The sequence below is a fragment of the Shumkonia mesophila genome (genome assembly GCF_026163695.1).
GTDB lineage: Bacteria > Pseudomonadota > Alphaproteobacteria > Rhodospirillales > Shumkoniaceae > Shumkonia > Shumkonia mesophila.
Genome location: NZ_JAOTID010000004.1, coordinates 56,315 through 171,657, shown reverse-complemented (window position 1 = coordinate 171,657; position 115,343 = coordinate 56,315). Strand labels below are relative to the sequence as shown.

Annotated in this window: 103 protein-coding genes and 4 tRNA genes (1 of these 107 cut by a window edge); 88 read left to right on the top strand and 19 right to left on the bottom strand. The window is 65.9% G+C overall.

From position 1 onward, the window contains the following. The first annotated feature begins 262 nt into the window (after positions 1–262). From ODR01_RS09030 to eno, 11 genes are all read left to right on the top strand, one after another. Positions 263–490 carry a DUF6967 family protein gene (locus ODR01_RS09030; protein WP_316977308.1) on the top strand — a complete coding sequence of 76 codons (228 nt, stop codon included), beginning with the start codon at positions 263–265 and terminating at the stop codon, positions 488–490. A 113-nt stretch (positions 491–603) separates the two neighbouring features. Then, positions 604–900 carry a DUF2249 domain-containing protein gene (locus ODR01_RS09025; protein WP_316977307.1) on the top strand — a complete coding sequence of 99 codons (297 nt, stop codon included), beginning with the start codon at positions 604–606 and terminating at the stop codon, positions 898–900. After that, complete coding sequence (locus ODR01_RS09020; protein ID WP_316977306.1) at positions 897–2,201, top strand: hypothetical protein; 1,305 nt, start codon at positions 897–899, stop codon at positions 2,199–2,201. The genes ODR01_RS09025 and ODR01_RS09020 overlap by 4 nt, the downstream gene beginning before the upstream one ends. 16 nt (positions 2,202–2,217) lie before the next feature. Next, positions 2,218–2,733 (top strand): hemerythrin domain-containing protein, encoded by a 516-nt coding sequence (locus tag ODR01_RS09015; protein WP_316977305.1) that lies wholly within the window; start codon positions 2,218–2,220, stop codon positions 2,731–2,733. Between the two features lie 160 nt (positions 2,734–2,893). After that, a complete protein-coding gene (locus tag ODR01_RS09010) occupies positions 2,894–4,381 on the top strand; it encodes a S41 family peptidase (protein WP_316977304.1) in 1,488 nt (495 codons plus the stop codon). A 100-nt stretch (positions 4,382–4,481) separates the two neighbouring features. Next, positions 4,482–5,468: a TRAP transporter substrate-binding protein gene (locus tag ODR01_RS09005; protein ID WP_316977303.1), complete on the top strand. Its 987-nt coding sequence runs from the start codon at positions 4,482–4,484 to the stop codon at positions 5,466–5,468. 54 nt (positions 5,469–5,522) lie between these two features. After that, entirely contained in the window at positions 5,523–6,029 is a 507-nt protein-coding gene (locus ODR01_RS09000; protein ID WP_316977302.1) for a TRAP transporter small permease, read from the top strand. After that, a complete protein-coding gene (locus ODR01_RS08995; RefSeq protein ID WP_316977301.1) occupies positions 6,026–7,297 on the top strand; it encodes a TRAP transporter large permease in 1,272 nt (423 codons plus the stop codon). The genes ODR01_RS09000 and ODR01_RS08995 overlap by 4 nt, the downstream gene beginning before the upstream one ends. Positions 7,298–7,307: 10 nt before the next feature. Then, positions 7,308–8,174, top strand: a complete 867-nt coding sequence (locus tag ODR01_RS08990; protein WP_316977300.1) for an isocitrate lyase/PEP mutase family protein — start codon at positions 7,308–7,310, stop codon at positions 8,172–8,174. A 103-nt stretch (positions 8,175–8,277) separates the two neighbouring features. Continuing rightward, positions 8,278–9,312: a phosphotransferase family protein gene (locus ODR01_RS08985; protein ID WP_316977299.1), complete on the top strand. Its 1,035-nt coding sequence runs from the start codon at positions 8,278–8,280 to the stop codon at positions 9,310–9,312. Then, a complete protein-coding gene (gene eno / locus ODR01_RS08980; protein ID WP_316977298.1) occupies positions 9,309–10,613 on the top strand; it encodes a phosphopyruvate hydratase in 1,305 nt (434 codons plus the stop codon). The genes ODR01_RS08985 and eno overlap by 4 nt, the downstream gene beginning before the upstream one ends. Here the strand turns inward: eno and ODR01_RS08975 are convergent. Beyond that, on the bottom strand, positions 10,610–11,326 hold the full coding sequence (locus ODR01_RS08975; RefSeq protein ID WP_316977297.1) for a hypothetical protein: 717 nt from the start codon (positions 11,324–11,326) through the stop codon (positions 10,610–10,612). The genes eno and ODR01_RS08975 overlap by 4 nt on opposite strands. A gap of 305 nt (positions 11,327–11,631) precedes the next feature. Between ODR01_RS08975 and ODR01_RS08970 the strand changes: the two genes are divergently transcribed. From ODR01_RS08970 to ODR01_RS08915, 12 genes are all read left to right on the top strand, one after another. Beyond that, positions 11,632–25,413 carry a tandem-95 repeat protein gene (locus ODR01_RS08970; protein ID WP_316977296.1) on the top strand — a complete coding sequence of 4,594 codons (13,782 nt, stop codon included), beginning with the start codon at positions 11,632–11,634 and terminating at the stop codon, positions 25,411–25,413. A gap of 536 nt (positions 25,414–25,949) precedes the next feature. After that, positions 25,950–27,866, top strand: coding sequence for an NADH-quinone oxidoreductase subunit 5 family protein (locus ODR01_RS08965; protein ID WP_316977295.1), 1,917 nt, complete (start codon positions 25,950–25,952; stop codon positions 27,864–27,866). After that, positions 27,863–28,714, top strand: a complete 852-nt coding sequence (locus ODR01_RS08960) for a respiratory chain complex I subunit 1 family protein (RefSeq protein WP_316977294.1) — start codon at positions 27,863–27,865, stop codon at positions 28,712–28,714. Before ODR01_RS08965 ends, ODR01_RS08960 begins: the two co-directional genes overlap by 4 nt. Positions 28,715–28,726: 12 nt before the next feature. After that, positions 28,727–29,182, top strand: coding sequence for an NADH-quinone oxidoreductase subunit B family protein (locus ODR01_RS08955; protein WP_316977293.1), 456 nt, complete (start codon positions 28,727–28,729; stop codon positions 29,180–29,182). A 38-nt stretch (positions 29,183–29,220) separates the two neighbouring features. Then, positions 29,221–29,631, top strand: coding sequence for an NADH-quinone oxidoreductase subunit C (locus ODR01_RS08950; RefSeq protein ID WP_316977292.1), 411 nt, complete (start codon positions 29,221–29,223; stop codon positions 29,629–29,631). A gap of 17 nt (positions 29,632–29,648) precedes the next feature. Then, positions 29,649–30,725 carry a hydrogenase large subunit gene (locus ODR01_RS08945; protein ID WP_316977291.1) on the top strand — a complete coding sequence of 359 codons (1,077 nt, stop codon included), beginning with the start codon at positions 29,649–29,651 and terminating at the stop codon, positions 30,723–30,725. Between the two features lie 25 nt (positions 30,726–30,750). Beyond that, positions 30,751–31,128 (top strand): 4Fe-4S binding protein, encoded by a 378-nt coding sequence (locus ODR01_RS08940; RefSeq protein WP_316977290.1) that lies wholly within the window; start codon positions 30,751–30,753, stop codon positions 31,126–31,128. A gap of 212 nt (positions 31,129–31,340) precedes the next feature. Continuing rightward, positions 31,341–31,532 carry a hypothetical protein gene (locus ODR01_RS08935; protein ID WP_316977289.1) on the top strand — a complete coding sequence of 64 codons (192 nt, stop codon included), beginning with the start codon at positions 31,341–31,343 and terminating at the stop codon, positions 31,530–31,532. A 58-nt stretch (positions 31,533–31,590) separates the two neighbouring features. Next, a complete protein-coding gene (locus ODR01_RS08930; RefSeq protein ID WP_316977288.1) occupies positions 31,591–36,042 on the top strand; it encodes a PAS domain S-box protein in 4,452 nt (1,483 codons plus the stop codon). A gap of 86 nt (positions 36,043–36,128) precedes the next feature. Further along, positions 36,129–36,848: a response regulator transcription factor gene (locus ODR01_RS08925; protein ID WP_316977287.1), complete on the top strand. Its 720-nt coding sequence runs from the start codon at positions 36,129–36,131 to the stop codon at positions 36,846–36,848. A gap of 252 nt (positions 36,849–37,100) precedes the next feature. After that, positions 37,101–39,116, top strand: coding sequence for a HAMP domain-containing methyl-accepting chemotaxis protein (locus ODR01_RS08920; protein ID WP_316977286.1), 2,016 nt, complete (start codon positions 37,101–37,103; stop codon positions 39,114–39,116). A 212-nt stretch (positions 39,117–39,328) separates the two neighbouring features. Continuing rightward, a complete protein-coding gene (locus ODR01_RS08915) occupies positions 39,329–40,438 on the top strand; it encodes an HD domain-containing phosphohydrolase (RefSeq protein ID WP_316977285.1) in 1,110 nt (369 codons plus the stop codon). Positions 40,439–40,452: 14 nt separating this feature from the next. On the opposite strand, the gene ODR01_RS08910 is transcribed toward ODR01_RS08915, so the two are convergent. The 6 genes from ODR01_RS08910 to ODR01_RS08885 all read right to left on the bottom strand — a co-directional run bounded on the left by ODR01_RS08910 (position 40,453) and on the right by ODR01_RS08885 (position 46,507). Beyond that, a complete protein-coding gene (locus tag ODR01_RS08910) occupies positions 40,453–41,349 on the bottom strand; it encodes a hypothetical protein (RefSeq protein WP_316977284.1) in 897 nt (298 codons plus the stop codon). Between the two features lie 163 nt (positions 41,350–41,512). Further along, on the bottom strand, positions 41,513–43,135 hold the full coding sequence (locus tag ODR01_RS08905) for an MBOAT family O-acyltransferase (protein WP_316977283.1): 1,623 nt from the start codon (positions 43,133–43,135) through the stop codon (positions 41,513–41,515). A 24-nt stretch (positions 43,136–43,159) separates the two neighbouring features. After that, positions 43,160–43,408, bottom strand: a complete 249-nt coding sequence (locus ODR01_RS08900) for an acyl carrier protein (protein ID WP_316977282.1) — start codon at positions 43,406–43,408, stop codon at positions 43,160–43,162. A 3-nt stretch (positions 43,409–43,411) separates the two neighbouring features. Next, positions 43,412–45,340, bottom strand: a complete 1,929-nt coding sequence (locus ODR01_RS08895; RefSeq protein WP_316977281.1) for an HAD-IIIC family phosphatase — start codon at positions 45,338–45,340, stop codon at positions 43,412–43,414. 2 nt (positions 45,341–45,342) lie between these two features. Then, positions 45,343–46,104, bottom strand: coding sequence for an SDR family NAD(P)-dependent oxidoreductase (locus ODR01_RS08890; protein WP_316977280.1), 762 nt, complete (start codon positions 46,102–46,104; stop codon positions 45,343–45,345). After that, complete coding sequence (locus ODR01_RS08885; RefSeq protein WP_316977279.1) at positions 46,094–46,507, bottom strand: MaoC/PaaZ C-terminal domain-containing protein; 414 nt, start codon at positions 46,505–46,507, stop codon at positions 46,094–46,096. Before ODR01_RS08885 ends, ODR01_RS08890 begins: the two co-directional genes overlap by 11 nt. 129 nt (positions 46,508–46,636) lie before the next feature. Here ODR01_RS08885 and ODR01_RS08880 point away from each other — a divergent pair, with 129 nt between their 5' ends. The 4 genes from ODR01_RS08880 to ODR01_RS08865 all read left to right on the top strand — a co-directional run bounded on the left by ODR01_RS08880 (position 46,637) and on the right by ODR01_RS08865 (position 52,048). Then, positions 46,637–46,966 carry a hypothetical protein gene (locus ODR01_RS08880; RefSeq protein WP_316977278.1) on the top strand — a complete coding sequence of 110 codons (330 nt, stop codon included), beginning with the start codon at positions 46,637–46,639 and terminating at the stop codon, positions 46,964–46,966. A 228-nt stretch (positions 46,967–47,194) separates the two neighbouring features. Beyond that, positions 47,195–48,586 (top strand): tyrosine-type recombinase/integrase, encoded by a 1,392-nt coding sequence (locus tag ODR01_RS08875; protein WP_316977277.1) that lies wholly within the window; start codon positions 47,195–47,197, stop codon positions 48,584–48,586. Positions 48,587–48,870: 284 nt separating this feature from the next. Further along, the gene (locus ODR01_RS08870; protein WP_316977276.1) at positions 48,871–49,086 is read left to right on the top strand and encodes a helix-turn-helix transcriptional regulator; all 216 of its coding nucleotides are present in this window, start codon (positions 48,871–48,873) and stop codon (positions 49,084–49,086) included. 454 nt (positions 49,087–49,540) lie between these two features. Continuing rightward, the gene (locus ODR01_RS08865) at positions 49,541–52,048 is read left to right on the top strand and encodes a DUF3987 domain-containing protein (RefSeq protein ID WP_316977275.1); all 2,508 of its coding nucleotides are present in this window, start codon (positions 49,541–49,543) and stop codon (positions 52,046–52,048) included. 180 nt (positions 52,049–52,228) lie between these two features. On the opposite strand, the gene ODR01_RS08860 is transcribed toward ODR01_RS08865, so the two are convergent. The 6 genes from ODR01_RS08860 to rlmB form a co-directional block, all read right to left on the bottom strand. After that, the gene (locus tag ODR01_RS08860) at positions 52,229–52,507 is read right to left on the bottom strand and encodes a hypothetical protein (RefSeq protein ID WP_316977274.1); all 279 of its coding nucleotides are present in this window, start codon (positions 52,505–52,507) and stop codon (positions 52,229–52,231) included. Positions 52,508–52,518: 11 nt separating this feature from the next. After that, positions 52,519–52,866, bottom strand: coding sequence for a hypothetical protein (locus ODR01_RS08855; protein ID WP_316977273.1), 348 nt, complete (start codon positions 52,864–52,866; stop codon positions 52,519–52,521). 13 nt (positions 52,867–52,879) lie between these two features. After that, complete coding sequence (locus tag ODR01_RS08850) at positions 52,880–54,583, bottom strand: carbohydrate-binding protein (protein WP_316977272.1); 1,704 nt, start codon at positions 54,581–54,583, stop codon at positions 52,880–52,882. 1,308 nt (positions 54,584–55,891) lie between these two features. Beyond that, the gene (locus ODR01_RS08845; RefSeq protein ID WP_316977271.1) at positions 55,892–57,391 is read right to left on the bottom strand and encodes a hypothetical protein; all 1,500 of its coding nucleotides are present in this window, start codon (positions 57,389–57,391) and stop codon (positions 55,892–55,894) included. Positions 57,392–57,867: 476 nt separating this feature from the next. Further along, a tRNA-Thr gene (locus tag ODR01_RS08840) sits at positions 57,868–57,943 on the bottom strand. A gap of 48 nt (positions 57,944–57,991) precedes the next feature. Next, the gene (gene rlmB, locus ODR01_RS08835; RefSeq protein WP_316977270.1) at positions 57,992–58,813 is read right to left on the bottom strand and encodes a 23S rRNA (guanosine(2251)-2'-O)-methyltransferase RlmB; all 822 of its coding nucleotides are present in this window, start codon (positions 58,811–58,813) and stop codon (positions 57,992–57,994) included. A 175-nt stretch (positions 58,814–58,988) separates the two neighbouring features. Between rlmB and ODR01_RS08830 the strand changes: the two genes are divergently transcribed. From ODR01_RS08830 to rplQ, 43 genes are all read left to right on the top strand, one after another. Beyond that, positions 58,989–59,074: transfer RNA gene (locus ODR01_RS08830), tRNA-Tyr, on the top strand. Between the two features lie 43 nt (positions 59,075–59,117). Next, positions 59,118–59,191 (top strand) — tRNA-Gly (locus ODR01_RS08825). Positions 59,192–59,260: 69 nt separating this feature from the next. Continuing rightward, positions 59,261–60,451: an elongation factor Tu gene (gene tuf, locus ODR01_RS08820; RefSeq protein WP_316977259.1), complete on the top strand. Its 1,191-nt coding sequence runs from the start codon at positions 59,261–59,263 to the stop codon at positions 60,449–60,451. 65 nt (positions 60,452–60,516) lie between these two features. Further along, positions 60,517–60,593 (top strand) — tRNA-Trp (locus tag ODR01_RS08815). A gap of 57 nt (positions 60,594–60,650) precedes the next feature. Then, complete coding sequence (gene secE, locus ODR01_RS08810; RefSeq protein ID WP_316977269.1) at positions 60,651–60,848, top strand: preprotein translocase subunit SecE; 198 nt, start codon at positions 60,651–60,653, stop codon at positions 60,846–60,848. Positions 60,849–60,850: 2 nt separating this feature from the next. Next, the gene (gene nusG / locus ODR01_RS08805) at positions 60,851–61,381 is read left to right on the top strand and encodes a transcription termination/antitermination protein NusG (protein ID WP_316977464.1); all 531 of its coding nucleotides are present in this window, start codon (positions 60,851–60,853) and stop codon (positions 61,379–61,381) included. 98 nt (positions 61,382–61,479) lie between these two features. After that, positions 61,480–61,911: a 50S ribosomal protein L11 gene (gene rplK / locus ODR01_RS08800; RefSeq protein ID WP_316977268.1), complete on the top strand. Its 432-nt coding sequence runs from the start codon at positions 61,480–61,482 to the stop codon at positions 61,909–61,911. 3 nt (positions 61,912–61,914) lie between these two features. After that, entirely contained in the window at positions 61,915–62,613 is a 699-nt protein-coding gene (gene rplA, locus ODR01_RS08795; protein WP_316977267.1) for a 50S ribosomal protein L1, read from the top strand. Positions 62,614–62,943: 330 nt separating this feature from the next. Further along, entirely contained in the window at positions 62,944–63,462 is a 519-nt protein-coding gene (gene rplJ, locus ODR01_RS08790; protein WP_316977266.1) for a 50S ribosomal protein L10, read from the top strand. Between the two features lie 51 nt (positions 63,463–63,513). Further along, the gene (gene rplL, locus ODR01_RS08785; RefSeq protein WP_316977265.1) at positions 63,514–63,885 is read left to right on the top strand and encodes a 50S ribosomal protein L7/L12; all 372 of its coding nucleotides are present in this window, start codon (positions 63,514–63,516) and stop codon (positions 63,883–63,885) included. A 298-nt stretch (positions 63,886–64,183) separates the two neighbouring features. Further along, positions 64,184–68,353 (top strand): DNA-directed RNA polymerase subunit beta, encoded by a 4,170-nt coding sequence (rpoB, locus tag ODR01_RS08780; RefSeq protein WP_316977264.1) that lies wholly within the window; start codon positions 64,184–64,186, stop codon positions 68,351–68,353. Between the two features lie 29 nt (positions 68,354–68,382). Then, on the top strand, positions 68,383–72,615 hold the full coding sequence (rpoC, locus tag ODR01_RS08775) for a DNA-directed RNA polymerase subunit beta' (RefSeq protein WP_316977263.1): 4,233 nt from the start codon (positions 68,383–68,385) through the stop codon (positions 72,613–72,615). 341 nt (positions 72,616–72,956) lie between these two features. After that, positions 72,957–73,328, top strand: a complete 372-nt coding sequence (gene rpsL, locus ODR01_RS08770; RefSeq protein WP_316977262.1) for a 30S ribosomal protein S12 — start codon at positions 72,957–72,959, stop codon at positions 73,326–73,328. A gap of 15 nt (positions 73,329–73,343) precedes the next feature. After that, a complete protein-coding gene (rpsG, locus tag ODR01_RS08765) occupies positions 73,344–73,814 on the top strand; it encodes a 30S ribosomal protein S7 (RefSeq protein WP_316977261.1) in 471 nt (156 codons plus the stop codon). A 21-nt stretch (positions 73,815–73,835) separates the two neighbouring features. Beyond that, positions 73,836–75,917 (top strand): elongation factor G, encoded by a 2,082-nt coding sequence (gene fusA, locus ODR01_RS08760; RefSeq protein WP_316977260.1) that lies wholly within the window; start codon positions 73,836–73,838, stop codon positions 75,915–75,917. Positions 75,918–75,949: 32 nt separating this feature from the next. Further along, positions 75,950–77,140: an elongation factor Tu gene (gene tuf, locus ODR01_RS08755; RefSeq protein ID WP_316977259.1), complete on the top strand. Its 1,191-nt coding sequence runs from the start codon at positions 75,950–75,952 to the stop codon at positions 77,138–77,140. Between the two features lie 44 nt (positions 77,141–77,184). Continuing rightward, complete coding sequence (gene rpsJ, locus ODR01_RS08750; protein ID WP_316977258.1) at positions 77,185–77,493, top strand: 30S ribosomal protein S10; 309 nt, start codon at positions 77,185–77,187, stop codon at positions 77,491–77,493. A gap of 11 nt (positions 77,494–77,504) precedes the next feature. After that, positions 77,505–78,239: a 50S ribosomal protein L3 gene (rplC, locus tag ODR01_RS08745; RefSeq protein WP_316977257.1), complete on the top strand. Its 735-nt coding sequence runs from the start codon at positions 77,505–77,507 to the stop codon at positions 78,237–78,239. A 6-nt stretch (positions 78,240–78,245) separates the two neighbouring features. Then, the gene (rplD, locus tag ODR01_RS08740; protein WP_316977256.1) at positions 78,246–78,866 is read left to right on the top strand and encodes a 50S ribosomal protein L4; all 621 of its coding nucleotides are present in this window, start codon (positions 78,246–78,248) and stop codon (positions 78,864–78,866) included. Beyond that, positions 78,863–79,195, top strand: a complete 333-nt coding sequence (locus ODR01_RS08735; RefSeq protein ID WP_316977255.1) for a 50S ribosomal protein L23 — start codon at positions 78,863–78,865, stop codon at positions 79,193–79,195. Before rplD ends, ODR01_RS08735 begins: the two co-directional genes overlap by 4 nt. A gap of 3 nt (positions 79,196–79,198) precedes the next feature. Further along, positions 79,199–80,026: a 50S ribosomal protein L2 gene (gene rplB / locus ODR01_RS08730; protein WP_316977254.1), complete on the top strand. Its 828-nt coding sequence runs from the start codon at positions 79,199–79,201 to the stop codon at positions 80,024–80,026. 12 nt (positions 80,027–80,038) lie between these two features. Next, entirely contained in the window at positions 80,039–80,317 is a 279-nt protein-coding gene (gene rpsS, locus ODR01_RS08725) for a 30S ribosomal protein S19 (protein WP_316977253.1), read from the top strand. A gap of 2 nt (positions 80,318–80,319) precedes the next feature. After that, on the top strand, positions 80,320–80,700 hold the full coding sequence (rplV, locus tag ODR01_RS08720) for a 50S ribosomal protein L22 (RefSeq protein WP_316977252.1): 381 nt from the start codon (positions 80,320–80,322) through the stop codon (positions 80,698–80,700). After that, positions 80,700–81,377, top strand: coding sequence for a 30S ribosomal protein S3 (gene rpsC / locus ODR01_RS08715; RefSeq protein ID WP_316977251.1), 678 nt, complete (start codon positions 80,700–80,702; stop codon positions 81,375–81,377). Before rplV ends, rpsC begins: the two co-directional genes overlap by 1 nt. 35 nt (positions 81,378–81,412) lie before the next feature. After that, entirely contained in the window at positions 81,413–81,832 is a 420-nt protein-coding gene (gene rplP, locus ODR01_RS08710; RefSeq protein WP_316977250.1) for a 50S ribosomal protein L16, read from the top strand. Between the two features lie 4 nt (positions 81,833–81,836). Further along, a complete protein-coding gene (gene rpmC / locus ODR01_RS08705) occupies positions 81,837–82,034 on the top strand; it encodes a 50S ribosomal protein L29 (protein WP_316977249.1) in 198 nt (65 codons plus the stop codon). Positions 82,035–82,049: 15 nt separating this feature from the next. Next, positions 82,050–82,286 carry a 30S ribosomal protein S17 gene (gene rpsQ / locus ODR01_RS08700; RefSeq protein ID WP_316977248.1) on the top strand — a complete coding sequence of 79 codons (237 nt, stop codon included), beginning with the start codon at positions 82,050–82,052 and terminating at the stop codon, positions 82,284–82,286. Between the two features lie 33 nt (positions 82,287–82,319). Next, positions 82,320–82,688, top strand: a complete 369-nt coding sequence (rplN, locus tag ODR01_RS08695) for a 50S ribosomal protein L14 (protein ID WP_316977247.1) — start codon at positions 82,320–82,322, stop codon at positions 82,686–82,688. Beyond that, positions 82,688–83,008: a 50S ribosomal protein L24 gene (rplX, locus tag ODR01_RS08690; protein ID WP_316977246.1), complete on the top strand. Its 321-nt coding sequence runs from the start codon at positions 82,688–82,690 to the stop codon at positions 83,006–83,008. The genes rplN and rplX overlap by 1 nt, the downstream gene beginning before the upstream one ends. A 14-nt stretch (positions 83,009–83,022) precedes the next feature. Continuing rightward, positions 83,023–83,565, top strand: a complete 543-nt coding sequence (gene rplE, locus ODR01_RS08685) for a 50S ribosomal protein L5 (protein ID WP_316977245.1) — start codon at positions 83,023–83,025, stop codon at positions 83,563–83,565. A gap of 22 nt (positions 83,566–83,587) precedes the next feature. Then, positions 83,588–83,893: a 30S ribosomal protein S14 gene (gene rpsN / locus ODR01_RS08680; protein WP_316977244.1), complete on the top strand. Its 306-nt coding sequence runs from the start codon at positions 83,588–83,590 to the stop codon at positions 83,891–83,893. Positions 83,894–83,906: 13 nt separating this feature from the next. After that, positions 83,907–84,305, top strand: a complete 399-nt coding sequence (gene rpsH / locus ODR01_RS08675; RefSeq protein WP_316977243.1) for a 30S ribosomal protein S8 — start codon at positions 83,907–83,909, stop codon at positions 84,303–84,305. A 23-nt stretch (positions 84,306–84,328) separates the two neighbouring features. Further along, entirely contained in the window at positions 84,329–84,862 is a 534-nt protein-coding gene (rplF, locus tag ODR01_RS08670; protein WP_316977242.1) for a 50S ribosomal protein L6, read from the top strand. 3 nt (positions 84,863–84,865) lie between these two features. Beyond that, entirely contained in the window at positions 84,866–85,228 is a 363-nt protein-coding gene (gene rplR / locus ODR01_RS08665; protein WP_316977241.1) for a 50S ribosomal protein L18, read from the top strand. 12 nt (positions 85,229–85,240) lie between these two features. Next, positions 85,241–85,813 (top strand): 30S ribosomal protein S5, encoded by a 573-nt coding sequence (gene rpsE / locus ODR01_RS08660; RefSeq protein ID WP_316977240.1) that lies wholly within the window; start codon positions 85,241–85,243, stop codon positions 85,811–85,813. A gap of 5 nt (positions 85,814–85,818) precedes the next feature. Next, entirely contained in the window at positions 85,819–86,016 is a 198-nt protein-coding gene (gene rpmD, locus ODR01_RS08655; RefSeq protein ID WP_316977239.1) for a 50S ribosomal protein L30, read from the top strand. A 40-nt stretch (positions 86,017–86,056) separates the two neighbouring features. Beyond that, positions 86,057–86,557, top strand: a complete 501-nt coding sequence (gene rplO / locus ODR01_RS08650) for a 50S ribosomal protein L15 (protein ID WP_316977238.1) — start codon at positions 86,057–86,059, stop codon at positions 86,555–86,557. Positions 86,558–86,581: 24 nt separating this feature from the next. Next, positions 86,582–87,925, top strand: coding sequence for a preprotein translocase subunit SecY (secY, locus tag ODR01_RS08645; protein ID WP_316977237.1), 1,344 nt, complete (start codon positions 86,582–86,584; stop codon positions 87,923–87,925). Continuing rightward, positions 87,922–88,569, top strand: a complete 648-nt coding sequence (locus ODR01_RS08640) for an adenylate kinase (protein ID WP_316977236.1) — start codon at positions 87,922–87,924, stop codon at positions 88,567–88,569. Before secY ends, ODR01_RS08640 begins: the two co-directional genes overlap by 4 nt. Positions 88,570–88,672: 103 nt before the next feature. Further along, a complete protein-coding gene (gene rpsM, locus ODR01_RS08635; RefSeq protein WP_316977235.1) occupies positions 88,673–89,050 on the top strand; it encodes a 30S ribosomal protein S13 in 378 nt (125 codons plus the stop codon). A 15-nt stretch (positions 89,051–89,065) separates the two neighbouring features. Further along, on the top strand, positions 89,066–89,458 hold the full coding sequence (gene rpsK / locus ODR01_RS08630; RefSeq protein ID WP_316977234.1) for a 30S ribosomal protein S11: 393 nt from the start codon (positions 89,066–89,068) through the stop codon (positions 89,456–89,458). A 121-nt stretch (positions 89,459–89,579) separates the two neighbouring features. Next, positions 89,580–90,596 carry a DNA-directed RNA polymerase subunit alpha gene (locus ODR01_RS08625; protein ID WP_449441449.1) on the top strand — a complete coding sequence of 339 codons (1,017 nt, stop codon included), beginning with the start codon at positions 89,580–89,582 and terminating at the stop codon, positions 90,594–90,596. 68 nt (positions 90,597–90,664) lie between these two features. Next, on the top strand, positions 90,665–91,099 hold the full coding sequence (gene rplQ / locus ODR01_RS08620; RefSeq protein ID WP_316977232.1) for a 50S ribosomal protein L17: 435 nt from the start codon (positions 90,665–90,667) through the stop codon (positions 91,097–91,099). 86 nt (positions 91,100–91,185) lie between these two features. On the opposite strand, the gene ODR01_RS08615 is transcribed toward rplQ, so the two are convergent. Next, positions 91,186–91,821: a glutathione S-transferase family protein gene (locus tag ODR01_RS08615; protein ID WP_316977231.1), complete on the bottom strand. Its 636-nt coding sequence runs from the start codon at positions 91,819–91,821 to the stop codon at positions 91,186–91,188. Positions 91,822–91,961: 140 nt separating this feature from the next. On the opposite strand from ODR01_RS08615, the gene ODR01_RS08610 reads away from it, so the two are divergent. From ODR01_RS08610 to ODR01_RS08600, 3 genes are read left to right on the top strand one after another with little or no spacing between them, the layout of a single operon-like run. Beyond that, positions 91,962–93,398, top strand: coding sequence for a Do family serine endopeptidase (locus tag ODR01_RS08610; RefSeq protein ID WP_316977230.1), 1,437 nt, complete (start codon positions 91,962–91,964; stop codon positions 93,396–93,398). Then, positions 93,395–94,693 (top strand): replication-associated recombination protein A, encoded by a 1,299-nt coding sequence (locus ODR01_RS08605; protein ID WP_316977229.1) that lies wholly within the window; start codon positions 93,395–93,397, stop codon positions 94,691–94,693. Before ODR01_RS08610 ends, ODR01_RS08605 begins: the two co-directional genes overlap by 4 nt. Then, the gene (locus ODR01_RS08600) at positions 94,693–95,703 is read left to right on the top strand and encodes an RluA family pseudouridine synthase (RefSeq protein WP_316977228.1); all 1,011 of its coding nucleotides are present in this window, start codon (positions 94,693–94,695) and stop codon (positions 95,701–95,703) included. The genes ODR01_RS08605 and ODR01_RS08600 overlap by 1 nt, the downstream gene beginning before the upstream one ends. A gap of 4 nt (positions 95,704–95,707) precedes the next feature. Here ODR01_RS08600 and ODR01_RS08595 read toward each other — a convergent pair whose 3' ends face one another. Continuing rightward, complete coding sequence (locus tag ODR01_RS08595; RefSeq protein WP_316977227.1) at positions 95,708–96,607, bottom strand: DUF72 domain-containing protein; 900 nt, start codon at positions 96,605–96,607, stop codon at positions 95,708–95,710. Between the two features lie 295 nt (positions 96,608–96,902). On the opposite strand from ODR01_RS08595, the gene ODR01_RS08590 reads away from it, so the two are divergent. From ODR01_RS08590 to ODR01_RS08570, 5 genes are all read left to right on the top strand, one after another. After that, a complete protein-coding gene (locus tag ODR01_RS08590) occupies positions 96,903–97,286 on the top strand; it encodes a hypothetical protein (protein ID WP_316977226.1) in 384 nt (127 codons plus the stop codon). Between the two features lie 141 nt (positions 97,287–97,427). Continuing rightward, a complete protein-coding gene (locus ODR01_RS08585) occupies positions 97,428–98,651 on the top strand; it encodes a pyridoxal phosphate-dependent aminotransferase (protein WP_316977225.1) in 1,224 nt (407 codons plus the stop codon). A 114-nt stretch (positions 98,652–98,765) separates the two neighbouring features. After that, positions 98,766–99,764 (top strand): dihydroxyacetone kinase subunit DhaK, encoded by a 999-nt coding sequence (locus ODR01_RS08580; RefSeq protein WP_316977224.1) that lies wholly within the window; start codon positions 98,766–98,768, stop codon positions 99,762–99,764. A 2-nt stretch (positions 99,765–99,766) separates the two neighbouring features. Then, entirely contained in the window at positions 99,767–100,372 is a 606-nt protein-coding gene (locus ODR01_RS08575; protein ID WP_316977223.1) for a DAK2 domain-containing protein, read from the top strand. Positions 100,373–100,404: 32 nt separating this feature from the next. Next, positions 100,405–101,178, top strand: coding sequence for an HpcH/HpaI aldolase family protein (locus tag ODR01_RS08570; RefSeq protein WP_316977222.1), 774 nt, complete (start codon positions 100,405–100,407; stop codon positions 101,176–101,178). Here ODR01_RS08570 and ODR01_RS08565 read toward each other — a convergent pair. The 3 genes from ODR01_RS08565 to ODR01_RS08555 are packed head-to-tail and all read right to left on the bottom strand — an operon-like array spanning position 101,175 to position 104,151. Next, complete coding sequence (locus ODR01_RS08565; RefSeq protein ID WP_316977463.1) at positions 101,175–102,614, bottom strand: tripartite tricarboxylate transporter permease; 1,440 nt, start codon at positions 102,612–102,614, stop codon at positions 101,175–101,177. The genes ODR01_RS08570 and ODR01_RS08565 overlap by 4 nt on opposite strands. Before the next feature lie 60 nt (positions 102,615–102,674). Beyond that, a complete protein-coding gene (locus ODR01_RS08560) occupies positions 102,675–103,151 on the bottom strand; it encodes a tripartite tricarboxylate transporter TctB family protein (protein ID WP_316977221.1) in 477 nt (158 codons plus the stop codon). Positions 103,152–103,176: 25 nt separating this feature from the next. After that, complete coding sequence (locus ODR01_RS08555; RefSeq protein ID WP_316977220.1) at positions 103,177–104,151, bottom strand: Bug family tripartite tricarboxylate transporter substrate binding protein; 975 nt, start codon at positions 104,149–104,151, stop codon at positions 103,177–103,179. Between the two features lie 251 nt (positions 104,152–104,402). Here ODR01_RS08555 and ODR01_RS08550 point away from each other — a divergent pair, with 251 nt between their 5' ends. From ODR01_RS08550 to ODR01_RS08505, 10 genes are all read left to right on the top strand, one after another. Continuing rightward, positions 104,403–105,110 carry an HAD-IA family hydrolase gene (locus tag ODR01_RS08550; protein WP_316977219.1) on the top strand — a complete coding sequence of 236 codons (708 nt, stop codon included), beginning with the start codon at positions 104,403–104,405 and terminating at the stop codon, positions 105,108–105,110. After that, entirely contained in the window at positions 105,107–107,194 is a 2,088-nt protein-coding gene (locus ODR01_RS08545) for an AsmA family protein (protein WP_316977218.1), read from the top strand. The genes ODR01_RS08550 and ODR01_RS08545 overlap by 4 nt, the downstream gene beginning before the upstream one ends. Positions 107,195–107,206: 12 nt before the next feature. After that, positions 107,207–107,911 carry an ATP12 family chaperone protein gene (locus ODR01_RS08540; RefSeq protein ID WP_316977217.1) on the top strand — a complete coding sequence of 235 codons (705 nt, stop codon included), beginning with the start codon at positions 107,207–107,209 and terminating at the stop codon, positions 107,909–107,911. A 97-nt stretch (positions 107,912–108,008) separates the two neighbouring features. Further along, a complete protein-coding gene (locus ODR01_RS08535; RefSeq protein WP_316977216.1) occupies positions 108,009–108,791 on the top strand; it encodes a 2-keto-4-pentenoate hydratase in 783 nt (260 codons plus the stop codon). Positions 108,792–109,304: 513 nt separating this feature from the next. Then, positions 109,305–110,861, top strand: a complete 1,557-nt coding sequence (locus ODR01_RS08530; protein ID WP_316977215.1) for an SLC13 family permease — start codon at positions 109,305–109,307, stop codon at positions 110,859–110,861. A gap of 185 nt (positions 110,862–111,046) precedes the next feature. Continuing rightward, positions 111,047–112,600, top strand: a complete 1,554-nt coding sequence (locus ODR01_RS08525; RefSeq protein ID WP_316977214.1) for an acyl-CoA carboxylase subunit beta — start codon at positions 111,047–111,049, stop codon at positions 112,598–112,600. Further along, entirely contained in the window at positions 112,597–112,944 is a 348-nt protein-coding gene (locus ODR01_RS08520; RefSeq protein ID WP_316977213.1) for a hypothetical protein, read from the top strand. The genes ODR01_RS08525 and ODR01_RS08520 overlap by 4 nt, the downstream gene beginning before the upstream one ends. Next, positions 112,941–113,297, top strand: coding sequence for a biotin/lipoyl-containing protein (locus ODR01_RS08515; protein WP_316977212.1), 357 nt, complete (start codon positions 112,941–112,943; stop codon positions 113,295–113,297). Before ODR01_RS08520 ends, ODR01_RS08515 begins: the two co-directional genes overlap by 4 nt. Positions 113,298–113,319: 22 nt before the next feature. Beyond that, entirely contained in the window at positions 113,320–114,453 is a 1,134-nt protein-coding gene (locus ODR01_RS08510; RefSeq protein WP_316977211.1) for a sodium ion-translocating decarboxylase subunit beta, read from the top strand. 9 nt (positions 114,454–114,462) lie between these two features. After that, a complete protein-coding gene (locus ODR01_RS08505) occupies positions 114,463–114,759 on the top strand; it encodes an acylphosphatase (RefSeq protein ID WP_316977210.1) in 297 nt (98 codons plus the stop codon). A 6-nt stretch (positions 114,760–114,765) separates the two neighbouring features. Here the strand turns inward: ODR01_RS08505 and ODR01_RS08500 are convergent, their stop codons facing one another. Further along, positions 114,766–115,343, bottom strand: partial view of an LbetaH domain-containing protein gene (locus ODR01_RS08500; RefSeq protein ID WP_316977209.1) — the 3' portion only. It continues 43 nt past the right edge of the window; 578 of the gene's 621 nt are visible here — the last part of the coding sequence; its start codon lies off the right edge, out of view; the stop codon is at positions 114,766–114,768.

Here is a 115,343-nt window from a genome sequence, read left to right as displayed (position 1 = left end):
TTGAGAACGCTTCTGAGTTGGAAGTATTCGTGTAATTTTGTTTCCATTTGATCGCCTGAAAAGGCGACTTCTTATGGACTATCTCAAAATATGAGAAAGGATACGTTTACCCGGGTTAAATTCTCGTGGAAATCGAGAGCCGTATTTGCCAACGCCTTGTCGCCGATTGCAGGGCCTCTTCAGCGGCCGCGGCCAATGCAGGGGTGTCACGACGAAAAAAACCGGCTAGGCTGGGTCGGTTTTGGGTCGAGGAGAATGTGGGGTGCCGACTTTTTCGCGCGTGACCGAACTCGATGAATTCGCCGCTCCGTGGGGCCGGGCGATCCGCTTGCAGGAGGTGGAGATCACCGGCGGCCTGGTCATGCTGCGGGTGCGCATCCAGGAGGGGCGGCGCTTTACCGACCTCGAACTGGGGAAGGCGGAGGCCGAGCATCTGGGACGCCTGCTGCTGGCCTGGGCGGGAACGCCACCGGCGGCGGACGCCGGCTGAGGGCCGGGAACTTGGGCGGGCCGCCTTGAGCGAAATCAAGGCGCGGCCCCCTTTCTTGCCCCATATCTCGCGGCCGCAACGCATCGGGCGCCTGGCGCCGTGAGGAACCGAACGTGACGACGTCGAACCACAAGCCGGGCTTGGCCGCGGGCGGGGTGCCCGTCACCGACGAAGGGGGTGTCCCCTGCCTCGACCTGCGGGGATTGGAGCCACCGCGTCCGGCGGTGGCCATCCTGACCTTCCTGGCCGGACCCGACGCCGGCGACGCCGTCATCGTCCGCCTGGCCCGCGATCCGATCTTTCTCTATCCCGAACTGGCGGCGCTGGGCTGGGACTGGGAACTTCTGCACGCCGAACCGCAGGATGTCCGCCTGCGCCTGGTTCGCCGGAGCGGGGGGGCGCGGCCGTGAAGTTTCCGGGGATGATCCTGATGGGGGCGCAAAGCCGCCTGCTGCCGCCCTCGGTCCCGTTCCGCTTCTTCGCCGCCGCCGTGGCGTTCCAGGGGGTGGCCTGGGGGCTCGTCGCGCTTGACGCCGGTCAGGTGCCGCACTTCCTGGGCGGGCCCGGTTTCATCCTGGCGGGCATCCATGCCCTGACCCTGGGGGTGCTGGCGATGACGGCGATCGGCGCCTCGTTCCAGATCCTGCCCGTCGTCACCGGGCAATCCCTGGCGGCGTTGTGGCCGTGCCGGCTGACCTTCTGGCTCTACGCGCCGGGCACCGCGCTCCTGGTTTTCGGCTTTATCGACGCCGACCCCGCCCTGCTTGCCATCGGCGGGACGCTGGCGGCGGCGGGCCTCGGCGTTTTCGCCGTCCTCATGGCCGACGTGCTCCGGCGCACGCGGGGCATGCGCACCCTGGTTCTGCACGGCTGGGCGGCCCTGGTCGCGCTGGCCATTCTGACCGGCCTCGGGTTGACGTTGGCCTTCAACCTGGAGGGCGGGTTTCTGGCCGATCCGGTGGGGTTAAGCATCGTCCACATCGTGGTCGCCATCTACGGCTTCATGGGCATGCTGGCCTTCGGCTACAGCCAGTTCATGGTGCCCATGTTCGCGCTCGGCCCCTCGCCCGACGACCGCCAAGTCACGGTGACCTTCGCGTTGGCCGCCGGCGCCATCGGGCTGGCGGTGGTGGCCGCGCTGGCCGGGGCGCCCCTCGGGCTGGCGGTGGCGTCGGCGGTCGGCCTGGCCGCCGTCGTCCTGCACGTGCGGGCCATGGGCGCCGTCCTTGCCCAGGGCATGCGCAAGCGGCTCGGCCTTTCCTTCGTGCTGGTCCGCGCGTCGTGGGGGCTGTTGGCGGCGAGCGTCATCCTCGGCGGCGCCGTCGCCGTGGACGGCGTGTCCGGCCGCGTCGTGCCGCTGTTCGGCTTCGTCGCGCTGTTCGGCTGGCTGCTGACCTTTCTGATGGGCATCCTGCAGCGCATCGTGCCGTTCCTGGCCGCCATGAACGCCGCCAAGGCGGGCCAGACGCCGCCGGCGCTCTCGGACGTGTCCGTCGAGAGGCCCTTGAAGATCCATGCGGCGGGGCATTTCGGCGCCCTTGCCTTCATCGCCGCCGGCATCGTGACCGACGCCGGCGCCCTCGTTTTGGCCGGCGCCCTGGCCGGCCTCATCGGCGCCGCGGCTTTCCTGTGGTTCGTCGCCGACACCCTGCGGCGCATGCGGGGCTACGCCGGCAAGGCGGCCGCCACCGTGAAGGAACGAGACGGCTGAAGAAGGAGCCCGACGGATGTACCAGATGACGCATGCGGTTCTCCGCGCCCTCCACGACGACCACGTCAAGACGCTGGGGCTGCTCGAACGCTTCGAGGCGCTGCTGCGGCGCATCGGTCCGGACCGCCCGCCGAGCGGTTCCGACGCCGACGCGACCACCCTGCTGGCCGAGATGGTCGCCAACATGACCGACGAGGTCGATCATCATTTCGCCTTCGAGGAGGGGGAGCTTTTCCCCCGCTTCTCCAGGGTTGCCGAACCCGGCATCCCGGCCATGCTGCAAGCCGAGCACGAAGCCATGCGCTCGCTGGCCCGGCGGCTGACCGAACTGGCCGCCGGGGCCGGTGCTGCCGGCTTCGACCCGGCGGCGTGGGCGGAATTCCATCGGTTGGGCCGGGAACTGGTGGAGCGCGAGGTGTTTCACATCCAGAAGGAGGAGATGGGATTCCTGCCGGCCATGGATCAAATTCTCCAGCCCGGCGAGGCCGCGGAATTGGCGGATCTCTATCGGCGGAAGTCAGGGAGTTCTTGATCGGCGCGTTGCGGTTCCCATCTTCCTGATGAATAATCGCTTCTTGATTTATTCGCGGTTTCCGCACATCAACGTTTCGATCCCGTGATGCGGGGCGTGGCGTATCCGTGGGGGACGCGCCGGAAGGATTGCGGTCGATGGCCGAGGAAGAGTGCCCGTGATGTCGCCCTGGCGTTTCCGCGGACTGGTGGCGGTCGTGGGCGGTTTCCTGGTTGGGGCCGCGCTCTCTCCGGCCCTGGTCGGCTGCGTTCCCGAAAATTCGTCGCTGCGGCGCATGGTGCAATCCGTCGGCGGTCCGGGGGCCCTGCCGGCCGATGCCGACCGCGAGTTGACGCGCTTCGCCGCCGTCTATCGCGATGTGGCCTCCGATCCGAACGATACGCGCGAACTCAAGCAGTTCAAGGACGCCTTCGTGCGGGTGCGCAACGACTACCTGCGGCCGGTGAACGACCGCCTGCTGATCGACGCCGCGATCAAGGGGGTTAAGGACCTCGAGGGCAAGCAGGGGACGGTATCGTCGGAAAAGGTGGTGGAGGCCGGCCTGGATGCCATGGTGGCCTCGCTGGACCCCCATTCCGCCTACCTGAACCCCGAACAGTTGCAAGAGGCCTTCGTCACCACCAAAGGGCAGTTCGGTGGCCTCGGCATCGAGGTCACGGTAGAGGACGGTTCCGTCAAGATCGTCTCGCCGATCGAGGGAACGCCGGCCCATCAGGCCGGCCTGAAGTCGGGCGACCTGATCACCCACCTGGACGGCAGCCCGATCCACGGCATCTCGATCATGGATGCCGTCAAGCGCATGCGCGGCGAGCCCGGCACCGACATTCGCCTGACCATCCGGCGCGGCGACGAACCGCCCTTCGACAAGGTCCTGACCCGCGCCGTCATCTCCATCCGGGCGGTCCGCTGGCACATCGAAGACGACATCGGATACGTCCGGGTGGCCAGCTTCACCGAGGGGATGGAAATCGGCGTCAACGAAGCGGTAAGGGCCATCCGCGCCCAGCTGGGCCCACGTATGAAGGGGCTCATTCTCGACCTTCGCAGCAATCCGGGTGGCCTTCTCGACGAATCGCTGGGGTTGGCCGATACCTTTCTCGAGAAGGGACGGATTGTCGAGGTGCGCAGCCGCGATGCGGGCAACCGGCAGATCTTTTCGGCCAAGTCCGGCGACGAGGCGAAAGGCGCGCCGATGGTCGTGCTGATCAACGGCGGATCGGCCTCGGCCTCGGAAATCGTCGCCAGCGCGCTCCAGGAAGACGGGCGCGCCATCGTCATGGGGACGCCGTCCTTCGGCAAGGGGTCGGTGCAGACGATCATGCCGCTGCCCATCAAGGGGGCGCTGAAGTTGACGACGGCCCTTTACTACGCGCCGTCGGGGCGCACCATCCAGGGTCTCGGCGTGGTGCCGGACATCGTCATCGCCGGGTCCGAAGCCCAGGGCGGACAGCGGGAATCCGACCTTCCCGGCGCCCTGGCGGCGGGCGACCAGTCGACCCGCGTCAGCCTGGGTACCGTCGCCGAGGAAAGCTGCCCGATCCCGCCGGGCGGCGAGGACGACCGCCAGCTTGGGTGCGCCGTCAGCTTTCTCAAGGCAGGATCGGCCGAACGCTTCCTGGCTTCCGTTCCCGCCGGCGCCCGGCTATAGCGGCATCTTTGTTGCGGTATCTTTTGCCGGCTTGACAGATTCTGTCGCCGCCCCCAAGTTGGCGCGCCAATTTCTTTCAGAACCCAACATGGGGGATTTCATGAAACGCTTGATCGTGGCGGTTTTGACCGCCGGATTGTCTTTTGCGCTGGCGCCCGCCGCCGACGCCGCCAAGGTGATTCGCGTCACCCTGCAACTGCCGATCACCCATCACCTCGGCAAGAACCTGACCGATTTCAAGAACGAAGTGGAACGCGAGACGAAGGGCGAGATCACGGTCGAGATCTATCCCGCCTCCCAACTTTACAAGGACTCGGAAGTGCCGCAGGCGGTGTCCTCGGGCGGCGTCGAGATGGGCGTCGCCTCTCTCGCCGTGTTCGCGGGCACCATTCCGGCCGTGGATGTCTTCGAGGTGCCATTCTCGTTCCCGACCTGGGATCTGGTGACCAAGGCGACGGCGCCCGGCAGCCCGGTCCGCGGCCCGCTCGACGAGGCCATTCTCAAGACCGGGGCGCGCGTGCTGTGGTGGCAGGCTTACGGCGGCACCATCCTCCTGAGCAAGGGCAAGCCGATCGTCACGCCGGCCGACATGAAGGACAAGAAGGTTCGGACCTTCGGCAAGACACTGGGCGAGTTCGTCAAGTCGGTGGGCGGGGTGCCGGCCTCGATCTCGGGCTCCGAGCAGATTCTGGCCTACCAGCGCGGCACGGTGGATGCCGGCATGACCGGGGTGACGGCGGTTGACGCGCGCAAGCTCTATCAGGTGATGGACTACCTGACCGTCACCAACCATGCCGACGTCGAGTTCGTCGTGCTGATCAACGAGAAGACTTGGCAGAGCCTGACCGACTCCGAGCGCGCCGTGATGACCAAGGCGGCTCGCCGCGTCGAAAAGGAACTGCGCGACAACATGGGCCGGCTCGAGCAGGCCTCGTTCGACCACGTGCGCGACAAGATCAAGATCATCGAGCTGACGCCCGAGCAACTGGCCGACTGGAAAAAGTCGACGGCATCGGTCATCGATACCTTCATCAAGTCGTCTGGGCCGCTCGGCAAGCAGCTTGTCGAAGCTGCCGACAAGCTTTAAAGAACCCTCACGGGCGGCGGGAATGGTCCTGCCGCCCGCGGTATTTCCGTTTCCATGCTCGTTTTCATCGATCGTTTGAGCGACGTCTGCGGCAAACTGGCGGCCGCGATGTTCTTCGTGGTCGGCGGCATCATCACCTACGAGGTGGTCGCCCGTTACGTCTTCATCGCGCCGACCATTTGGGCCGAGGAGCTGTCGCGCTTCATCCAGATTTGGGCAACCTACCTGGGGGCGGCCTACGTGCTCCGCCACCGCCACCTGATCGCCATTGACCTTTTGACCGGGCGCCTCGGGGCCGGTGGCCGGCTGGCTACGGAGGTGATCGGCCTGCTGTTCATTGCCGGTTTCTGCCTCGTCGCCATCGTTTACGGGACCGGCATCGTCGTCGAATCGGTGCGATTGGGCCGCGCCACCGCCACCATGCTGTCGGTGCCGCAGTGGATGACCGAAAGCGCCATCCCGCTCGGCATGGGCTTGCTGTTCCTGCAGTGCCTTGCCGAGCTGCTGCGCCGGCTGGCGGGGCGGCTGCCGGGATCGGCTGGGGAACCCGACGGCATATGACGACGGCCCTCATCCTGCTGGCTTTGGTGGCCTTGCTGCTTGTCGGCATCCCGGTCGCCTTCGCCCTCGGCGGCCTGGCGCTGGGGCTGATGTGGGTGGCCGATCTGGCGCCGGTCATCGTGCCGCAGGCGCTCTACGGCTCGATCGACAACTTCGTGCTGTTGTCGGTGCCGTTGTTCCTGCTGATGTCGAACGTGCTGCTGAAGGGCGGCATCGGGCGCGACCTGTTCGGCGCGGTCCAGTCCTGGGTCGGCCACTGGCCCGGCGGGCTGGCCATCGCCACCGTCATTACCTGCGCGCTGTTCTCGGCGATCGCCGGCTCCTCGATCGCCACCGCGGCGACCATCGCCACGGTGGCCATCCCCGAGATGATCGGCCGCGGCTATAACCGGCCGTTCGTGCTCGGCCTGCTGGCGGCGGGGGGTACGCTGGGCATCCTCATCCCGCCGTCGATCCCGATGATCGTCTTTGGCGTCATCACCGATCAGTCGATCATCGATCTCTTCCTCGCCGGCATCGGGCCGGGGCTCTTGCTGGCGGGGATGTTCGCCCTCTACAGCCTGGCGTATGCCCGCTTCGGCGGCAACTTCGCGCCGCTGCCCAAGGCCAGCTGGGACGAACGGGCCCGCGCCACCACGAGAGCCCTGCCGACGGTCGTTCTGGCGTTCATCGTCATCGGCGGCATTTATGCCGGCGTCTTCACGCCCACCGAGGCGGCCGCCATCGGTTTCGCCGTGGCCCTGATCATCGTCTTTGCGCTGCGCACCATGACCTGGGAAAAGCTGAAGCAGGCGGTCATGGAATCCATGCGAACCACGGTGACCATCTTCCTGATCATGGCCGGCGCCGCGATCTTCGGCAAGGTGATCACCCTTTATCGCATCCCCCAGGACATTTCGGCGGCGATCGGCGCCAACATCGGCGAGCCGGGCCTGTTCATCCTCATCGTTTGCGTGGTGCTGCTGGTCGTCGGCTTCTTCCTGGAATCGATGTCGATGCTGCTGATCATGGTACCGGTGCTCTATCCGTCGCTGATGGCGCTCGGCATCGACCCCATCTGGTTCGGCATCATCTTCGTGGTGATGATCGAATGCGCCCTCATCACGCCGCCGGTCGGGCTCAACCTGTTCGTCATCCAGGCGGTGGCCGATGCCCCCATCACCGAGGTACTGCGCGGCGTTTGGCCGTTCATCCTGATCATGTTCACCGCCGTCGTCGCCATCTATTTCGTGCCCGACATCGCCCTTTACATTCCGTTCAAGCTTTAGGGAAAGCCTCATGAGCCCGTCGCCCGCCCAACGCCTTCGCGCCCTCATCGACGGGTCCGAGCTGCTGGTCATGCCGTGTTGCTTCGACGCGCTGTCGGCCCGTCTGATCGAGCGGGCCGGCTTTCCGCTCACTTTCATGAGCGGCTTCGCGGTGTCGGCGGCCCGCCTGGCGGCGCCCGACACCGGCCTCATCTCGTTCGGCGAGATGCTCGACCAGGGCCGCTCCATCTGCGCCGCCACGACGCTGCCCGTGATCGGCGACGGCGACACCGGTTACGGCAACGCGCTCAACGTCAAGCGGACGGTCGCCGAATACGCCCGCGCCGGTTTCGCCGGCATCATGATCGAGGATCAGGTGGCGCCAAAGCGCTGCGGCCATACCCGCGGCAAGCAGGTGGTCCCCTTCGAAGAGGCCTGCCTGCGCGTCAAGGCGGCGGTCGATGCCCGCGACGAGGGGGCCGACATCCTGATCATGGCCCGCACCGACGCCCGGGCGACCCATGATCTCGACGAAGGGCTCAGGCGCATGGCCGCCTTCGCCGGGATCGGCGCCGACATCCTGTTCCTGGAGGCGCCGCGCTCGGAAGCCGAGATGGAGCGGTTCTGCCGCGAAATCCCCGGCCCCAAGATGGCCAACATGCTGGAACAGGGGGCGACGCCCGTGCTGCCGCCGGCGCGCCTGGCGGAAATCGGCTACAGGATCGCCGCCTATCCGCTGACGTTGCTGCTGGCGGCGGTCCCGGTCATGGAGAGGGCGCTGGCCGAGCTCAAGGCGGGGCGGCACCCGCAGGGACTGGCCTCGTTCGGCCATTTGCAGGAGGTGGTCGGCTTCCCCGACTATTTCGCCGCCGAGCGCCGCTACGCGTCGGGCGACTGAGAACGGCGGGCTTGCGATCCGCGTTCAGGCCATTGCCTAACGGGTTACAATCCCGAATACTCGGGTTGGCACTCCGTGCAACCCGAGCGGTCGAGGAGGTTCCGTGGCCGAGAACGGCCCGCCCAGCGCGATCTCGGAAAAAAGCGATGACTGGCTGATCCCCAGCCTGATCCGCCTGGAGCTGATGCGTTCCGGCGAGGCGCCGTTCATCCAGCCGCTGACCGGCGGCGTGTCCTCCGACATCTATCGGGTCGACCTGGCCTGCGGTTCCGTTTGCGTCAAGCGGGCCCTGCCCCGGCTCAGGGTTGCCGCCGACTGGCGGGCGCCGGTGGAACGCAACGCCTATGAATCCGCCTGGATGCGGGTGGCCGCCGGCATCGAGCCCGACGCCGTTCCCGAAATCCTCGCCGAGGACGCCGCGGCCGGCCTGTTCGTCATGCGCTTTCTCGATCCGGCCGATCATCCGTCGTGGAAGGCGCAACTGCGCGAAGGCATCGCCGACCCGGCAACCGCCAAGGCGGTGGCCCGGCGGTTGGCCGACATCCATGCCGCGACCGCCGGCGATGCCGGCGTGGCCGAGCGCTTCGCCACCGATGCCATCTTCCATTCCATCCGCCTGGAGCCCTATCTGCTGGCCACCGCGCGCGCCCACCCCGATCTCGCGGAGGTGTTGGCCGGGCTGGCCGATGCCACCGCCGCCACCCGCAAAGCCCTGGTGCACGGCGACGTCAGCCCCAAGAACATCCTGGTCGGGCCGCGGGGGCCGGTGTTCCTCGACGCCGAATGCGCGTGGTACGGCGATCCGGCCTTCGATCTTGCCTTCTGTCTCAACCATCTGCTGCTGAAGTGCCTGTGGACGCCGGCCGCCACGGCGGGCTTCCTCGCGTGTTTCGACATCCTGGCCGCGGCCTACCTCGAGGGGGTGCGCTGGGAGCGGCCGGAGGCGCTTGAACGGCGGGCGGCGCGCCTGCTGCCCGGGCTTTTCCTGGCCCGGGTCGACGGCAAATCGCCGGTCGAATACGTGAGCGGGGAGGAGGCGAAAAACAGGGTCCGCCGGGTGGCCCGCGCCCTGCTGGCCGATCTGCCGGAGCGATTGCAAACCGTGCGCGGAACATGGTCGAAGGAGGTGTCAGCGTGAACGGCTTCATCATCACCAAGCTGAGGGGCAGGCGGGTGTGGGATTCGCGGGGCCGGCCGACGGTGGAGGTCGAGGTCGACCTGGCCGGAGGGGCGGTGGGCCGCGCCATCGCGCCGGCCGGCGCCTCGATGGGTACCGGCGAGGCCGTGGATCTCAGGGACGGCGGTGCCCACCTGGGCGGGCTCGACGTCCAGAACGCGCTGGCCAACATCAACGGCGAGATCCGCATGGCGATCGCCGGCATGGACGCCACCGATCAGGCCGCCGTCGACCAGGTCCTCATCGCGCTCGACGGCACGCCCAACAAGAGCCGCCTCGGCGGCAACGCCACCATCGCCGTCTCCATGGCCGTCGCCCACGCCCGGGCGGTGGCGGTGGGCGAGCCCCTGTGGCGCCACCTCGGCGGGTTCGACGCCTGCACGCTGCCGCTGCCGGAAATCCAGATCATCGGCGGCGGCGCCCATGCCCGTTCGCGGGTCGACGTGCAGGATTTCATGGTGACGATGCCCGGCGCCTCCTCCTTCGACGAGGCGCTGGTGTGGACGGCCGAGGTCTACCGCCTGGCCGGCAAGCTGCTCGAAGACTCGGGAAGGCTGCAAGGCGTCGCCGACGAGGGCGGCTATTGGCCGGCCTTCGCCACCAACGAGGACGGGCTGGAACTCCTGGTGCGCGCCATCGAGGCGGCCGGCCTGAAACCCGGCGAGCAGGCGGCGATTTCGCTCGACATCGCCGCCTCGGAATTCGGCCGCGGCGGTCGTTACCGGCTGGCGCTGGAGGAGAAGGATCTCGATTCCGACGGCCTGGCCGAACTGCTGATCGGCTGGATCGACCGCTATCCGATCGTTTCCATCGAGGACCCGATGGCCGAGGACGACGAGGCCGGCATGCGCCGCTTCACCGAGGCGGCCGGCCGGCGGGTGCAGATCGTCGGCGACGATTTCGTCGTCACCGACGCTAAACGCATCCGCAAGGCGGCGGCGGCCGGGGCCTGCAACGCCGCGCTGATCAAGCCCAACCAGGCCGGCACGCTGACCGAGACCAAGGCGGCGCTCGAGGCCGCCCGCGCCGCGGGTTGGGGCGCCATCGTATCGGCCCGTTCCGGCGAAACCGAGGACGTCACCATCGTCCACCTCGCCATCGGCTGGGGGGTGGCGCAGCTCAAGGTGGGGTCCTTCGCGCGGGCCGAGCGCATGGCCAAGTGGAACGAGGCCCTGCGTATCGAGGAATCGCTGGGCACGATGGCGCTCTTCGCCGGCCGCCTGCCGTTCGCCGGTCTGGCGCCGGCCGGCGCGGCCTCCTAGAACAGGCCGGCGAGGCCGATCAGGCCGTCGCGCCCGGCGGCCAGGTTGAAGCGTTGCGCGTTACGCAGGTCGGACGGGCTGCGGGCATCGTGGATGTCGGCCGGATCGGCTTGGCGCGGCGGGTTGACCGGGATGCCGCTGGGGTCCCAGGCGAACAGCAGGCCGGGAAAGGCCGCCTGATCGAAGCGCGGCGACGGCCACAGATAGGCGTTGAAGTGCAGGGCGCCGCGGGTGCAGGCGGTGACGATCCAATAAAAGGCGTCGGACGACAGCTCCAGGCGGTTCGCCAGCGGCTGGAACACTCCGCCTGCCTGCATGGCGTCCTGGAGCTTCAGGACGTCGACCTCCCTCAGGTGAACGGTTTCGGCTTGCCCGGACCACGGGGACAGCACGCCCGACACGCTGTCCACCGTGATGGTGCCCACCTGGCCGCGCCTGCCCAGCACCTGGATCTGCAACACCGGGTTCTGCCCGGCGCCGTCGGTCGTCAGGTCGTAGGAGCGGACCTGCTCGGTATAGATGCCGTTATAGACGAAGCGGTAGCGGTCCGGCGCGCCGACCCTGCATTGCTGGCGGATGTCGTCGCCGTTCAGATAGCTGAACCAGGTGAGATTGCGCCCGATCGGGTTGCCGGTGTCGCCGTGGTAGGCGCACGAGCCGGTCAGCAGAAGGCCGCCGGCGAGGGCGAGAAGAAGGGCAAGGCGTCGGGTCATGGTCGGGTTCCTGGCCGGACTGTGGGCGGCTGAGTTCGATCCCCTAGATATTGCAGCGCCCCATATAATGCAAAAGAAGACCGAAGGTTCCGGGGCCGGAGGGGCGAATCGGTGCCGCCTGTGATGACCGTCACAGCAAGGGGGCTGCCAAAGCTGCTAGGGTAGCCCAAGATCGGGCGATTGGCTTCGCGAAGCGGTCAGGGTACTTGTTGAACTAAAAGATAAAATTTTACGGATATTTAGGGCAAATCGGCGGGAATCGAAGAATCGGCTTCCCCGGACGACCCTCAGAAGGAGAGCAGGCCATGGCGAGGACCACCGCGACCGAGGCGAAAGACCCCGGTCTGCCGCAAGGTACAGCCCCCGCCCACGTGATCGAGGCGACCGGTTCCGAAACGCTGACGCTGCCCGAGGGCGTGCCGCTTGCCGATTGCGATTTCGCCCGGGCCGGCGACAATTTGGTGCTGACGGCGCCGGACGGCACCGTCACCGTGGTGCGTGGCTATTTCGGCCTGGAAACGCCCCCGGCCCTGGTTTCGGCCGGCGGCGGCGAGCTGGCGGGCGATCTGGTGACGCAGCTGGCGGGGCCGCTGGCTCCCGGGCAGTACGCCCAGGCCGGCGCCGCGCCCGGCGCCCAGCCGATCGGCACCGTCGAGACCCTGCACGGCAAGGTGACGGCCATCCGTGCCGACGGCACCGTGGTCGAGCTTCAGGCCGGCGATCCGGTCTATCAGGGCGACATCCTGGAAACCGGCGCCGACGGTGCCATCGGCGTCCTGCTGGCCGACGACAGCACCTTCTCGATGGCCGCCGACGGCCGCATGGTCCTGGACGAGATGGTCTACGACCCCAGCACCCAGTCGGGCTCGATCAACCTTTCCGTGGTGCAGGGCATCTTCACCTTCGTCAGCGGCCAGGTCGCCAAGACCGACCCCGACGCCATGACGCTGACCACCCCGGTGGCGACCATCGGCATCCGCGGCACCCAGGTCGGCCTCGAGATCCCCGACGGCCAGACCCTGCGCGTCGTCCTCATGGAGGAATCCGACGGCTTCGTCGGCGAGGTGGTGGTGCGCAACGACGGCGGCGTCGAGGTGATGAACGGCGCCCACGACTTCACGGTGATTACGGGCTTCAACGTCGCGCCCTCGCCGACCGGCACCATGTCGGTCAGCGACGTGGTGCAAATGTTCTCCTCGTCCCTGAGCATGATTCCGACGACCGGCACCGCCAACTCCTACAGCGTTCCCCAGGACGCGCCGGACGATCTGCAAGATATCGGCGTCCAGGGCGACGACGTCGTCGGCGGAGGATTCGACACCGACCAGATCAGGGTGACGGAGGGCTTTGACGAGCAGCAGGGGACGACGTCGGGAGACGACTCCTCCGATGACGGCGACGATGGCAATGACGACGACGGCGGCGATGACGACGGCGAAACCGAAGTCCAAATCGTTGACGGAGGCGGGGCCGAAACGACGAACGTCGCGCCGTCGGTGTCGGGCGGAGGCTCAGGGGCCGAGGGCGACGATTCCATCCTGCTGAACCTGTCGGCGGTCGAGGTGGACAGTGGGGCGTCCATCGCCTCGGTGACGATCTCGGGCATTCCCGAAGGGGCGACGTTCTCGTTGGGCACGGACAACGGCGACAACACGTGGACGATCTCCGGGGCCGACCTCGCCTCGCTGGGCACGCTGAGCATCAGCCTGCCCGAGAACCATGACACGAATGTCAACCTGACGGTGACGGCGACGTCGACGGACGGCGGCTCGACGACGGCAACCGTTCCGGTGGCGGTCGCGCCGAAGAACGATGCGCCGGTGGTATCGGGCGGCGGCTCGGGGACCGAGGGCGACACGGCGATTGCGCTGAACCTGTCGGCGGTCGAGGTGGACAGCGGGGCGTCGATCGCCTCGGTGACGATCTCGGGCATTCCCGAAGGGGCGACGTTCTCGCTGGGCACGGACAACGGCGACAACACGTGGACGATCTCCGGGGCCGACCTCGCCTCGCTGGGCACGCTGAGCATCAGCCTGCCCGAGAACCATGACACGAACGTCAACTTGACGGTCGTGGCGACGTCGACGGATGGCGGCTCGACGACGGCGACCGTTCCGGTCGCGGTTTCCGCTGTCAACGATGCGCCGGAGGCCGACGATTCCTCGGCGGCGACGACGGAGAATGTCGCCCTTGAAGGCCAACTCGCGGCGACCGACGTGGAGGGCGACGACCTGACCTTCGCGCTCGCCGAGACCGGCGCCCCGGCGTACGGCGCGGTGACGGTCGAAGCGGACGGCAGCTACACCTATACGCCGAATGCCGGCTATTACGGTCCGGACAGCTTCACCTACACCGTTTCCGACGGCCACGGCGGCACCGATACGGCGACGGTGACGATCGAGGTTGCCAACGACGACGTCCACGTGGTGGGAACCGAAGGCGACGACGTTCTGACCGGCGGCGTCGGCGACGACGTTCTCGATGGCGAGGGCGGCGACGACCGTCTGGACGGCGGGGCTGGCCACGACGACCTGTTTGGCGGCACCGGCGACGACGTTTTGTTGGGCGGCCTCGGCAACGACGTGCTTTTGGGCGGCCTCGGCGATGACCTCCTGGAGGGCGGCGCCGGGGATGACAGTCTCGACGGCGGGTCGGGGGACGACACGCTCGCTGGCGGCGTCGGCAACGACGCGCTGGACGGCGGCACCGGCGACGACACGGCGGTGTTCGGCGGGAACTACGCCGACTACACCATCACGTGGGCCGACGGCGTGGTCACGGTATCCGGTCCCGACGGCACCGACGTGCTGGAGAACATCGAGACCCTGACCTTCGGCAACGGCTCGGTGGCTGTCGACGCCCTCGGCGCGCCGCCGGTGGTATCGGTGGAAGCGGCGGCGGGCAAGGAGGACGAGCCCATCGCGCTCGCCATCTCGGCCTCCGTGCCCAACGCCATGGAAGGCGTCGTCAGCATCACCATCACCGGGGTTCCGGCGGGCGCCAGCCTCAGCGTCGGCACGTCGAATGCGGACGGCACCGTTTGGACGATCTCGGGCGATCAACTTGACGACTTGGCCTCCCTCACCATCACGCCGCCGCAAAACAGCAGCGCCGATTTCACGCTGACAGTTTCGGCGACCTCGACCGACGGCGGAGTCAGCCCGGCGACCGACGTTCCGGTTTCGGTTTCGGCGGTCAACGACGCGCCGGTGACGGCGGGCTTTGAGGCTTCGGTCGACGAGGACGGCACGCTCGTCGGCCAGCTTTCGGCCAGCGACGTCGAGGGCGACACCCTGACGTTCGCGCTGGCGGCCGAGGGCGGCCCGGCGCACGGCACGGTGACGGTGAACGCCGACGGCAGCTTCTCCTACGAACCGGATGCCGACTACGCCGGCCCCGACAGCTTCACGTATCAGGTTTCCGACGGCCATGGCGGGACGACGACGGCGACGGTCTCGCTGACCGTCGATCCCGAGAACGACGCCCCGGTGGCGTTGGCCGGGACCGGCACGGTGGCCGAAGACGGCGCGATCGAGGGAACTCTGGTCGCCACCGACGTCGAGGGCGATGCCCTGACGTTCGCGCTGGCCGCCGAGGGCGGCCCGGCGCACGGCACGGTGACGGTGAATGCCGACGGCACCTACACCTACACGCCGGCCGCCGACTACTATGGCCCCGACAGCTTCACCTATGAGGTTTCCGACGGCCAGGGCGGCACGGCGACGGCAATCGTCTCGCTGACGGTGACCCCGGTCGGCGACGCCGCCCAGGTGGTGCTGGATGCGCCGGCTTCGGGCGCCGAGGACACGGCGATCGCGCTCGACCTCTCGGCTTCCGTGCCGGACAGCACGCTGGGGGTCCAGAGCATCACGATTTCCGGGGTTCCGGCCGGCGCCAGCCTCAGCGTCGGCACCTCGAATGCCGACGGCACCGTGTGGACGATCTCGGGCGATCAGCTTGACGACTTGGCCTCCCTGACCATCACGCCGCCCGCCAACGCCAACGCCGACTTCACGCTTACCGTCCAGGCCACCTCGGCCGACGGTACGGCGGGGACCGCCATCACGGTGCCGGTGGCCGTCGCCGCCGTCAACGACGCGCCGGTGGTGGGGGCGCCGATCGGTCTGGCCATGGCCGAGGACGGCACGCTGCTGATTACGGCGGCGGCGCTTCTGGCCAATGCCTCGGACGTCGACGGCGACACCCTGAGCGTTGTCGACCTGGCGGCCACCGGCGGTACGCTGAGCGACAACGGCAACGGCACCTGGACCTTCACGCCGGGTCAGAACTTCAACGGTACCGTCGATCTGAGCTACGGGGTGTCGGACGGCACGGCGACCACGCCGGCGACGGCGACGGTGGCGGTTGCCGCCGTGAACGATGCGCCGGTGGTATCGGGCGGCGGCTCGGGGACCGAGGGCGATACGGCGATAGCGCTGAACCTGTCGGCGGTCGAGGTGGACAGCGGGGCGTCGATCGCCTCGGTGACGATCTCGGGCATTCCCGAAGGGGCGACGTTCTCGCTGGGCACGGACAACGGCGACAACACGTGGACGATCTCCGGGGCCGACCTCGCCTCGCTGGGCACGCTGAGCATCAGCCTGCCCGAGAACCATGACACGAACGTCAACCTGACGGTCGTGGCGACGTCGACGGACGGCGGCTCGACGACGGCAACCGTTCCGGTGGCGGTTGCCGCCGTCAACGACGCGCCGGACATTGACGGTCCGCTCTCGTTTGCGGTCGCCGAGGACGGTACGCTGACCATCACGGCGGCGCAGCTTTTGGCGAACGCCAGCGACGTCGAGGGCGACACCCTGAGCGTTGTCGACCTGACGGCGAGCGGCGGTACGCTGAGCGACAACGGCAACGGCACCTGGACCTTCACGCCGGGTCAGAACTTCAACGGCACGGTTGATCTGACCTACGGGGTGTCGGATGGCACGGCGACCACGCCGGCGACGGCGACGGTGGCTGTTTCGGCGGTGAACGACGCGCCGGTGATCGGTGCGCCGATCAGCCTCGGGATGGCCGAAGACGGTACGCTGACCATCACGGCGGCGCAGCTTTTGGCGAACGCCAGCGACGTCGAGGGCGACACCCTGAACGTTGTCGACCTGACGGCGAGCGGCGGCACGCTGAGCGACAACGGCAATGGAACCTGGACCTTCACGCCGGGTCAGAACTTCAACGGCACCGTCGATCTGAGCTACGGGGTGTCGGACGGCACGGTGACGACGCCGGCCACCGCGACGGTTTCGGTTTCGGCGGTGAACGACGCGCCGGTGACGGTGGGCTTTGAGGCTTCGGTCGACGAGGACGGCACGCTCGTCGGCCAGCTTTCGGCCAGCGACGTCGAGGGCGACACGCTGACGTTCGCGCTGGCGGCCGAGGGCGGCCCGGCGCACGGCACGGTGATGGTGAACGCCGACGGCAGCTTCTCCTACGAACCGGCTGCCGACTACGCCGGCCCCGACAGCTTCACGTATCAGGTTTCCGACGGCCATGGCGGGACGACGACGGCGACGGTCTCGCTGACCGTCGATCCCGAGAACGACGCCCCGGTGGCGCTGGCCGGCACCGGCACGGTGGCCGAGGACGGCCACATCGACGGCCAGTTGGCGGCCACCGACGTCGAGGGCGATGCCCTGACGTTTGCGCTCGCCGCCGAGGGCGGTCCGGCGCACGGCACGGTGACGATCAATGCCGACGGCACCTACACCTACACGCCGGCCGCCGACTACTATGGCCCCGACAGCTTCACCTATCAGGTTTCCGATGGCCAGGGCGGCACGGCGACGGCAATCGTCTCGCTGACGGTGACCCCGGTCGGCGACGCCGCCCAGGTGGCGCTCGGCGACGCGGCCGCCGGCAACGAAGACACGGCGATTGCGCTCGACCTCTCGGCTTCCGTGCCGGACAGCACGCTGGGGGTCCAGAGCATCACGATTTCCGGGGTTCCGGCCGGCGCCAGCCTCAGCGTCGGCACCTCGAATGCCGACGGCACCGTGTGGACGATCTCGGGCGATCAGCTTGACGACTTGGCCGACCTCACCATCACGCCGCCCGCCAACGCCAACGACGATTTCACGCTCACCGTTCAGGCCACCTCGGCCGACGGCACGGCGGGGACCGCGATTGAGGTTCCGGTCAGTGTTTCGGCGGTGGCCGACACCACGATCTCCGCCGGCCCCGACCTGACGGTGGCCGAGGACGGCACGGTCGCCCTGGCGATCACGCCCAATCCGGCCGGTGGCGAGACTATCGACTTCCTCACCATCAGCGGTCTGCCTTCGGGCGCCGTCCTTTCGGCCGGCACCTCGAATCCCGACGGCACGTGGACGCTGACACCCGCCCAGCTGGCCGGCCTCACGCTGACGCCGCCCCATGATTCCTACGAAGACCTTACGCTGACGGTGCGGGCCACCTTGACCGACGGCAGTGTGACGGCGCCCGATTCCGTCGACGTGACGGTGACGCCGGCCGCCGACGCGCCGGTGGTTTCGGGGTCGGGGACGGGCGAAGAGGACACGGCGATCGAGCTGGCCATCGACGCCTCGGTGCCGGACAGCACCGAGACGGTCGCCTCGATCACCATCGCCGGCATTCCGGCGGGGGCAGTCCTGGCGGTGGACGCCGAAAGCGGCCTGACGCTGACCGGCAACGTACTGACCGGTTCGGGCGAGGGCGGCCGCTTCACGGCGGCCGACCTGGCGGCCCTGGCCGGTGGCGCCCTGACCATCACGCCGGCGCTTAACGCCAATGACGATTTCGAGCTGACGATCACCGCCGTCTCCACCGACGGCGGCAGCAGCGAGGCGATCCTGCCGGTCAGCGTGGCGGCCGTCAACGACGCGCCGGAGGCCACGGATTCCACCGCCACCATGACCGAGGACGCCGTCCTCGTCGGACAACTTGGCGCCACTGACGTGGATGGCGACGACCTGACTTACGCCCTCGCCGAGCATGGCGGGCCGGCGCACGGCACGGTGACGCTCGAAGCGGACGGCAGCTACACCTATACGCCGACCGCCGGCTACCACGGCGGCGACAGCTTCACCTACACCGTTTCGGACGGTCACGGCGGCAGCGTCACGGCGACGGTGACGATCGCCATCGCCGACGACGACGTTCACCTGGTCGGAACCTCGGGCGATGACGTGCTGGTTGGCGGCGCCGGCGACGACGTGCTTGAGGGACGCGGCGGCGACGACATCCTCGACGGTGGGGCCGGCGACGACACCCTCAAGGGCGGCACCGGCGACGATACGGTGGCCGGCGGTGCAGGAGACGACCTGCTCAAGGGCGACGGCGGCGACGATATCCTCGACGGTGGGGTTGGCGACGATACCCTGGATGGCGGCAGCGGCGACGACGTGCTGAGCGGCGGCGATGGCGACGATGTCCTCAAGGGTGAAGGCGACGACGACATTCTGGACGGCGGGGCCGGCGACGATACGCTGAGCGGCGGCAGTGGCGACGACGTGGTCATGGGCGGGGCCGGCGACGATCACCTGACGGGCGAGGGCGGTGACGATATCCTCGACGGCGGGGCGGGCAACGACAGCTTCGACGGCGGGTCGGGCGACGACACGCTGACGGGCGGCCTGGGCGACGATACCCTGAACGGCGGGGCCGGCGACGATACGGCGGTGTTCAGCGGCAACTACGCCGACTACACCATCACATTGAGTGACGATCTGGTCATCGTGTCGGGCCCCGATGGCACCGACGTCCTCGATAACATCGAGAACCTGACGTTTGGGAACGGCTCCGTTGCCGTCGATACCCTCGGCCTGCCGCCTGTGGTGTCGCTGGAGGCGGCGGCGGGCGACGAGGACGAAGGGATCGCACTGTCCATCTCGGCCTCCGTGCCCAACGCCATGGAAAGCATCGCTTCCATCACCATCGCCGGCGTTCCCGATGGCGCCGAACTGTCGGCCGGCACTGATAATGGCGACGGCACCTGGACGCTCACGCCCGGGCAGCTTGACGGGCTGACCCTGACGCCGCCCGCCGATTTCAACGGCAGCCTGGCGCTCACGGTGACGGCCACCTCGACCGCCCTGGCGACCGAGGCGGTCAGCAGCGCCCCGGCGCCGCTGAGCGTGTCGGTTAGCCCCGTTCCCGACGTGCCAGCGGTTTCCGTCTCGGCGGCTTCGGGGACCGAGGATTCCTCGCTGGCGCTTGCCATTTCGGCGTCGGTTCCTGGCAGTACCGAGACGGTGGCCTCGGTCACCATCAGCGGCGTCCCGGCCGGGGCGACGCTTTCGGCCGGCACCCGCAACGACGACGGCTCGTGGACGCTGACGGCGGCGCAACTGGGCGGCCTTACCCTGACGCCCGCCGCCGATTTCAACGGCGAATTCAACCTGAACGTCACGGCGACCTCGACCGACGGCGGCACCAGCCCGGCGGCCACGCTGGCCGTCGACGTCATGCCGGTGCCCGAGACCGTCAATCTGCACTTCCGGGTCAGCAACGGCAACACCATGGCGCCCACCTGGGCCATCGACAGCACCAGTGGTGCCGATCTGCCGGGGCCGGATGCTTTCGGCGAGGCCGAGGTCTTCCAGTTCGGAGGCAACGAGATTCAGTATTCCTACGCCGACGCCGACACCGCCACGGTGTCCGTGATCGACGCCTGGAACAGCGTCAAGAACATCGAGGCGGTCAGCGAGCAGTCGGCCGATGTCGTGCTCCAGAACTTCGTCCATACCGACGTTACGCTGGGCGACGGCGGCGACAGCACGGTGACCATCGACGGCGCCAAGCGCGGCACCATCGTCACCGGCGACGGCGACGACACCATCGACATCGACGCGCTGACCAACGACGACGGCTGGAGCAACCTGTTCGACATCCGCTCGGGGGCGGGCGACGACACCATCACGGTGACCGGCGACAAGGGCTTCACCGAGGTGGTGGCCGACGGCGGCGCCGGCAACGACCGCATCACGGTCGACGGCAACTACGAGAAGGCGACCCTGGACGGCGGGGCCGGCGACGATACGCTGGTGGGCGGTGCCGGCGAGGACACGCTGATCGGCGGCAGCGGTTCCGACCGGCTCGACGGCGGCGCCGGCGACGACACGTTGCATTATTCACTCGACGGCAGCTGGACCAGTCTTTACCAGGCCAAGAACGTCGGCAGCCCCGACGAGGCCGGGACCAACGAGACCGTCAACCTGGCCGGCATGAACCGCAGCTCGGACGTGTTCATCGGCGGCGAGGGCGTGGACACCCTCGAACTGACCGACGGCAACGACGCCTTGTTCCTGGACGATTCCTTCAGCGCCAGCCCAACCGACGGTCCGCGCATCTCGGGCATCGAAACCATCAACGCCGGGGCCGGCAACGACGTCGTCGACCTGACCAGCGAGCAGTATGCCGTCGGCGACGTCACCATCGATGGCGGCGCCGGCAACGACGTGCTGTGGTCTGGCGGCGGCAATGACACCCTGCTCGGCGGCGAAGGCAACGACAAGCTTTACGGCGGGGCGGGCAGCGATGCCCTCGACGGCGGCACCGGCAGCGATACGCTGGACGGCGGCAGCGGCACCGACATCCTGACCGGCGGCGCCGGCAACGACACGCTCAAGGGCGGTGCGGGAGCGGACATCGCGGTGTTCGCCGGCTCGTTCGCCGCCTATGCCGTCAGCATCGATCCCGCCACCGGCGTCATCACGGTGGCGGGCCCCGACGGCACCGACATCCTGAGCGGCATCGAGACCCTGCGCTTCGACGACGGCGACATCTCGGCCGACACCATCGGCAGCGCGCCGACGGTCGATGTCGCTCCGGCCACTGGCGGCGAGGATACGGTGATCGCACTGGCCATCGCCGTGACCGTCAACAATCCGTTCGATCCGCTCGGCGCCATCACCATTGCCGGCGTGCCGGCGGGGGCGACGCTGTCGGTCGGCGCCGACAGCGGCCTGACGCTCATCGGCAACGTGCTGACCGGCTCCGGCGAGGACGGCCAGTTCACGGCGGCCGACCTTGCCGCCCTGGCGGCCGGCGCCGTAACGGTGACGCCGCCCGCCAATTCCGATGCCGACTTCATCCTGTCGGTCACGGCCGAGACGGCCAGCGGCGTGGCCGCCGAGGCGGCAAGCCTGCCGGTGACGGTCGACGCGGTGGCCGATGCCCCGGCCCTTGCCGTGGAACTGGGCGATCCGACCATCGTTTACGACGAGGGCGGCGACGCCGGTGCCGTCGACACCCTTACCGTCAGCGTGGAAAAGGCCGACAACAGCTGGACCAATACCGGCAAGTTCGAGGTCTTCCTCGACGGCGAATCGCTTGGCGTCTTCACCGCCAGCGATCATCGCGATGCGGTCACCGTCACCCTTTCGGGCGTCGACGTGACCGCGGAATCGACGATCGAGGTGCGGCCGGTCGGCTCGGGATGGCTGGGCGAATTGTTCGGCTTCAGGTCCCATATCACCGTCGAGGGCATCGCCGTCAACGGAGTGGCCCTGGATCTGGCCGGCGGCGACACCAACCTCAACAGCGCGAGCCACGAAACACTGACCGTCGAGATCGGCGACGGCGTGCTGCCCGATGACGGCGGCGAGGCCGTGGGCACCCAATATCCGTTGCAGATCGCGGCCAGCCTGACCGATGCCGACGGCTCCGAAAGCCTGGGCGACATCGTCATCTCGGGCGTTCCCGAGGGGGCGACGCTCTCGGCCGGCACCGACAACGGTGACGGCACCTGGACGGTGACGGCGGATCAGCTTTCCGGCCTCGTCCTGACGGTGGGGACGGGGGTTGGCGCCGACTTCGCGCTGACGGTCAGCGTCACGTCGACCGAGGGCGCCGGCGGTTCGAGCGCCACCACCATCGCCACCATCGACGTTCCGGTGGCAGCGCCCGAGGTGCCGCCGACGGTGACGGTCGAGCCGGCGCAGGGCGACGAGGACAGCGCCATCGCGCTCCGCATCCATGCGGCGCCGGGCGATCCGTCCGATCCCGTGGCCTCGGTCACCATCGGCAACGTCCCGGATGGCGCCATCCTGGCCGTCGCCGCCGGCAGCGGCCTGAGTCTGACCGGTAACGTGCTGACCGGCTCCGGCGAAAACGGCGCCTTCACGGCGGCGGACCTGGACGCCCTGGCCAACGGCGCCCTGACCATCACGCCGCCCGCCGATTCCAACGTCGATTTCAACCTTACCGTGGCCGTCGCGACGGTCGGTGGCGTGGCCGCCGATGCGGTAGCGGCGCCGGTGACGGTCGACGCGGTCGTCGATACCACGGTCTCGGGTTCCGGCACCGGGGCCGAGGACACGGCGATCGCGCTGGCTATCGCGCCGGCGGTGGCGGGCGGCGAGACGGTGGCCCTGATCAACATTGCCGACGTGCCCGAGGGGGCGGTCCTGGCCGTGGGAACGGATGCGCTGACGGCCAACGAGGACGGCAGCTTCACGATTACTCCGGACCAGTTGGCCGGCTTGACCATCACGCCGCCCGCCAACTTCAGCGGCACCATCGCCTTGGTGGTGACGGCGGCCCTGACCGACGGCGGCGTTACGGCCCCGACGACGGTGACGGTTACGGTGACGCCGGTGGCCGACGCGCCCGCGCTTGCGGTGACGCGCGGCGAACCGACGGTTGTCGTCAGCCATCCCGCCGACCTCGATACGGACCTCGGCATCACCATCGATGCCACGGCGCCGGCGACGCCGCTCGAACCCGCCACCTTCAATCATGTCGGCAGCGGCGGCGGCGACTGGATCGAGGGCGGTTCCGGCAACGACGCCATTTACGGCGGCAGCGGCAGCGACTGGCTGTACGGCGACCTGAACTGGGACGCCAGCGGCTATGGCAATGACGTTCTCTTCGGCGGAGAGGGCAACGATACCCTGACCGGCGGCGGTGGGGCCGACCAGCTGGCAGGCGGTGAGGGCAACGATACCGTCTACGGCGACTTCTCGTGGGATACGGCCAGCGCCGGCAACGACGTCATCGATGGCGGCGCCGGCAACGACACCCTGGTCGGCGGCTCCGGGGACGACCACATCTCGGGCGGCACCGGCAACGACGACATCGCCGGCGATTTCAGCGGCGGACCGTACCCCCAAGGCAACGACATCATCGACGCGGGCGCGGGCGACGACACCGTCACCGGCGGCGCCGGCGACGACCATATCGCTGGTGGCACCGGCGACGACCGGCTCTACGGCGACTTCAGCGGCGGCCCGTCGGTCGGCGGCAACGACGTCATCGACGGCGGTTCCGGCGACGACATCGTCATCGGCGGCGGCGGCAGCGACCGCATCGCGGGCGGCGAGGGCGACGATTACATCGAGGGCGACTTCAACTACGCGACCGCCGCCGACGGCGACGACGTCATCGACGCCGGGGCCGGCGACGATACGGTCATCGGTGGCTATGGCGACGACACCATCGCCGGCGGCGCCGGCGACGACATCCTCTATGGCGACGTGACCTGGAGCACGACGGCCAGCACCGACGGCAACGACCTGCTGGCAGGTGGCGCCGGCGACGACGTCATCTATGGCGGTGGCGGTTTGGACGTGGCGGTCTACGCCGGCCGGCGCGAGGAGTATCAAATCACCCAGAACGCAAACGGGTCCTTCACCATCGTCGATACGGTCGCCGGACGCGACAGCACCGACACAGTGTATAACGTCGAAACGTTCCGTTTCTCCGATGGCGACGTCGCGGCCGGCGATCTGCCGTCCGGCGTGGGTGGCGGCGTGGGCGGAGAGAGCTCCGTCATCTATCCGCTGACCATCGCGGCCGGCTTGACCGACACCGACGGTTCGGAAACCCTGGGCGGCATCACCATTTCCGGCCTGCCGGCGGGGGTGACGCTGTCGGTCGGCGCCGACAGCGGCCTGACGCTGACCGGCAACGTGCTGACCGGCTCCGGCGAGAACGGCCAGTTCACGGCGGCGGACCGCCTGGCCCTGGCCAACGGCGCCCTGTCCGTCACGGTCGGCGCCGCCGTTGCCGCGGACTTCTCAATTTCGCTCAGCCTGACGACGACCGAAGTGGCGAACGGCGCGACGGCGACGACCACCGTCACGGTGCCCTTCGACGACATCGTCAACGACGCCCCCACCCTGGCGGGCGACGGCGAGGCGGCGGTCGGCGAGGACGGCAAGGTGACGATCACCGCCGCCGACCTTCACCTGATCGATCAGGAAAGCGGCGCCGAGGAGCTGGTCTACCAACTGGTCGACACCGTCGATTTCGGCAAGCTCTACCTGGACGACGGATCGGGCAACAAGGTCAACCTCGGGATCGGCTCCACTTTCACCCAGGCCGACATCGACCTCGGCCTGCTCAGCTACGAGCAGGACGACTCCCTCAGCCATTTCTGGGACCCCGACACTCCCGAATGGAGCGCCGGCAGCGCGCCGGTGGACCCCGGCAACCTGACCATGCCGCTCGAAGCCGAGGGCGTGACCGTCACCTTCCAAGGCGAGGAGGCCAGCTATCACAACGTCATGGGCTGGTACAAGCTGGATGCCGAGGGCAATCCGACCGACCCGCAGATCATCTGGCGGGACACCTCCGAGCCGGGCAGCGGCGGAAGCCTCGCCGAGGGAACGACGGCGAGCCTCGACGGGCTGGCGCCCGGCCAGTCGTTCGGCTTCTTCGTCATCCAGGACGGCGCCACCAAGTTCAATTGGCTGGACGGACAGCTGGAGTCCAACAATACCCTGAAGTTCGGCGCCGAGGGTGGCCTGGAATTCGTCAACGCGGCAGGGAACACGGTCAAGTCGATCGGCGCCGACGACCTGTTCTTCACCGATCCGTCCCTCAATCCGGACGGCCTGAACCATGCCCTTTCCGGGGTGCAGGACGACACCCTGATGATCGGCTTCGAGGACCTGACCGGCGGCGGCGACCGCGATTTCGACGACGTCACCTTCACGGTCAAATACGAAGGCGTGGCCGGGCCGCAGAGCGCCACCCAGGACAGCTTCACCTTCACGGCCGAGGACAGCGGCGGAACCCCCGTCGCCGACCACACCGATCCCGGCCAGGGCTATACCGTCACCGACGGCCAGGCGACCTTCGACATCACGCTCGATCAGCAGCCCGGTTGACGGTTCGCTTTTGGGGCGGCGCTTCGCCGCCACGGAGGGCAGGGAGACGACTGCCCCCGGCCCCGGGGGTTGCACCACCCCCCCCCATGCGCCAGCCGGACGCCCCGTCGACGGCCGGGACGGGGGCCGGTTTTGACGGCCGGCGGCCCGCTTTTGGGGCCTTCGCAACCTATCTTGCGAGTTGAGCGGAAAAATTTTTTTGTGCGTGCCGCGATAGCCGCGGAAATGCTCGTGTTTTGTGGATTTTCGCATTGTGGGGGAAATATCCGAACGAAACGACGGGGTCGCTATAAGTGATTGTTTCTATTTTATGGTTTCAGTCTTTGTTTTATTTCAAGAAACTTAATAATCAGAATGATTCTTAACTATGCTTCAGTAGTTTAGAAAAGATCTAACTTGAAACCTATTTTGAATTCAGTTACACGTACGCCCCGAGGAAACCTAAAAGTCTAAAAGAAAGAGCCCGACTGTGTGGCTGCGTTATTTTTCATCGTCTTTACAACAATTCCTTCGAACGAAACCGAGGCTCGGCTGAGATGCTCGAAACGCTCGCCTTCATCCTGATCGTTGTGCCGTTCCTGGCGGCCCTGGGCTGCTTCGCAGTCCGTGCCAGCGCAGTGCGGTCATTGATCATCGTGGCCACAAGCGTTCTGCTTGTCGTCGCATTCATCCTGCTCATCTTCGAGGCCCCCGCGACCTTCTCGCCGGATGCCGTCTTCGGACTGCCGGTGCGCGGGGTCATTCAGGTCGCCGACTTCCTGCTGCTGGGCGTGATCCTCTACTTCGGCGTCGTGCGCAAGAGCGCGCTGATCGTCGTCTTCGCGCTGATCCAGCTCGGCCTTGCCGGCTACCTTGAATTCGGCTTGAGCACGCATCAGTACGGCCATCCGACCTTCGTCGTCGACAACCTGGCCCTGGTCATGGTGTCGATCATCACGGTGGTGGGCGGCGCGATTGCCATCCACGCGATCCCGTACATGAAGGCCCACGAACACCACCTCCACCTGGAGAAGAGCCGGCAACCGACCTTCTTCTTCGTGCTGGTGCTCTTCCTGGGGGCCATGAACGGCCTGGTGCTGACCAACGACATCGCCTTCTTCTACTTCTTCTGGGAAATCACGACGCTCTGCTCGTTCCTGCTGATCGGCCATGACAAGACCGAGATCGCGACCAAGAACGCGGTCCGCGCCTTGTGGATGAACAGCTTGGGCGGCGTCGCCCTGATGACGGCGATCGTCTGGTTCTACGCCTCGCTCGGCACGTTCGACATCCAGCAGATCATCGAAAAGGCCCCGGGTACGGCCTTCATGATGATCCCGCTGGGGCTGCTGTGCTTCGGCGCCTTCACCAAGGCCGCCCAGGTTCCCTTCCAGAGCTGGCTTCTGGGCGCCATGGTCGCGCCGACGCCGGTTTCCGCCATGCTGCATTCCAGCACCATGGTCAAGGCGGGCGTCTATGCGGTGGTGCGGTTCGCGCCGGCGCTGACGGACACCTACCTGGGATACGGGGTCGCCCTGGTCGGGGCCTTCACCTTCCTGGCCACCGCGGCGCTTGCCGTCGGCCAGAGCAACGGCAAGAAGATCCTGGCCTATTCGACCATCAGCAACCTGGGCCTGATCGTGGCCTGTGCCGGCATCGGCACGCCGTCCGCGATGACGGCGGCCATGCTGATCATCATCTTCCATGCCGTGTCGAAGGGCCTGCTCTTCCTCTGCGTCGGCACCATCGAACAGTACATCGGCAGCCGCGACATCGAAGACATGCGGGGTGTCTATGCCCGCATGCCGGTCACGGCGCTGATCACCGTCATCGCCATCCTGACCATGATCCTGCCGCCCTTCGGCATGCTTCTCGGCAAATGGATGGCGGTCGAGGCGGCGTCGACCAATCTGGCGCTGATCCTCATGCTGGCGCTGGGCAGCGCGCTGACCGTCGTCTACTGGGCCCGCTGGGCCGGTGGCGTGATGAGCGCGCCCTTCCAGGGCAAGATCACCTTCGAGGTGCAGCCCATCCTCACCCGCTGGCCGCTGGTCGGCCTGTGCGCGGGCGCGGTGCTGGTCAGCCTCGGCGCTCCGTGGCTCTACACCGGGCTGATCGAACCCGCGGTCGCGGCGTTCGGGCCGGCTCCGTACGAGATCGTCAACGGCGTGTTCGGCAGCGCGGTGGGTGCTTTCGCCGTGGTGCCCTTGTTCGTGGTCGTCGTGGTCGGCGTCATCTTCGCCGTTCGGGCGATGGGCAAGACCGCGGTGACCCCGGCGGCGGCTCCCTACTTCGGCGGCGCCAATACCGCGGATTCCGGCGGCTATATCGGACCGATGAACAAGCCGATCCCGGTGACGTCGAGCAACTACTACATGACGGCGTTGTTCGGCGAGGAGAAGCTGTCGCGCTGGGTCAACGGTGCGGCCCTGCTCCTGCTGGCGCTGATGTTCGCGATGGGAGGAATGCTGTGAGTTACGAAATCCTGCTCGCTCTTGCCGGGCTTCTTCTGGCGCCTCTCGCCGGCGGTTTGATCAGCGGTATCGACCGCAAGATGACGGCCCGCGCCCAGGGTCGCGTCGGCCCGCCCATCACGCAGGCGTTCTACGATTTCGCCAAACTGTGGGCCAAGGACACCCCGGTGGCCAACCCGTGGCTGACCTTCTGCTCGTGGGTCTACCTGGGCGGAGCGGCGACCTCGGTGGTGCTGTTCTTCCTGGGCTCCGACCTGCTGCTGGTCTTCTTCGTGCAGGCAGTGGGCGCGGTGTTCCTGGTCATCGGGGCGCTGTCGGTTCCCTCGCCCTACAGCCAGATCGGCGGCCAGCGCGAGCTGCTGCAGATGCTGGCCTACGAGCCGCTGCTGATCCTGGTCATCGTCGGCATCTATGTGACGACCGGCAGCTTCCGCATCGAGGCCGTCTTCTATCACGACACCCCGCTGCTGCTCGAACTGCCGCTGCTCTTCGTGGTGCTCGGCTACGCGTTGACCATCAAGCTCCGGAAATCGCCGTTCGACATCTCGGGCTCCCATCACGCGCATCAGGAAATCGTGAAGGGCGTCTACACCGAGTACGCGGGCCGCAACCTGGCCCTCCTTGAACTCGCCCACTGGTACGAGGTCATCTTCATCCTCGGCTTCGTGGCGCTGTTCTGGGCGACCAGCGTATGGGGAGCGGTGATCCTTCTGATCATCACCTACGCGCTCGAAATCATCATCGACAACGTCTCGGCCCGTCTGACTTGGCGGTGGATGCTGGGCTCGGTCTGGATTGCCGGACTGTGCCTCTCCGCGGCCAACCTCGCCTGGCTCTACTTTGCCTAAGGGATTGCAGCGATGTTTGGCAGTTTTCTCAAGAAGTCCCAACTCAAGTCGCCGTGGCTGCTTCATTTCGACTGCGGCAGCTGCAACGGATGCGACATCGAGGTGCTGGCCTGCCTGACGCCCCTTTATGACGTCGAACGGTTCGGTATCGTCAACGTCGGCAATCCCAAGCACGCGGACCTGCTGTTGGTCACCGGCACGGTCAATCACCGCAACAAGAAGGTTCTCAAGAACCTTTACGACCAGATGCCGAATCCGAAGATCGTCGTGGCCGTCGGCGCCTGCGGGCTGTCGGGCGGGGTGTTCCGCGACAGCTACAACGTGGTGGGCGGCGTCGACAAGGTCATTCCCGTGGACGTGTATGTCCCCGGGTGTCCGGGCAAGCCGGAGGCCATTATCGACGGCGTCGTCACCGGCCTGGGCCTGCTGGCCAAGCGCCAGCAGGAAGCCGCGAAGGCAGCCGCCTGAGCGGACGCCAGGGCCCTTTTGTAACGAGGAAGACGATCGTGGAAGACAAAACCATTCCCGTCACGCTGGAAACGGTTGTCGCCGAGGTGACCAAGATCAAGGCGGAAGGTTCCCGGCTGATTACCATGACCTGCGTCGACATCGACGAGGCCAACATGGAGCTCCTCTATCACTTCGATAAGGATCTCAAGGACCATCACCTGCGGATGAAGATCGCCAAAGGGCAGCCGGTCCCCAGCATCAGCCCGGTCTACTTCGCGGCGTTCCTGATCGAGAACGAGATCGAGGACCACTTCGGCGTCAAGTTCGACGGCCTGGTACTGGACTTCGGCGGCACGCTCTACCTCGAGGAAGAGGTGATGCGCACCCCGTTCTGCAAATATGGCGTGACCCGCACGGACGGCGCGGCCGGCGGCGAGGCGAAGGCCGCCTCGGCGGAAACCGCGTAAGAGCGAAGGAAAAGACAATGGCAAGAACCATCGTACCATTCGGACCGCAGCATCCGGTTCTTCCGGAGCCGATCCACCTGTCGCTCACCGTCGAGGACGAAATCGTCAAGGAAGCCGTTCCCGCGCTGGGTTACGTGCACCGCGGGCTGGAAAAGCTGGCCGACATCCGCGACTACAACCAGATGATCCAGATCGTCGAGCGCGTCTGCGGCATCTGCTCCATGATCCATGCCCTGTGCTACTGCCAGGGCATCGAGGAGATGATGAAGGTCGAGGTCACGCCGCGGGCCAAGTACCTTCGGACCATCTGGTCGGAACTGCACCGCATTCACAGCCACCTCCTGTGGCTCGGCCTCTATGCCGACGCCTTCGGCTTCGAATCGCTGTTCATGCAGTTCTGGCGCATCCGCGAACGCATCATGGACATCAACGAGGCGACCACCGGCAACCGCGTCATCGTGTCGGTCAACGTCATCGGCGGCACCCGGCGCGACCTGACGCCTGAGCAGTGCGCCTGGATCCTCTCCGAACTCAACGACGTCGAGAAGCAGTTCCGCGAACTGCAGAACACGATGCTTAACGACTACTCGGTGAAGAAGCGCACCGTCGGCGTCGGCGTACTGACCAAGGAGCAGGCCTTTGAGCTTGGCGCTGCCGGTCCGATGCTGCGCGCCAGCGGCGTCGCCCAGGACATGCGCCAGCTGGGCTACGCCGCCTACAAGGATCTGGGCTTCGAGCCGATCGTCGAGACCGCCGGCGACTGCTATGCCCGCGGCAAGGTGCGGTTCCGCGAGACCCTGCAGGCCATCGAGTTGGTCCGCAAGGCGATTGCCGGACTGCCCGAGGGAGAGACCGCTGTCAAGGTCAAAGGCCGTCCGAGCGGCGAGGTGATTTCGCGTGTCGAACAGCCGCGCGGCGAGTGCTTCTACTACATCAAGGCGAACGGCGGCAAAAACCTGGAACGCCTGCGCATCCGTACCCCCACCTTCGCCAACATCCCGCCGCTGGCCGTCGTTCTGCCCGGCACCGAACTGGCCGACGTGCCCGTGATTGTCCTGTCCATCGACCCGTGCATCAGCTGCACGGAACGATAAGAAAGGGGTAACTGCTGTGCCTTTCATGACCCCAACCATCGTCAAGAACTTCCTTGGCAAGCGCGCCACCCGTATGTATCCGATCACGACGCGCGAGCCGTTCGCGGACGCCCGGGGCGAGCTCTACATCGACATCAAGGAATGCAACCTGTGCGGCCTGTGCGCCCGGGCCTGCCCGGCGCAGTGCATCACGGTCGACCGCGAGAAGGCCACGTGGGGATGCGACCCTTTCGAGTGCGTCTACTGCGGCGTTTGCGTCGACACGTGCTCGCGCCATTGCCTGCACCAGCACGATACGTACAGGGCCCCGGCTACCGAAAAATCCGTTATGCACGAGCAGGGTGAAATCAAGAAAAAAGCAAAGAAGGAAGAGGCGGACGGTTCGGCGCAGCCGGCCGCTTAAGCAACCCCTGTTCATGTGGAAGGGCCGGCCGCTAGAAGCTGGTCCCCAACTGGCGCCAGATGAACCCCGCCTTCGGGCGGGGTTTTTATTGGCCGCGTCATTGGGGATTGACGGGATGCGGCGGGCGGGCGAGACTCCGGAAAAAAGAACGACGTGGCGCCGGCTCGCTTCCCCGGATGGGGTCAGAGGCCGGCCTGCAGGGTAGACGGACGATGATCAAGGACGGACCCTTCTTCACCATGGATGCGGCCCGCGCCGCGGCCCAGGAAATCGCCAATCGCGACGGGAAGACCCAGTACATCGTCGTCTTCAAGGCGAGCTATTACCTGACCGACGAGAAACCCCAGTACGAGGGCAAGACACCTTTCTACCAGATCGAGGGGATTATCGATCCCGAGGTCTAGAGCTCCGAACACCGTCGATTGGTCTGCGCCGGATATCAGGGCATAATCGAGGTCCGGGATGGAAATGGGTCAATCGTTCGCCTTTCTCGGGGCTTTCGTCGCCAGCGCCGTCCTCGCCATCGTCCTTGCCTATATCGCCAAGATCACCGGCCTCAGGACCGCTCTCAATCTGTGGTCGCTGGGGTATGCGCTGAATGCCGCCCGGCTCCTGGTCTATGCCGTCGCCGGCATTTCGCCACCGCAGGCCATGCCGTTTTTACTGGCGGAAGGCCTCCAGGCGCTGCAGTCGCTGGCCCTCCTGTTCGGGGTGCTGATCTTTGCGGGCAGGCCGGTGTCGCTGGTCAGGCACGTTCTGCCGGCCGCGCTCGGCGCCCTTTTGCTCCTGGCGCTGATGGCGGCCGTCGGCGACGACGGGCTTCTGCGGGTTGCACCCTCCTACGCCGTTTCCGCCGCCTGTCTGCTGCTGGCCGGTGGCGAAGTCGCCCGCTCGCGGAGGCGGGAAGGCAATACCGGCTTCACCTTCACCGCCGTCGTCCTGATCCTGTGGGGACTTCACAAGCTCGACTTCCTCTTGCTGACGGGCGGTGCCGTGGAAATCGCCCAGTTCCGGTTCATGGCATCGGCGGGCTTCTACACGGCCGCGGCGCTTGGTTTCGCCATCATGGCGCTGACCGTCTTCCACCACCGCCTGTCCCGTTCCCAGGCCGAGAATGAAGCCCATTTCCGCAAGATGTTCGAGGACGCGCCGGTCGGCTATCAATCGCTGGACGAAGAGGGGCGGGTGGTCGCCGTCAATCGGCGATGGCTGGACATCCTCGGCTATGCGCAAGACGAGGTGATCGGCCGTTCCTTCGTGGATTTCCTGACCCCGGCCAGCCGCGCGAGATTCCCGTTGCGATTTGCCCAGTTCAAGGCGGCCGGCGTGGCGAAGGAGGTGGAGTTCGAGTTGCTGCGCAAGGACGGGCGGGAAATCCTTGGCGTGTTCGATGGCCGGATCAACCCCGGCGCCAAGCCCGGCGTCATTCGCACCCACTGCGTGATGACCGACGTCACAGAGAAGCGGCGGAAGGAGGCGCTGGTCACGCGTTTGGGCAGGATCATCGAGCAGTCGTTCAACGAGATTTTCGTCTTCGATGCGGAAACGCTGAAGATCCTCCACGTGAACAAGGGCGGCATCGCCAACATCGGGTATTCGCTGGAGGAACTCCGCCGGCTGACCCCGCTGGACATCGAGCCCGACTTCACGCGCGAACGGTTCGAGGCGCTGGTCGCCCCGCTGCGAAGCGGCGAGCAGGACACCCTGCTGTTCGAGGCCCGTCATCGCCGCAAGGACGGGACGACCTACGACGTCGAAACCCGCCTTCAACTGATGGCCGAGGAAGTGCCGCCGGTCTTCGCCGCGGTGGCCAGGGACATTACCGCAAGAAAGCAGGCTGAAACCGCCCTGCGCGAGCGGGAGGGGCTGTTGCAGGGCGTCATGGACCATTCGCCGTCCTCGATCTACGTCAAGGACCCCGACGGGCGCTTTATCCTCGTGAACCGCGAATTCGAGCGGCGAAACCGCATTGCCGCCGCCGAGGCCATGGGCAAGACATCCCATGATTTGCAGCCGGCGAAGCAGGCGGACGATTCGGTGCGGCGCGAGCGCCTGGCCCGGGACGACGGGAAGGTTTACGTCGAGGAGATCGAGGTCGACTTCCCCGAGGGAAAACGCGCCTTTCTTTCCGCCAAATTTCCAGTGTTCGACGCCGCGGGCAAGTTCATGGGGACGGGCAGCGTTTCCACCGACATCACCGCCAACAAGAAGACGGAGCGGGCGCTACGGGAAAGCGAGGCCCGGCTCAAGGCGATCATGGACCATTCGCCGGCGGCCATCGCGCTCAGGGACAAGGACGGCCGGTTCCTGGTCGCCAACCGCGAATATCTCCGCCGGTCGAACCTGACCTCGCAAGACGTCCTGGGGAGGACGCTTCGCGAGGTGAAGCCGGTGGAATTCTGCAACCTGGTGGAGACCCAGGAGCGCGAGGTCCTGACCTCGGGCGAGGCCAAGCTGTTCCAGATGCAGCAAAAGGGCGGCGACACCGAAGCGACCCTGGCGCTCGTCCGCTTTCCGGTCCGGGATGCGGATGGCGCGATCTCGGCGGTCGGCGTCGTCAGTCTGGACATTACCGAATGGCGAAGGACCGAAGAGGCCTTGCGGCTGAGCGAATCCCGGCTCCAGGCCATCATGGACCACGCGCCGGCCGAGATCACCCACAAGGACCGCGAAGGGCACTATCTCCTTGCCAACAATGCCTACCTTCGGCGCAAGGGGGTGGCGGCCGAAGACGTTCTCGGAAAGACCATCTTTGACTTCACGAGCGCCGACGAGGCGCGGGAAATCCGTTCCCAGGATGAAGAGGTGATGGCGACCGGGCGGGCCCGCAACTACCAGGGCGTTCGCAGGCTGGCCTCCGGCGGTGAAGGGACTTTCGCCATCGTCCGTTTTCCCCTGTTCGACGACCGGGGCGAGGTAGCCAGCGTCGGCGTCATCGGCATCGACGTCACCCGCGAGAAGCAGGCCGAACTGGCCCTGCGCGACAACGAGGAAAGATTGCGCCTGGTCCTGAACTCGACCGGCGAAGGGATTTATGCGGTCGACCTCGCGGGGTGCTGCACGCTTTGCAATCCAGCGGCGGCGCGCATCCTCGGCTACGACGACCCCGACGACCTGCTGGGGCGCGACATCCACGCCATGATCCACCACTCCCATGCCGACGGCCAACCTTATCCCCTGGCCGAATGCCGCGCCCACCGGGCAATCGCCTCGAAGGCGCCGGTCTACGTTGACGACGAGGTGTTCTGGCGGCGGGATGGCCGGGCCATCCCCGTGGCGTTCCGTTCCAACCCGGTCGTGCGCAACGGCGAGGTGGTGGGAACGGTCGTCAGCTTTTCCGACATCGGCGAGCGCAAGCGGGCCGAAGCATGGCTTCTTCGGCTGTCTCAGTCCGTCGAGCAGAGCCCGTTCGGCATCGCCATCGCGGACGCCGAGGGAAGGTTCGAGTACGTAAATCCGAGCTATTGCCGGGAAACCGGCTACACGTTCGCGGAAATCGCCGGAAAGGCGATGTCCACCCAGAACGCCGACGGACCCGGCAGCGTGTCCGGCCAAGAGATCTCGTCGACGCTTGCCGGTGGCGGCGTGTGGCGGGGCGAGGTCCGGCACCGCCGCAGGAACGGCGAGGCATATTGGGTCTCGCTTCTGGTCTCGCCCATTCGCGACCGCAACGGTCGGACGGTCGCCTATGTGGCCATCAGCGAGGATATTACCGAGCGGCGGCGGATGGCCGAGCACCTTCGGCAGGTCCAGAAGATGGAGGCGGTGGGCCAGTTGACCGGCGGCGTCGCCCACGACTTCAACAACATCCTTTCGGTCATCCTGACCAGCGCCGAGTGTCTCGCCGACGACCTGGAAGGCGAGGCGGAGATAATGCCCCTGGTGACCACCATCGTGCGTTCTGTTCATCGCGGCGCCGATCTTACCCAGCGGCTGCTTGCCTTTTCGCGTCGCCAGGACCTCAACCCCGAGATCCTCGACCTGTCTTCGGTCATGGGGGAGATGGTCGAACTGTTGCGGCGGTCCCTGGGGGAAACCATCGCCATTTCCGTCGAGGCCGCTCCCGGCGTGCCGCCGGTCATCGTCGACCGCGGGCAGTTTGAGAACGCCTTGCTGAACCTGGCGCTTAACGCACGCGACGCCATGCCGGAAGGCGGCGCCCTGACCATCGGCATCGCGCCCGGCGAGCCGCCGGTTTCGGTGGGCGCGGCGCGAGGCGGCCGGAAAGGCCGGTTCGTCTGCGTTTCGGTGCAAGACGGAGGAACCGGCATGGCGCCGGACGTTCTCGAACGGGTCTTCGAACCGTTCTTCACCACCAAAGGCAAGGGGCAGGGGACAGGCCTCGGGCTCAGCATGGTTTACGGCTTCGTCAAGCAGTCCGGCGGCGACATCGTGGTCGACAGCGTGGAAAATGCCGGAACGACGTTCCGCCTGTATTTCCCGGCCGCGGGAAACGCCGTGCCGGAGCCGGCGGCGCGGCCGGGGGGCGGAACGCCGGAGGAGACTCCCCTGCCGCCGCTGTCCATCGTGCTGGCCGAGGATGACGCCGGCGTGCGCACGGCCACCAAGTTCATCCTGGAAAGCGCCGGCCATGCCGTCTTCGACGCCGTGAACGGCCTCGCGGCCCTGGACATCCTGAAACGGATGCCGAAGGTGGATCTGCTGGTGACCGACGTCGTCATGCCGGGGGGGCTGAGCGGCCGCGATCTGGCGGAGGAAGCCTGGCGGCTGATCCCCAGCCTGAAGATTCTTTTCACCTCCGGCTACGCCGACGGCTATCTGTCGGCGGGCGACATCGTGGCCGGAATATCGACTTTCGTGCCAAAGCCTTACACCAAGGAGATCCTGATCGGCGCCATCCGGTCGCTGGGGTTCGGCGGGCTGCCAAATATTTCGCCGGAAGGCGACGGATAGCCTCAACTCTACTTTCAGTTGACTCGGGGCCGACATATAATGCGATCCAGAAAAAACAAGAACGCTGCGGTTGACCGGAGGGGGCCATGGGTCAGCGTATCCTGATTGTCGACGACAGTCCGGAGTTGGGGGAGTCGCTCCAACTCTATCTGTCGAGACAGGGATTCGAGGTCGACGTCGCGCACAATGGGGCGGAGGGACGGGCGCTGATCGACAAGCGTAAAGCCGATCTTATCCTCCTTGACGTCAATCTGCCGGACGAAAGCGGCTTCGACATCGCCCGCGATATCCGGCGGATCTCCGCCATTCCCATCATCATGTTGACGGGCCGCAAGGACGAGGTGGACCGCATCGTCGGCCTTGACCTCGGGGCGGACGACTATGTGGCCAAACCCTTCAGCGCCGGCGAACTGGCGGCCCGCATCCGCGCGGTGCTGCGCCGCGCCGAGGCCGCTGCCGCAGGACATCGGGACGATGCCCGCGAAAAGCAGAACGCCTGGTTCGGCGGCTGGCAGATGGACCTGGGAAGGCGCCGGCTGCTGTCACCGGACGGCCGGGAGATCCGATTGACGGCCGGCGAATTCGATTTGCTGCTGGCGCTTGTCAAGTACCCGCTGCAGGTTCGCTCCCGCGAGCAGCTTTTAACCTCCACCGGCGAGAATGCCGCCGAGGCCTTCGACCGCGCCATCGACACCCGGATCACCCGTCTTCGCAACAAGATCGAGCCGGACCCCAAGAACCCGATCTTCATCAGGACGGAGCGGGGAGTGGGCTACGTGTTCTGCCAAAAGGTGAACTGGCGCTAACCGGCCCACCCTGCCCATACAATTTGGGCGTGGTCACGAAACCGCAGCATTCTATTTCGTTTAGACACACAATTCAAAAAATCCGACATATCTGTGAAACGATCGCGTTGTCCAATGGAGGCGAACGACGGGATCGGCAGAAGAACAGCAAGGGCCAGGGAGTGGCCAGGGCGGCCGATTGTCGTCCCCGTCGTGCATGCAAGGGAAGCAACAGTCCGGAGACGGTGCCGGCAGGGCACGAGGAGACGTTCAATGACCTTCTTGAGGAAGATCCGTATCGGCACCAAGGTTGCGGCGGGCTTCGCCATCGTAATGGCATTGCTGGCGATGGTCGCTGGGGTCGGCTATATCGGCATCCACGGGGCCAGCGGAAACTTCAACGATTACCGCGAGGCGGCGCTCGAGCGCAGCCAGCTCGACCACATCGCCACCGCCACGCAACGGGTGCGTGTCAACGTCCGCAACTTCCTGCTCACCCCGCGGGAGGACGTGGCCAAGCGGACCTTCGAACGCCTGGATATGGTTCAGAAGGAGGTCGCCGCCGCCCAGCAGCTCATGGCCGGCCGCAAGGACCTGCTGGTGCAGGTCGACAAGCTGGACAGCTGGAACAAGGAGTGGCGTCGGGAATTCCAGGCCATGGTCGACTTCCAGGCCGAGATCGACAGGCAGGTGCGGGACGGCCTGGAGAAGGTCGGCCCCGAGATGGAACGCGACCTCGAAACGCTGATGAACGTGCTGAAGTTGAACGGCGACGCGGATGGCGTGGAGATCGTTGCCAAGGCTACCCGTCATATGATGTTGGCCCGCCTCCACGGGCAGCGTTTTCTGCGGACCAGCGACGAAGACGCCGCCGAGCGGGTGAAGTCGGAGACGGCCGAGTTCGGCAAGTACCAGGCCGCATTGGACAAGGTCGTCAGGAACGCCGAGGACAGGGAACCCCTGCTCAAGGTGATGGAGGCCGCGAAGGTTTACACGGCGGCGTGGGAGGCGACCCACACGGCCATCGTTGCCCGCGACAACGCCTTTAAGGTCAAGATGACGCAGTTCGGCAACGATATGGTCAAAACCGCCGACGACTTGGCCACCGTGCTGCGCGACTTCCAGGAGGTCCTGGGTCCGCGCGCCGAGGCAGAAAACGAGCGCACCATCCTCATCTCCATGGTCGTGTCGGCCATCGCTTTCGTTCTCGGCATTCTGGCCGCATGGGGGATTGGGGCCGGTATTTCCCGCCCGATCCAGGCCATGACCAGCGCGATGACTCGCCTGGCCGGCAAGGATATGGAAGTTGCGATTCCGGCCACCGACCACAAGGACGAGGTGGGCGACATGGCCAAGGCGGTGCAGGTGTTCAAGGACAACATGATCGAGGCCGACCGTCTGGCCGAGGAGCAGCGCAAGGCCCAGGAGGAGCAGGCCGCGCGGGCCAAGCGCGTCGAGGCGCTGTGCAAGGCCTTCGATGCCGCCTCGAGCGAGGCGGTCAAATCGGTGGCCTCCGCCGCCACCCAATTGGAGGACTCCTCGGAGGCGATGAGCGCCACGGCCGAGGAAACGACGCGTCAGGCGGCGGCGGTGGCCGCGGCTTCCGAGCAGGCGTCGGCCAACGTGCAGACCGTCGCCTCGGCCTCCGAGGAACTGGCGAGCTCGATTTCTGAGATCAGCCGCCAGGTCGCCCAGGCCTCGCAGATCGCCTCGGGCGCCGTGCGCCAGGGCGAGCAGACCAACGTCAAGGTCCAGGGCCTGGCCCAGGCGGCGACCAAGATCGGCGAGGTGGTGGCCCTCATCACCGATATCGCCGAGCAGACCAACCTTTTGGCCTTGAACGCCACCATCGAGGCGGCGCGGGCCGGCGACGCCGGCAAGGGCTTCGCGGTGGTGGCCAGCGAGGTGAAGAATCTCGCCAACCAGACGGCCAAGGCGACCGACGAGATCGGCGCCCAGATCACCGGCATCCAGGCGGCGACCCGCGAGGCGGTGGCCGCCATCGAGGTCATCGTCAAGACCATCTCGGAGATCGATTCGATCTCGTCCTCCATCGCCTCGGCGGTCGAGGAGCAGGGGGCGGCGACGCAGGAGATCGCCCGCAACGTCGAGCAGGCGGCGGCCGGTACCCAGGAGGTATCGTCCAACATCGGCGGCGTGAGTGCGGCCGCCAACGACACCGGGGCGGCGGCCACCCAGATCCAGGGCGCGTCGGCCGAGCTGTCGCGCCAATCGGAGACCCTGCGCGCCGAGGTCGAGAAGTTCCTGGCCAACGTACGGGCGGCCTGATCGGGATGCGTGGGGGCGCCTCCATCCGTGCGGGGCGCCCCTCCGTCCATGCGGGGCGTCCCCCCGGGGCCCGGCGGCGGCGGGTACAACGAAAAGTTTTTGAGTCCACTTGGGATGCGCGGTTTGATAAAATGGCCGCAGCGACTATATACATTGTAGCGTTTCCTATACCCCTTTTTCGTGGTTCTGCGTCCGCCTGACGGAGCACGGTTATGCTTCCCGAAATCCTGATCGCCGACGATGAACCGGACATCCGCCTGGTATTCGCCTTGGTTTTCCGCCGGCGGGGATGGATCTGCCACGAAGCCGCCACCGCCTCCGACACCATTCAGGCGGTTCGGACCAATCCGAACATCGGCATCATCTTCATCGACATCCACATGCCCGGCGAAACAGGGCTCCAGTGCATGGAGCGGATCAAGGGGGAAAACGCGGACAGGAACCTCGAATTCGTCATCATCACCGGCAACGCCGGCGTCCAGGAGGCGGTCAGTGCCTTGCGTCTGGGCGCCGCCGACTTCCTGACCAAGCCCATTCGCAGCAAGCAGGTGTGGGAGACCCTCGAAAAATGCCATCAGCGGTTCCGCCAGCGCGAGGACCAGCGGGCGCTCAAGAAGGGGATCCTCGCCGAAATCGGCTCGAAGGATAGCCGCATCCTCAACCTGGTTCACGAGATCGACGCCGCCCGCATCGAATCCCTTGAAACGCTGGCCATCGCTGCCGAGCACCGCGACAACGAAACCGGCGCGCATATCCGTCGGATCGGGGCTTATGCCCGCGTGCTGGCCGAGGGACTGGGCTGGCAGCGCGAGGGAGTCGAACAGGTGGGCATGGCCGCGCAGCTTCACGACATCGGCAAGGTCGGCGTGCCCGACCGCGTCCTTCTGAAGCCCGGGCCGTTGACGGCCCAGGAATGGGCGACCATGAAGAAGCACACCGAGATCGGCGGGCGGATCATCGGCGTTTCCAAGGGCGACGCCATGCAGTGTGCCGCCCGGATCGCCCTTTCCCATCACGAGCGATGGGACGGATCGGGTTATCCCTATGGGCTTTCCGGAGCCGTCATCCCGATCGAGGCCCGGATCGTCGCCGTATGCGACGTCTACGACGCCCTGCGTTCCCGGCGGCCCTACAAACCGGCGATCGAGCACCGCGAGGTGGTGGCGACCATCCTGGAAGGGGACGGACGGACCCGACCCGAGCACTTCGACCCCGACATTCTCAACCTCTTCGCCCGCAAGGCGTCCCGGTTCGCCGAGCTTTACGACCGCCATCCGGACACCGCCGAGGGGGAGGCCGGGCACGGCTTCGCGGCGGCCTGAGGGCAAAACGGCAATCAGTTGGGACGCTTGCTCTCCTGCGGCGTGCTCGCCCAGCGTTCCGCGTCATTCGCGATCTTTCCTTTCCTTTCGACGTCGGGGGCGGCTCTCATCGACTCGACGATCCGCTCCGAAAGAACCTTCACGGCGTTCCATTGCAGGTGAAAGGCGTCGAAGAAGTCTTGGCCCTCAAACGACGGGTCGCGGATATAGTCGAGGACGACGGTTTTCTTGCCACTCCGCTTCGCGGCAGCGGCGATCTGGTTGGCTACTCCGCCGAGCCATGCCGTTTCTGCCGGATACCGCGCCTGGTAATCTGGGTGAATGGGTGCGAACACCAGCACGAGTTGGACTCCGCGGGCTTCGGTGTCGGCGATCAGGCCGTCCAGGGCAGCGATGCAGGCGGGATCGCGAGCGATTTTGCCGTACCGCAGCCCTCGTTTCATGGTGTCCGGAACCTGCAGCGGGCCTGAGCCATAGGCATCAAGATAAAGGTCCCCGGTCATGGGTGTCCGCCGTTCCGGCAGGGTCATGGCCGTCCGAAGGTACCGCTGCGGCGAAACGTAGCGGAAATAGAAATAGGGGGCAGGCCAATCATTGAAGGCATAACGGGCGGCATCCTCCAGCGCCACCAGGCGTTCGGGTTGGGTGGTGCAATCGCTGAAATCCGGCAGGCTGACCAGGACGAGAAGCGTCCGGACATTCGGAAAATGGTCCAAATAGAAGCGTGCCATCGTCCGTGTCTGATGCGCCTGAAGGAGGGCCGTGCCGCCATTCAGGAAACCTCCGGCGGCGCCGGCGACGGCATCGAAGGCGCCGCCGGCCACCTGGCGCCAGGTCACCGACGAACCGACGGCGAGAATGGTCGGGTCCAGGGCCGGGCGCTCGCGGATGAAGCGCAGCTTCTCGTCCATATGAACGAGCGTGCTGATTGCCGGGGCCGGCATGTTTCCGGGCGCGAAATGGGCGATGGCGACGCCGACCGCCGTCAGGCCGCCGACCAGCGCGACAAAGCCGGCCAGGATGCCGATGCCGAAATGCTTCAGTCCGCGTGTTTTGGTCTGGTCCATGTTCCCTCTAGAACGTGTAGTAGAGGAATTCCGAGGGTGCCACCGACAACGCCCGCAACAAGGCGAGGGCGAGCAGGACACCGACGCAGGAGCCTTGCAGGAAACGGTTGCCGGCTGCCAGCGCGGCGGGCCACTTGAGGGGGGGCAGGCGCCAGCGTGTTTTCGACCGGCGGGATTCCGAAAGCCGTTCGACGACGCCCTCCAGGCGCTCGATGTATCGCGGCGTGTTGGGCAGGATCCAAACGATGGCCAGGGCGAGGGCGATCAACACCCCGTGCATCGAGGAAAACCGCCACGCCAGCATCTGCAACGGCCCCATGGCGGCGAACTCGGGACCGCCGAGAGAACTGACGCCGTCCAGGGTGCCGCCGAAGCCGGCCATGGCGCCCACAATCAGCAGCGCATGCTCGAGGCTGTTCGACCTGAAGAAGACAAGGCTGACGGTGACGGCGAGGAAGGTGACGACGACGCCAGCGATGCGTCCCCACGGGCCGAAGGTGACTCCGGGGATGACAAGGGTGCGAACCGCGCGCCAGGCGTGGTTGACGACCAGCAACACGCCATGAATGAGACCGAAGACGACAAACTGCCAGCCCGCCCCGTGCCAGATGCCGGCCAGGAAGAAGGTCAACAGGGTCGGGATCGCAAGCTGGACGACGAACGGCACCGGTTTTGGCCGCTTGGGGCGCAGGATCGCCTTGCCGGCGGCCATGCGCCGCCGCGTGATGGCCATCACCACAGGGTTGTAGATGTAGGACGTCAGGAAGCGGGTCAGCGTCATGTGCCAGCGCGACCAGAACTCGATGATGCTGGCTGACTTGTAGGGCGACGCGAAGTTCACCGGAAGCCGGATGCCGAACATGAGGCCGAGGCCGATGGCCATGTCGGAATAGCCCGAAAAATCGAAATAGAGCTGCAGCGCATAGGCGACGCTGCCGAACCAGGCGTCGGCGACCGGCGGGGCGATTCCCTGGGCGGCGGGGCCGAAGGCCAACACGACGGACGTTGCCAGCGGATCGGCGATAAAGACCTTCTTGAACAACCCGATGGAAAAGGCGGCGAGCCCGAGGACGAGGTTGTCCAGCCGGGGACGGTAGGTTTCCGGCCGATGAAACTGCGAGAGCATTTCCTTGTGGTGGACGATGGGGCCGGCGATGAGCTGGGGAAAGAAGGTTACGAACAGGGCATAGCGGGCCAAGCTCCGTTCGCTCGCCTCGCCGGAGTTCGCGTCCACCAGATAGGCGATCTGCTGGAACGTGTAAAAGGAGATGCCGAGTGGTAGTAGAAAGTGGGGAACCGGAAGGTTGGCGTTCGCGAGATCGTTCACCACCGTCGCCAGAAAACCCGAATACTTGAACCAGCCGAGAAGGGTGAGATTCATGGCGACGCCGAAGGCCAAGACGCCGCGGTCGGGGTGGCTTCCGAGCCGAAGACCGAGCAGGTAGTTGAAGCCGATCGAGGCCAGGATCAGGGTCAGGAATTCCGGCCGCCACCAGCCATAGAAAAACAGCGAGGCGCCGACCAGCCACAGGATGGCCCAATCGGGCTTCCGAAACGAGCCGATCAGGAAAAATCCCGCCAGCACGATCGGCAGAAAACCCAACAGGAACACGGGGGCGTTGAACAGCATGGGCGATGACCCCTCCGTCTCCGCCTAGGTCGCCTGGCACTTGCGCGCGATCAGGTCCGTGAAGTCGCCGACGTTGCGAACGGTCTCTACCTCGGCGGCGCGGAACTTGATGCGAAAACGAACCTCGGCCGCGATCACCATGTTGATGTGGTTGAACGAATCCCACTCGGGATGATCTTGGGCGGAGGTTTCCGGGGTGACGGGGAAGTCCGGATCGTCCAGCACATCCCGGATGATTTTGGCAACCTCCGCCGTGATGGCTTCCTGTTCCATGGATCACCTCATATGGACGACGTTCAAGTGGCGTGGCGCCGGATTGGCCGCGTGGGCAAGCGGCAGGATCCAACTGGTTTCACCGCTTTCGGGATTGCGGGTCCGAGGCTCGAAGCCGAGGCGGGGAAAAAGCTCTCGCACCATGCCGTTCTTGGCGGTCGGCCGATACCTTCCGAGCAGCCGTTCGGCGCCCGCTTCCCTGACCCGCGCGGCCACCACCGACAGCATGGCGTCCTCGACTCCCCGTCCCAGGACGCGGCAGCTCATCAGCCAGGTGTCGATCTCCATGTCGGGACCGGAGCCCTCTTTCGACGGCCGGCAGATGACGACGCTGGTCAGGCCGTTGTCGCCGAAACGGTCGCTGACGCGCGCCGCGAACGTCAATGTCCGCGGGTCCTGCATGAAGGCCCGCACCTCGGCCTCGGTATAGCGGCGCGTGGTGAGGTTGAACTGGTTGGTCTTGTTGATGAGCTGGGTGATGCGCGTCACGTCCGTCGGCTGGAACGGGCCGACCGTCAGCGTGGTCTCGAGGGTTTCGAGAAAGGCGTTCATGTCGGTGGCGGTCGCGCGCAATTCGTGGCGCGCCCGGTTCGCCACGTACTGGGCGTTGCGGGCGGAATCCTCGGCGGTGAAGGCGATAGCTTCGAAGTATCCGGCATCGGCGATGCAGGCCGGGAAAAGTTCCGGCGCCTCGGGCAGTTCCGGCACCGCGACCTGGGGCAGCGTCCGGCGCATGAGATCGCGCTCGACCGGGTTGTCGTCCACGAAGACGAACGAGTCGAGGCCAAGCTCCAACTGCTCGGCGATGCGCCGTACCGCCGCCGGCTTGTCGCCCCAGCCGATTTCGAAGGCCGCGAAATCGTCCTGGCGGAGGATCATTTCGGGATGTTGTGCGAAGGCCGCCTCGGCGTTCACGCGGTCGTTCTTCGAACTGACCGCCAGGACCACCCCCCGCGCGGCCAGTCTTTTGACATAGCGCTGGAACGCGCTGAAAGCCTCGCCGGTGCCGCTACCTTGGCCCAGGACGATGCCGTCCAGCCCGTCGTCCCCGATGACGCCGCCCCACAGCGTGTTGTCCAGATCGAGGACCAGAACCTTTTTCGACAGCCCGCGGATTGCCGCCAGGATGCGGGCCACCTGGTCCCCCGCCCAGGGGGCGGCGGCCGGCGAAAGGGCCTGTTTGGCATGATACCAGAGCATGCGGTCCGAAATCTGGCGATTGCCGATGTCGGCCGCCGCGGCGCGAAGATCCAACAGCAACGCGCCCTTTTCGGCCGCCATCTCGGCGATGCGCCTGTCCAGGCAGTCCGCCACTGCGCCGGGCGAGGCCGGCACCAGGCGCTCGTAATGCCCATAGAGCGGTGTCGTCTCTCCCGACCACGGGGTCTGCTGGATCGCGACGGCATGCGCCCTGTCCCGGAGGGTGGCCCAAAGCTCGGCCAGGTCGTTCACGACCTGATCGACGGCGGCAGCGACTTCCGCCGTCGTCGCATTAAGCGGCAGCTCGGGCATGATGGCCGCCGCCTCCAGGCTTAGGAGCACGGCATCCGGCGCAAACCCGTACAACTCCGATCCCGGGTCGAGCACTTGCTGGCGCCACTGGCCGTACGGGCAGACCAGCACCTCGGCCACCAGGCCGCGGCGCAGGGCGCCCACCCGGATGCCGGGGACAAGGTGATCCACCGTCGAACTGCCGATCACCGCCAGCTTCAGGTGCGGAGCTTCCGTTGGCAGCCGGTCGGTCAGTTTTTCGACCAGGCGATCCAGGCGGCGGGTCTGGACGAAATCGAGCCGTTTTTCGGCGAGCGACCGCAACCCGCCGAGAATGGCGCCGCCCTCTCCGGGCGCATCGCGCAGCCTGGCGAGCGCTCCGTCGAAATCGTCGACCGGCGGCAGCCAGTAAAGGGACGCGGGATGGGTCGCGATATCCATGCCTAGGACGCCTTCCTGAGCCGCAGGGGGATTTCGGCAACCGTTCCCGAAGCCGGTGGATGGTCGAGCGCCTGGACAAGCGCGGCCGCGACGTCATGCGGCGACAACAGCGGGACGGATTGGCCCAGCGCCCGTTCGACCAGCAGGGACGGAAAGGCCTTGAGCATCGGCGTGTCGACGAAGCCCGGACGAACGACGCTGACGCGCAGGCCCGCCGCGCCCCACTCGGCGGCGGCCGCATAAAGCAGGGATTCAAGCGCACCCTTGGCGGTGACGTAGCCGGCCATGTGCGGGGTCGGCCGCGGCCCTTGCGCGGCGCTCAACACGGCGAGCACGTGGCCGCCGGCGTGGGCCCGGAAACAATGGCGCCACAGCCGGGTCAGCAAGGCGTGGTTGCCGACCACAGCGCATTCCATCTGGTGGCGAAGGCTCGCCGCCGTGAGCTTGAGCAGCGAGGCGACGTCGGGCGGCGGCGACCCGCAAAGAAGGGCGGCCTGCGGCAGGGGGCCCTCGGCGACGACACGGGCCATGCCGGCTTCCAGCCTGGCGGCGTCATCGAGCGGCAGGCAGACCGGGAAAACGTCCGCCCCCCCTTCCGCCAATTCGCCGGCCAGCCGTCGGGCCCGTTCCTCGCCCGTGGCATAGCCGAGCCACACCTGCCAGCCACGGCGGGCGGCGGCTCGGGCGAACTCGGCGCCGATGCCGCTGCTGCCGCCGGTCACCAGGACCGAGCGGCGCGGGCGTTCGGTCGTTTCAGGCGACATCGGCGCGCTCCCGGGCGAGAATGGCTGCGGCCTCGCCGTCGGCGACGGTGCGTCCGCCCGCCTCGATCCGCAGTTTCAGGTTCATCACGCCCAGATCCGCGTTGGCGTGCGTCACGGTGCCGGTAAGCCGGGCCGGTTCATCCACGTAAAGCGGAGCACGGAACCGCAAGGTGATCGACCGCCACACGCAGCCATGGCCCGGCAGGCGGGTTCCCAGCAGTCGGGACACCTGGGCGATCAGCAGTCCGCCGTACACCACCCTGCCGCCAAAGCCGCGCCGGCCGGCATAGGCGGCATCGTCATGCAGCGGGTTGGTGTCGCCGCTCAGGGCGCGGAAGATCTCCATCTCCCGCTCGGAGATGCAAAATTCAACACGCGCCGTTGCCTGGGTATCAACAGCCATGCCCTGTCTCCCGACCCATCCCTCTGCAATACGGGAGGACGAACACCGTTTCATAATTAATCTGGGGCTCGACGGCAGTCCGGTCATGTGACCAATCAGTGAACTGGATTCACACAACGTTCCGCCGGAATGGCCATCGAGAAGGCGGAACAGACCGCCCGCTCGACGGTTCAGGCTCCGACGCGGCGGATACGACGCCCGCCGCCCCGCCACAGCACGAGGGAGAAGATCATGGGTTGGGCAATGCGAATTGCCATCGGTGCGGCGGCCGGTGTGGTGCTGATGGAATGCCTGCGCCAATGGCAGGGCGCGAACGCTCGATATCGCGGGGGCGATCGCGCCCCCAACGCGCGGATGGACCCCGACGCGCTTGCCGACGAAGCGGCGGAGGATTCGTTCCCGGCCAGCGATCCGCCGGCCTTCACGAGCACCGCGAGGGCGGGGCGGCCGGCGAATTAGCCGTCCGCACGGGACACATCGCGGAAGGGTGCTGGTGCCGGCACCAGGGTTCGAACCCGGGACCCCCTGATTACAAATCAGTGAGTAGCAAATCCTTTGCCATAGATAGGGGTCGGAAAACAGCAGGAATAGCAAAGCATTTGCTACCTGTTGATACACTGCGTTCCTTGCATTTACACCGGAATGTGCTTACTGTGCGGTTACGGGAAAATCGTGGAGATAGCCCCCATGCCGACAGCCAAGATCACCAAGCGAAGCGTCGACTCATTGCAGCCGTGCCCGGGCAGGGATGCGTACCTGTGGGATACTGCCATTCCGGGCTTCGGGCTGAAGGTCACGCCGAAGGGCGCGCGATCGTACCTTTTCCAGTACCGGGATCCTGTGCGCCGGAACGGGCGAGGCGCCCACGTCACGCGCCGCGTGACCATCGGGCGGCACGGACACCCTTGGACGCCGGAGACGGCCCGGAAGGAGGTGGACGGGCTCTACAAGCGGGTGCAGAGGGGCGAAAGCCCGGCTCAGTCCAGGACCGACCGCCGCAACGCCCAAAGCACGGCTGACGCCCTGCAAATCTACCTCGATGAGCATGCGGACCAGCGGAGGAAGAAGACGACAGCGGGCGAATACCGGCGCCTCGCAGAACGGCACATCATCCCGGAACTCGGTGGCATCGCCCTGTCGGCCGTTTCCCGCGCCGACGTCGCCCGCTTGCACCACAAGATGCGCGCCACGCCCTACCAGGCGAACCGGGTGGCCGCGGTGCTCGGTTCGTTTTTCACATGGGCCGCCCGCAACGGGCTGTTTTCCGGCGAGAACCCGGCCCGGCTCATCGAGAGGAACGGAGAGCGGGGCAGGGAGCGGTTTCTTAGCCCGGTGGAACTGGCGGCCGTGGGGGGCGTCTTCGCGCATGCCGAGGCCGCGCAGCCGGCCGCCGTGAATGCCTTGCGCCTGATCGCCGTCACCGGCATGCGAAAGAACGAAGCCCTCAAGCTTCGGTGGTCGGATATCGACCGGCCCGGCGGCGTGATCCGGTTGTCCGATTCCAAGACCGGCCCGAAGACCATTCCGCTTTCGGCGCCGGCGCTCGAGGTGCTGCAGAGGATGGAAGCCCACCGCCGCGAAAAGAACCCGTACGTGTTCCCCGGATGGCGGGTCGGGCGTGCCGCGACTCAGGCCAAGAAGGGAGGCGAGGCGAGCCACTTGGTCGGAATTCAGAAAGTGTGGGAGCGGCTTCGGGCGCTGGCCACGGTCGCCCTTTGGCGGAAGAACCCGACCATTGGGGCGCTGGTGGATGAACTGGCGGCGGCTCTCGATCGGGAGCCCACCCCCGCTGAAGTTCGGGCCCGGGCGGCGGAACGAGGCGTCGAATTGCCGGCCGGTATCGACGACGTGCGCATCCACGACTTCCGGCACAGCTTCGCGAGCATCGGCGCGTCGCGGGGCGACAGCCTGATCATTCTCGGCAGCATCCTCGGGCACGCCAGCGCCAGCACCACGGAACGTTATGCGCACCTGTACGACGATCCACGGAAGGCGGCAGCCGCGAGCATCGCCGAACAGGTTGCCGCCGGCCTCAAAGGCAGCAGCGGCGAAGTGGTCAGCATGCGGCGTAGAGGATAGGTTGACGCCATGCAAAAGGCGGGTCGTCCTGTAGAAACAAAAAATTTAGACCAATAGGGATCGAAGCGTAGCCTAGGGTTGTTGGTACAGTCGGGGCGTAGCTAACCTGCGTATATATCCGGCACTCTTGACTTTCCACCGGACCATCAGCACACTACCGTCATATTTTCTCGGGGCCGGTTAAACCGAGAAACCGCTGAACTGCCTTTGGCCCCGACGTCTCAACATGCGAGGCGTCGGGATTCGTTTATGTGCCCGGCGCTGCGCTACAGCGGAGCAGCACCATGAACGATCACTCGGTTTCCCAAAAAAAGCGATACCTCCGGACTCCCGAGATCGCCGAATACTGCGGCCTGTCCGAATCCTTCTTCAACAACGCGCGTGTCAGAGGGGGCGGGCCGCCCTTCATCCATGTCGGCCGCGCTGTCCTCTACGATTTGGCCGACGTCGACCGTTGGCTCGACGCTGGCCGGCGGCAGAGCACGTCCGAGGCCGCCTGACGTGGCGAACCATCGGGTGGGCGATTATCCAGGCTCGACTAATCAGCGCCGGATGGCGCCGATTTCCTTCAAATGGAGGTGACGAAATGCGCGCAAAGAAAAGCCCCCCGCCGAAGGGCATTCGGCATGGGGGCGAATCGAATTCTTCCTGCCAAGAATGTAGCACCCGCGACGACCCTTCGCAAGCGGAGCCCATCGTGTACCGCGGTGGCTTCCCCTACCGAGTCACCTACAGAACCGTGAGCATGGACCGCCACGGTGATCTTGTCATTGCTCTGACGGCACTGGGATGGTGCGCCGAGTGCGGACAGCCCTTCGAATTCACAAAAGCCGACGCGAGATGGTTCGAAAATAAATACCAGCCGCGCCGGTGCGCCGTGTGCGGACAGCGGCCACGGCGCCGACGGCGACGGCGCCGTCGCGGCCGCCGCGCCTGGGGGCGGAGGACCGAGCAATGACCGCCATTCTCGACGCAGCTCTCGACTATGCCCTCCGTGGATTCTCGGTGGTCCCTCTGCACGGGATCCGGCCGGATGGAAAGTGTACCTGTGGCAGAGCGAACTGCAACGCCCCCGGCAAGCATCCTCTCGGCAAATGGGAGCGTCTTCAAACGACCCGGCTCACCGAGGCCGAAATTCGGGACGTCTTCAAAAGGCACCCCCACGCGAACGTCGGGCTCGTCACCGGGACGGTATCAAACCTTGTTGTGGTCGACATGGACGGCAAGGCCGGGGGGGAATCATACCTCCGTCTTGTTCCTAAAGACGACTCGCCGAAAGGGCCGGGGGTCCGCACCGGAAACGGCGCCCACCTGTACTTTCGGCACCCCGGGCGCGGCCTCAAGAACTTCGTGAAGAGACACCCGGGCCTCGATGCCCGGGCGGACGGCGGCTATGTCGTGGCGCCCCCGTCCCGGCACGTCAGCGGGCGGGAATACGCCTTTGCGAAGGATCGGGGCATCGACCTTCCCCTGCCGGAAATCCCTGCGGTCATCCTCGCGCTGTTCAATCAGAAGGAGCAAGATCAACCCCAGCCCCCGCAAGGGCCCGCTGCTGCACCGGAGGCCCGGGTTTCGGTCAAACCATCGGGGGATCTGATCCGGTACGCCGAAAGCGCCCTCGCGTCCGAGTGCTCGATCGTCGAGAACGCGGAAATGGGCGCGCAGGAAAACACGCTCTGCACCGCCGCCCTCAAGATCGGTGGCTACGTCGGCGCGGGCCTTCTGGACTTCAACACGGCACTCGATGCGCTGGTCGACGCCGGGCTGAAAATGCAGAACATGCCGGGGCGCGATCCATGGACGAAGGCGGACGTCCTCAAAAAGGCTGGCGATAAGGTCCGAGCCGGCATGCTGCGCCCCCGGTGGGGCGCACGCCCCGACGGCGCATCGGACGATTCCACCCCGCCGCTCGACATCTTCGGCGACACCGACATGCTCGGCGAGCCTGAGTTCTCGGCGGAGGCCGTCCCCTCCCCCATAAGGGAGTTCGCCCAGGATAAGGCCGAACGCCTCGGCGTCGACGCCAGCATGATCGCCCTGCCGGCTCTCGCTGTTTGCGCGTCGGCACTCGACGACTTTTTCCGCGTACAGCCCAAGGCATTCGACGCGCAATGGACGGAGAGCGCCCGGCTTTGGGTGGCTGTCGTCGAAGAGGCCGGCGGCAAGAAAACGCCGGCGATCGACGCGGCCGTAGCCCCTTTGCGAACCATTGAGGCGGAGTGGACCGACGCGGACTCCACCCTGCTAGGCACCTACTCGGTTGAGGAAAAGGTCTATCAGGCGCGGCTGCAGGCTCACGTCAAGGCCCGCGCCAAAGGCGAGAACACAGAGAAGCCGAAAACACCCGACAAGCCGAAAATCCGACGTCTCCTTGTATCCGATACGACGGTTGAGGCCTTGACTGAGATCCTGGTGGACAACCCCGCCGGGGTGCTGGGCGTCTACGACGAAATCGCGCAGCTTATCGGGTCGTTCGACGCCTACCGCTCGTCGAAGGGGACCAGCCGCGACAGAAGCTTTTGGCTGCAGCTCTATAACGGCGGAGCGATGCCGGTTGATCGGGTCAACCGCGGCCGCATCCTGGTGCCGAACTGGTCCCTCTCGGTGGTGGGCGGGATTCAGCCCGAGGTCATTCGCCGGCTCTCCGGCAACCTGACCGCGGACGGGCTGCTGGCCAGGTTTATCGTCATTCACGGCCGCCAGACGGGGGCCGGGGTCGACCGGCCGGCAGATGAGGTCGCCGCCGCCGCGTATCGGCACACGCTCGAAACTTTGACCGGCTGGCGGCAGAGCGGCCGGATAGTGGTTCGGCTGTCACAGGCCGCCCAGGACGCCCGTACGCGGGTCCTGGACGTGGCCAACGCTTTCAAGGAGTCTCCGTCCGCCGGCGCCGGCCTCCGCAACCACCTGGCCAAGTGGGACGCCCTGTTCGCCCGCCTTCTTCTCACCTACCACGCGGTTGAGGCGACTGCCGCGACCGGCGCCGATGCGCCACCCTCGGCCGACACGCTTTTTGACCCCGTGCCCCGCGAAATCAGCGGCGAAACTGCGGGCATGGTCGAAAGGCTGATGCTCGATTTCCTGCTCCCGCATGCCGTCCGGTTCTATGCCGAGACGTTCGGCTCGGCGCCTGATGCCGACCATGGGGGCTGGATTGCGGGCTACATCCTTTCCCAACGCGCGCCGGTCGTCACGGCTCGCGACATCAGCCGGGCCTACCGCGAACTCCGGGACGATCCGGGCGCGCTCGCGCGGGCTATGGACACGCTCGAGCGGGCCGGCTGGGTGGTCCCGATGGAGAGCGGGCGAAGGAACAGCCAGATGTGGTGGGTTGACCCCCGAGTCCATTCCATCTTCGCCGGCCGGGCGGAAAAGGAACGGACGCGCCGCGAGGCTGAAAAGGAGAAGATTCAGCGGGCCGCCACGCTGATGCGAACGAGAAAAACCAAAGCCGCCGCCTAGCCCTGCAAATTGATGGACTGGCCCCGGCCCGCCGGGGTGGCGCGCTGCGTCATCTCGGGGGCGGATCTCCGATCGTCTTCGACGCCGCGAGGCCCCGGCACACTCCGTTCTGAAGCGCGCCGGCCGGAAGCACCGTAGGCAGCCGTTCAACCTGGACCACGGGCTTTTTCACGGAAAGGGTCACAACGGCGGATCGTAAGTCAGCACCTCTTGCGGCGTGGCCGTGATGGCCGCGATCAGTTGGTTGTTGGTGGCGGCGTCGCTGGTGACGATGGGGGCGTCGGTGAAGTCGGTGGCGACGACCCTGCCGCCGGGAATCGTCGGCCAGCACCAGAACGGCATGCCGACGCCGGGCGTGGTCCGAAGAAACGCCCCGACGTCGATGCCCGTGGCGGTCGTGATGTTGAGAAGCCGCATCACGCCGCTGATTTCCTTCTCGCAGATCACTTTCATTTGCATGGTTCCTTCTCCTAGAGGCGGTACACTTCGACGTTGAAGGACGACGGATCGACGGGAGTCTCCATCGCATCCTTCGCCGCGATCATGATGTAGCCGGCGGCCTTCTCGGCGGCGGCGATATGCAGCCCGCCGTCGTTGATGAGGACGTGATAGTTCGTGTCGGGCTGCTCGGCGCCAAACAACAGCAGGTAAAGGCCGACATCCAGGTACACCGCCGCGATCAGGTTGAACGGCCCTTCCAGCGCGATATTGAAGTCCATCGGAAGGGGAACGACGCCGAAGGCCGACGCGACCAGCCGGGGCGGCGTCGCGCCGACCGGCGGCGCGGGCGGAAGCGGCTGCTGGTAGCAAAAAGCCATGACGTCCCCCCGATCAGAAGGACAGAGCGACGTCGGCCTGGACCGCCCAGCGGTGCCAGCGGCCGGCCTTGGCGTTGAGTTGCTCGCCCTTGAGGCGCAGCGCCGTGCCGCTCGGCTGGCCCGAGAGGTCGATATCGGCGACGTAGACCTTGCGGCCGGACCCGGCGTCGCGCAGCACGGTCAGCACCGCCGCCGTGTACGTCGTGCCGTCGTCGCGGCTGGCCGAGACGACGACGTCGGTGTTGAGCACGGCCGTCCCGGCGACGTCCTCGTGATCCAGGGTGACGCGCGCGGACGCCGGCGCGGAGGCGGCGGTGATGGCCTCAGAAACGAGGGTCATGGCCGCCGACGTGAGCGTCTCGACGAAAGCGCACGGCACGGTGTCGTTGACGTCTTTGGTGAAGGAAGCACCCACGCCGACGGCGCCCCCGTAAGCCGCGCCGCCGCCCGTCACCACTTCGAAGGTGGCGGCCGGCCGGTAGCAGCCGACGTAGAAGGTGCCGGACGACGGCACGGTGTAGGGCGAGGACAAGGTGAACGTCTGCCACCCCGCCCCGGCGTGGACGGCCGCCTGTTCGGCCATGACGGTGTAGTTGCCGGCGCCGTTGTCCCGGTAGACGGCGACCTGGCCGGTGAAGGCGACGGTCGTATAGACCGAGATGGACCCGATGACGCCGCCGTTCGTCGCCGCCTGGAACAGGTCGACGAACTCGCGGCCCGCCCCGAACAGGATGTTGGTGCGCGCCCGATTGTCGGTTTGCGTGACGTCGGCGACGGTGCCATAGGTGCCGGCGGCGTCGAAAAGCTCCCCGGTCGACGTCGCCGCGTCGATCCCGGCTTGGTCCTCGAAAGCGTCGACCACGGCCGCGCCCAGCGACAGCGCCGAGCGGCCCATCAGCTCGGAGATGTCAAAGGCGTTGAGGATGGCCATGTCGCGGGCCGTCGTGTCCTGCCCCGACACGCCAGCCAGGAAGTTCGCCCGCGTCATCTTGCGCATGGCCCCGGCGCTATTGTCGTAAACGGTCACCAGGTCGGCGTCGTCGGCCGCGGCCTCGGCGGTCAGGCTGTTGGTTGCCTGGTCGACGTCGAGAGCGGCACGCGCCCCCGCCGCCGTGGTCGCCCCGGTACCGCCGTTGGCCAGCGCCTGCACATGATCGCCGGCAGCCACGGTGCCGGCGACTGTTCCGACATCCAACAGCGCGGCGCCGCCAAGATCGGCGGAATTCGCCTTCTCCGAGGCCAATTCATCGATTGCGGCCTGAACATCCGTCGCGGCCAGCGCCGACACGCCGTTGTCGTAGACGATGTCGTCGGCCGCATAACTACCAGCTTCGATGATCAGCCATTTGCTCGCGGCCAGGTCGGTGGCGAAGGTGCCGGCGGTGTGCGCGACCGCGCAGACGTAGCTGTTGCCTGAATTCGACACAACGTCGCCGACCGCGTAGGCCGTCGTCGTCGCCCACGCGCCGCGGGGGGCCCACGAGCCGCCTATCAAGGCCAGCGACGCCGCGGTGAAGCTGTCCGGCGTCACCACCTGGTTGGCGATGGCGCCATCGTCTCGCTGGATCAGGGCCAGGTTGGTGCGAATGCCGTCGGTGGTCGTCTTGACCGCGGCCAGTTCAATGTCGAGCCTGTTACCCGGAAGCGGGTCGGCGGGGTTGCTGGTCTGGTAGTCGCTGAAATTGTAGGCCGGGGTGTAGGCAGGTGGCTGGGCCATATGAACGCTCCGTCATCGGGATCCGGCGTCTCGCGACGCTGGTCAGGGAAAATATACAACGCTTCGCGGTTGCTTTCTACAAAATCACAGCCCCGACCAATGGGCGGCGGCTGATTTCACGTCATTCTTCTGGCCGTCGTTTTCGACGGCACCCAGGACACCGCCCAGGACTTCGATCCGGCCGTGGTCGGAATTCCGACCGCGCAGGGCCCCCCCGACAGACGGCAACCGAATGCCCACCGATCAAGAAGTACCGGGGTGGGCACGGGCACCCTCCCGTCATTTGGCACGTTCGTCACATGAGGAATTCCTAGGGGACGGAAATTCTAACCATAAGTGGCTGATATATAAGAAAAAGAGGTTCAAATAGTTTTTACCGTTCGCGCGCCCATGTGACAAACGGGACAAAACACGGGGGTAAGGCGCTTCTAACGGTCCGTGAAGCCCGAGCCCCCTTGCCAGCCCTCCGTCGGCATCTTTTTCGGTTACGCGGCGGTCGTCAACGTGCCCTCACCGAGAGCACGAACCTCTACGCGGGCCAGAACAACATCGACGCCCGAAACGCCGTAGACGGGCGAACGGGTGGTAACCTGCCTAGGAGGGCTACGAGCAAGCCATTTGCTACCTTACTTTTTGAGGTGGGAAAATTTGTCGAGGCGCCTGGCGGCTGTTGTCGACGACGCGGCGGCCCCCCACCGGGGGGTCGGGATGCCGCCGCCGGGTGGCTCGGCGGTCGCGGTATTGCCTTCTTGCCGGCGGTCGCCGCCCCGTTCGGACGCCCCCGAAGGCCTGGCCACTGATGCCGCATCAGAAGCCAGAAAGAAGAAAACGCTTATGCGTCAATTGGTTAGCAAACTAGGGGGCGAAGAGAATAAGCATTGAGTAAGCGCAATGCGGGCAATATCGCTGTTTTTTGCACTTCATCCGATTGTCCCGTATAAGTGTCGGGCCGACCACCCTCGATCGGGGACCTTTGACGCCCGCTGCCTAAAGGGTGGGTTCGGCCAGGTAGCATTTTTCGGTCGCTATCGACACGAAGGACAGGAGGAAAACGGATATGCTCCGCAGGTTCGTATCTTGGCTGTTGATCACAGGCCTCTACGCCTTGGCGGGCCTGTTCGCTTTTGCCCTTGCTGCGACTGCCACGACAGGCTTGATCGAGGTGGTTACGGGGTCGGTGTCCCACACCATCGGCTACGCGGTTGGAGCGGCTTTCGGGATAGCCGGGATGCTGACTTGCCGGGACGCGGCGCGCGGCGGGATGTAGGCCTACCAGGGAGGGCCGGGCGTTCGGATGTAGTGTTCGCGCTACATCACCCCCCGCTCGATGCTTTCCCAAAGCGCATCCAGGTTTTGCAGGGCGTCGATCGACTCTTGTTCGGTCAGGTTGGCCCCCCTGTTGTAGATCGTGTCCCTGATGACATCGATCTTGGCAAGCTGCCCCCTCCCCGTGGTCGGGATTGCGTCAATGAAAGCCTCCCACGCGGCGGCCCTGTCCGCACGCGCGCCGGCGATGTAAATCGGATCCACGTCTCTTGCCTTCTGGAATTTAAGCGCATCGGCTTTGACGCGCAGGTGTTCAGCGGCGTTGATAACCGGGTCAAAGGGCGCCTTCTCGAATGAGGCCTGTAGCCCCTGCAGCGGCGTCAGCCCTTCGTTGGCCGCCGATGCCTGGCGTTCGATGCTTTGCCGGAGCGAGCGGAGGTGCGCGAGCGTCGTGTCGACTCCCGCCTCGAGCAGTTCGCCCCCGTCTCGCAGGGGGGCAAGGATACGCTGAACGGCCTGTACCTTGGCAATGCGCCCAGCATCCGTCGTCGGCACGGCGTGCGCGAATTCATACTCTGCCACGTCTACGGCTGAATCGGCTTTGGCGGCGAACCGGGGGTCGGCTCGGCCGCCTGCCATGGTGAAATCTTCCGATTTTTCGGCGGCGCGGAGACGGCTCACCGCCTCAATTGCAGGATCGGCAGGGGCAGACTTCGGCGGCACGTCCACAACCCTCAAGGAAGCCCCCGCTGGTGTGGATGGGGCGGGTGCGATCGGCGTCGAACCAGACGGGGCAGCCTCCCGGCCGAACGGGTTTGGCATGGTCGGTTTCGAGGAGAACAAATCCGGCGCCTGAATAGGTGCCCCGGGCGCCTGCCGCGCGGTTCCGACCGGCGCAGGGCTGGGGCTTGGCGTTTGAACGAGCGCGTTGGGCGCCTGCCGCATGGCCCCTCGGACAAGGCCGGCCGCGCCGGCGCCGACGTCCGTGCCAATGCGGTTGACGTTGTAGGCGGCGCGCTCAAACGGCGTCATCACCTGCTCGTCGACGACAGGCACACCCAAATGGTTTGCCATGTTCGAAAACAAGCCGGCGATGGCATCGCTTCCAACGGGGCTTGACGGAAAGCGGTAGTCGACGCTGAGATCCGGTACGCGCTCTCCGGCCGACTGCGGCAACACGGCTTTCGCGGCCCATTGGGCGCTTCGGCCGATTTTGTCCGCGCCCCACAAGAGCGCATTTACAAGCCCGGTCGAAAGATCGGCGGGCGAACCGGCGATATCGGCGAGGCCCCGGCCAACCCCCTGCGTGCCAACCATCAGGCCGCGGGTGCGGTTCGGGCCATCCGCTCCGGCGTAGCCCGGGCGCTCCGATCCGACAAGCGCGCTCAAGAAGTCCGCGACGGGTGCGGCGTCGCCCGCGCCGGGCGTGGCGGGGCCCGTCCGCCCAGCTGACAGAGCCCTCCGCCGGGTGCTCTCGGCGACAGCGGGGTCGTCTGTATCAACAGCCATAACGCGGCCATCGGGCAGCTTGATTTCGATCATGGATTGGCCTCACCTGCGCGCCGAACGAAACTCAATACCTTCCAAACCGGGCGGCCGCTTTTCAAGGGCGGAGCATCGACGCCCCGATTTGGTGTGTTCCCCGCTGGTGAGGCGGCTGGCTAACCGACCCGAATATACCATGTCGTGAATGTCCACGAAAACGAAAGACGCTGCGGGGCGTGGATCAACTTCGTGAAGCGGGGCCTTCCTTGCGGGGAGAGTCGGCGACGGGCGAGGTGCGCCGTGACCGCCTGCCGGGGCATCGTTAAAAAAAAGAGGAAAATACGACAACCCTATACCGGGCGGGGCGTTGCGGCCGGCTGTCGCCTGCCGGGCCGGGGCATCGTCAAACAGGGGGAACACAACAACCCTATACCGGGCTTAGGGTTTTGTCGCATCCCGGCACAAACAGGCAACCGAATTGCAGGCCGGCCGCTTACCCGGCGCTTACTGGACGTGGGCAGGGCCTCGGAAACTGGTGCCGGCACCAGGGCTCGAACCCGGGACCCCCTGATTACAAATCAGGTGCTCTACCAACTGAGCTATGCCGGCTACCGTGCGGTCGGGCCGACGATAGCGCGGGCGCCATCGACCCGCAAGTCACGGCGTCCGGCGGGCCACCTCGTAAAGGGCGATGGCTGCCGCCGTCGCCAGATTGAGGCTTTCGATCCTCTCGCTGATCGGGATGCGCACCACCAGGTCGCAGTGTTCGCGGGTCAGCCGCCGCAAGCCCGCGCCCTCGGCCCCCAGCACCAGGGCAAGGCGCCCCGACAGGTCGGCCTCGGCCAGCGCCGAGGTGCCGTCGCCATCCAGGCCGACGCACCAGAAGCCGGCTTCCTTGATGCGCTCGAGCGCGCGCGCCAGATTGGCGATGCGGACCAGCGGCACGGTTTCCAGCGCGCCGGACGCCGCCTTGGCCAGCACGCCGGTGGTGGCCGGGGCATGACGCACGGGCATGACCACCGCGATGGCATCGAAGGCGGCGGCGGCCCGAAGCACGGCGCCGATGTTGCGCGGGTCCGTCGCCTGGTCGAGGACGACCAGGGTGGCGCGCTCGCCGGCCCCGGCCAGGATGTCCTCGATGGCGGGTTCGGGCGGCGGGTCGGCCAGCAGGGCCACCCCCTGGTGCACGGCGCCGGCCGGCAACAGGCGGTCGATTTCCCCCCGGTCGACGATCTGGATCTTGAGCCGGTGCCCGGCAGGAACGTCGCCCAGGCCTTCCTCTCCCTGCCGGGTGGCGAGCAGGCGGTGGCATCGCCGGGCCGGGTTGGCCAGCGCGGCGCCGACGGCGTGAAGGCCGAACAGCCAAGCGGCCTCGGCGCCGGCGGCGGACCGCGGCGAATCCCCGGCTGGCGCGCTCTCCCGGCCGGGCTGCCGGCGAGGGTGTCGCGATCCGTGGGGGGGTGACTTGCGCTTGCTCATGATGCTCTATACGATACCGACAAACGTGGTGTGTTCAATCGTTTCCGTCGGGGCGATCGACGCGGCGGAAAGGTTGGATGCGCCCTGTTGGTGTTTTTGCGTTGACAAAAGACGGCAAATCCTCGTATTTCCGGCGCTCGTTATGCCGCTTTGCCGGCGGTCGCGGCGCACTTGGGGAGGGGTGCCCGAGTGGCTAAAGGGGACGGGCTGTAAACCCGTTGGCGTACGCCTACGCTGGTTCGAATCCAGCCCCCTCCACCAAATGCGCTACGGATCGAGCCGTCTCGGTCGGATGTCTGGGGTCGCGGGTGTAGCTCAATGGTAGAGCAACAGCCTTCCAAGCTGATGACGAGGGTTCGATTCCCTTCACCCGCTCCAGACCCGGGTCGATGAGCGGGGGCAGGGTTATTCGTTTGTTGGGATTCCAGGTAGAAGAAAGACAAAGCCATGGGCAAGCAGAAGTTTGAGCGGACGAAGCCGCACTGCAATGTTGGGACGATTGGCCACGTTGACCACGGCAAGACGACGTTGACGGCGGCGATTACGAAGGTTCTGGCCGAGCAGGGGTTTGCGGAATTCACGCCGTTTGACCAGATTGACAAGGCGCCGGAAGAGAAGGCGCGCGGGATCACGATTGCGACGGCGCACGTTGAGTATCAGACGTCGAAGCGTCATTACGCGCACGTCGACTGCCCTGGCCATGCGGACTACATCAAGAACATGATCACGGGCGCGGCGCAGATGGACGGTGCGGTGCTGGTGGTCTCGGCGGCGGACGGGGCGATGCCGCAGACGCGCGAGCACATCCTTCTGGCCCGCCAGGTGGGCGTTCCGGCGCTGGTCGTTTACATGAACAAGGTTGACCAGGTCGACGACCCGGAGTTGCTGGAGCTTGTTGAGATGGAGCTTCGGGAGCTTCTGTCGAGCTACGAGTTCCCGGGCGACGACATCCCGATCGTGAAGGGTTCGGCGCTGGCGGCTCTGGAGGGGCGTGACGAGGAGATCGGCAAGAAGTCGATCCTGGCGTTGATGGATGCGATCGACAGCTACATTCCGCAGCCGGACCGTCCGAAGGACCAGCCGTTCCTGATGCCGATCGAGGACGTGTTCTCGATTTCGGGGCGTGGGACGGTGGTGACGGGCCGCGTTGAGCGCGGGGTTGTGAAGGTTGGCGAGGAAGTTGAGCTGGTTGGCATCCGGGCGACGCAGAAGACGGTGTGCACGGGCGTCGAGATGTTCCGCAAGCTTCTGGACCAGGGCGAGGCGGGGGACAACATCGGGATCCTGCTGCGCGGCACGAAGCGCGACGACGTTGAGCGCGGTCAGGTTGTTGCGAAGCCGGGTTCGATCACGCCGCACACGAAGTTCAAGGCGGAGGCGTACATCCTGACGAAGGAAGAGGGTGGTCGCCACACGCCGTTTTTTGCGAACTACCGCCCGCAGTTTTACTTCCGGACGACGGACGTGACGGGGACGGTTGTTCTGCCGGAAGGCACCGAGATGGTGATGCCGGGCGACAACATCACGATGGAGATCGACCTGATTGCGCCGATCGCCATGGAGGAAGGCCTTCGGTTCGCCATCCGCGAGGGTGGCCGCACCGTCGGCGCCGGCGTCGTCGCATCGATCATCGAGTAGTGGGAAGACATACCGGCGCCGCGGAATGGCTTGGAATTCAGGCCAGCGCGGCGCCGCATCGGCATAGGAGTGTAGCTCAATTGGCTAGAGCACCGGTCTCCAAAACCGGGGGTTGGGGGTTCGAGCCCCTCCACTCCTGCCATTGCATTTAGTCGGCGCATACCTTAAATCCCGACCCGAACCCCCCGTGTAGGCGAATATGGCAAAAACCACTCCAGCGCAGTTCGTCCAGGAAGTACGCCAGGAAGTCGCCAAGGTCACGTGGCCGACGCGCAAGGAAACCATGGTCTCCACCGCCATGGTTTTTCTGATGGTCATTCTGGCGGCATTGTTCTTTTTCCTCGTTGACGAGATTCTGGCGGTCGGCATGCGCCTGATTTTCGGGTTCGGAGGGTGATGATGGCCGCCAACTGGTACGTGATCCACGTCTATTCGGGCTTCGAGAAGAAGGTCGCCCAGTCGATCGAGGAGCAGGCCAAGCAGATCGGCATGGCCGAGCATATCCTGAAGGTCCTGGTGCCGATGGAGGAAGTGGTCGAGGTCAGGCGCGGCACCAAGGTCAATTCCGAGCGCAAGTTCTTCCCGGGCTACGTCCTGGTGCAGATGGAGATGACCGACGAAACCTGGCACCTGGTCAAGAACACGCCGAAGGTGACCGGCTTCCTGGGCGGCCGTGGCCGTCCGACGCCGATCTCCGAGGCCGAGGCGCAGCGGATCATGCATCAGGTCGAGGAAGGCCTGGACCGGCCGAAGATGTCGGTGTCCTTCGAGATCGGCGACCAGGTGCGGGTCAGCGACGGGCCGTTCACGTCGTTCAACGGCAACGTCGAGGAGGTCGACGAGGAACGGGCCCGGCTCAAGGTGTCGGTGTCCATCTTCGGCCGCGCCACCCCGGTGGAACTGGAGTACTCGCAGGTCGAGAAGCTGTAAACGCATTCCGCCCGCCCATGGGGGGCGGCGGTTCCGATGCGGGAGGCCCGCCATGGCCGCACCGCGTCCCCTATGAAGACTGATGACAGAGGGAAAAAATGGCAAAGAAGATTCAAGGGTACATCAGGCTGCAGGTGCCTGCGGGGCAGGCCAATCCGTCGCCGCCGATCGGGCCGGCGCTGGGTCAGGCCGGCCTCAACATCATGGAGTTCTGCAAGACGTTCAATGCCCAGACCTCGAAGCTGGAACCGGGCATGCCGATCCCCGTGGTGATCACGGCCTATCGCGACCGTACCTTCTCGTTCGTCACCAAGACCCCTCCCGTCGGCTTCTTTCTCAAGAAGGCGGCCGGCATCACCAAGGGAACGGCGACAGCGGGCAAGGACACGGTGGCTTCCGTCACCATGGCGCAGGTTCGCGAGATCGCCGAAAAGAAGTTGCCGGATCTGAACACCAAGGACATCGAGGCGGCCTCCCAGATGATCATTGGTTCGGCGCGTTCCATGGGCATTGAAGTGGTGGAGGAATAGGCCATGGCGACCAAAGGAAAACGGCTGCGCGTGGTCTATGAAACCATCGATCGCGAGACCCAATACGATCTGTCCGACGCCGTCAAGCTGATCAAGAACGGGGCCAAGGCCAAGTTTGACGAGACCGTCGAGATCGCCATCAACCTGGGCGTCGATCCCCGACACGCCGACCAGATGGTGCGTGGCGTGGTGTCGCTTCCGAACGGCACCGGCAAGTCGCTGCGCGTCGCGGTGTTCGCCAAGGGCGACAAGGCCAAGGCGGCGACGGATGCCGGCGCCGACATCGTCGGTGCCGACGACCTGGCGGAGAAAGTGTCGGGGGGCGAGATCGCGTTCGATCGCTGCATCGCCACGCCCGACATGATGGCGGTGGTCGGCCGGCTGGGCAAGATCCTCGGGCCGCGCGGCCTGATGCCGAACCCCAAGCTGGGTACCGTGACCAACGACGTTGCCGAGGCGGTGAAGGCCGCCAAGGGCGGCCAGATCGAGTTCCGTGTCGAGAAGGCCGGCATCATCCATGCCGGGGTCGGCAAGGCGAGCTTCAGCGAAGCGGCCATCGCCGAGAACGTGAAGGCCTTCGTCGACGCCATCAACCGGGCGAAACCGGCCGGTGCCAAGGGGACCTACCTCAAGGGCATCAGCCTGAGTTCCACCATGGGCCCGGGCGTGAAACTGAACGTGGCGAACCTGGTCGGCGGCTGAGCCGGCCACGCCTAACCAGCTACCTTCCGCTTCCCGCGAGGGGGCGGAGGGCGGCCGGGGCATCGAAACCGCCCCGGACCTGTCCAAGACCGTAGGTGCCAGACGTGGGTTTCGGCCCGCCGACGGCCTAAAGGGGCGACCCGCCTGCACAGACAGTGTCGAGAACCGTTTTTCGGGCGTTTCGCCGAAACGCCCGTGGACGGCTTGAACTGACGCAGCGGACAGGAGAACCGGTTCCCCCGCAAGGACTTTGGGGGGGCCAGAAGTCCATCGGCGTCAGGCTCCGGCCCCAAGGGACCGGAACTTGAGCCAAAAAACTGGAGACGATCTGTGGACCGATCGCAAAAAGAAGCTCTGGTCGCTTCGATGCATCAGACGTTCGAGGAGACGGAGGCCATGGTCGTTACCCATTACTCGGGTATGACCGTCGCCGAAATCACCAAGCTCCGCGAACAGATGCGCGTAGCGGGCGCGAGCTTCAAGATCACCAAAAATCGGCTCACGCGTCTAGCCCTCGCGGGCACCAAGTACGAGGGGCTGAGCGACCTTTTCACCGGACCGACGGCGATTGCCTTTTCGGCCGACCCGGTGGCGGCCGCGAAGGTCACCTCGAATTTTGCCAAGGATAACGAGAAGCTGATCATCCTTGGCGGAGCGATTGGCAAGGCCATGTTCGACGCCGCTGGCGTCAAGGCCCTGGCCAATCTTCCGTCGCTGGATGAGTCGAGGGCCAGGATCATTGGCCTGCTGACCGCGCCGGCAGCTCGCATTGCCAGCCTGCTTCAGGCGCCTGGCAGTCAGATTGCCCGCGTCCTTGGCGCGTATGCCCAAAAAGGGGAAGCCGCGTAAGCGCGTTTTTCCATCCGTTACTGACAGTTCAAGCCTAGGAGAAAGTTCAAAATGGCGAACCTGCAACAAATCGTCGAGGATCTGTCGGCCCTCACCATCATGGAGGCCGCCGAGCTCAGCAAGATGCTCGAGGAGAAATGGGGCGTTTCCGCCGCCGCTCCGGTCGCGGTCGCGGCCGCGGCTCCCGGCGCCGCCGCTGTGGTCGAGGAGAAGGACGAGTTCACCGTCGTTCTCACCGCCTTCGGCGACCAGAAGATCAACGTCATCAAGGAAGTCCGGGCCATCACCGGCCTCGGGCTGAAGGAAGCCAAGGATCTCGTCGAAGGCGCGCCCAAGCCGGTCAAGGAAGGCGTGAAGAAGGACGAGGCCGCTGAGATCAAGAAGAAGCTGGAAGCCGCCGGCGCGACGGTGGAACTGAAGTAACGTGCCGCATTTGGCGCGACACACCAGCTTTGCCTAAAGCCGGCCTGGGGCCGGATGGGGGAGCCCCGACGGGGATTTCCGCCATCCGGCCCGACCGGTCTTCTAACGCATCCACCCGCATTGGCCTTGCCGCGGCCGGGAAAAGTGGATGTGCCGATATGACGGGTGCCGGGCCTCTTCGGGGGGACAGCCGGCACCGAGGGTCCTGACAAGGGCCGTTTCATGGTCTCGTTTCCGTAGGCGGCGGTGGTCGACGGAGGACGGGACGGAACCGGATAGCACACTGCGGGGATTTGGAATGGCTATGTCTTTCACCGGTCGCAAGCGTATTCGCAAGGATTTCGGCAGGCTGTCGACGATCGCGACGATGCCCAACCTCATCGAGGTTCAGAAAACCTCGTACGAACAGTTCCTGCAAAGGGACACGCGGCCCGAAGAGCGCACCGACACCGGCCTCCAGGAAGTCTTCAAGTCCGTGTTCCCGATCACGGATTTTTCCGAACGCGGCACGCTGGAGTTCGTGCGCTACCAGTTCGAGGAACCGAAGTATGACGTCGAGGAGTGCCAGCAGCGGGGCATGACCTATGCCGCGCCGCTCAAGGTGACGCTGCGCCTGGTTGTCTGGGACGTCGACGAGGACACCGGGTCCCGTTCCGTGCGCGACATCAAGGAGCAGGACGTCTACATGGGCGACATGCCGCTGATGACGGCGAACGGCACCTTCGTCATCAACGGGACCGAGCGCGTCATCGTCTCGCAGATGCACCGTTCGCCCGGCGTCTTCTTCGACCACGACAAGGGCAAGACCCATTCCTCGGGCAAGTTCCTGTTCGCGGCGCGGGTGATCCCCTATCGCGGTTCGTGGCTGGACTTCGAATTCGATGCCAAGGATCTGATCTACGTGCGCATCGACCGCCGGCGCAAGCTGCCGGTGACGACCATGCTGATGGCTTTGGAGGGCGCCGCCACCGAGGCGCTGCGCGCCGAGCGCGGGAAGGACGGTAAGCCGCTCGATTCCGCCGAAATCACCGGCATGAGCCCCGAGGAGATCCTCAACTACTTCTACGACCAGGTGGTCTTCACCCGCACCGCCAAGGGATGGCGCACGCCGTTCCTGCCGCAGCGCATGAAGGGCACCAAGCTGACCGTCGATCTGGTCGACGCCAAGACCGGCAAGGTGGCGGCCGAGGCCGGCACCAAGCTGACCGCCCGCATGCTGCGCCAGATCCAGGAGCAGGGGCTCAAGGAACAGCTGGTTCCGAAGAACGACCTGATCGGCCACTACGTTGCCGAGGATCTCATCAACGAGGCCACCGGCGAAGTCTACGTCGAGGCCGGCGAGGAGATCACCGAGTCCGTTCTCGAAGCGCTCGAGGCGGCCGACGTCGCGACCATCCCGACGCTGGCCATCGACCACATCAACGTCGGCCCGTACATCCGCAACACGCTCGCCGTCGACAAGAATTCGTCGCGCGAGGAAGCGCTGATCGACATCTATCGCGTCATGCGCCCCGGCGAGCCGCCGACCCTGGAGACGGCAGAGGCGCTGTTCCGCGGCCTGTTCTTCGATTCCGAGCGCTATGACCTGTCGGCCGTCGGCCGCGTCAAGATGAACTCGCGCCTGGGCTTCAAGACCGAGGACACACTGCGCACGCTGCGCAAGGAAGACATCCTGGCCGTGGTCAAGGTCATGGTCGAGCTCAAGGACGGCCGTGGCGAGATCGACGACATCGACCACCTGGGCAACCGGCGCGTCCGCTCGGTGGGCGAGTTGATGGAGAACCAGTACCGCATCGGGCTTTTGCGCATGGAGCGCGCCATCCGCGAGCGGATGAGCTCGGTCGACATCGACACCGTGATGCCGCACGACCTCATCAACGCCAAGCCGGCGGCCGGCGCGGTCCGCGAGTTCTTCGGCTCGTCCCAGTTGAGCCAGTTCATGGACCAGACCAATCCGCTGTCGGAAATCACCCACAAGCGGCGTTTGTCGGCGCTTGGACCGGGCGGTCTGACCCGCGAGCGGGCCGGCTTCGAGGTGCGCGACGTGCACCCCACCCACTACGGCCGCATCTGCCCGATCGAGACCCCGGAAGGCCCGAACATCGGCCTTATCAACAGCTTGGCGACCTTCGCGCGCGTCAACAAGTACGGGTTCATCGAGACCCCGTACCGCAAGGTCGAGAAGGGCACGCTGACCGACGAGGTGCTGTACCTGTCGGCGATGGAGGAAGGCAAGTTCACCATTGCCCAGGCCAACGCCGAGGTCGACGACAAGGGCCACTTCACCACCGATCTGGTGAGTTGCCGCCAAGGCGGCGACTACCTGATGGTGCGTCCCGAGGACATCGACTACATCGACGTTTCGCCGAAGCAGCTGGTGTCGGTGGCTGCCGCGCTCATCCCGTTCCTGGAGAACGACGACGCCAACCGCGCCCTGATGGGCTCGAACATGCAGCGCCAGGCGGTGCCGCTGGTCCGCGCCGAGGCCCCGCTTGTGGGCACCGGCATGGAAAGCGCGGTGGCCCGCGATTCCGGGGCCACCATCGTCGCCCGCCGTCCGGGCGTGGTCAACCAGGTGGACGCCACCCGTATCGTCGTGCAGGCGACCGAAGAGACGTCGCACGCGGCGCCGGGCGTCGACATCTACACGCTGCTCAAGTTCCAGCGCTCCAACCAGAACACCTGCATCAACCAGCGCCCGCTGGTTCGCGTGGGTGATCGCGTGGAGGCCGGCGACATCATCGCCGACGGCCCCTCGACCGAGCTGGGCGAACTGGCGCTCGGGCGCAACGTCCTCGTCGCCTTCATGCCGTGGAACGGCTACAACTTCGAGGACTCCATCCTCATTTCCGAGCGTATCGTCAGCGACGACGTCTTCACCTCGATCCACATCGAGGAATTCGAGGTGATGGCGCGCGACACCAAGCTCGGGCAGGAGGAAATCACCCGCGACATCCCCAACGTCGGCGAGGAAGCGCTGCGCAACCTCGACGAGGCCGGCATCGTCTACATCGGCGCCGAGGTCCAGGCCGGAGACATCCTGGTCGGCAAGGTGACGCCGAAGGGCGAATCGCCGATGACTCCGGAGGAGAAGCTGCTGCGGGCCATCTTCGGCGAGAAGGCGCACGACGTGCGTGACACGTCGCTGCGGCTGCCGCCCGGGGTGACCGGCACCATCGTCGAGGTTCGCGTCTTCTCGCGGCGCGGCGTCGACAAGGACGAACGCGCGATGGCCATCGAGCGGGCGGAGATCGAGCATCTGGCCAAGGACCGCGACGACGAGCGGGCCATCCTGGAGCGTAACTTCAACCAGCGCCTGCGGACCCTGCTGCTGAACCGCAAGGCGGTCGGCGGCCCCAAGGGCCTCGAAGCCGGCATCAAGCTGACCGAGGAGGTCCTCGACCGCTTCACGCCCGGCCAGTGCGCCCAGATCGTCGTCGGCACCGACAAGGTGATGCAGGACGTCGAGGCGCTGAAGAAGCAGTTCGAGGAAAGCATCGCCAAGCTGCAGGGCCGCTTCGAGAACAAGGTCGAGAAGCTGCAACGCGGCGACGAACTGCCTCCCGGCGTCATGAAGATGGTCAAGGTTTTCGTCGCGGTGAAGCGCAAGCTGCAGCCGGGCGACAAGATGGCCGGCCGTCACGGCAACAAGGGCGTCGTTTCCAAGATCGTTCCCATCGAGGACATGCCCTACCTGGAAGACGGCACGCAGGTCGACATCGTGCTCAATCCGCTGGGCGTGCCGTCGCGCATGAACGTCGGGCAGATTCTCGAAACCCATCTCGGCTTCGCCTGCGCGGGGCTGGGGCGGCAGATCGGCGAGGTGCTGGACGCGGTGCGTGGCGGGGGCGACCTCAAGAAGCTGCGCAGCACGCTGAAGGGCGTCTACGGATCGACGATCTATAAGCAGCAAGCGGCCGATTTCGACGACGAGGAGACCCTCGTGCTTGCGGAAAACCTGCGAAACGGCGTGCCGATAGCCTCGCCGGTGTTCGACGGCGCCCGCGAGAGCGACATCGTCGACATGCTGAAGCAGGCCGGGCTCGACGCCTCGGGCCAGGTGACGCTGGTCGACGGACGGACCGGCGACGCGTTCGACCGCAAGGTGACGGTGGGCTACATCTACATGCTCAAGCTTCACCACTTGGTTGACGACAAGATCCATGCACGCTCGATCGGGCCTTACAGCCTGGTGACCCAGCAGCCGTTGGGCGGCAAGGCGCAGTTCGGCGGACAGCGGTTCGGCGAAATGGAGGTTTGGGCGCTCGAGGCTTACGGCGCCGCCTATACCCTCCAGGAAATGCTGACCGTGAAATCCGACGACCAGGCCGGACGGACGAAGGTTTACGAATCCATCGTCCGCGGCGAGGACAATTTCGAAGCCGGTATTCCGGAGTCCTTCAACGTCCTGGTCAAGGAACTGCACTCGCTCGGCCTTAACGTCGAGCTGAACCAGCGCAAATTTTAGCCTCTGAATCGAAGCGAGGAGGACGGCATATGAATGAACTCATGAAGGTATTCGGGCAGGTCGGCGGCACCCAGCGCTTCGATCAGATCCGCATTTCCATCGCCAGCCCGGAGCGCATCCGGTCGTGGTCGTTCGGCGAGATCAAGAAGCCCGAGACTATCAACTATCGGACCTTCAAGCCGGAGCGGGACGGCCTGTTCTGCGCCCGCATCTTCGGCCCCATCAAGGACTACGAGTGCTTGTGCGGCAAGTACAAGCGCATGAAATACAAGGGTATCACCTGCGAGAAGTGCGGCGTCGAAGTGACGCTCCAGAAGGTGCGGCGCGAGCGCATGGGCCACATCGAGCTGGCCTCGCCGGTCGCCCACATCTGGTTTCTGAAGTCGCTGCCCAGCCGCATCGGGCTGCTGCTCGACATGACGCTCAAGGATCTCGAGCGGGTTCTCTATTTCGAGAACTACGTCGTCGTCGAGCCCGGCCTGACGCCCTTGAAGCTCAAGGAAATGCTGACGGAGGATCAGTATCAGAACGCCGTCGAGGAATACGGCGAGGATGCGTTCACCGTCGGCATCGGGGCCGAGGCCATCCGCGACATGCTGGCCACCATCGACCTGGACGAGGAGTGCGAAAGCCTTCGCGCGGATCTCATCGAGACCAACTCCGAGGCCAAGCGCAAGAAGTTGGTCAAGCGCCTGAAGCTGGTCGAGGCGTTCCTTGAATCCGGGTCGCGGCCGGAATGGATGATCCTCGAGGTCATTCCGGTGATCCCGCCGGAACTGCGGCCATTGGTGCCGTTGGATGGCGGCCGCTTCGCCACCTCCGACCTCAACGACCTGTACCGGCGGGTGATCAACCGCAACAACCGCCTGAAGCGGCTGATCGAACTGCATGCCCCCGACATCATCGTGCGCAACGAAAAGCGCATGCTGCAGGAGGCGGTCGACGCGCTGTTCGACAACGGCCGGCGCGGCCGCGCCATTACCGGCGCCAACAAGCGGCCGCTCAAGTCGCTGGCCGACATGCTGAAGGGCAAGCAGGGCCGCTTCCGCCAGAACCTGCTGGGCAAGCGGGTGGATTATTCCGGCCGTTCGGTCATCGTCGTCGGTCCGGAACTGATGCTGCATCAGTGCGGCCTGCCCAAGAAGATGGCGGTCGAACTGTTCAAGCCGTTCATCTATTCCAAGCTCGAGCTCTATGGCATGGCCACCACGATCAAGGCGGCCAAGCGCATGGTCGAGAAGGAACGGCCGGAGGTGTGGGACATCCTCGAGGAGGTGATCCGCGAGCACCCGGTCCTCTTGAACCGGGCGCCGACCCTGCACCGCCTGGGCATCCAGGCTTTCGAGCCCAAGCTCATCGAGGGCAAGGCGATCCAGCTTCATCCGCTGGTCTGCGCGGCCTTCAACGCCGACTTCGACGGCGACCAGATGGCGGTTCACGTGCCGCTGTCGCTGGAAGCCCGCCTGGAAGCCCGCGTGCTGATGATGTCGACCAACAACATCCTGAGCCCGGCCAACGGCAAGCCGATCATCGTGCCGTCCCAGGATATCGTGCTCGGCCTCTATTACATTTCGATGGAGCGCGAGGGCGAGCCGGGCGAGGGCATGGTCTTCACCGGCATTGGCGAGATCCTGCAGGCGCTGGATGCCAAGGTCGTGTCGTTGCACAGCAAGATCACGGCCCGCTACCGCACGGTCGACGCCGACGGCAAGCCGACGGTCCTGCGCATTCAGACGACGCCGGGCCGCATGCTGTTGTCCGAGATCCTGCCGCGCAATCCGCACGTGCCGCTCGATCTCATCAACCGGCTGCTGACCAAGCGCGAGATCTCCGAAGCCATCGACATGGTCTATCGCCACTGCGGCCAGAAGGAGACGGTCATCTTCGCCGACCGCATGATGGCGCTGGGCTTCGAATACGCCTGCAAGGCCGGCATTTCCTTCGGCAAGGACGACCTGGTGGTGCCCAAGAGCAAGGTGCCGCTGGTGCGCAAGACCGAGGAGCTGATCAAGCAGTACGAGCAGCAGTACCAGGACGGCCTGATCACCCAGGGCGAGAAGTACAACAAGGTGGTCGACGCCTGGTCCCACTGCACCGACCAGGTGGCCGACGAGATGATGAAGGAAATCTCGACGGCGAAGCCGGGCGAGCCGGTGAACTCGGTCTACATGATGGCCCACTCCGGTGCCCGCGGTTCGGCGGCCCAGATGAAGCAGCTGGCTGGCATGCGCGGCCTGATGGCCAAGCCGTCGGGCGAGATCATCGAGACGCCGATCATTTCCAACTTCAAGGAAGGCCTGACCGTGCTCGAGTACTTCAACTCGACCCACGGCGCCCGCAAGGGACTGGCCGATACCGCCTTGAAGACGGCCAACTCGGGTTACCTCACCCGCCGGCTGGTCGACGTCGCGCAGGACTGCATCATCACCGAGGAGGACTGCGGCACCCATGACGGCATCACCCTCAGGGCCGTGGTCCAGGGCGGCGAGGTCATCGCCTCGCTGGCCGAACGCATCCTCGGGCGCGGCGCCGCGGACGACATCGTCGATCCGGCATCGGGCGAAGTGTTGGTCAAGGCCGGCGATCTGATCGACGAAGAGGCGGTCGCCCGCATCGAGGAGTGCGGCGGCATCGAGGCGGTGAAGATCCGCTCGGCGCTGACCTGCGGCACGCGCCTCGGCATTTGCGCCACCTGCTACGGTCGCGATCTGGCCCGCGGAACGCGGGTCAACATCGGCGAGGCGGTGGGCGTCATCGCCGCCCAGTCGATCGGCGAGCCCGGCACCCAGCTGACCATGCGCACCTTCCACATCGGCGGCGCCGTGCAGCGCGGGGCCGAGCAGTCCAAGGTCGAGGCGGCGTTCGACGCCAAGGTGGCGCTGCACAACGTTTCGACGGTCAAGAACAGCGAAGGCGTCCATGTCGTCATGAGCCGCAACGCCGAGGTGGTGTTGAGCGACAACAAGGGCCGCGAGCGAGCCCGCCACCGGATTCCCTACGGCGCCAAGCTGGCGGTCAAGGACAACGCCAAGGTGACGCGCGGCGACGCCCTGGCCGAGTGGGATCCCTACACGCTGCCGATCATCACCGAGAAGCCCGGCGTCGTTCACTACGTCGACCTGGTCGAGGGAACGACCATGGTCGAGCGCGTCGACGAGGCCACCGGCATCGCCTCCAAGGTGGTCATCGACTGGAAGCAGCAGCCCAAGGGGGCCGAGCTTCGGCCCCGCATCACGCTGCGCGACGAGAAGGGCGAGTTGGTGACCCTGGCCAAGGGGATCGAGGCCCGCTACTACCTGACGGTCGACGCCATCCTGTCGGTCGAGCCGGGCCAGAAGGTCCACGCCGGCGACGTCGTCGCCCGCGTGCCGCGCGAGTCGGCGAAGACCCGCGACATCACCGGCGGCCTGCCGCGGGTGGCCGAGCTGTTCGAGGCCCGCAAGCCCAAGGACCACTCGATCATCAGCGACATCGACGGGACCGTCGAGTTCGGCAAGGACTACAAGTCGAAGCGCCGGATCATCGTCAACCCGTCGGCCAAGGATGAGGAACCGCACGAGTACCTCATTCCCAAGGGCAAGCACGTCAGCATCCAGGAAGGCGATTTCGTGCGCAAGGGCGACTCGCTGATGGACGGCAGCCCTGTGCCGCACGATATCCTGCGCGTCATGGGGGTCGAGGCCCTGGCCGACTACCTGGTCGCCGAGATCCAGGACGTCTACCGTCTGCAGGGCGTGAAGATCAACGACCGCCACATCGAGGTGATCGTTCGCCAGATGTTGCAGAAGGTCGAGATCACCCAACCTGGCGACACCACGTTCCTGGTCGGCGAGCAGATCGACCGCATCGAGTTCGACATGGTCAACGCCAAGGCCGCCGAACGCGACCTGCGGCCGGCCGTGGGCGTTCCGGTGCTGCAGGGCATCACCAAGGCCAGCCTGCAGACGCAGTCGTTCATTTCGGCGGCGTCCTTCCAGGAAACCACCCGTGTCCTCACCGAGGCAGCGGTTTCCGGGAAGACGGACGACCTGGAAGGCCTCAAGGAGAACGTCATCGTCGGCCGGTTGATCCCGGCCGGCACGGGCAGCGTGATGAACCGCTTGCGGGCCATCGCCGCCCAACGTGACCGCGAGATGGCGGAAGTCGATGGCGGCCAGCCCGAGGCCGTCGAAGAGGGGGCCGGCCCGGCCCACATCGCGGCCGATGCGAAGGGCAAGGCCTCGGCAACCGACGCCGGAACGGCCGGCGGCGGCGACGACTAGGCCGGCTCCGGCCGGTTTTTCCGCGGATTCCCTGGGGATATCGGGTTTTGCCCGGTATCCCCGCCGGGACCCTCGGCGGGGCCGGCGAAAGCCGTAGGATTTAAGGATTGTTTTGCTTGACTGGGTAGGGCGGCGAAACTAGTATTCGCCCCTCTTCGCAAGGGGCCGGTGGTGGACCTCTCGGTTCAGACGCGGTCTCGGATGTGAAAAAAACATAACTGGGTCAGCGCCCTCCGGGCGGTAAGGATAACCGTCGGGAGTGGTTTTTTGCCTCGTTTTCGGGGTGCGCGCCACGGTCTTGACCATCAGGGCCGGGCGCACGTGTGAAGTGGAACGACGCAATGCCAACAGTTAACCAATTGATCCGGAAGCCCAGGCAGGCGCCGGATATCCGTAACAAGGTTCCGGCGCTGGATAGCTGTCCGCAGAAGCGGGGCGTCTGCACGCGCGTCTACACCACCACCCCGAAGAAGCCGAACTCGGCGTTGCGGAAGGTGGCGCGCGTCCGCCTGACCAACGGTTTCGAGGTCACCAGCTACATTCCCGGCGAGGGGCACAATCTTCAGGAGCACTCGGTGGTGATGATCCGGGGCGGTCGCGTGAAGGACCTTCCCGGCGTTCGCTACCACATCATTCGTGGCACCCTTGACACCCAAGGCGTTTCGGATCGCCGCCAGCGTCGTTCGAAATACGGCGCGAAGCGGCCGAAGTAGGATTGGAAGAAGAGCATGTCCCGTCGACACGCTGCAGAAAAACGCGAAGTCCTGGCCGATCCCAAGTTCGGGGACGCGGTGGTCACCAAGTTCACCAACGGCTTGATGCTGGATGGTAAGCGCTCGGTGGCCGAGCACATCATTTATGGGGCTCTCGATATCATCCAGCAGAAGACCGGGCAGGATCCGCTCAAGGTCTTCCACGATGCCATCGAGAACGTGAAGCCCGCCGTCGAGGTGCGTTCTCGACGGGTCGGCGGCGCCACCTATCAGGTGCCGATCGAGGTGCGCTCGGCCCGCCGTCAGACCCTGGCGATCCGTTGGATCGTCGATCTGGCGCGCAAGCGTTCGGAGAACACCATGACCGAGCGTCTTTCGGGCGAACTCCTGGACGCCGCCAACAACCGCGGGTCCGCCGTCAAGAAGCGCGAGGATACGCACCGTATGGCGGACGCCAACAAGGCGTTCTCGCACTACCGCTGGTAGATTTTCGGAGCAGATCCTAGCATGGCCCGCACGACGCCCCTCGACCGCTATCGCAACATCGGCATCATGGCTCACATTGATGCCGGGAAAACGACGACGACCGAACGAATCCTGTATTACACCGGCCGGTCCTACAAGATCGGTGAAGTCCATGACGGCAACGCCGTGATGGACTGGATGGAGCAGGAGCAGGAACGCGGCATCACCATTACCTCGGCCGCGACCACCTGCCAGTGGCGCGAGCACCGTATCAACATCATCGATACGCCTGGCCACGTGGATTTCACCATCGAAGTCGAGCGGTCCCTCCGGGTTCTGGATGGGGCCGTTGCCGTTTTCGACAGCGTCGGCGGCGTCGAGCCGCAGTCCGAGACGGTGTGGCGTCAGGCCGACCGCTACAAGGTGCCGCGCGTCTGCTTCGTCAACAAGATGGACCGCATCGGCGCCGACTACTTCCGCTGCATCAAGCAGATCGGCGAACGCCTGGGGGCCAATCCCCTGGTCTGCCAGCTGCCGATCGGCGAGGAGTCCGAGTTCGCCGGCATCGTCGACCTGATCGCCATGGAGTCGGTGATCTGGAAAGACGAGGCGCTGGGCGCCGAATTCGTGCGCGGGCCGATCCCGGCCGCGCTTGCCGACGACGCGGCGATGTGGCGCGAGCGGCTGGTCGAGATGGCCGTCGAGCAGGACGACGTGGCGATGGAGGCTTATCTCGAGGGCGGCAAGGAGCCCGACATCGCGACCCTGAACAAGTGCATCCGGCGCGGCACCGTGAACGGCGTCTTCGTGCCGGTGATTTGCGGATCGGCCTTCAAGAACAAGGGCGTGCAGCCGCTTCTCGACGCCGTGGTGGATTACCTGCCGGCGCCGACCGACGTGCCGGCGGTCGTTGGCGTCAAGGCGGGGACCGAAGAGCCGGTCACTCGGCGGAATTCGGATGATGATCCGCTGGCCGCATTGGCCTTCAAGGTGATGAACGACCCGTTCGTCGGTTCGCTCACGTTCGCGCGTATCTATTCGGGTGTGCTGGTCAACGGTCAGCAAGTCCGCAACACCACCAAGGACCAGCGCGAGCGTATCGGCCGCATGCTGCTGATGCATGCCAACTCGCGGGAAGACATCAACGAGGCGCGAGCCGGCGACATCGTGGCGCTGGCGGGTCTCAAGCAGACCACTACCGGCGACACACTCTCCGATCCGCAGCATGCCGTCGTGCTGGAGAAGATGACTTTCCCGGACCCGGTGATCGAGATCGCTGTCGAGCCGAAGTCGAAGGCGGACCAGGAGAAGATGGGCCAGGCCCTGTCGCGCCTGGCGGCCGAAGACCCGTCCTTCCGGGTGGCTTCCGACCCCGAGAGCGGCCAGACCGTGATCAAGGGGATGGGCGAGCTGCACCTCGAGATCATCGTCGACCGCATGCGGCGCGAATTCAAGGTCGAGGCCAATATTGGCCAGCCGCAGGTGGCTTATCGCGAAACCATCCGCCAAACCGCCAATGTGGACTATACCCACAAGAAGCAGACCGGCGGGTCCGGCCAGTACGCGCGGGTGAAGTTCCGCTTCGAGCCGCTGCCGGCGGGTTCGGGCTTCCTGTTCGAAAACGAGGTTTCCGGCGGCAACGTCCCGAAGGAATTCATCCCCGGCGTTCAGAAGGGGCTTAACGCGGCGATCCAGACCGGCGTCATGTGCGGGTTCCCGGTGACCGACCTCAAGGCGGTCCTCTACGATGGCGCCTCGCACGACGTCGACTCCAGCGTCATGGCCTTCGAAGTCGCCACGCGGGCGGCCTTCCGGGAAGGCATGGCGAAGGCCAAGCCGGTCCTGCTGGAGCCGATCATGCGGGTCGAGGTGGTGACGCCGGACGAGTACATGGGCGACATCATCGGCGACCTGAACTCGCGTCGCGGCAGCATCTCGGGGATGGATCAGCGGGGCAATGCCCGGGTGATCAACGCGCAGGTCCCGCTGGCGATGATGTTCGGTTACGTCAGTACGCTCCGTTCCATGAGCCAGGGGCGGGCCCAGTTCACCATGCATTTCGATCACTACACAGATGTGCCGCAGCAGGTCTCGGACGAGGTCAAGGCCAAGCTAGCAGGCTAACCACGAAACTCGGCGAGAACGGAGAATAGATCATGGGCAAGCAGAAGTTTGAGCGGACGAAGCCGCACTGCAATGTTGGGACGATTGGCCACGTTGACCACGGCAAGACGACGTTGACGGCGGCGATTACGAAGGTTCTGGCCGAGCAGGGGTTTGCGGAATTCACGCCGTTTGACCAGATTGACAAGGCGCCGGAAGAGAAGGCGCGCGGGATCACGATTGCGACGGCGCACGTTGAGTATCAGACGTCGAAGCGTCATTACGCGCACGTCGACTGCCCTGGCCATGCGGACTACATCAAGAACATGATCACGGGCGCGGCGCAGATGGACGGTGCGGTGCTGGTGGTCTCGGCGGCGGACGGGGCGATGCCGCAGACGCGCGAGCACATCCTTCTGGCCCGCCAGGTGGGCGTTCCGGCGCTGGTCGTTTACATGAACAAGGTTGACCAGGTCGACGACCCGGAGTTGCTGGAGCTTGTTGAGATGGAGCTTCGGGAGCTTCTGTCGAGCTACGAGTTCCCGGGCGACGACATCCCGATCGTGAAGGGTTCGGCGCTGGCGGCTCTGGAGGGGCGTGACGAGGAGATCGGCAAGAAGTCGATCCTGGCGTTGATGGATGCGATCGACAGCTACATTCCGCAGCCGGACCGTCCGAAGGACCAGCCGTTCCTGATGCCGATCGAGGACGTGTTCTCGATTTCGGGGCGTGGGACGGTGGTGACGGGCCGCGTTGAGCGCGGGGTTGTGAAGGTTGGCGAGGAAGTTGAGCTGGTTGGCATCCGGGCGACGCAGAAGACGGTGTGCACGGGCGTCGAGATGTTCCGCAAGCTTCTGGACCAGGGCGAGGCGGGGGACAACATCGGGATCCTGCTGCGCGGCACGAAGCGCGACGACGTTGAGCGCGGTCAGGTTGTTGCGAAGCCGGGTTCGATCACGCCGCACACGAAGTTCAAGGCGGAGGCGTACATCCTGACGAAGGAAGAGGGTGGTCGCCACACGCCGTTTTTTGCGAACTACCGCCCGCAGTTTTACTTCCGGACGACGGACGTGACGGGGACGGTTGTTCTGCCGGAAGGCACCGAGATGGTGATGCCGGGCGACAACATCACGATGGAGATCGACCTGATTGCGCCGATCGCCATGGAGGAAGGCCTTCGGTTCGCCATCCGCGAGGGTGGCCGCACCGTCGGCGCCGGCGTCGTCGCATCGATCATCGAGTAGTGGGAAGACATACCGGCGTTTCAGCCGGTGAGATGGACTGAGCCATGGAAAGTCAAAACATACGAATTCGGCTTAAGGCGTTCGATCATCGCGTCCTCGACCAGTCGGCGCGCGAGATCGTCAACACCGCCCGGCGTACCGGTGCCGAAGTGCGTGGTCCGATCCCGCTGCCGACGCGGCTGGAGCGGTTCACGGTGCTGCGCTCTCCGCACATCGACAAGAAGTCGCGCGAGCAGTTCGAGATCCGCACCCACAAGCGGGTGCTCGACATCATCGATCCGACGCCTCAGACGGTGGACGCGTTGATGAAGCTCGACCTGGCGGCCGGCGTCAACGTCGAGATCAAGCTGTAAGGGTGAGTGCGATGCGAACCGGTTTGATTACACGCAAGATGGGGATGACCCGCGTGTTTGCCGAGGACGGCAGCCACGTTCCGGTGACCGTGCTCAAGGTCGACGACCTTCAGGTCGTCGCCCATCGCACCGAGGACAAGGACGGCTACAACGCCCTGCAGTTGGGGTGCACCGCCGCCAAGGTGAAGAACGTGACCAAGGCGCAGCGCGGCCATTTCGCCAAGGCGAAGGTCGAGCCCAAGCGCCACGTGGTCGAGTTCCGCATCTCGGGGGACGCCTTCGTCGACGTCGGCGCCGAGCTGGCGGCCGATCATTTCACGGTCGGGCAGTACGTCGACGTGACCGGCACCTCGATCGGCAAGGGCTATGCCGGCGGCATGAAGCGTCATGGCTTCGCCGGCCTCAGGGCGACACACGGCGTTTCGGTCAGTCACCGCAGCCTCGGTTCCACCGGCCAGAACCAGAGCCCGGGTCGCGTCTTCAAGGGTAAGAAGATGCCGGGCCACATGGGCGACAGGCGGGTGACCACCCAGAACCTTCAGATCGTCGCCACCGACGTGGAGCGCGGCCTGATCCTGGTGAGGGGTGGCGTTCCCGGCTGCGACGGCGGCTTCCTGCTGATCCGCGACGCGATGAAGCGTCCGCTGCCGAAGGACGTGCCGTTCCCGGCCAGCGTCCGGGCGTCGCAGGAAGCGGTTCCGGCGGATGCGCCGGCCGCGGGCGAAGCCGACGAGAAAAAGGAATAGGCGACCATGAAGTGCGACGTGATCAGCCTGGAAAACGAAACGGTCGGCAGCATCGATCTGGATGAGACGGTGTTCGGCGTGCCGGTGCGGGGCGACATCCTGGCCCGCATGGTCAACTGGCAGTTGGCCAAGCGCCGGGCCGGCACCCACAAGACCAAAGGCGTTTCCGAGGTCAGCGGCACCACCAAGAAGCCTTTCCGCCAGAAAGGCACCGGTCGGGCCCGCCAGGGTTCGATGCGTTCCGCCCAGATGCGGGGCGGCGGCATCATCTTCGGGCCGGTCGTGCGCGATCACGCTCATGACCTGACCAAGAAGGTTCGCAAGCTGGCGCTGAAGACGGCGCTCTCGGCCAAGCAGGCCGACGGCAAGCTGGTGGTTCTGGACAGCACCCAGATCAAAGAGGCGAAGACCCGCGACCTCGCCAAGACCCTCGAGAAGCTGGGCTGGACGTCGACCCTGGTCATCGACGGGACCGAGGTGGACGCCAATTTCGCCAAGGCGGCGCGCAATATATTGGGCCTCGACGTGTTGCCCAGCCAGGGCGCGAACGTCCACGACATCCTGCGTCGCCAGACGCTGGTTCTGACCAAGGACGCGGTCGCGAATTTGGTGGAGCGTTTGAAATGAAGACCTATACGGGCAAAGGCGGCCGGGGCGTGAAACCCAGTCAGGGCCGCATCTACGAGCTGATCCGTAGGCCGATCATCACCGAGAAGGCGACCCTGCTGTCCGAGTTCAACCAGGTCAGCTTCGACGTGCCGCTGGATGCGACCAAGCCGGAGATCAAGGCGGCCATCGAGAACCTGTTCAAGGTCAAGGTGATGGCGGTCAACACCCTGCGCCAAAAGGGCAAGGTGAAACGGTTCCGCGGACGGCTTGGCCAGCGGAGTGATTCCAAGAAGGCGATCGTGACGCTGGCCGAAGGCCAGTCCATCGACGTCTCGACGGGGGTTTGAGCGATGGCGCTGAAACAATTCAAGCCGGTAACGCCGGGTCGCCGCGGCCTTGTGCTGGTCGACCGCGCCCAGCTGTGGAAGGGCGATCCCGAGCGGTCGCTGACCGAAGGGCTGCGCGGCAACGGCGGCCGCAACAACATGGGGCGCATCACGGCGCGCCGGCGGGGCGGCGGCCACAAGCGGCGCTATCGCATCGTCGACTTCAAGCGCGACAAGCTGAACGTGGTGGCGACGGTCGAGCGTCTGGAGTACGACCCCAACCGCACGGCCTTCATCGCCCTCATCCGCTACGAGGACGGCGAGCTTGCCTACATCCTGGCGCCGCAGCGGCTGAAGGCCGGCGACACCGTGGTGTCGGGCACCGACGTCGACATCCGCCCGGGCAACGCGATGCCGTTGCAGAACATTCCGGTCGGCACCATCGTCCATAACGTCGAGATGAAGGCGGGCAAGGGCGGCCAGATCGCCCGTTCGGCCGGCACCTACGTGCAGCTGATCGGCAAGGATCGTGGCTATGCGCAGTTGCGGCTGGCCTCCGGCGAGTTGCGGCTGGTGCGGGCCGAATGCATGGCGACCATCGGCGCGGTTTCCAACGCCGACCAGCAGAACATCAAACTGGGCAAGGCCGGCCGCAGCCGGTGGCTGGGCAAGCGTCCGAGCGTGCGCGGCGTGGCCATGAACCCGATCGACCACCCGCACGGCGGCGGCGAGGGCCGCACCTCGGGCGGCCGTCATCCGGTGACGCCATGGGGCAAACCCACCAAGGGCAAGCGGACCCGCAACAACAAACGGACGGACGCGTTCATCATGCGTCGCCGTCCCAAGAAGTAGAGGAGGGCGGTCGTGGCACGTTCCGTTTGGAAAGGCCCCTTCGTGGACGGCTACCTTTTCAAGAAGGTGGAGCAGGTTCGCGGTTCGGGGCGTAACGAGATCATCAAGACGTGGTCGCGCCGGTCGACGATCATTCCCCAGTTCGTGGGGCTGACGTTCGGCGTCTACAACGGCAAGAAGTTCATACCGGTGCTGGTGACCGAAGACATGATCGGTCACAAGTTCGGGGAATTCTCGCCGACCCGCGTCTTTTATGGCCATGCGGCCGATAAACGGGCGAAAAGGGCTTAACCATGGGCAAGAAGACGGCCCCCCGGCAGCTCGCCGACAACGAGGCGATGGCCTATTCCAAGTTTCTGCGGACCAGTCCGCAGAAGCTCAACCTCGTGGCGGAGTCCATTCGCGGCAAGTCCTGCGAATCGGCCCTGGCGGAGCTGACCTTTTCGAAAAGGCGCATCGCCAGCGAGGTAAAGAAGGTTCTGCAATCGGCGATTGCCAACGCGGAGAACAACCACCAGCTCGACGTCGATCAGTTGATCGTCTCCGAGGCGACGGTGGGGCGTACCCTGGTCATGAAGCGGTGGCGGGCTCGGGCCCGCGGCCGGGTGGGGCGCATTCAGAAGCCGTTCAGCAATATCCGGCTGGTGGTTCGCGAACGCGAGGAGACGGCATAATGGGTCAGAAGGTCAACCCGATTGGATTGCGGCTCGGCATCAACCGGACGTGGGATTCCCGCTGGTACGCCGACGAAAGCTACGCGACCCTGTTGCACGAGGATCTGCGCATCCGCGCCTTCCTGCAGGACAAGCTGAGCCAGGCGGGGGTGTCTCGGATCATCATCGAGCGTCCGGCCAAGATGGCGCGCGTCACTATCCACACGGCCCGGCCGGGCGTGGTCATCGGCAAGAAGGGCGCGGACATCGAAAAGCTGCGCGGCGAATTGTCGAAGATGACCGGTTCCGACGTCCACCTGAACATCGTCGAGATCCGCAAGCCGGAAATCGACGCCCAGCTGGTTGCCGAGAACATCGCCCATCAACTGGAGCGGCGCGTCGCCTTCCGTCGGGCCATGAAGCGGGCGGTGCAGTCGGCCATGCGCCTGGGCGCCGAGGGCATCCGCATCAACTGCGGCGGCCGTCTGGGCGGCGCCGAAATCGCTCGCATGGAATGGTACCGCGACGGCCGCGTGCCGTTGCACACCCTGCGTGCGGACATCGATTTCGGGGTCGGCACCGCGAAGACGACATACGGCACCTGCGGCATCAAGGTCTGGATTTTCAAGGGCGAGATTTTGGCCCACGACCCCATGGCCGTCGAGAAGCGGGCGGCGGAGCAGCAGCCGGCGCGTTAAGACGCGACTGAATCTAGGTTAGGAAAGACGGGAAGATGCTTAGTCCCAAACGTACAAAATTCCGCAAGGCGCATAAGGGCCGCATCCACGGCCTGGCGACGCGCGGAAGCCGTCTCACTTTCGGGACCTACGGCCTGAAGGCCATGTCGGCTGAACGGATCACCGCCCGCCAGATCGAGGCGGCACGGCGTGCGCTCACCCGCCACATGAAGCGTGCCGGCCGGGTGTGGATCCGGATTTTCCCGGACGTTCCGGTCAGCACCAAGCCGGCCGAGGTTCGTCAGGGCAAGGGCAAGGGGTCGCCCGAATTCTGGGTCTGCCGGGTCAAGGCCGGACGCATCATGTTCGAGATTGATGGCGTTCCGCGCGATATCGCCCAGCGGGCTTTCGAACTGGCGGCGGCCAAGCTGCCCGTCAAGACCCGCTTCGTGGCGCGTGTGGGTGAGGAGGGCTGATCCCATGAAGGCAAGCGATCTTCGCACCAAGACCGTCGACGAGCTTAAGGATCAGTTGATCGGGCTCAGGAAAGAGGCGTTCAATCTGCGTTTTCAGGCGGCCAGCGGCCAGCTCGAAAACACGGCCCGGGTCGGTCAAGTGCGCCGCGACATCGCGCGCATCAAGACCGTTCTGGATGAGCGCACGCGGGCCGCATCGTAAGGAAGGACCGGGACAATGCCGAGGCGAGTTCTGCAAGGGGTCGTGGTCAGCGACAAAATGGACAAGACCGTCGTGGTCAGCGTCGAGCGTCGACTGATGCATCCGATCTATAAAAAATTCATCCGCCGCAGCAAAAATTACGCGGCGCATGACGAGAGCAATGCGGCGAAGGTGGGCGACGTGGTGAAAATCCGCGAGTGCCGCCCGATTTCGAAGCGCAAGCGTTGGGAAGTGGTCGGCGAAGGCGCCTGATTTGGCGCCGGCGGACTGGAAAGGAATAAGACAATGATCCAAGCCCAGACCAATATGGACATTGCCGACAACTCGGGTGCTCGCCGGGTGCAATGCATCAAGGTGCTTGGCGGCTCGAAGCGCAAGTATGCTTCCGTCGGCGACGTCGTCGTCGTCTCCGTCAAGGAGGCGATCCCGCGCGGACGCGTGAAGAAGGGCGATGTCCTGAAGGCGGTGATCGTGCGCACGGCGAAGGACATTCGGCGCGCCGACGGCACGTCGATCCGCTTCGACCGCAACGCCGCCGTCCTGATCAACAATCAGGGCGAGCCGATCGGAACGCGTATCTTCGGCCCGGTGACCCGTGAACTGCGCGCCAAGCACTACATGAAAATCGTCTCTCTGGCGCCCGAGGTGCTGTGATGCCGAAAGTGAAGATCAAGAAGGGCGATCAGGTGGTCGTCCTGACCGGGAAGGACAAGGGCAAGAAGGGCGAGGTCCTGAAGGTCCTGCCCAAGGAGAACCGTGCCGTCGTCCAGGGCGTCAACACCATCAAGCGCCACACGAAGCCGACCCAAAGCCAGGCCGGCGGTATCGTCGAGCGCGAGGCGTCCATCCACATTTCGAACCTGGCCTTCGTCGATCCGAAGACGGGCGAGCCGACCCGCATTGGTTACAAGTTCCTTGACGACAATCGCAAGGTGCGCGTGGCCCGGCGGTCCGGTGAGGTCATTGACGCGTAAAAGGGCCTGACACCATGACACCACGCCTGCAAGAGATTTACGAAAAGACGGTCCGGACGGCCTTGGTCGAGGAATTCGGCTACAAGAACCCGATGGAAGTGCCGCGGCTGGAGAAGATTGTCGTCAACATGGGGGTCGGCGAGGCCACCCAGGACAGCAAGAAGATGACCGTGGCGGCCGAAGAGCTCGCCCTCATCACCGGCCAGCGGCCCGTCATCATCAAGGCCCGCAAGTCGGTGGCCGCGTTCAAGCTGCGCGAGGGGCAGACGGTTGGCTGCAAGGTCACCCTGCGCCGCGCCCACATGTACGAATTCCTGGACCGGCTGATCAACATCGCCCTGCCGCGCGTCCGCGATTTCCGGGGCGTTTCCGGAAAGAGCTTCGACGGACGTGGCAATTACGCGATGGGTCTCAAGGAACAGATCATTTTTCCCGAGATCGATTACGACAAGGTCGACCAGATCCGCGGCATGGATGTGATCATCTGCACGACGGCCAACAGCGACGCCGAAGCGAAAGCGTTGCTGAAGGCCTTCGAAATGCCGTTCAACAGTTAGAAGGCCGACGGAGACAATCGGAATGGCTAAGACAAGCGCCATCGAACGGAACATGAAGCGCATGCGACTGGCGAAGAAGTATGCGGCGAAACGGACCCACCTCAAGGAGGCGGCGAAAGACGAGTCGCTGTCGCCCGAGGAGCGGTTTACGGCACGCCTCAAGCTGGCGCAGCTTCCCCGGAATTCCGCGCCTGTGCGGATCCGCCTGCGGTGCGAGCTTTCGGGCCGGCCGCGCGGGAATTACCGCAAGTTCAAGTTGTCGCGGATCGCATTACGTGACCTCGCGTCTCGGGGCCAGATCCCCGGTATGGTTAAGTCGAGTTGGTAGGAGGGCACGGTAGATGTCCATGAGCGATCCCCTTGGCGATATGCTCACGCGCATTCGGAACGGGCAGCGCGCGCGGAAAGACGTAATCGTCGCGCCGGCCTCGAAGCTGCGCGCCAACGTGCTCGAGGTTTTCAAGCGCGAGGGGTATATCCGGGGCTACAGCCAGTATGAAGTTCGGCCTGGTATCAGCGAACTGAAGATCGAACTGAAGTACCACGAGGGCGACCCCGTCATCCGCGAGATTCATCGGGTGTCGAAGCCGGGGCGCCGGGTTTATTCCGGCATCAAGGATCTGTCGCGGGTGTACAACGGTTTGGGCATTTCGGTGCTGTCGACCCCGCGAGGGGTGATGTCCGACGCCGAAGCGCGTGCGGCCAATGTCGGTGGCGAAGTCCTGTGCCAGGTCTTCTAGGAATTCGAAGGTAGGAGACGGTCATGTCGCGCGTCGGCAAACATCCGGTAACGGTTCCCCAAGGCGTCAATGTGGCGATCTCGGGAAACATCCTGAGTGCCAAGGGGAAGCTTGGCGAATTGTCTGTCAGGCTGACGGACGATGTGGAGATCAAGCAGGAAGGCAATCTCGTGTGGGTCAATCCCCGCAACGAGAGCCTGATCGCCCGCAAGATGTGGGGGACCGCGCGCAACGTGATCCGCAACATCGTCTCCGGGGTCAACGAAGGGTTCACGCGTCGGCTCGAGATCAACGGCGTCGGCTATCGTGCGCAGGTGCAGGGCAAGGAGTTGGTCCTGCAGTTGGGCTACAGCCACGACGTCCGCTATCCGATCCCGACCGGCATCGAAATCAAGTGCCCCGATCAGACCCATATCGAGATCCACGGGGCAAACAAGCAGCAGGTTGGGCAGATTGCGGCTGAAATCCGCGCTTTCCGGCCGCCCGAACCGTACAAGGGCAAGGGCGTGAAGTATGCCGAAGAGACCGTTCTCCGCAAGGAAGGCAAGAAGAAGTAAGCCATGATCGATTCAAAACAACTGTTCGAGCGGCGCAAGCAGCGCGTGCGGCACAAGATCCAGCTTCGGGCTGGCAGCCAACCGCGTCTTTCGGTGTTCCGGTCCAACAAGCACATTTACGCCCAGGTCATCGACGACAGGCAGGGCAAGACGGTGGTTTCCGCCTCGAGCCTGGAGAAGGACCTGCGCGGGAAGCTCAAGACCGGGGGCGATGTCGCGGCGGCCGTCGAGATCGGCAAGCTGGTGGCGACGCGCGCGGTTGCGGCCGGCGTCACCAACGTGGTGTTCGATCGCAGCGGCTACCGGTTCCACGGCCGGGTCAAGGCCCTCGCCGACGCCGCCCGCGAAAGCGGCCTGTCCTTCTAGGGAGTTGTAGATATGGCAAGAACACCCACTGCGGCACCGGAAGGGTTCGGGCGGGAGCGCGGCGGCCAGGAAGAATCCGAATTCCTGGACAAGCTGGTTCACATCAACCGCGTCGCCAAGGTCGTCAAGGGCGGCCGGCGGTTCTCGTTCGCCGCGCTGGTTGTGGTCGGCGACGGCCGCGGCCGGGTCGGCTACGGCACCGGCAAGGCCCGCGAGGTTCCGGAAGCCATCCGCAAGGCCACCGAGTCGGCCAAGCGCGGCATGATCCGCGTGCCGCTGCGCGAAGGCCGCACGCTGCATCACGACGTCAACGGCCACTTCGGGGCCGGCAAGGTGGTGGTCCGCGCGGCGCCTCCCGGCACCGGCATCATCTGCGGCGGCCCGATGCGCGCCATTTTCGAAACCATGGGCGTCCAGGACGTGGTTGCCAAGTCGGTGGGGACGGCCAATCCGCACAACATGATCAAGGCGACCTTCGACGCCCTGAACAATTGCCTGTCGCCGCGCGGCGTCGCCGCCAAGCGCGGCCTCAAGGTCGGCGAAATCGTGTCGCGGCGCAGCGACGCCGCGGCGGGCAAGGAGTAACTTGGATGGCCGACAAGAAGAAGTCGACCGTGAAGGTCACCCAGATCGGCAGCCCGATCGGCCGCAAGAAGGATCAGCGCGCCACTCTGGTCGGCCTGGGATTGAACAAGATGCATCGGACCCGCGAGCTTGAGGATACGCCCGCCGTGCGCGGGATGATTGCCAAGGTTCAGCACCTGGTTCGTGTGGACGAGGCGGGCTGAGGCCCGCCGCCCAGGCTCAGCGAATAAGGACGGACGCGAGATGAGACTCAACGAACTTCGGGACAATCCTGGCTCCCACAGGCCGCGCAAGCGCATCGGCCGTGGCATCGGCTCCGGAACCGGCAAGACGTCGGGCAAGGGCCAGAAGGGCCAGAAGTCGCGCAGCGGCGTGTCGCTCCTCGGCTTCGAGGGCGGCCAGATGCCTCTGTACCGGCGCCTGCCCAAGCGCGGCTTCACCAACATCTTCCGCAAGGAGTTCCTGGTCATCAACCTGGGCGACCTGCAGAAGGCGGTGGACGCCGGCAAGCTGGATGCCAAGAAGCCGGTCAACGCCGACGCCCTGAGGGCGGCCGGCATGATCAAGAAGCGCAAGGTCGGGATTCGCCTGCTTGCCAAGGGCGAGATCAAGGCCAAGCTGACCATCGAGGTCGACGGCGCGTCCAAGGCGGCGATCGAGGGCGTCGAGAAGGCGGGCGGCACGCTCGTCATCCTGGCTCCCGCGACCGACGCGGCCGCCGCCGACAAGTCCGAAGCGAAGTAGAGCGCCCAGGCTGGGACGAGAGATATGACCTCCGCTGCCGAGCAACTCGCTGCCAACATCAACTTCAGCGCCTTCTCCAAGGCCACGGAGCTCAAGAAGCGCCTGTGGTTCACCCTGGGCGCGCTGTTGGTGTACCGGCTCGGCACCTATATCCCGCTTCCCGGCATCGACGGGCGGGTGCTGGAAGACATTTTCGCCAGCCAGGCCGGCGGCATTCTGGGCATGTTCGACATGTTCGCCGGCGGCGCCTTGCGGCGGATGACCATCTTCGCGCTCAACATCATGCCTTACATCTCGGCCTCCATCATCATGCAGCTTTTGACCGCGGTGTCGCCGCAGTTGGAGGCGCTGAAGAAGGAGGGCGAGGCCGGCCGCAAGAAGATCAACCAGTACACCCGCTACGGCACGGTGCTGATCACCGCGCTGCAAGGGTATGGCATCGCCGTCGGGCTCGAGAGCATGACCTCGACCGCCGGCGCGGCGGTGCTCGATCCCGGCGTGTTCTTCCGCTTCACCACCGTGGTGACCCTGATCGGCGGCACCATGTTCCTGATGTGGCTGGGCGAACAGATCACCCAGCGCGGCGTCGGCAACGGCATTTCGCTGATCATCTTCGCCGGCATCGTCGCCAACCTGCCCAACGCCCTGGTCGGCACGCTGGAAATGGGGCGGACCGGCGCCATCTCGACGCTTTTCGTCATCTTCCTGCTGATCATGTCGGTCGGCGTGATCGCGTTCATCATCTTCATCGAACGCGCCCAGCGCCGCATCGTGGTGCAGTATCCCAAGCGCCAGCAGGGCAACCGGATGACCGGCGGCGAAAGCTCCCACCTGCCGCTCAAGATCAACACGTCGGGCGTCATCCCGCCGATCTTCGCCAGCTCGATCCTGCTGATGCCGATCACGCTGATCGGGTTCTCGGCGGGCAGCGGGCCGGAGTGGCTGTCTTCGCTGGCCGTCTATCTCGGCCACGGTCAGCCCCTGTACCTGGCGCTTTACGTCGGGTTCATCGTCTTTTTCGCCTTTTTCTACACCGCCGTGGTTTTCAATCCGACCGAGACGGCCGAAAACCTCAAGAAGTATGGCGGCTTCATTCCCGGCATCCGGCCGGGCAAGAATACGGCGGAATTCCTGGATCGGGTTCTGACGCGCCTGACGGTGGTGGGCGCCGCCTATCTGTCGGCGGTCTGTCTGCTACCCGAAATCCTCATTTCGCGGTTCTCGGTTCCGTTCTATTTTGGCGGGACCAGTTTGCTGATCGTCGTCACGGTGACGCTGGACACGGTCGCGCAGATCCAGTCCCATCTTCTGGCGCATCAGTACGAGGGGCTTATCAAGAAGGCGAAACTTAGGGGGAGACGTGGATGAACCTGATTCTGCTTGGTGCCCCGGGGGCGGGGAAGGGAACCCAAGCGAAGCGGCTTCAAGACACTTTATGCATCATTCAGCTGTCGACGGGCGACATGTTGCGAGCGGAGGTGGCCTCCGGCAGCGAGTTGGGTCGCAAGGCTGAGAAACTGATCCAGGCCGGACGATTGGTGCCGGACGAATTGATGATCGATATGATCGCCAAGCGTATCGATCGCGACGACTGCAAGAAGGGGTTCATCCTCGACGGGTTCCCGAGGACGGTCCCCCAGGCCAGCGCCCTCGATCGGCTGCTGGCCGAGAAGAAGTTGAAGATCGACCATGTCCTCGTCCTCGATAGCGATGACGAGGCGTTGGTCGAACGCATCACGGGACGGTTCACCTGCGTCCAATGTGGGGCCGGCTACCACGAAAGGTTCCAGCGGCCGAAGGTGGACGGGATCTGTGACAAGTGCGGAGGGACGAAATTTTCGCGGCGCGCGGACGACAATGCCGAAACGGTCCGGGCGCGGTTGAAGACCTATCACGAGGTGACGACGCCGATCATCGACCACTATCGGACGAAGGGCGTGGTTTCGGTCGTGGATGGGATGGCATCGATTGATGAAGTGACGAGACAGTTGAAGGAGGTCGTCGGGAAGTGAGGGTGTGTTGACTTGGGGGCGTTACCCCCTATAATCGCGCGCTCTAAAATTTCCCGTCCGAACCTCGGAAACGTTTGAAATCAAAGTGTAAGGAGTACTCACTTTGGCGCGTATCGCTGGCGTGAACATTCCGACCCAGAAACGGGTCGTGATTGCTCTGACCTATATCCATGGGATCGGGCGGACCAAGGCGCGGCAGATTTGTGAAAAGGTCGGCATTCCGATGGAACGCCGGGTTCACGAACTGACGGACGACGAGACGGCCCGTATCCGCGAAACGATTGACGAGGATTACACCGTCGAGGGCGACCTGCGGCGCGAAATTTCCATGAACATCAAGCGGCTCATGGATCTCGGCTGCTATCGCGGGTTGCGCCATCGCCGGGGATTGCCGGTGCATGGTCAGCGGACCCACACCAATGCGCGGACCCGCAAGGGCCCGGCCCGGCCGATCGCGGGCAAGAAGAAAGCGACCAAGTAGGGGATTTGACTGGTTATGGCAAAGGCAGCTACCCAACGCCCACGCCGTCGTGAGCGCAAGAACATTGCGTCCGGCGTCGCTCACGTCAACGCGTCGTTCAACAATACCATGATCACCATTACCGATGTTCAAGGCAACACCATCGCGTGGTCGTCGTCGGGCAGTCAGGGGTTCAAGGGGTCGCGCAAATCGACGCCTTATGCCGCGCAGATCGCCGCCGAGGACGCCGGAAAGAAGGCCATGGACCACGGGATGAAGACCCTGGAGGTCGAGGTGAAGGGACCCGGTTCCGGGCGCGAGTCCGCGTTGCGGGCGTTGCAGACCGTCGGGTTCACCATCACCTCGATCCGTGACGTGACGCCGATTCCGCACAATGGCTGCCGGCCGCGCAAGCGGCGTCGGGTTTAAGGCGGCCGAGGGCGGAAGTAAATCGAGACGTCCGGCCGGCGATATCCCGGTCGGATTTCTCCCGAGAGGGCTCCCGTCGTGGGAGGCCCTCGACACACATGCCTAGCATGAGGTCATGCCCGTGATTCAGAAGAACTGGCAGGAACTGATCAAACCCGCGAAGATTGACGTGGTACCCGGACGTCATCCGGAGTTGACGGCGACCCTGATCGCCGAGCCGCTCGAGCGGGGTTTCGGATTGACTCTGGGCAACGCGCTTAGGCGCATCCTGTTGTCGTCCCTGCAGGGCGCCGCCGTGACGTCGGTGCAGATCGACGGCGTGCTCCACGAGTTTTCGTCGATTCCCGGCGTGCGCGAGGATGTCACCGACATCATCCTGAACATCAAGCTGATCGCCCTTCGCCTCAACGGCGAGGGACCGCGGCGCATGGTGCTCAAGGCCGAGGGACCCTGCGAGGTGACGGCGGGCATGATCGAAGTCGGCCACGACATCGAGATCATGAACCCGGACCTCGTGCTGTGCACGTTGGCCGATGGCGCCAAGCTGGCGATGGAACTGACCGTCGCCAACGGCAAGGGCTACGTGCCGGCGTCGCAGAACCGCCCCGAGGACCCGCCGATCGGCCTCATTCCGGTCGACTCGCTGTTCTCGCCGGTGCGCAAGGTGACCTACAAGGTCGAGAACGCGCGCGTCGGCCAGGTGACCGACTACGACAAGCTGTCGATCGAGGTGACGACCAGCGGCGCGGTGACGCCCGAGGATGCGGTGGCCCTGGCGGCGCGCATTCTTCAGGACCAGTTGCAGCGCTTCATCAACTTCGAGGAGCCGGAAACGGCGGTCGAGGCCGATCGCAAGGACGATCTGCCGTTCAACAAGAACCTTCTGCGCAAGGTCGAAGAGCTGGAACTGTCGGTCCGCTCGGCCAACTGCCTGAAGAACGACAACATCATCTACATCGGCGACCTCGTGCAGAAGACCGAGGCGGAGATGCTTCGCACTCCGAACTTCGGGCGCAAGTCGCTGAACGAGATCAAGGAAGTGCTGGCCCAGATGGGGCTGCACCTCGGCATGGATATTCCGGCTTGGCCGCCCGAGAACATCGAGGATCTGGCCAAGAAGCTGGAAGACCCCTTTTGAACTGAACTTTCGATTGGCCGGGGGGCCGAGCCCCGCGGCACGGACTTAGAGACTAGGGAGAAGACGTTATGCGCCATGGCTTTACCGGCCGCAGGCTGAACCGGACCAGCAGCCATCGCAAGGCGATGCTGTCGAACATGGCGGTTTCGCTCCTGACGCACGAGCAGATCACGACCACCCTTCCCAAGGCCAAGGAAATCCGCCGCGTTGCCGACCGCATGGTGACGCTGGGCAAGCGCGGCGACCTGCACGCCCGCCGCCAAGCCGCGTCCTACCTGCGCGACGACGCCGCGGTCATCAAGCTGTTCGGCGCCCTGGCCGAGCGCTTCAAGGAGCGTGCGGGCGGATACACGCGCGTTCTGAAGGCGGGCTTCCGGCACGGCGATGCCGCCCCGATGGCGGTGGTCGAACTGGTCGACCGCGACGTCGAGGCGAAGGGCGCCGCCGATAAGGCGCGCCTCGCCGCCGAGGGCGAAGCCGCGGCGACCGCGGAAGCGGAATAACTCCTTTTCCCGGGCCGCCTTCGGGGCGCCCGCAGGAACGGTGCGAAAGGCAGCCCCATGCGGCTGCCTTTCGGTTCTTGTGGGCATCAGGGTTTGGGAAAATTCCTCGCCCATACCTCGGACAGGCGCGCCAAGGCCTTCGTTCCGTCGGCGATGGCGGCCAGCCGGGGCGCGTTCGCCTCGAACCACGGGCGGCCAGGCTTCCAATGGGTCAGCGTGCAGACGTAGATGTCGAGCGCCGAAAAGCGGCTTCCCAGGAACCAGGGACCGGCCGCCTCGGCGTTCAGGATCGTGTAGAGCTTGCGGGCGTACGCGTGCACGGCGTCCGCGAACCCCCGCCGGGCCCCTTCGTCGGGAACGAACCGCGACGGATCGTCGGCGTAGGTATAGGTCGGATAGATGTTGCTGGTGATGTAGAGGAGCCACCTCAGGAACCGCGGCCGTTCCGCCTCGTCCGGCCCGGGAACCAGCTCGACGCTGCCCACCTGGTCGGCGAGCCAGAGCGTGATGGCCGCGCTCTCCGTCATCACGGTACCGTCCGGCAGAACGAGCGTCGGAATCTGGCCCAAGGGGTTGAACGCCTCCAATTCCCGCCGGGCGCTTTTTTCCGAGAACAGGTCACCCACCCGTTGGAAGTCGAAGGGAATGCCGTACCAGACCAGTTGGGCTTCGGCGAGCGTCGATCCCCAGCCTGGCTCGCCGAACAGTTTCAGTTTGTGCATCGTCGACCTCCGTCCGAAATGTCGCATCGCCATCGAAAATACCTACATGGCGTGGCCGACTGACCTTTTCACGAAGACGCTGCCGGGTGCTACACTCCGCAACCATTGAAACGCCCCATTCGGGCCATTGGAACGGGACCATGCAGGTGACGCAAAAGATTGTCGCTGGCCTTGCCGCCCTCTTCGCCTGGGCGGCCCTGGCGATGACGCCGCCGCCGGTCGCGGCGGCGGAAAAGGTGGTGCCGGGCTCAGCCGGCGACATCACGCTGTCCTTCGCGCCGCTGGTCAAGAAGGCCGCTCCCGCCGTCGTCAACATCTATGCCCGCAAGGTCGTCCAGGCCCGGCAGGTTTCGCCCCTGTTCGACGACCCCTTCTTCCGCCGCTTCTTCGGCGAAGGGTTCGGCCGCGGCTTCGGGGCGCCCCAGGAAAGGGTGCAGAATTCCCTGGGCTCCGGCGTGATCGTCGATCCCAAGGGGGTCATTGTCACCAATCACCACGTCATCGACGGGGCCGACGAGATCACCGTCGTGCTGGCCGACCGGCGCGAGTTCGCGGCGGCGGTGGCGGGAACCGACGAGCGGACCGACCTTGCCGTGCTCCGGATCGACGCCAAGGGCGAGGCGCTTCCGTTCCTCGACTTTCGCGATTCCGACAGCCTGGAGGTCGGCGACCTGGTGCTCGCCATCGGCAATCCCTTCGGCGTTGGCCAGACGGTGACCAGCGGCATCGTCTCGGCGCTGGCCCGCACCCAGGTCGGCATTTCCGACCTCAACTTCTTCATCCAGACCGACGCCGCCATCAACCCCGGCAATTCGGGTGGCGCGCTGATCACCGCCGACGGCAAGCTGGTCGGCATCAATACGGCGATTTTCTCCAAGAGCGGAGGCTCGCACGGCATCGGTTTCGCCATTCCCGGCAATATGGTGCGCTCGGTCATCGCCGGCATTACTCACGGCGGAAAGCTGGTCCGCCCGTGGCTGGGGGCGAGCGGCCAGACGGTGACCGCGGAAATCGCCACCTCGCTCGGCATGCCCCGCCCCATGGGCGTTCTCGTCAACGAGATCCATCCGCGCAGTCCCATCCGCGAGGCCGGGATCGCCGTTGGCGACGCCATCGTCGCCGTGGCCGGCCAGCCGGTCGACGATCCGCAGGCCCTGAAGTTCCGCATCGCCACGCTGGGCGTCGGCCAGACCGCCGACCTGACGGTATGGCGACGCGGCCGCGAGCGCCACGTGACGGTGAAGCTCGTCGCGCCACCCGAGGACCCGCCGCGCGAGGTGAGCGAAATCGGCGGTGCCAACCCGCTGACCGGGGCGACGGTCGCCAACATGTCGCCGGCGCTGGCCGAGGAGCTGGGGATCGATCCGGCGCCCGAAGGCGTTTTCGTCATCGAGCTCAAGCGCGGCGCCACCGCCAACCGGCTGGGGTTTAAGCCCGGAGATCGCATCCTCGCCATCAACGGCGAGGAGACGGCGACGGTCGGCCGGCTCAAGACGGCGCTGGCGCGCCCGGCCGATCGCTGGCGGGTCAGCCTCAACCGTGGCGGCAATGTGCTGAACTGGGTGATCGAGAAGTGAGCACGCTCTTCGAAAGCCAGGCCCCGCGCCCGCTGGCCGACCGCCTGCGGCCGGCCTCGCTCGAAGAGGTGGTCGGTCAGGACCATCTGATCGGACCCGACGGGCCGGTCGGACGCATGGTCCGCTCGGGCCACTTGGCCTCGGTCATCCTGTGGGGCCCGCCCGGTACCGGCAAGACCACCATCGCCCGCCTGCTGGCCGAGAAGACGGATCTGTATTTCGAGCCGCTGTCGGCGGTCTTTTCGGGGGTGGCCGACCTGCGCAAGGTGTTCGACGCGGCGCGCAAGCGCCGCGAGACGGGGCGGGGAACGCTCTTGTTCATCGACGAGATCCACCGCTTCAACCGCGCCCAGCAGGACGGTTTCCTTCCCTATGTCGAGGACGGCACCGTCATCCTGGTCGGCGCCACCACCGAAAACCCGTCCTTCGAGCTCAACGCGCCGCTGCTGTCGCGCTGCCAGGTCCTGGTCTTGAACCGTCTCGACGACGCGGCGATGGAGGAATTGCTCAAGCGCGCCGAGGCGGCCGAAAGCCGGCCGTTGCCGCTCAACGCCGAGGCGCGGGCCGATCTTCGGCGGATGGCCGACGGCGACGGGCGCTATCTGCTCAACATGACCGAGGCCCTGTTCAATCTGCCGGCCGAACCGGTGCTCGATTCGCGGGCCATGGCGGCGATCGTGCAGCGCCGGGTGCCGCTCTACGACAAGCACCAGGACGGCCACTACAACCTGATCAGCGCGCTGCACAAAAGCCTGCGCGGTTCCGACACCGACGCGGCGCTCTATTGGTTCGCCCGCATGATCGCCGGCGGCGAGGACCCGCGCTACATCGCCCGCCGGCTTACCCGCTTCGCGGTCGAGGACATCGGCATGGCCGACCCCAACGCGCTGACCCAGGCGGTGGCGGCGTGGGAGGCCTACGAGCGCCTGGGTTCGCCGGAAGGCGACCTGGCGCTGGTGCAACTGGTCATCTATCTCGGCACCGCGCCCAAGTCGAACGCCGCCTACAAGGCCCAGAGCGCGGCCGGCCGCGCCGCGCGCGAAACCGGCTCGCTGATGCCGCCCATGCACATCCTCAACGCGCCGACCCGCATGATGAAGGAGTTGGGCTACGGCGACGGCTACGTCTACGACCACGACGCCGAGGAGGGTTTCTCGGGCCAGAACTATTTCCCCGAAGGCATGGCGCGCCAGCGTTTCTATCGGCCGCTGGAGCGCGGTTTCGAGCGCGAGGTCGCCAAGCGGCTGGAGTACTGGGACAAGCTGCGCCGCGAGCGCAAGCCGGAGAGCGAGTGATGGACGAACGGCAAGACGCCGCCGGCGGCGTGCGCATCCTGGAAGTGGCTGGGGACGAGGCGGGGGCCCGGCTGGATCGCTGGTTCAAGCGCCATTTCCCCAACGTCGCCCACGGCAAGCTGGAAAAACTGCTGCGCACCGGCCAGGTGCGGGTCGACGGCCGGCGGGCCAAGTCGGCCCTGCGGCTGGAGGCCGGCCAGAAGATTCGCGTGCCGCCGGTAAACGACGCCCCGCTCATCGAACGGCCCGCCGCGCCGGTCCGCATTCCGGACCGGGCGCTCGACGACCTGCGGGCCGCGGTGCTGCACAAGGATGACGACGTGCTGGTGATCAACAAGGCGCCTGGCCTGGCCGTGCAGGGTGGCACCAAGACCGACCTGCATGTGGACGCCATGTTGGACGCGCTGCGCTTCGATTCGCCGCACCGGCCGCGTCTCGTCCATCGGCTCGACAAGGACACCTCGGGCGTGCTGCTGCTGGCGCGCAACCCGGCGGCGGCGGCGGCGCTGGCCGCGGCGTTCCGCTCCAAGACGGCGCAGAAGCTCTATTGGGCGATTGTCGTCGGCGTGCCGCGTCCGAGCATGGGGCGCATCGACCTGCCGCTTGAAAAAGTCGCCGGGCCGCGCGGCGAACACGTCGTCGCCGACGACGGCGAGGGCAAGCGCGCGGCCACCCTTTTTCGCGTCGTCGACCACGTCGGCCGCCGGGCGGCGTGGGTGGCGCTCTCGCCCCTCACCGGGCGCACCCACCAACTCCGGGTCCACATGGCGGCGATCGGCACGCCCATCGTCGGGGACGGCAAGTACGGCGGCGCCGAGGCCTTTCTCGGCGGCGACATCGTTTCGCGGCGGCTTCACCTGCACGCCCGGGCGATCCGCCTGCCGCACCCGAAGGGCGGCGAACTGGTGATCGCAGCGCCTGCGCCGGCGCATTTCGCCGCCACGCTCGGGACCCTCGGCTTCGAGGCCGACGGGACGGCCGACTACTTCTTTTCCGATCTGGCCGTTTAGCCGGCTATTTGCCGGCCGGCTGTCCCAGCCGCTCCGCCACCCGGCGCCGCAGTCCCTGGGCGTCGAACGGTGCCCGCACCTTGATGTCGTTGTCGAAGTAGACAAAGACGTCGCGGCCCTTGCGCCGCTTCGCCGGCTTGTCGATCACCCGTTCGGCGTCGGCGGGTTCCGCTCCGCTGGCCCAGGCGGCCACGCGGTCGGCCCAGGCGTTTAGCGCCTTGTCGTCGTATCCGCTGGCATACAGCTCCTCGGAGCCGTGCAGCCTCAGGTACATGAACTCGCCGGTGACATCCATGAGACGCGGCCAATCGACGGTATCGGCGCAGACCAGCGCGATGTCGTATTGGCGCAGAAGTTCGATGAACTCCGGCGTTCTGAAGCTGTCGTGACGGATCTCGATGGCGTGGTGCAGCCGACGGCGCTTCTGCGTCGGGATCGCGCTTCGTCCTTTGAGCTTGGCATCGTGGCCGCGGGCCACCGCCTGGGCGGCATCGGTGTCGTGCGGCAGCAGGGCGAAGAACGCCTCCAGGCGGGACGCATCGAACTTGAAGTTGGGCGGGAACTGCCACAGGAAGGGGCCGAGTTTCTCCCTGAGTTCGAGAACCCCGCTGGCCAGGAAGTTGGCGAGCGGCTTTTCGGGCTCCTTCAGCCGCCGAAGATGGGTGAGGTAGCGCGGCCCCTTGACCGAGAAGACGAAGCCGGCCGGCGTCTGCGCCGCCCAGGCGGCGAAGTATTCCGGCCGCTGCAGCGAATAGAACGTCCCGTTGATCTCGATCGTGTCGAACGTCGTCGACGCGTACGCAAGCTCGTCGGCCTGGCGGAGCCCTTCCGGATAGAAGGTCCCGCGCCACGGCTTGTAGCGCCAGCCCGAGATACCGATCCGCACGTCGCCCGGTCGCTTCATCGGGTGCTCCCACCGGAATCATAACTGTTGTGATATCGGGTCACCGGATTTTCCAGTCCATGGAAGGAAATTGCCCCCGATGGCGTTGCATCCCGCCACGGGTATTGCATAATGCCGCCCGGGATCGGTCGCGGGGTTTGACCGGTCCCTAGTGAAAAAGACGACGACAAGCCTCAACGCCCCACTCCTGGCGGCTTTCAGCGAATCGTGTCGCGTTTCGGCGCTTCGGCCGGAACGGCGCGTGGATTGCATTCCCGGGGGGTACGTTGCTCAGGCTTGCACGGAGGGAACAAGAATGGCGTTTGTGCGTACGATCCTCGCCCTGGTGGGTGGGGCGGTGATTCTTATGGGTTCTGCCGATGCCGCGGATCGGCAGGAGGTATCGGCCATCTCGATCCCGGACCTGGGGCTTCAGATCGCGCCGGGTTGCGAGGGCAAGACCGTGACCTTCAATCTGGTCAACACCGGAGAGGCCTGGCCGGCGGTGGGCGCGATCATGATTCTGAAGGCGACCGACCGCGCCGTGCTCACCCGGCGCAACATGCGTCTTGCCCAGGGGCAGAAGGCATCCTTCAAGCTGCTTGCCGAGCGCAACCCCGGCGGCGAAATTGCCCTCTACGTGGCTCCCACGTGGTTTGTGCGCGAGTTTACGCTCGACGCGCGGATTTCCTGCGACTAGGGCGTCGCGGCCGATACGCGGGGCCGGCCGGGCGACCGCCGGCCCCATCGGCGTCCGACGGGTGAACATCGGGCTTGCCTGCCCGCTTGCGATGTGACTTCCTGGAGGCATTCCCGTCTCCGCAGGTGGAACATCGACTCCATGACCAAGATTCAGACGCTGGACGCGCAATCTCCGTCAGAGCCCGCCGGGCCGCATGTCGCCGCCGCCATGGGCCGTCTCGGCACCGAAACCGCCTTCGACGTCCTGGCCAAGGCCAAGGCGATGGAGGAGGCGGGCCGCAGCATCATCAACCTCGGCATCGGCCAGCCGGACTTCCTGACGCCGCCGCACATCGTCGAGGCGGCCGTCAAGGCGCTGCGCGACGGCCACCACGGCTATACGCCCGCCAACGGGGTTCTGGCGCTGCGCGAGGCGGTGGCCGAGGACATTGCGCTCCGCCGCCATGTCACGGTCGACCCCGGCCAGGTGCTGATCGTGCCCGGCGGCAAGGTCACCATGTTCTTCGCCGTCCTCATGTTCGGCGAGGCGGGGGCGGAAATCCTCTATCCCAACCCCGGTTTCCCGATCTACGAGTCGGTGATCAAGTTCTCCGGGGCCAAGGCGGTTCCCATCCCGCTGCACGAGAAGAACGGATTTTCGTTCAGCGCCAACGAAGTGCTGGAGCGGATCACCCCGGCGACCCGCCTCATCATCCTCAACAGCCCGGCCAATCCGACCGGCGGCGTCGTCCCGCGCGAAGAATTCGACCGTCTGGTCGACGGGCTGGCCGCCCATCCCAACGTCTGCGTGATGAGCGACGAGATCTATTGCCGCATGCTCTACGACGGCCGCGAGCACGTCAGCCTGCTGGAATATGAATCGCTGCGCGACCGCCTCATCCTGCTCGACGGCTGGAGCAAGACGTTTGCCATGACCGGCTGGCGCATGGGCTACAGCGTGTGGCCGAAGAGCCTGATCGACAAGGCGACCCGGCTTTGCATCAACTGCCACTCCTGCGTCAACGCCGCCGCCCAGCAGGCCGGCATCGCCGCGCTGCGCGGTCCGCAGGACGCCGTGGACGCAATGGTCGCCGCCTTCGACGAGCGGCGCAAAGTGGTGGTCAAGGAGTTGAATTCCATCCCCGGCTTCCGCTGCATCGAACCGGGCGGCGCCTTCTATGCCTTCCCCAACATCGAGGGCACAGGCATTCCGGCGCGCAAGCTCCAGGACATGCTGCTCGGGGAAGCGGGCGTGGCGACGGTTTCGGGCACCAGCTTCGGCGCCCATGGCGAGGGCTACATCCGGATCTCCTACGCCAACAGCATCGAGAACATCCGCGAAGCGATGGGCCGCATCCGCGACTGCCTGGCGAAGCAGGGCTAGGCCCGCCGCCTGCCTTCCTGTCAGCAGTGCCTGTTTGGCGCGGCGTTGCTTCGGGACCGGCCGGGCGATAGCATGGCCGGGCGATCGCTGATGGATAATGAGGGAGGCTTCCGCATGAAGAAGATCCTCAACGACGTCTATTCCTATGTCGACGAGATGCTGGTCGGCCTGTGCGCCGCCCATCCCGAGTATTACGCCCAGGTATCCGAGGGGGCGCGGGTCATCAAGCGGCCGGAGGCGCCGATTGCCGGCAAGGTCGGCATCGTCACCGGAGGCGGCTCTGGCCATCTGCCCGTCTTTACCGGCTACGTGGGCAAGGGGCTGCTGGACGCCGCCGCCATCGGCGATGTTTTCGCCTCGCCGTCGGCCGACCAGATGGTCGAGGCCATGCGCGCCGCCAACGGCGGCAAGGGCGTGCTCCGTCTTTACGGCAACTACGGCGGCGACGTCATGAACTTCGACATGGCCGGCGACATGGCCGAGATGGAGGACATCCCCTCGACCACCGTGGTGCTGACCGACGACGTGGCCAGCGCCAAACCGGCGGAAGCCGACAAGCGGCGCGGCGTCGCCGGCATTGTTTATGCGTACAAGATGGCCGGCGCGGCGGCCGAGGCGGGCCTCGATCTGGCCGGTGTGACGCGCGTCGCCCAGAAAGCGGCCGACGCCTGCCGGACCATCGGTGCCGCGCTCACGCCCTGCACGGTGCCCCAGGCCGGCAAGCCGACCTTCACCTTGGGTGAGGACGAGATGGAAATGGGCATGGGCATCCACGGCGAACCGGGCGTCTGGCGCGGTCCCCTGCGCAAGGCCGACGCCATAGCCGCCGAGATGGTCGACATCCTGCTGGGCGATCGGCCGCTGGTCCGGGGTGATCGGGTGTCGCCGATGGTCAACAGCCTGGGCGCGACGCCGCCCGAGGAGCTCTATATCCTTTATCGCACCGTCAAGGCGCGACTCGACGCGCTGGGCGTGACGATCGTCATGCCGCTGGTCGGCCGCTACGCGACTTCGATGGAAATGGCCGGCGTCTCGTTTACCTTCTGCAAGCTGGATGACGAGTTGGAAAAATACCTGAAGGCGCCGGCCGCCTGCGCCTTCTGGACGGTTTGATCATGGCCCTGACCACGCAAAGCCTGGCCGCCGGCTTGGCCCGCGTCGCCGCTCGCATGGAAACGGCGGCCGACGAACTGAACGCCCTGGACGGCAGGATCGGCGACGGCGACCTCGGCGTCACCATGGTTCGCATCGGCCGGGCGCTCAACGAAGGAGCGGCCGACCTGCCCAACGACGTGGGCATGGCGCTGATGAAGTGCGTGCAGGCCATCACCAAGGTCTCGGGGTCGAGTTACGCCACCCTGGTGGCGACCGCGCTGATGAGCGCCGCCAAGACCTGCAAGGGTCGAACCACAGTGCCGTTGGCCGAGATGTCGGGGCTGCTGGCCGGCACCGTCGAGGCCATGAAGGCGCGCGGCAAGGCCGAACTGGGAGACAAGACAGTGATCGACGCCGTCGACGCGGCGGCCAAGGCCGCGGCCGGCCTGGCGGAGGGCGCGGCCATCCTGGCGGCGGCGGGGGACGCCGTCGACGCGACGATGGCGCGCCTGCGTGAGCAGCCGAGCCGGGTGGGGCGGGCCCGCATCTGGGCCGAGAAGAGCGTCGGCCTCGACGATCCGGGCATGGTCGCCTTCCGGCGCATGATCGACGGACTTTCCGGCTAGGCCTCGTGCCGGCCGTAATCCAGGAGAAACCGATGTATCGCCAGAACATTCTGAGACAGCGCCTGCAAGCCGGGCGCAAGGTTTTCGGCTGCTGGATCGAATTGCTCGACCCGGCGGTGACCGAGATGCTGTCCATGGTCGGCTACGACTTCCTGCTGGTCGATACCGAGCACGGGCCGGGTGATGCCATGACGGTGGCCCACCAGCTGCGGGCCGCTTCGGCCAGTGACACCACGGTGATTGTTCGGGTTCCCTGCAACGATCCCGTGGTCATGAAGAAGACCTTGGATGTCGGCGCCGAGGCGGTGATGATTCCCATGGTAGAGACCGGGGAAGAGGCGAAGGCGGCGGTGGCGGCCTGCCGCTATCCGCCGCGCGGCGTCCGTGGTGTCGCCCATACCGACATCCGCGGTTCGGACTACGGCCTCAAGGGCATGGATTACCTGCGGACGGCTTCGGACAATATTTTCGTCATCTGCCAGGTCGAATCCGCAACTGCCGTGGGCAACGTCGAGGCGATCGCCGCCACCGAGGGAGTCGACATGGTGCTGATCGGCCCCTTTGACCTGTCGGCCAGCCTGGGGCGGCCGGCCGAGTTTGATGACCCCGAACACAAGCGGCTGATGGCGCGGACCGAAAAGGTGGTGAAGGATGCCGGCAAGTTCCTGGGAACGACCCCCTACGGCGGGCACACGCCGGGTGAACTGTTCGCTCGCGGTTACGACCTGATCGTCGGCAAACCCGACGTCAGCATGCTGCGGGACGCCGCGTTGCAGCAGGTCCGGGAGCACAGGCCGGCGGGCTAGGCCTTCGCCGTCTTCTTCCGCCGGTACAGTTGGAGCCCCATCGGCACGAACCAGATCAGCAGCGTCGTGACGCCGAGGACGGCGGCGATCGGCCGCTCGAAGAAGGTGAGGAAGCTGCCGTCGGACTTGATCATCGAGGTGATGAAGTTGTCCTCGACCATGACCCCCAGCACGATGCCAAGGATGACGGGGGCGATCGGGAACCCATTCTCCTCCATGATGAAGGCCATGACGCCCAAGATCAGCATCAGCATGACGTCGAAGGACGAGTTGTTGATCGCGAACGAGCCGACGACGCAGAACAGCATGATGATCGGCATCAATACGGCGTGCGGGATGCGCAGGATCTGCCTGGACAGCCTGATCGCCAGGAAGCCCAACGGCAACAACAGCAGATTGGCCAGGAAGAAGGCCAAGAACACGCTGTTCACCATGTGCGGCCGCTCGATGAACACGGTGGGCCCCGGGTTCATGTCCTTCATGTAGAGCACGCCGATGACGATGGCGGTGATGGAATCGCCGGGAATGCCGAATACCATCGCCGGCACCCAGGCGCCGCCAAGCGCGGCGTTATTGGCCGAACTGGCGTCGACCAGGCCCTCGACGTGGCCGGTGCCGAACTTCTCGGGCTCCTTGGAGAACCTCTTGCTCATCCCGTAGCACACCCAGGCGGCGATGTCGCCGCCGGCTCCCGGCAGGATGCCGACGAGCGTGCCGACAACGCTGCCGCGCAGCACGTTGAGCTTGTAGGTCCGCAAGGTCCCGGCGATGCCCTTGAACACATTGCCGAATCGACGCTGTTCGATCACCGGCCGCGGGATCATGCGCACGGTATAGCGAAGCACCTCGGAAATCGCGAACATGCCCACCATCGCAGGGATGAAGCTCACCCCGCCCATCAGGTCGGTGAACCCCATGGTGAAGCGCGGATAGCCGGTGACGACGCCCATGCCGATGGTCGAAATGAACAGGCCGAGAAACAACGAGACGACACCCTTCACGGCCGATTCGCTGGAGATGACGACGGCGCAGGTCAGGCCCAGGCAGGCCAGCCAGAAGAACTCGTAACTTGAGAAGTTGAGGGCGAAGTCGGCTAGGGCGGGGGCCGACGTGGCGAGCACGACAACCCCGAACAGGCCGCCCAACATCGAGCAGATGAGCCCGGTTCCGAGGGCCTTCTCGGCCTGCCCCTTGCGGGTGAGTGCGTAGGCCTCGTCGGTATAGGCGGCGGAGGCCGGGGTGCCCGGGATGCGCAGAAGGGCGCCGGGGATATCGCCGGCGAAGATGGCCATCGCGGTACAGGTGGCGATCGCCGAGATCGCCGGAATGGGATCCATGAAGAAGGTGACCGGCACCAGCAAGGCCGTCGCCATCGTTGCCGTCAAACCGGGTATAGCCCCGACGAAAAGCCCGAACGTGGCGGAACATACAATCACGAACAGAACGTACGGATTGACCACCAGATCAAAAGCTTGAAGCCAGGGTTCCACGACCGTTCACCATGCGACGGGTTGAAGGATTCCCCACGGAAGGGGGACTCGCAGGACGTTGTAAAAGGCGGTGTGCATGATCAGCGTGACGATCACGGCCGAGGACAAGGCAAAGACGATGCCCTTGCCGAAGCGGTACGTGAGGAGGGCAAGGATCAGGACCGATGTCGGGATAAAGCCCAGAAAGTCGGAGACCAGGACGTAGAAGACGAGCAAGCCGATGACGAGCACGAAATTGACCACGCGCCTGGGCGAACGCACCCATTCGCCCAGGCTCGCCAAGGGAATGGTCCGTCGCTTGGCGATGCCCTGGAACGTCAGGACGGCGCCGCACGAGAAAAGGACGCCGCCGATGATCACAGGAAAGAACGCCGGGCCAAAATCTTGGCCCGGCAGTCCTGGAAAGGTGGTTTCCGCGTGGATCATCACGACGGCCGAGAAGACCATCAGGATGATCCCGAAAACCGCGTCGTTGAAACGCATGCTTTGGCGTCTTCCGTAAGAGAAACTACTTCGTCAGACCGGCCGCCTTCATGGTCGCGCCGAGAGAGGCGTCGTTGGCCTTCAGGAACGCCGTGAAGTCCGCCGGACCCTTGTAGACGCGCCCGAAACCACGCTTGTCGAGCACTTCGGTGAAGGTCTTGTTCTCGGTGACCCGCTTCATCGCCGGGACCAGGATGTCCAGGATCTCCTTCGGCGTGCCCTTGGGGGCGGCAATGCCGCGCCAAGTCTCGAGCGACCAGTCGACGCCCTGCTCCTTGAGCGTTGGCAGGTCGGGGTAGAGCTTGCTGCGCTCGGGCGCCATCAGGGCGATCGCCTTGACCTTGCCGGCGTCGATCATGGACTGCGCCTCGACGCGGCTGCAGGTGACCACGTTGACACCGCCCGCGACCAGTTCCTTCAGCGAGGTGGCGGCGCCGTCGGTGGGCACCCACGGAACAGCGCTGGTCTGGACGCCGGCGGCGTTCAGCATCCCGGCGAGCGCCAGGTGCCAGATGCCGCCCTGGCCGGTGCCAGAGCCCTTCAGCTTGCCCGGGTTGGCCTTGACCTGGGCGAGCAGGTCGGCGACGTTCTTGTAGGGCGAGTCGGCGCTCACCTGAACGCCGGCGGGATCGATGTTGTAAAGAGCGATCGGCGCGTACGAATCGGCCCCGGTCAGATCGGTCAGGCCCATCCAGTGCAACTGGTTGATCTCGACGGTGATGACGCCGATCGTGTAGCCGTCAGGCTTGGCCTGCGCGATGGCGGCATGGCCGACCACGCCCTGGCCTCCGGTGCGGTTCACCACGTTGACCGGCTGGCCGAGTTCTTCTTGAAGAACAGCCGCGATCGCGCGGCCCGTGGCATCCGTGCCGCCGCCGGCGCCCCACGGAATGATCAGGGTGATGGGACGGTCCGGATACTTGGCGGCGGCGGAGGAAACCGCCAAGCCAAGGGCGACCACTCCCAGAGTGAGCGACTTGAGAAGCGATGATGTACGCATGGTTCTCCCCTTGCTGATTGGTTGCACGCGTTCCTTGACGGACGTTCTTGTTCATTGAAAGCGGGCGATTGAGACAAACTTGAGCCGTCAGCCGCCCCCCCGTCAAGGACTTTGACGCGAATATCAAAACTCCGTTCCAACAGTGGAACGCATGGCGCCATCCAGGGCTTGCACACAGGAGCCGGCGATGCGAAATGAGGGGCCGTGCGACCGACCGTCGTTTTCTCAAAGCGCCCCGGGATTTTCCATCCATGCACCAGACCGCCCCGTCTTCCCGCGCCGCTTCCCTGCGTTTGGCCGTTTTCGACGTGGACGGCACCCTGATCGACAGCCAGAACAGCATCGTTTCCGCCATGGGGCATGCCTGGCAAAGCCACGGCCTGATGCCGCCCGAACGGGCGGCGGCATTGAGAATGGTGGGCCTGCCGCTGGCCGAGGTGATCGCCGGTCTGGCGCCGGACGAGCCTCCGGAACGCTGGGAATCGCTGCGCGCCAGCTATTCGACCGAATGGGGCCGCATGCGCGAAGAAGGTCGTTTGAGCGAGCCCCTGTTTCCCGGCGCGCTGACGGTACTGGACGATCTCGACCAGGGCGGATGGCTGCTGGGCGTCGCCACCGGCAAATCGCGCCGCGGCCTGGATCTGGCCCTGAAGGGGCACGATCTGGCCCAGCGTTTCGTCACCCTGCAGACCTCCGACGTGTCGGCCGGCAAGCCCAATCCCGAAATGCTGATGAAGGCGATGGCCGAAACCGGCGCCACGCCCGCCTTTACCGCCATGATCGGCGACACCACCTATGACATCCGGATGGCTCGCAACGCCGGGACCTATGCGGTCGGCGTGTCGTGGGGATACCATGAGGTGGGCGAACTCAGGGCCGCCGGCGCCCACGCCATCATCGACGATTTCGCCGACCTGCCTGGGACCCTGGCGCGCCTCATCGAGGTAGGCATCCCATGAAACGCAAATCGCGCATCGCCTTCGCCCTCGTCGTCGTGGTGGTCGGCGTCATCGTCGCCGGCGTCGCCATTCTCAAGTCGCTCGACGTCAACGCCTATCGCGGGACCGTCGCCGCCGAGGTGGAGAAGGCCATCGGCCGCAAGCTGACCATCGCGGGCGACCTCGAACTCGGCATTTCCCTCGCTCCCAGCCTGGTGGTCGAAGGGGTCTCGCTGGCGAACGCGCCCTGGGGCTCGCGCCCGCAGATGGTGACGGCCGAGCGGCTGGCCGCCGAGGTGGAGCTCTGGCCGCTGCTGTCGGGAGAGGTGCGGCTGACCCGCCTCGAACTCGACGGCGTCGACGCCCTGCTCGAGGTGGACGGCCAGGGCCGCGCCAACTGGCGCTTCGAAACGGTCGCGTCCGCCCAGGAACCGGCGACGGAGGGCGGAAAGCCGGCCGCCGTGCCGTTGGTCAAGGAAGTGGTCCTGCGGAACGCGAAGCTGACCTATCGCGACGCCAAGGGAACGGACGCCGAGGCCGCCATCGAGGAATTGCGGCTGGCGACCGAAGGACGGAACGAACCGATCTCGGTCGACGGGCGCGGCCGGATCGGCGGCGCGCCGATGGCGATCGAGGGCAAGGTCGGCTCGCTCGACAGGCTTCTCGACGGCGCCGGTTCCTATCCCGTCGCCGTCAAGGCCTCGGCCTTCGGCGGCGAGGTTTCGGCCGACGGCGCGATCGCGCTGGCGAACCCGACCTCGGGCCTGGATGTCGCCGTGGCGGCCAGAATCAAGGACGTGGCCGCGACCCTGCGGGACGCCGCCCAGTCGCTGCCGGCGCTGGCCGGCATATCGGCTCCGGCGGCTCCCTTCTCGTTGAACGCGCGGCTGCTTCCTTCCGGGCGTGGCCATGCCCTCGAGGCGATCCAGGCGACTCTGGGTGGCAGCGACCTGGCCGGCCGCGTCGCCTTCGAGACGGCTGTCGGCGGCCGCCCGGCGGTGACCGCCGAGCTGACCTCGCGCAAGCTCGACCTGGCGGGCCTCAAGTCCGCCATGCCGGCATCGCCGGCACCGGCGGCTCCCGCGCGGGGAGCGGCCGGCGGCGCGGAATCCGGCCGGCTTTTCCCGGACGATCCCTTGCCGCTCGACGGACTCAGGGCCATCGATGTGAAGGCGTCGCTCAAGGCCGACGAAATCGTGCTGCCCGGAGGCGCCGAACTGGCCAGGACGACGTTCGACCTGCGGCTGGAAAAGGGGCGGCTGCGGATCGAGCCGTTGCAGACGACGGTGTCCGGAGGAACCCTGAAAGGGGCCGTTGCGCTTGACGCCGCCGGGAAGGTGCCGGTCCTCGATCTTGGACTGGCCGGCCAGGGCGTGGAAACGGCCGCGTTGCTGGAGAAACTGGGGGTGTCGGGCTTTCTGCAAGGCGGCTCGACCGACCTCGACGTTCGCCTTAGGGGCGACGGGGCGTCGATCCGCGACCTCATGGCCGGCCTGGATGGCGAAGTGACGGTCCGCATGGGTGATGGCCGCGTCCGCCGCCAGGCGCTCGAACTGGCCGGCGCCGACGTGGCCATGCAGCTCCTCGACGCCCTGAACCCGCTGGCCAAACGGGCCGAGTACACGCCGCTTTCCTGCGCCGTCGCCCATTTCCAGGTGAAGGACGGCATCGCCGGCGCGCAAAACGGCGTCGCCATCGAGACCGACAGCGTGAACATCGTCGGCAGCGGGGCCGTCGATCTTCGGACCGAGCGGCTGGATTTCACGGTCAAGCCCGAGGCGCGGGAAGGGCTGGGCATCAATGTCGGCAGCTCGCTGGCCGGTCTGGTGCGGATCAGCGGCCGGCTGGCCGAGCCCACCATCGGCGTCGACAGCGAAGGGGCGGCGAGGACGGCGGCCTCGGTCGGTGCCGCGCTGGCGACCGGCGGACTGTCGGTGCTGGGTCAGGCCCTGCTCGACCGTACGTCCAGGGACCCCCATCCCTGCCAGACGGCGCTGGGCAACGTCCTTCCCGCCGAAGTGTCCGGCAAGTCCGGCGCGGGCGCGGGGCCGCTCGAAGGCATCGGCAACGCCATCGAAAACCTGTTCGGCGGCGGCAGGAAGTAGGGGAGGCGCTTCGTGAACTGGGCGGTCAAGCGGTTCTATGCGGCGGTCGACGCCAGGGCCGTCGAGGATGGCTTCGCCATCACGCTGGACGGGCGGATCGTCAAGACGCCGGACGGCGCCCGTCTGGTGGTTCCGACCCACGATCTGGCGATGGCCATTGCCGGGGAGTGGGCGGCCCAGGAAAAGACCGTGCGGCCCGACACCATGCCGCTGGCCCGCCTGGCGGTCGCCGCCATCGATCTGGTGCGGCCGGATCGCCAGGCTGTCGTCGATCGCCTGCTGGCCTATGTCGGCACCGACCTCGTGTGCTACCGCACCGAATCGCCGGCCGATCTGGCGGCCCGCCAGGAGGCGGCCTGGCGGCCGCTGCTCGAGTGGACGAATGCGGCCTGCGGCGCCTCCTTCATCGTCACCAAGGGGATCATGCCCATCGCCCAGCCACCAGCCACCAGACGGGCCCTGCAGGCGGCGATCGAGCCCTTCGACGACATGGAAGTCGCCGCCCTGGCCAGTGCCGCGGCGGCCACCGGTTCGTTCGTCATCGCCCTGGCGCTGGCGGCCGGCTGCGTGGATGCCGAGGAAGCGTTCGCCGCCGCCATGGTGGACGAACTGTTCCAGGCCGAGCGCTGGGGTGAGGACGCCGAGGCGGCGGTCCGCCGCCAGGCCCTGCATCGCGAGATCCAGGCCGCCGCCCGCTTTTTCGACCTGGTCCGCTGAGGCTCCGGGGGCCGGCAACCCGCGTGCATCCGCCGCCAGATGGTGTATAAACGCCGGACACCGCCTGAACTTTTTTTGCCGCTAGTGGGAGACATCCATGAATTCGGACAAGATCGCTCGGGCATCGGCCCTGCTCGTCGATGCGTGGAAAAATCACAAACAGCTGCCCGGGCTGCCCGAGGATTGCCGGCCGACCAGCCGGGCCGAGGCCTATGCCATTCAGGACGCCATGGCCCGCGGGCTTGGCCTGACGGTGGCCGGCTGGAAGCTGGGCATGAGCGCGCCGGAGACCATGAAGAAGTTTGGCGTCGACGAGCCGGTTCCCGGCCGCATTTTCGGCGAATGCGTTCATCGGGACGGCGCCACCATCGCCGCCGGCAGCTATGCCGGCCCCAAGGTCGAGCCGGAATTCGCGGTACGCCTGAAGGCGGCACTGCCGCCCCGCAACGAGGCCTACAGCCGGGCCGACATCGTGGCCGCCACCGAGACCATCCTGCTGTGCTTCGAGGTGGCCGACAACCGCGTGGCGCCGCCGAAGCCCGATCCGCTGAGCATGATCGCCGACGACGGCGGCTTCGCCGCCTATGTCGTGGGACCGGCGGTGAAAAACTGGCGCGATGTCGATTTCAAGACGGTGGGCATCGAGTTGTTGATCGACGGCAAGCTGGCCGCCAAGGGTCTGGAAGGCGAGGCTCGCGTCGATCCCATCGACGTCGTCCTGTGGACCGCCAACAACCTGTCCAAGCGCGGCCACGGTCTGGCCGCCGGCGACCTGATTTCGACCGGCAGCGCGACCGCTCCCACGCCCATGAGCGTGGGCTCCTCGGCGGTTGGCCGGTTTGCCGGTCTGGGCGAGGTGCGGGTCACGTTCAAGGCCTGACCGACTCGGTTTTCCTAAGGAATTGGGCCCCGGGTGCGGCGACTGCCGCATCCGGGGCTTTATTTTGTCCAATGAATTTCTACCAGTAGTTATGTCTCGTGCGGCCCGTGGCGGATTTCCGCGGCTTCCAGCCCTGCGTTCCCGGCATGACTGGCGCGCGGATTCGGAATTTGTGGCGCGCAAGGAAAACGGGTACTCAAAATACCATAAAGAAGAAGAATCGGAGGAACCCCCATGGGCACGGACGACGTGCTGACGGCCCGGGGTAATCATAGGGATGACGACCATCCCCACCGGGCACACGGCGACGCGACCCCAGACTCTTCCTATCCCGAGGCGGCCGGCGATGCCGGCGACGCCGCCGACGGGTATGCCTGAAACAACAGGACCGATTTCCCCAAGAAAAATCATGTCCAAGAACAGCCATTCCGTTCCGGCAGGATTGACGGGCATGGAATCCCAAGATTCCGAACGCCCGCTTCTCACCCGCGAGTGGAGGAAGGGAAAACCAACATGAATAAAATGCTAGGGTCGGATCGCGATGCCGTGATGGCCGCCGCCCCCAAGGTCGACCGCCGATTCTCGCCGACGCCCCGCACCATGGGTCTTCTGGTGGGATTGGTCGTCTTCGTGGGAATGCTGGCCATGGACCCGCCGGCCGGCATGCCGCCGAAGGCGTGGGCGACTGCCGCCGTCGGCATCCTGATGGCGATCTGGTGGGTTCTCGAAACCATTCCGATTCCGGCGACGTCCCTGCTGCCGCTGGCTCTCTTGCCGCTGTTCGGCATCAAGTCGATCACGGCGGCCTCGGCTCCCTATGCCAATCCGCTGATTTTCATGTTCTTCGGCGGCTTCATCCTGGCGCTGGCCATGGAGCGCTGGAACCTGCAGCGACGGATGGCGCTGAACATCATTCGCTGGGTGGGGACCAATCCGACGGCGCTGGTCGGCGGCTTCATGGGGGCCACCGCCTTCCTGTCGATGTGGGTCAGCAACACGGCGACCGCGGCGATGATGCTGCCCATTGGCCTGTCGGTGATCGCGCTCTTCAACGAGAACGCCGCCAAGCAGGGCGGTGGTGATCACGGCAAGGCCTTCTCCTCGTCCCTGCTGCTCGGCATCGCCTACGCCGCCAGCATCGGCGGCGTCGGCACGCTGATCGGCACGCCGCCAAACGCCTTGCTCGCCGGCTATTTCTCGCAGACGTACAAGGTCCAGATCGGTTTCGCCGACTGGATGGTCATGGCCGTGCCGATGGAAATCATCCTCATGGTGGCGACGTGGTTCATCCTCACCCGGGTGGCGTATCCCGTGCACAGCATCAAGATGCCGGGCGCCGCCGACATCATTCGCTCGGAGATCGACAAGTTGGGGCCGATCTCGCGGGGCGAGGGCATGATTGCCGTCATCTTCTTGATCACGGCGTTGTTGTGGACGTTCCAGCCGATCATCAACGGCTGGTTCCCGAAGTTGCGCCTGGGCGATACGGAAATCGCCATTTTCGCGGCGCTTGCCATCTTCATCATCCCGGTCGATGCGCGAAAGAAGGTGTTCCTGCTTGACTGGAAGGCGACGCAAGGCCTGCCCTGGGGCATTCTTTTGCTGTTCGGCGGCGGTCTCAGCCTGGGCGCCGCCATCCTCGATACCGGCCTGTCCAAGTGGATTGCCGAGTCCATGAGCATGGCGGCCGACTGGCCGTCCTGGGTGATGGTGGTGATCGTCGTCCTGGCCGTGATGACGATCAGCCACTTCACCAGCAACACGGCGACGGCCGCCGCCTTCCTGCCGCTGACCGCGGCCCTGGCCGTCAGTCTTGGCGAAAATCCGCTGTACCTGGCCATTCCCACGGCTCTGGCGGCCAGTTTCGTCTTCATGCTGCCGGTGGCGACGCCTCCCAATGCGATGGTTTTCGCCTCGGGTCAATTGACCGTCGGGGAGATGGCCAAGGCCGGCTCCTACATCAACCTGGTGTCGATCGTCCTGATCCTGGTGATGGCCTATACCCTGATGGGCATTGCCTTCGGGGTCGAGGCCGGGGTCATGCCCGACTGGGCGATGCTCAAGAAGTAAGCGCTCGTTCGCGACGAGGGCCGGAGGCGGCTTTCCCCGGACGGGGCGGCCGCCTTCGGCTTGTCTGCCGCCCACCAACCGCTGGCATCCCGCCGCGGTTCTTGCCATACTGCGCCGGTTTCGCGGGGCCGGCCGGCTTGGGAAAGGGGCCGGACGCGGCGGGCAGACAGGCTGGCGTGGGGGCGATGGCGGTCTCGAAGGATCTGCTGGATCAACTGACGGAACGCCGCGTGACGGCCGAGGCCGGAGGCGGCCTCGACAAGGCGGCGGGCCGGCGCGAGCGCGGCCTGATGACGGCGCGCGACCGGCTGTTGGGCCTGTTTTCCGCCGGCACCTTCCAGGAATTCGGGCTGCACGCCCATAACGGCGCCCAGCCTTCCGCCGCCAACGGCAAGGCCATGGGCGGCGACGGCGTGGTCACCGGCGTCGGCTATGTCGACGGCCGGCCGGCCGCCGCCTTCAGCCAGGATTTCACGGTGGCCGGCGGCTCGCTCGGCAAGACCCATGCCGGCAAGATCTGCGCCATGATGGACTACGCCGAACGGGCCGGCGTTCCGCTGGTCGGCTTCAACGATTCCGGCGGCGCCCGCATTCAGGAAGGGGTCGATTCCCTTTCCGGCTACGGGCAGGTGTTCTATCGCAACGTCCGCCTGTCCGGCGTGGTGCCGCAGATCGCCGTCATCGCCGGGCCGTGCGCCGGCGGCGCCGCCTATTCGCCGGCCTTGATGGACTTCATCATCATGCTGCGCGCCCACGCCCACATGTTCATCTGCGGGCCCGACGTGATCAAGGCGGTGACCGGCCATTCCGCCACCATGGCCGAGATCGGCAGCGCCGAAAGCCACGCCACGGTCAGCGGCAACATTCATTTTGTCGCCGAGGATGACGCCGACGCCATCGCCATCGTGCGGCGGCTGCTTTCCTACCTGCCGGCCAACAACATGGCCGAGCCGCCGCACCATCTGGCCGACGCGATGTCGGGTGCCGACGATGCCGGCATGAACGGCCTGGTGCCCGAGGACGCCAAGCAGCCCTTCGACGTCAAGGCGGTGATCGGCCGTCTGGTCGACGCCGGCTCGTTCCTCGAGGTACAGGAAGGATTCGCTGCCAACCTGGTGGTCGGCTTCGCGCGCATCGAGGGCTGCGTGGTCGGCATCGTCGCCAACCAGCCGATGGTCAAGGCCGGCACGCTCGACATCGACGCTTCCGACAAGGGCGCCCGCTTCATCCGCACCTGCAACGTCTTCAACATCCCGCTGGTCACGCTGGTCGACGTGCCGGGCTTCCTGCCGGGCATCCCGCAGGAGCGCGGCGGCATCATCCGCCACGGCGCCAAGATGCTGTTCGCCTATGGCGCCTCGACGGTGCCCAAGATCACCGTCATCATGCGCAAGGCCTATGGCGGCGCCTATCTGGCCATGTGCAGCCAGGACATGGGCGCCGACATGGTGCTGGCCTGGCCGACCGCCGAGATCGCCGTGATGGGGGCGGAAGGGGCCATCCGCATCCTGCATCGCCGCGAGCTGGAGACCGCCGAATCCCCCGACGAGCTGGCCGCCCAGCTGGCGGCCGACTACCGGCGGCGGTTCGCCTCGCCCTACCACTCGGCCGCCAAGGGCTTCGTAACCGACGTCATCGAGCCGGCCCAGACCCGGCTGCGGGTGGCGTTGGCGTTGCGTGTGCTGCTGTCGAAGCGCGAAACGCGGCCGCCCAAGAAGCACGGGAACATCCCGCTGTGAGTATCCTTGCCGACCTCAAGATCGTTGCCACCGGCTGCACCATCGTTCTGGGAGCGCTGGTCCTGCTGTGGGCGTTGACCGCCGCGCTCGGCCGCCTCGTCGCTTTCGGCCATGGCCTCGGCCGTTCGCGCCCGGCCGCCGTTGCCGCGGAGGGCATTCCCGCCCATCACCTGGTCGCCATCGCCGCCGCCGTCGAGGCGACGCTGGGCGAAGGCCACCGGATCGCCGGCATCGCGGCTCCGGCGCACCGCGTTCCGGGCTGGGCGTCGTCGGCGCGCTACCCGCAATCCCACCGCCGGCCGGCGCTCGGCGGTTCCTTGCACGAGCGGACGGACGGATCATGAAAAGATTGCGCATCACCGTGGAGGGCAAGACCTACGACGTGACGGTGGAGGTGTTGGACGGGTCCGGTGCCGCCGCCCCTCACGCGCTTCCTCCCGCCGCAGCCCACGCCGTCCGCCCCGCCGCCGCCCACGCCGGCGAGGCGATGAGCGTGGTCAGCCAGCTGGCCGGCACCGTGGTGTCGATCCAGGCCACGATCGGCCAGGCCGTCGCCGCCGGCGAACAGCTGCTGATCGTCGAGGCGATGAAGATGAACACCGCCATCACCGCGCCCCGGGCCGGAACCGTCACCGCCATCGCGGTGGAGGCGGGGACGGTGATCGAGGAGGGCCAGGTGCTGGTCACTCTGGCCTAGGGCGGGGAGGGAAAGAAGGCGCATGGACGCGCTCGGCGATCTCCTGCAATTGACCGCCGTCGCCAGCGTCACCTGGCGGATGGCGGTGATGTGGGGCGTCGTGGCGGCGCTGCTGTACCTCGGCGTCTTCCGCAAGTTCGAGCCGCTGCTGCTGGTGCCCATCGCCTTTGGCGCGCTGTTGGCCAACCTGCCGACCGAGGGCGTGCTGAATGCGCCGGTCGGCGACCATCCGGGCGGCCTCTACTATTACATCTCGCAAGGGATCACCCTTGAAATCTTTCCGCCGCTGATCTTTCTCGGCGTCGGCGCGCTGACCGATTTCGGGCCGCTGATCGCCAACCCGCGCACCCTGCTGCTGGGGGCGGCGGCGCAGCTTGGCGTTTTCGCCACCTTCGCGGGCGCCCTGATGCTGGGCTTCGATGCCTCCGAGGCGGCCTCGATCGGGATCATCGGCGGCGCCGACGGGCCGACCTCCATCTTCCTCGCCAACAAGATGGCACCCCACCTGCTGGGGCCCATCGCGGTGGCGGCCTATTCCTATATGGCCCTGGTGCCGGTCATCCAGCCGCCGATCATGCGCCTGCTCACCACGCAGAACGAGCGGCGCATCCGCATGCACTCGCTGCGCAAGGTGTCGAAGGTGGAAAAGCTGGTGTTCGTGCTGATCGTCACCATCGCCTGCGTGCTGCTGGTGCCGGCCGCCTCGGCCCTCATCGCCATGCTGATGTTCGGCAACTTCCTGCGCGAGTGCGGCGTCACCGAGCGGCTCAGCCAGGCGGCGCAGAACGAGATCATCAACGTGGTGACCATCTTCCTCGGCTCTTCCGTCGGCATCACCATGACCGGAGAGCGTTTCCTGCACGCCGAAACGCTCAAGATCCTGGCCCTGGGCGTCGTCGCTTTCGCGGTGTCGACCGCCGGCGGCGTGCTGATGGCCAAGCTGATGAACCTGTTTTTCCGCAAGAACCCCATCAATCCGCTGATCGGCTCGGCCGGCGTGTCGGCGGTGCCGATGGCGGCCCGCGTCTCGCAGGTCGAGGGGCAGAAGGCCGATCCCCACAATTTCCTTCTGATGCACGCCATGGGCCCCAACGTCGCCGGCGTCATCGGCACCGCCGTGGTGGCCGGCTACTTCATCGCCCGGCTGGGCGGCTAGGGGAAGGCGATGGGCAAGCCGGAGACCCGGACGAAGACCGTGCATGCCATCATCCGCGGCCGCGTCCAGGGCGTGTGGTACCGCTCGTGGACGGTGCAGGAGGCGACCCGGCGCGGCCTTTCCGGCTGGGTGCGCAACCGCGCGGATGGCACCGTCGAGGCGCTGTTCTCGGGCCCGGCCGGCCAGGTCGAGGACATGCTCGCCACCTGCCGCGAGGGCCCGCCGGCCGCCTGGGTGGACAATATCCTCACCGACAATGCCGTCTCGCCGCCAACACCCGGCTTCCGCCAGTTGCCGACGGTATAGGGCGCCTTACGTCCCCACCGGTAAAACGAGTTGAAGCCGCCCGACGACCGTCCGCGGCGGGAGCAGCGAGCCCGGCGACAGGACGGCGTTGGCGCCGATGGCCGAACCGTCGCCCACCACCGCGCCGAACCTGGTCGTGCCGGTGGAGATCACGCGCCCCCGGTCGGCCACCGCGATGATCTTGTCCGGGCGTTCGTTGAAATGGTTGGCGATGACGGCGCCGGCTTCCAGGTTCACGTCCCGTCCGATGAGGGAATCGCCGACGAAGTTGAAGTGGGCGAGGGTGCTGCCGGCCATGATAAGGCTGGCCTTGACCTCGCAGCCGGGACCGATCCGCACCCCCGCGCAAATCAGCGTGCCGCCGCGCAGATAGGCGTGGGCGGCGACGAAGGCGCCCTCCTCGATCAGGGTTGGGGGCTTTATCACGGCGCCCGCTTCGATCAGCGCGCGGCGGTGAATGCAAATGCCCGCTTCGTCGAATCGGTACTGGGCGCGATCCAGCCGGTCGATCCGCGCGTAAAGCAGGTCGCCCAGGCGAGACGTGACGTCCCACGGCGTCGCGATCCCATCGAGAAAGGGCAGGG

Bases quoted from the DNA above. Each gene is read 5' to 3' on its own strand.
- ODR01_RS09015 (WP_316977305.1), top strand. From the start codon at position 2,218: ATGTACCAGATGACGCATGCGGTTCTCCGCGCCCTCCACGACGACCAC.
- ODR01_RS09010 (WP_316977304.1), top strand. From the start codon at position 2,894: ATGTCGCCCTGGCGTTTCCGCGGACTGGTGGCGGTCGTGGGCGGTTTC.
- ODR01_RS09005 (WP_316977303.1), top strand. From the start codon at position 4,482: ATGAAACGCTTGATCGTGGCGGTTTTGACCGCCGGATTGTCTTTTGCG.
- ODR01_RS09000 (WP_316977302.1), top strand. From the start codon at position 5,523: ATGCTCGTTTTCATCGATCGTTTGAGCGACGTCTGCGGCAAACTGGCG.
- ODR01_RS08995 (WP_316977301.1), top strand. From the start codon at position 6,026: ATGACGACGGCCCTCATCCTGCTGGCTTTGGTGGCCTTGCTGCTTGTC.
- ODR01_RS08990 (WP_316977300.1), top strand. From the start codon at position 7,308: ATGAGCCCGTCGCCCGCCCAACGCCTTCGCGCCCTCATCGACGGGTCC.
- ODR01_RS08975 (WP_316977297.1), bottom strand. From the start codon at position 11,326: ATGACCCGACGCCTTGCCCTTCTTCTCGCCCTCGCCGGCGGCCTTCTG.
- ODR01_RS08970 (WP_316977296.1), top strand. From the start codon at position 11,632: ATGGCGAGGACCACCGCGACCGAGGCGAAAGACCCCGGTCTGCCGCAA.
- ODR01_RS08965 (WP_316977295.1), top strand. From the start codon at position 25,950: ATGCTCGAAACGCTCGCCTTCATCCTGATCGTTGTGCCGTTCCTGGCG.
- ODR01_RS08955 (WP_316977293.1), top strand. From the start codon at position 28,727: ATGTTTGGCAGTTTTCTCAAGAAGTCCCAACTCAAGTCGCCGTGGCTG.
- ODR01_RS08945 (WP_316977291.1), top strand. From the start codon at position 29,649: ATGGCAAGAACCATCGTACCATTCGGACCGCAGCATCCGGTTCTTCCG.
- ODR01_RS08940 (WP_316977290.1), top strand. From the start codon at position 30,751: ATGACCCCAACCATCGTCAAGAACTTCCTTGGCAAGCGCGCCACCCGT.
- ODR01_RS08935 (WP_316977289.1), top strand. From the start codon at position 31,341: ATGATCAAGGACGGACCCTTCTTCACCATGGATGCGGCCCGCGCCGCG.
- ODR01_RS08930 (WP_316977288.1), top strand. From the start codon at position 31,591: ATGGAAATGGGTCAATCGTTCGCCTTTCTCGGGGCTTTCGTCGCCAGC.
- ODR01_RS08925 (WP_316977287.1), top strand. From the start codon at position 36,129: ATGGGTCAGCGTATCCTGATTGTCGACGACAGTCCGGAGTTGGGGGAG.
- ODR01_RS08920 (WP_316977286.1), top strand. From the start codon at position 37,101: ATGACCTTCTTGAGGAAGATCCGTATCGGCACCAAGGTTGCGGCGGGC.
- ODR01_RS08915 (WP_316977285.1), top strand. From the start codon at position 39,329: ATGCTTCCCGAAATCCTGATCGCCGACGATGAACCGGACATCCGCCTG.
- ODR01_RS08910 (WP_316977284.1), bottom strand. From the start codon at position 41,349: ATGGACGAGAAGCTGCGCTTCATCCGCGAGCGCCCGGCCCTGGACCCG.
- ODR01_RS08905 (WP_316977283.1), bottom strand. From the start codon at position 43,135: ATGCTGTTCAACGCCCCCGTGTTCCTGTTGGGTTTTCTGCCGATCGTG.
- ODR01_RS08900 (WP_316977282.1), bottom strand. From the start codon at position 43,408: ATGGAACAGGAAGCCATCACGGCGGAGGTTGCCAAAATCATCCGGGAT.
- ODR01_RS08895 (WP_316977281.1), bottom strand. From the start codon at position 45,340: ATGGATATCGCGACCCATCCCGCGTCCCTTTACTGGCTGCCGCCGGTC.
- ODR01_RS08890 (WP_316977280.1), bottom strand. From the start codon at position 46,104: ATGTCGCCTGAAACGACCGAACGCCCGCGCCGCTCGGTCCTGGTGACC.
- ODR01_RS08885 (WP_316977279.1), bottom strand. From the start codon at position 46,507: ATGGCTGTTGATACCCAGGCAACGGCGCGTGTTGAATTTTGCATCTCC.
- ODR01_RS08880 (WP_316977278.1), top strand. From the start codon at position 46,637: ATGGCCATCGAGAAGGCGGAACAGACCGCCCGCTCGACGGTTCAGGCT.
- ODR01_RS08875 (WP_316977277.1), top strand. From the start codon at position 47,195: ATGCCGACAGCCAAGATCACCAAGCGAAGCGTCGACTCATTGCAGCCG.
- ODR01_RS08870 (WP_316977276.1), top strand. From the start codon at position 48,871: ATGAACGATCACTCGGTTTCCCAAAAAAAGCGATACCTCCGGACTCCC.
- ODR01_RS08865 (WP_316977275.1), top strand. From the start codon at position 49,541: ATGACCGCCATTCTCGACGCAGCTCTCGACTATGCCCTCCGTGGATTC.
- ODR01_RS08860 (WP_316977274.1), bottom strand. From the start codon at position 52,507: ATGCAAATGAAAGTGATCTGCGAGAAGGAAATCAGCGGCGTGATGCGG.
- ODR01_RS08855 (WP_316977273.1), bottom strand. From the start codon at position 52,866: ATGGCTTTTTGCTACCAGCAGCCGCTTCCGCCCGCGCCGCCGGTCGGC.
- ODR01_RS08850 (WP_316977272.1), bottom strand. From the start codon at position 54,583: ATGGCCCAGCCACCTGCCTACACCCCGGCCTACAATTTCAGCGACTAC.
- ODR01_RS08845 (WP_316977271.1), bottom strand. From the start codon at position 57,391: ATGATCGAAATCAAGCTGCCCGATGGCCGCGTTATGGCTGTTGATACA.
- rlmB (WP_316977270.1), bottom strand. From the start codon at position 58,813: ATGAGCAAGCGCAAGTCACCCCCCCACGGATCGCGACACCCTCGCCGG.
- tuf (WP_316977259.1), top strand. From the start codon at position 59,261: ATGGGCAAGCAGAAGTTTGAGCGGACGAAGCCGCACTGCAATGTTGGG.
- secE (WP_316977269.1), top strand. From the start codon at position 60,651: ATGGCAAAAACCACTCCAGCGCAGTTCGTCCAGGAAGTACGCCAGGAA.
- nusG (WP_316977464.1), top strand. From the start codon at position 60,851: ATGGCCGCCAACTGGTACGTGATCCACGTCTATTCGGGCTTCGAGAAG.
- rplK (WP_316977268.1), top strand. From the start codon at position 61,480: ATGGCAAAGAAGATTCAAGGGTACATCAGGCTGCAGGTGCCTGCGGGG.
- rplA (WP_316977267.1), top strand. From the start codon at position 61,915: ATGGCGACCAAAGGAAAACGGCTGCGCGTGGTCTATGAAACCATCGAT.
- rplL (WP_316977265.1), top strand. From the start codon at position 63,514: ATGGCGAACCTGCAACAAATCGTCGAGGATCTGTCGGCCCTCACCATC.
- rpoB (WP_316977264.1), top strand. From the start codon at position 64,184: ATGGCTATGTCTTTCACCGGTCGCAAGCGTATTCGCAAGGATTTCGGC.
- rpoC (WP_316977263.1), top strand. From the start codon at position 68,383: ATGAATGAACTCATGAAGGTATTCGGGCAGGTCGGCGGCACCCAGCGC.
- rpsL (WP_316977262.1), top strand. From the start codon at position 72,957: ATGCCAACAGTTAACCAATTGATCCGGAAGCCCAGGCAGGCGCCGGAT.
- rpsG (WP_316977261.1), top strand. From the start codon at position 73,344: ATGTCCCGTCGACACGCTGCAGAAAAACGCGAAGTCCTGGCCGATCCC.
- fusA (WP_316977260.1), top strand. From the start codon at position 73,836: ATGGCCCGCACGACGCCCCTCGACCGCTATCGCAACATCGGCATCATG.
- tuf (WP_316977259.1), top strand. From the start codon at position 75,950: ATGGGCAAGCAGAAGTTTGAGCGGACGAAGCCGCACTGCAATGTTGGG.
- rpsJ (WP_316977258.1), top strand. From the start codon at position 77,185: ATGGAAAGTCAAAACATACGAATTCGGCTTAAGGCGTTCGATCATCGC.
- rplC (WP_316977257.1), top strand. From the start codon at position 77,505: ATGCGAACCGGTTTGATTACACGCAAGATGGGGATGACCCGCGTGTTT.
- rplD (WP_316977256.1), top strand. From the start codon at position 78,246: ATGAAGTGCGACGTGATCAGCCTGGAAAACGAAACGGTCGGCAGCATC.
- ODR01_RS08735 (WP_316977255.1), top strand. From the start codon at position 78,863: ATGAAGACCTATACGGGCAAAGGCGGCCGGGGCGTGAAACCCAGTCAG.
- rplB (WP_316977254.1), top strand. From the start codon at position 79,199: ATGGCGCTGAAACAATTCAAGCCGGTAACGCCGGGTCGCCGCGGCCTT.
- rplV (WP_316977252.1), top strand. From the start codon at position 80,320: ATGGGCAAGAAGACGGCCCCCCGGCAGCTCGCCGACAACGAGGCGATG.
- rpsC (WP_316977251.1), top strand. From the start codon at position 80,700: ATGGGTCAGAAGGTCAACCCGATTGGATTGCGGCTCGGCATCAACCGG.
- rplP (WP_316977250.1), top strand. From the start codon at position 81,413: ATGCTTAGTCCCAAACGTACAAAATTCCGCAAGGCGCATAAGGGCCGC.
- rpmC (WP_316977249.1), top strand. From the start codon at position 81,837: ATGAAGGCAAGCGATCTTCGCACCAAGACCGTCGACGAGCTTAAGGAT.
- rpsQ (WP_316977248.1), top strand. From the start codon at position 82,050: ATGCCGAGGCGAGTTCTGCAAGGGGTCGTGGTCAGCGACAAAATGGAC.
- rplN (WP_316977247.1), top strand. From the start codon at position 82,320: ATGATCCAAGCCCAGACCAATATGGACATTGCCGACAACTCGGGTGCT.
- rplX (WP_316977246.1), top strand. From the start codon at position 82,688: ATGCCGAAAGTGAAGATCAAGAAGGGCGATCAGGTGGTCGTCCTGACC.
- rplE (WP_316977245.1), top strand. From the start codon at position 83,023: ATGACACCACGCCTGCAAGAGATTTACGAAAAGACGGTCCGGACGGCC.
- rpsN (WP_316977244.1), top strand. From the start codon at position 83,588: ATGGCTAAGACAAGCGCCATCGAACGGAACATGAAGCGCATGCGACTG.
- rpsH (WP_316977243.1), top strand. From the start codon at position 83,907: ATGTCCATGAGCGATCCCCTTGGCGATATGCTCACGCGCATTCGGAAC.
- rplF (WP_316977242.1), top strand. From the start codon at position 84,329: ATGTCGCGCGTCGGCAAACATCCGGTAACGGTTCCCCAAGGCGTCAAT.
- rplR (WP_316977241.1), top strand. From the start codon at position 84,866: ATGATCGATTCAAAACAACTGTTCGAGCGGCGCAAGCAGCGCGTGCGG.
- rpsE (WP_316977240.1), top strand. From the start codon at position 85,241: ATGGCAAGAACACCCACTGCGGCACCGGAAGGGTTCGGGCGGGAGCGC.
- rpmD (WP_316977239.1), top strand. From the start codon at position 85,819: ATGGCCGACAAGAAGAAGTCGACCGTGAAGGTCACCCAGATCGGCAGC.
- rplO (WP_316977238.1), top strand. From the start codon at position 86,057: ATGAGACTCAACGAACTTCGGGACAATCCTGGCTCCCACAGGCCGCGC.
- secY (WP_316977237.1), top strand. From the start codon at position 86,582: ATGACCTCCGCTGCCGAGCAACTCGCTGCCAACATCAACTTCAGCGCC.
- ODR01_RS08640 (WP_316977236.1), top strand. From the start codon at position 87,922: ATGAACCTGATTCTGCTTGGTGCCCCGGGGGCGGGGAAGGGAACCCAA.
- rpsK (WP_316977234.1), top strand. From the start codon at position 89,066: ATGGCAAAGGCAGCTACCCAACGCCCACGCCGTCGTGAGCGCAAGAAC.
- rplQ (WP_316977232.1), top strand. From the start codon at position 90,665: ATGCGCCATGGCTTTACCGGCCGCAGGCTGAACCGGACCAGCAGCCAT.
- ODR01_RS08615 (WP_316977231.1), bottom strand. From the start codon at position 91,821: ATGCACAAACTGAAACTGTTCGGCGAGCCAGGCTGGGGATCGACGCTC.
- ODR01_RS08610 (WP_316977230.1), top strand. From the start codon at position 91,962: ATGCAGGTGACGCAAAAGATTGTCGCTGGCCTTGCCGCCCTCTTCGCC.
- ODR01_RS08600 (WP_316977228.1), top strand. From the start codon at position 94,693: ATGGACGAACGGCAAGACGCCGCCGGCGGCGTGCGCATCCTGGAAGTG.
- ODR01_RS08595 (WP_316977227.1), bottom strand. From the start codon at position 96,607: ATGAAGCGACCGGGCGACGTGCGGATCGGTATCTCGGGCTGGCGCTAC.
- ODR01_RS08590 (WP_316977226.1), top strand. From the start codon at position 96,903: ATGGCGTTTGTGCGTACGATCCTCGCCCTGGTGGGTGGGGCGGTGATT.
- ODR01_RS08585 (WP_316977225.1), top strand. From the start codon at position 97,428: ATGACCAAGATTCAGACGCTGGACGCGCAATCTCCGTCAGAGCCCGCC.
- ODR01_RS08580 (WP_316977224.1), top strand. From the start codon at position 98,766: ATGAAGAAGATCCTCAACGACGTCTATTCCTATGTCGACGAGATGCTG.
- ODR01_RS08575 (WP_316977223.1), top strand. From the start codon at position 99,767: ATGGCCCTGACCACGCAAAGCCTGGCCGCCGGCTTGGCCCGCGTCGCC.
- ODR01_RS08570 (WP_316977222.1), top strand. From the start codon at position 100,405: ATGTATCGCCAGAACATTCTGAGACAGCGCCTGCAAGCCGGGCGCAAG.
- ODR01_RS08560 (WP_316977221.1), bottom strand. From the start codon at position 103,151: ATGCGTTTCAACGACGCGGTTTTCGGGATCATCCTGATGGTCTTCTCG.
- ODR01_RS08555 (WP_316977220.1), bottom strand. From the start codon at position 104,151: ATGCGTACATCATCGCTTCTCAAGTCGCTCACTCTGGGAGTGGTCGCC.
- ODR01_RS08550 (WP_316977219.1), top strand. From the start codon at position 104,403: ATGCACCAGACCGCCCCGTCTTCCCGCGCCGCTTCCCTGCGTTTGGCC.
- ODR01_RS08545 (WP_316977218.1), top strand. From the start codon at position 105,107: ATGAAACGCAAATCGCGCATCGCCTTCGCCCTCGTCGTCGTGGTGGTC.
- ODR01_RS08535 (WP_316977216.1), top strand. From the start codon at position 108,009: ATGAATTCGGACAAGATCGCTCGGGCATCGGCCCTGCTCGTCGATGCG.
- ODR01_RS08530 (WP_316977215.1), top strand. From the start codon at position 109,305: ATGAATAAAATGCTAGGGTCGGATCGCGATGCCGTGATGGCCGCCGCC.
- ODR01_RS08525 (WP_316977214.1), top strand. From the start codon at position 111,047: ATGGCGGTCTCGAAGGATCTGCTGGATCAACTGACGGAACGCCGCGTG.
- ODR01_RS08515 (WP_316977212.1), top strand. From the start codon at position 112,941: ATGAAAAGATTGCGCATCACCGTGGAGGGCAAGACCTACGACGTGACG.
- ODR01_RS08510 (WP_316977211.1), top strand. From the start codon at position 113,320: ATGGACGCGCTCGGCGATCTCCTGCAATTGACCGCCGTCGCCAGCGTC.
- ODR01_RS08505 (WP_316977210.1), top strand. From the start codon at position 114,463: ATGGGCAAGCCGGAGACCCGGACGAAGACCGTGCATGCCATCATCCGC.